We start from the raw sequence: 115,343 nt of genomic DNA on the forward strand, positions 1-115,343 counted from the left end.
AATGCCGTGATCCTGCGCGGCGGCTCGGATTCGCAACATTCATCGCGTGCTATCCATGCCTGCCTCGTGGAAGGTCTGAAGATCGCGGGTCTTCCCGAGCATGCCATTCAACTGGTACCGGTGACCGACCGCGCCGCCGTCGGCGCGCTTCTCAGCGGCCTGAATGGCACGGTTGACGTTATCGTGCCGCGCGGCGGCAAGAGCCTCGTGGCCCGGGTACAGTCGGAGGCCCGCGTGCCGGTTTTCGCGCATCTTGAGGGGATTTGCCACATCTACGTCGATAAATCCGCTGATCTCGACATGGCGAAACGCATCGTCGTCAACGCCAAAATGCGCCGTACCGGCATTTGCGGGGCGGCCGAAACGCTGCTGGTGGATGCTGCTGCCGTTTCCACGCATTTGCAGCCGCTCGTCAAGGCTCTGATGGAAGTCGGTTGTGAAGTGCGCGGTTCGCAGGCCGTACGCGAAGTGATGGCGGGTCTCGCGCCGGCAACGGAAGAGGACTGGCGCACCGAATATCTCGATGCAATCATTTCGGTCGCCGTGGTGGATGGCATCTCCGGTGCGATCGAACATATCGGCACCTACTCTTCCAACCATACCGAGGCCGTTATCGCCGAGGATGCCGAGGTGGTGGCGCGATTCTTCAACGAACTTGATTCGGCCATTCTGCTGCACAATGCCTCGACCCAATTTGCCGATGGCGGTGAATTCGGCATGGGCGCTGAAATCGGCATCGCCACCGGCAAGATGCATGCGCGAGGCCCCGTCGGCGTCGAGCAGCTTACCTCGTTCAAATACCGTGTGCATGGCACCGGCCAGACACGGACCTGATATTTGCCGGCCGATAAGCGCCTCGACAGACGTTATCTCACCATGCCGCATGTGGAGCGCGGCATGGTTGTCGGGCTGTTCGGCGGTTCTTTTAATCCGCCGCATGCCGGTCACGCGCTTGTTGCAGAGATTGCGCTGCGCAGGCTCGGTCTCGATCAGCTGTGGTGGATGGTGACGCCAGGCAATCCGTTGAAAAGCCGCTCAGAGCTGGCCTCTCTCGAAGATCGCATCGCTGCCTGCGAAAAGCTCGTTCACGATCCTCGCATCAAGGTCACGGCTTTCGAAAAATCGCTAGGCATAAGCTATACCGCTAATACGCTCGCCAAGGTGAAGGCGAAAAATCCGCACGTGCGCTTCATCTGGGTCATGGGCGCCGATAATCTCAAGAGTTTCCATCACTGGCAGAAATGGCGCACGATTGCTGAGACTTTCCCGATTGCGGTGATCGACAGGCCGGGTTCGACGCTTTCCTACCTCTCCTCCACCATGGCGCAGGCCTTCAGCCAGGCGCGGATCGATGAGGACGATGCCGGTGTTTTATGGAAAAAACCAGCGCCCGCCTGGGTTTTCATTCATGGACCGCGTTCCACGCTCAGCTCCACTGCGCTACGTAACGGCCGCAGATGACACGGCCGATCACAAATGATGTATGTGGCCGCCGTCTAAGGCTCCATATCTTGAAAAGTTAATGCTTTGATGCCACCTTCATTGTGTGACGCAGAGAATCGCGTCGCGCAGTGCCTGTTTTGTCATTCTTGGAAAGGAAAACCTCTGACAACAGTACACGCCAAGGGAAGAGCATTCGTTGCTATCCCGAAGGGCCAGGACAGTGGCGCCGATGCCGCCGGCCATGCCCTCGACACCGTCCTCGCGAGCCTCGAGGACTCCAAGGCTGAAGATATCGTCTCTCTCAACATTGCCGGAAAATCGGCGCTTGCGGACTACATGGTTGTGGTTTCCGGGCGGTCGAACAGGCATGTCTCGGCGATTTGCGAGCATCTTCTGAAAGACATGAAGGATGAAGGGTTCGGAAACGCCCGCGTCGAAGGTCTTGAGACCGGCGACTGGGTGCTCATCGATACCGGCGATATCATCGTTCATGTGTTCCGACCGGAAATCCGCGCTTTCTACAACATCGAAAAAATGTGGGCGACGCCGGACATGCCGGAAGAGACACTGCATTGATGCGGTGAGCCTTTAAGCGAAGGCATCGTTTTTGCCGAAGATCGCCTGTGACTTCGGAGCGATGCTTCTGGCCGGAAATCAGGTCGGCCGCATAGGAATCCGCGCGCTATGCTGTTAAGAGCGTGGCCCGTTGGGCTACGACACGTGCAGGTTTGCGATGCGGATTTCAATTTTTGCGGTGGGACGGCTGAAATCCGGCCCCGAAAAGGATCTTGCGACCCGTTATATCGAGCGCCTCGCCAAGACTGGCCCGGCGGTCGGGCTGGAATTTTCGCGGGTTATCGAAGTCGCGGAAAGTCGTGCATCAAACGCAGAAACCCGCAAGCGCGAAGAGGCGGCGATGCTGGAAAAGCATCTTTCCGATGGCGCAGTGCTCATCTTACTCGATGAGCGTGGCAAGGCGCTCGACAGCCCGGCCTTTGCGTCCTTTTTCGGTGATCTGCGCGACAGCGGCAAGCGCGAACTTGTTATCGCCATCGGCGGGGCCGATGGTCTTGATCCCGGCCTTTATGACAGGGCGACAGCCGTTCTCAATCTCGGCAAACTGACATGGCCGCATCAGATTGTCCGCATCCTGATTGCCGAGCAGCTTTACCGCGCCGTTACCATTCTATCCGGTCACCCCTATCACCGGGTATGACGCGTGGACGGATGCGGGTGCCGTCGCAATTTCAACATGAAGCTCGGCGACACGGCTGACATGGGCATGGTCGTCGGCCGCCCCTTACAGGCCTCTTGGAAGATCGCGGTAAAATCCCTAATATCGGCGCTCCCTGCTTCGGCATCAAAGAAAGTTCAGATGGACAAGAAGTCTCCAGGAAAACGGCACGCGGCCCTTGCGGGCGCGGTTCTCGCTGCTTTCGTTGTGGGGATCGGTCCGACCTATTCGCGCGATGATGCAGGCGCCGTTCCCACCGAGAATGGCGATTTATCTCCAGATGAGTTGCAGTCGCTGGAGAAGCGTCGTGACCAGAACCGTCAGGATCTGGAGGAGCTGGTCGACAGTATCGGACTTTCCGAGGACAAAACAAGGAAGCTCGAGGAGAGCATTGCATCCCTCAATCAGGACAGCGCCCGTATCCGGGAAGAGTTGATTGCGTCGGCTGCGAGACGCAAGGCGCTGGAAACCAAGATCAGCGATGGTGAGGATCGCCTGGCCAAGCTTTCGGTGCGCGAGGACGGCGTCAAGGCGTCTCTACGGGAGAGGCGCGGTGTACTGGCTGAGGTTCTGGCCGCGTTGCAGCGCATGGGCAGAAATCCGCCGCCCGCCCTACTCGTTTCGCCGGAGGATGCACTTGCTTCCGTTCGCAGCGCCATTCTTCTTGGCGCCGTTGTGCCCGGCATTCGCGGTGAAACGGACAAGCTGGTCGCCGCTCTCAAAGAATTGACCGATCTCAGACAGGCAATCGCTCGCGAAAAGGACGATCTTACGGGTATGATGACGGCAAGTCTTGAAGAGGAAAAACGCCTCGATCTGCTGATTGCCGAAAACGACCGCAAGAATTCCCAGACGGCAGCGGAGCTGGAGGCGGAGCGCAAGCGGTCCGAAGAACTTGCGAGCAAGGCGACGAGCCTCGAAGGGCTGGTCAGTTCGCTTGAAGGCGAAATTACCTCGGTACGGGAGGCGATGGAAAAGGCGCGTGCGGAAGAGCAGCGTCTGGCCCGTCTTTCGGAGGCGGAACGCGAAAAGCAGCGCGCCGCGGCCGAGGCTGGAATGCCCGATAAAAACCGTATTGCGCCCGCATATCCCTTCGCGAGTTTGAAGGGAAAGCTGGAGTTTCCGGTGGCGGGCGAAGTGCTGCGGCGCTTCGGCGATGCGGATGGTACGGGCCATTTTTCCAAGGGAGTTGTCGTCGCGAGCGGCCCGGAGGCCATCGTGACGGCGCCTGCGGACGGATTCGTGGTATTTGCCGGCGATTTTCGCAGCTACGGTCGCATGGTCATCCTCAATACCGGCGATGGGTATCACGTGGTCATGACGGGCATGGATAATGTAAGAACCCGGCAGGGCATGTTCGTGTTCTCCGGAGAGCCGATCGCCTCCATGGGGGCAAAAAGAGTAGCGAGTGCAGCAGCATTGGCGCTGGAAACCGACAGGCCAACGCTCTACATTGAGTTCAGGAAAGATGGTGTACCGGTTGATTCCCAACCGTGGTGGACCGCAAAAAATACCGGAAGGGCGCACAATGATTCGTAAGGTTTCGCTTCTCCTTATCGGTGGGCTTATGGGCGCCACGGCGATGAGCGTGATTTATTCGGCGAGCATGCCGGCACAGGCGGCCGGGCCTTCGACCTATAAGGAGCTGTCGATCTTTGGCGATGTGTTCGAACGCGTGCGTGCGCAATATGTGACGCCGCCGGATGACGAGAAGCTGGTGGAAAATGCCATTAACGGCATGCTCAGCTCGCTCGACCCGCATTCAAGCTTCATGAATGCGAAGGACGCCAACGACATGCGCACCCAGACCAAGGGTGAGTTCGGCGGCCTCGGCATTGAAGTGACGATGGAAAACGAACTGGTCAAGGTCATCTCTCCGATGGATGATACGCCAGCATCCCGCGCGGGCATTCTTGCGGGCGACTTCATCTCCGAAATCGATGGTACGCCGGTTCGCGGACTGAAGCTGGAGCAGGCGGTCGAAAAGATGCGCGGCGCAGTCAAGACGCCCATCAAGCTGACCGTCATCCGCCAGGGCGCCGACAAGCCGCTTGAAATTACCGTTGTGCGCGACGTGATTGCCGTCCGCGCGGTCAAGTCGCGTGTCGAGGGCGACAATGTCGGTTATCTGCGCGTCATCTCCTTTACCGAGAAGACCTACGACGATCTCGAAAAGGCGATCAAGAAGATCAAGGCGGATGTTCCTGCCGACAAGCTGAAGGGTTACGTGCTCGACCTGCGCCTCAACCCGGGCGGTCTGCTCGATCAGGCGATCAATGTCTCCGACGCCTTCCTTGAGCGTGGTGAGGTCGTTTCAACCCGTGGCCGTAACCCCGATGAAACCCGCCGCTTCAACGCGACGGCCGGCGATCTGACCGACGGCAAGCCGGTGATCGTGCTCGTCAACGGCGGTTCGGCTTCGGCGTCTGAGATCGTTGCCGGCGCTCTGCAGGATTTGCGTCGCGCGACCGTTGTCGGCACGCGCTCCTTCGGCAAGGGTTCGGTTCAGACGATCATTCCGCTCGGCGAGGCCGGTGCGCTGCGTCTGACCACCGCACTTTATTACACGCCGTCTGGCAAATCGATCCAGGGAACAGGTATCGAGCCCGATATCAAGGTAGAGCAGCCTTTGCCGCCGGAATTGCAGGGTCGCGTCACGGCAGAGGGCGAATCCAGTCTCTCCGGGCACATCAAGGGTCAGAGCGAAACGGACGAAGGTTCGGGTTCTTCGGCCTATGTTCCGCCGGAGGCCAAGGACGACATCCAGCTTAACTATGCGCTTGACCTGTTGCGTGGCGTCAAGACGGATCCGTCTTTCCCGCCCAACCCGGAAAAGGCTGTGGTCAACAAGCAATAAGAGCGTTGTGCCGGCTTCCGGCACTCCATCTCGATTGACAAACCCTCTGGACGGATCGTTCATTGCCTTCGGACCTGCGAAAACCGCTTCTGGGTCGTCAGAAAAAAAGCGCCGGTATCAACCGGCGCTTTTCCGTCATTATGGTTCTGGCGGCGCTTGCGGTTCTTTCCATCGGCGGACTGTCCGTCTACACGGCGCTCTCGCCCGGCAATCTGCAGAGGACGGCGACCGGGCCGGACCTTGAACTGCAGCCTGCGCAAAACAAAGCTGAACCATCCGTACCGGCCGAGGAGGCCGAAACGGCTGGTCTGCAACCGGAAAGTGGCCGATCTGGCGCGAACATCAATCGTGCGACCATGCCCGATGGTAACGTTGTCTCAGTCTATTCTCCTCGGCCCCGTGATAATGACGGGCCTGTGTTGATGAGCGGCCAGACCTATGGCCAGGACCCGCGGATGGCCACGCGGCCCAACGAGGAATTGCTTGAGGATACGGCCTTTGGCAGGTTGCCAGTGGTGGGCGCCGACGGATTGCGACCGATGGAGCAATATGCGCGGCCCTGGTCGGGAGCGCGAGGCACGCGGGTGGCGATCGTGGTCGGTGGTCTCGGCCTCAGCCAGACAGGCTCGCAAAAGGCGATACGGGAACTGCCGCCGGAGGTGACGCTTGGCTTTGCCGCCAGCGGCAACAGCCTGCAACGCTGGATGCAGGAAGCACGCCGTGAGGGGCACGAAATTCTTCTCCAGATACCGCTGGAGCCCTTTGGTTATCCCGGCACCAATCCCGGCCCGGATACATTGATTGCCGCCGATCCCGCCAAGGTAAACCTCGACCGGCTGCATCGATCCATGGCCAAAATCACCAATTATACCGGCATCATGAATTATCTCGGCGGGCGCTTTCTCGCCGAGCAGGCGGCGCTGGAGCCGGTGATGCGTGATATCGGCAAACGTGGTCTTCTATTTCTGGACGATGGTTCGTCAGCGCAGTCCCTGAGTGGCGGGATTGCAAAGGCCATCTCTGCCCCCCAGGGTTTTGCCGATATTCTGCTCGATGGCGAAGTGACCGAAGCTTCCATCTTGCGGAAGTTGGACGAATTGGAGCGGGTCGCGCGCCGCAATGGTCAGGCGATCGGGGTGGCTTCTGCTTTTGATGAAAGCATTGCGGCGATCTCGCGGTGGTCCCGGGAAGCGGCGGGCCGCGGTATCGAGATCGTCGGCGTTTCCGCCCTTGTTTCGGAGCCGGCGGGGCAGTAAACCTTGCCTGCGGCCATTTCCGCGCCCTTGTGGCGCTCAGACAATGCGGGAAACCCATGACAATCAAAGCAGAAGATTTGCCCTATCGTCCCTGTGCGGGGATGATGGTTCTGAACGCCGAAGGCCTGGTGTGGGCCGGCCGGCGCATCAAGGAAGGCAATTCCGAATATGATGGCTCGCCGCATTTGTGGCAGATGCCACAGGGGGGGATTGATGAGGGCGAGCGGCCTCTCGCCGCGGCCATTCGCGAGCTTCACGAAGAGACGGGAATGAAAACGGTGCGGCTGCTGGCGGAAGCGAGCGACTGGATCCACTACGATCTTCCGCCGGAACTGATCGGCATCGGATTGAGGGGGAAATATCGCGGCCAGGCACAGCGCTGGTTCGCATTCCGGTTCGAAGGCGATGAAAGCGAAATCCAGATCGATCCGCCACCGACGGGGCACGCAGCCGAATTCGATGCCTGGGACTGGAAGCCGATGGAGAGCCTGCCTGAACTCATCGTTCCGTTCAAGCGCGGCGTCTACGAGAAAGTGGTTGCCGAATTCCGGCACCTTTCCGACAAATAAAAAAGGCGGCCGGCGGCCGCCTTTTCCGTATTTTAGTGGTCTTCCGCTTCGTTGGCGGAATCCGCATTGAGCTGGCCGTATTTTTCTTCGCCGATCTTGCCGAGCAGTTCGAGCTGGGTCTCGAGGAAGTCGATATGACCCTCCTCGTCGATCAGCAGCGTTTCGAACAGCTTCATCGAAACGTAGTCGCCGGCCTCATGACAGATATCGCGGGATTTCTTATAAGACGCCCGTGCATCATATTCTCCAGCAAGGTCGGCTTCGAGCACTTCCTTGACATTCTGTCCGATACGCAGGGGAGCAACGGTCTGGAGGTTGGGATGACCCTCCAGGAAGATGATCCGGTCGATAAGCTTGTCTGCGTGCTGCATCTCTTCGATGGATTCCGCACGCTCCTTCTTGGCAAGCTTGGTGTAACCCCAGTCATTCAGAAGCCGGTAATGAAGCCAATACTGGTTTACTGCACCGAGTTCGAGAAAAAGGGCTTCGTTAAGCCGCTCGATGACTCTTTTGTCGCCTTTCAATGTCCGCTCTCCTGTTCTCTTCGTGGAATCGCTTCAGGCGGGACATAAAATCAAAAACATCGGCCTCAGTCGAGTGCCGACGGGCGTGATATTCTTCCGTGGTTTTGATAATCAGGTCGACAACGGTCGGAAAGCAGCCACAGCAGCGACCGCGCTTTTCCATGGCATGATACACTTTTGCGGGAACGATAAGCTGCCAACAGTCCTCATCGAGGAGCTCGTTGATAACGTCCTTGATCTCATGATCGGTGATGTAATTGCAGCTGCAAACCAGCATGATGGACTGCCTGTATGACGCAACACGTTGTTTTCGTTCTTAAACCAAAACAGGACAGCGAATGTCAAGAAAAACCTCTTTTCAAATTCATAACGATGTTCTAGACTCGTTCTAAACTATACGAAAAATGTCGTATTTTCATTGGTTTAGCTGTCTCTTTTTTACGTCCTGTCTCGCTCAAGTTTTCGTGCGCGCCAAAATGTGCCGTCACGATATCACGAGAAGTTTACTGATCTGAACCGGCCGGAGCAGCAGGCGTGTAAATGTCAGGCGAAATATTGACCGCCATTCGCCGTCATTGTGGAACCGGTGATAAAGCCAGCCTCGTCCGAGACGAGAAACAGGACGCAACGCGCGATCTCCTCCGGTTCCCCAAGCCGTCCGATGGGGATTTGTGGCACGATCCGCTCGGCCAGAACCTTCTCCGGGATCGCTCTCACCATTTCCGTGCCGATATAGCCGGGGCAGATGGCGTTGACGGTGATATTGCGGCTTGCGCCCTCCTGCGCGAGCGCCTTGGTGAAGCCGATATCACCGGCTTTCGACGCGGAGTAATTGACTTGGCCCGCCTGACCCTTCTGTCCATTGATGGAGGAAATATTGACGATGCGGCCGAAACCGCGCTCCCGCATGCCCGGCCAGACGGGGTGGGTCATGTTGAAGACGCCGGTGAGGTTCGTATCGATGACATCACGCCACTGCTGCGGTGTCATCTTGTGAAACATGGCGTCACGGGTGATGCCGGCATTGTTGACGAGGATTTCGACCGGCCCGAGGGTTACCTCCACCTTCGCGATACCGTTGACGCACGCGTCGTAGTCGCGCACGTCCCACTGGAACGCAGGAATGCCTGTCTCCGTCTGAAATGTCTCGGCCCGGTCCGTCGTGAAGGCATAGTTGACGGCCACCCGATAGCCGGCTGCCTGCAGGGCACGGGCGATGGCGGCACCTATACCGCTCGTCCCGCCGGAAATCAAAGCAACCCGGCTCATCTAGGCCTCCATGACCTGTCATTGAAGCGCCTGCAGTTGTGCAGGTGCTTGTTCGTCGTGCTCAACCGCCACAGAAATGCGGCCAATGGGAGGCCGCTTCTATCCTATTGTCCGCTGAACCGGAATTGCTTTTTGGCAAGTGCGGGCGGCCCGCGCGTCAGAGCGCCTCGATGCACATGGCTACACCCATGCCGCCGCCGATGCAGAGTGTCGCAAGACCCTTGGACACGTTACGGCGGCGCATCTCGTAAATCAGGGTGTTCAGGACGCGGGCGCCCGAAGCACCGATCGGATGACCGATGGCAATCGCTCCGCCGTTGACGTTGACGATATCAGGATCAAGGTCAAGCTCGCGCACGACGGCACAGGACTGGGCTGCAAACGCTTCGTTGGCTTCGACGAGGCCGATATCGCCTACCGACCAGCCGGCCTTGGCCAAGGCCTTGCGGGAGGCGGGAATGGGGCCGGTGCCCATGATCTGCGGATCGACGCCCGCCGTCGCCCAGGAGGCAATACGGGCCAGTGGCTTGATGCCGCGCTTTTCTGCTTCCTGTTCCGACATCAAAAGCGTGGCGGCTGCGCCGTCGTTCAGACCTGAAGCGTTCCCCGCCGTCACGGTGCCGTCCTTGTCGAAGGCAGGGCGCAACTTGGCCATCGTTTCCAGCGAGGCGCCGGCGCGGATATGTTCATCGGCGTCGATGACGATATCGGCCTTGCGGCCCTTCACGGTGAAAGCGACGATTTCGTCCACGAAACGTCCGGCAGCCTGTGCGGCTTCAGCCTTGTTTTGCGATGAGACCGCAAACTGGTCCTGCTCATCCCGGGAGAGTTGCCACTGGCGGGCCATGTTTTCAGCGGTGATGCCCATGTGATAGCCGTAAAAGGCGTCGGTCAGGCCGTCCTTCAGCATGGTGTCGATCATCTTGAAGTCGCCCATTTTCACGCCGCCACGCAAATGGGCGCAGTGAGGTGCCATGGACATGGATTCCTGACCGCCGGCGATGACAATGCCCGCATCACCCGTCAAGATTTGCTGCATGCCGAGGGCCACGGCGCGCAGTCCCGAGCCGCAGAGCTGGTTGAGACCGAAAGCGGTCGCTTCCTGCGGAATGCCTGCCTTCATTGCCGCTTGCCGCGCCGGGTTCTGCCCTTCGCCCGCGGTGAGCACCTGACCGAGAATGACTTCATCAATTTCGTTCGCCGCAACGCCGGCACGTTCAAGCACGGCACTGATAACGGTCGCGCCGAGTTCGTGGGCTGGCGTATTGGCAAAGTGGCCATTGAAAGAACCGACGGCGGTGCGCGCAGCGCTGGCAATCACGATTGAAGGCAGGGTCATTTGTTTTCTCCTCACTTGCGGGCGGAGACTGGCAAAGCTTTCAATCCAAGTCAAATGACGAAAGTTCCTTTAAAAGATATTGCTAAATCACGTTGGAATCTTGCTAAAAATTGCTGCGCAAAAAACAAACTGTTGCGATGCACAAAACATTTGTCAGACAGCGCATTTTGCGCATACACTTTGCGCCGGGAAGAGCAATAACACCAAAAAACAAAAAAATACCATCATCGCGAGGAGGCGGGCATGGCGAAACACGACGGCGAAACGATCATTAAAAAATACGCCAATCGGCGGCTCTACAATACCGGCACCAGCACCTATGTGACGCTTGATGATCTGGCGCAGATGGTCAAGCGTGGTGAAGACTTCAAGGTTCAGGACGCGAAGTCATCCGAAGACATCACGCACGCCGTGCTGACGCAGATCATCGTCGAACAGGAGGCCAAAACCGGCAATACGCTGTTGCCGACGGCGTTTCTGCGTCAATTGATCTCCTATTATGGCGACCAGATGCAGATGGTCGTGCCGACATTTCTCGAACATTCCATGAAGACCTTTTCCGACCAGCAGAGCCAGATGCAGGAGCATATGGCCAAGGCTTTCGGTGACGGCTCGCTCGCCCGCAATTTTCAGGCGCCATTGCAAATGATGGAAGAGCAGATCCGCCGTAATACGGAACTGTTCCGGCAGGCAATGCAGGGTTTCACGCCTTTTGCAATGCCACAGGCGCCCAAGGAAACCCGCAAGCCCAATCCGTCCGAAATCGATGAGCTGAAAGCGCAGTTGCGCGCATTGCAGCAAAAGCTCGACCAGCTCTGAGCCAGCGCCAACTGGCCGATGCTCGACTTTAACAAGGCGTCGGCCTCACTTGCGCCTTCAGCCTGCCGTTCGTTCGGGCACGCGCAGCAGCATCAGGAAACCGGCTCCGAGAAAGACGATTAGCGTTGCCATGCCGATGTGGGCGGAGCCGCTGAGAGTGGTAGCTATGGAAAATGACAGTGTCGCCATGAAGCTCGTGGCGCGACCGGAAAGCGCATAGATGCCGAAATAGCGGCCGGCTTCCGCTACGCTGATGTTGCGGGCAAGATAGGAACGCGATGAGGCTTGAACAGGGCCGAAAGCAAGCCCGATCAGCACCCCATAAAGCAGGTAAGCCTTTTCGGCTGCTGTCGCGAAGAAACTGTCATTGTCATCCGTGGAAAGTTGAAGCAATCCGAATAGGGTTGAACCTTTTTCTGTGGAAACGATGCCAATGGTCGCAAGCAAAAGCAGCACCAGACTTATGAGTACGGTGTTGCGCGACCCGAGGGTTTGATCAACACGCCCTGCGGCAAAGCATCCGACGATGGCGACGACATTCAGAAGGATGCCAAAGAGACCAGTTTCAATTGTCTCCCACCCGAACATTCCCGCCGCGAATGCGCCTCCCAAGATTACGACGCCATTCACGCCATCCTGATAAAGCATGCGCGCGATTAGAAACCGTAGCAGCATGGGGCGGTGACGAAGCTCGCGAAGTGTCGTCTTTAACTCCCGAAGTCCGGAGTGGATTGCGGCCCCGAAAGGCAGACCCTTGTTAGAGTCCGGAGTCAATAAGAACATTGGCAGAATGAATATCAGGTACCAGAGCGCGGCAATTGGTCCGGTTATTCTCGCGTCCTGCCCGGAGGCGGGGTCGAGGCCGAAAAGAGGCGTGATTCCCACGAGCGTCAGCCCGGTCTTGGGGTTTGCCGCCAGCAGGGTGACGACTGCAATCAGCACCACCATGCCGCCGAGATAACCGAGCCCCCAGGCGAGATTGGAAATGCGCCCGACATTTTGTGGATTGGTGAGCCGCGGCATCATGGAATCGTTGAAGACGATCGAGAATTCCGCCGCGATGGAGGCGAGGATCATGCAGATAACGGGCAGAATGACCGGCGATCCCGGTGCCGCGTACCAAAGGAGACACAGGCTGACGATCTTGATGACGGCAAAGAAGGCGATCCACGGCTTGCGTGCGCCGGACTGGTCGGCAATGGAGCCGAGGATAGGGGAGAAGAGGGCGATGATGATCGACGAGACCGTCGCCACATTGCTCCACGTCGCCTGGGCCGCAATGGGATCGTCGGTGAGGCGGGCGACGAAATAGGGCCCGAAAACGAAGGTCGTGACAACCGTGAAGAAGGGTTGCGCCGCCCAGTCGAACATCACCCAGCCCCAGATGCTGCGTTTGGTAACGACTGCTTGCGCATTTGGGGCAGGGCTAGTCATTCATCGTCCTATCGGAAATTGCGAAATACGGCGCGATGCCGGTGCATCGTCTTGTCTGGCGCCATCCGGGTGGTGACCCGGATGGCGTTTTTAAGGCGGCCAATCAGCGTGCCTGAACGATATCGCCAAGCAGGCCCGCCGCCACGGTGAGCCGCGCGAGGTTTGTATCGCCGCTCTCGCTGAGCGCGCCGAGTTCGGAGACGATACGATTGACCCGCACGCGATCCGCCGCATACCAGGCCTGAACCGGATCCTTCTCCCTGGCATATTCTGTCAGGGCGGAGATAACGATCCGGCGTCTCGATGAGGAAATCTGGTCCTGGCTGCGCAGGAGAGCCAGGCTCTCGTAGTGATCCGCCGGTGTGATGCGCTGGCTGGCATCCAGCAGGCGCGCGACACGGAAGGTCGAGGAGACGGTGGCGTAGCTTTCAGCGGCGCGCGCGAGCGTTGTGCCCGCACTCTCGGCGATGCGCATGATTTCAGGCACATAGACGAGCAGCGAGAGCGTATCGAGTTCCTCCAGAAGAGCGGAAGGAACCCCGTCGATTTCCGTGATGCCGAGTTCGCGGCGATATTTCGCCGCTGCCGGTGACAGCGTCTTGATCGCGGTTTTCAGACGCTCGATTTCCGTCGCCATGTCGCCCGGGGTCGCACCCGCGCTCCCGGTTTGCAGATAGAGCCTGCTCGCATCCATGAAGATACGCGTGATCGTGGCATAAAGCCCATTCTGAACTTCGCCCCCGATCTGGCCGTCAAGCGCATCGACCTCGCTCCACAGTCGTTTGAGACCGAAGCCATCTTCAACGATTACCGCTGCCTTGACGACATCGGCCGCAAGCAGACCACTTGCATCGGCAAGTTTCTGCACGAAGCCGGGGCCGCCGCGATTGACCACGGCATTGGCAAGTGCGGTCGCGACGATTTCGCGATGCAGGCGATGCGATTTGATATCATCGGCATAGTTCTTCTGCATCTTGGCCGGAAAATAATCGACCAGCAGATGCTGGAGATAGGGTTCGTCGGGAAGCGTGCTTGCCACCAGTGCATCAAACAAAGTGAGCTTGGCATAGGACAGGAGCACCCCGATCTCTGGCCGGGTCAGCGGTTTGCCGGTGGCGTATCTCTCGCTGAACTCGGCATTGTTGGGCAGGGTTTCGACCTTTCGGTTCAGTTGCCCGGTTGCCTCCAGTGCGCTCATCAGGCGGCCAAGTTCTTCCCGGTTTGAAAGGCCCAGCCGCTCGGTCAGCGAGATCGCCAGCGATTGCAGGTAGTTGTTGCGCAATACCAGCTGCGCCACCTCAGGCGTCATGGAGGCGAGAAGCTGGTTACGCTTCGGCATAGTCAGGCGACCGCTATTGACGGCGGAGGCGAGTGCGATCTTGATATTGACCTCGACGTCTGAGGAGTTCACGCCTGCCGAGTTGTCGATGGCGTCGGAATTGCAGCGCCCGCCCGAAAGCGCATAGGCGATGCGCCCCTTCTGGGTGATACCGAGATTGGCGCCTTCGCCGATGACCTTGGCGCGCACCTCCGTGGCGTTGACGCGGATGGGGTCGTTTGCCCTGTCGCCCACCTCGGCATTGGTTTCCACCGCCGCCTTGATGTAGGTGCCGATGCCGCCGAACCAGAGGAGATCGGCCGGGGCCTTCAGGATGGCGGTCATGATTTCGAACGGTGTGGCGACTGACTTGTCGATGCCGATGGCCGCCACAGCTTCCGGAGTCAGCGTCACCGATTTTTCAGAGCGCGAAATGATCATCGCACCGGCAGAGAGAGCCGAACGGTCATAATCCTGCCAGCTGGAACGCGGCAATTCGAACAGCCGCCTGCGCTCGGCGAAGGATTTGTCGGTATCGGGATCCGGATCAATGAAGATATCGCGGTGGTCGAAGGCGGCGATAAGCCTGATCTTCTCCGACAGCAGCATGCCGTTACCGAAGACGTCGCCGGACATATCGCCCACACCCGCCACCGTGAAGGGTGTGGTCTGGATGTCGGTGTTCATCTCCCGGAAATGGCGCTTCACCGTCTCCCATGCGCCACGCGCGGTAATGCCCATCTTCTTGTGGTCGTAACCGGCCGAACCGCCCGATGCAAAGGCATCGTCCAGCCAGAAGCCGGCTTCATGGGCAAGGCCGTTTGCCGTATCGGAGAAGGTGGCCGTTCCCTTGTCGGCGGCGACGACGAAATAGGGGTCGTCACCATCTAGCCGCAGTGTGTCAGCCGGCGGCACGATGGCGTCGTCGACAATATTATCGGTGATGGACAGCAGTGTGCGGATATAGGTCTTATAGGCCTCGCGGCCGGCATTAAAGACCTCGTCGCGGGAGCCGCCGGCGGGCAGGTTCTTCGGGAAGAAACCGCCCTTGGCGCCGACTGGCACGATGACCGCGTTCTTCACCTGCTGCGCCTTGACAAGACCGAGCACCTCCGTGCGGTAATCCTGGCCGCGATCCGACCAGCGCAGACCACCGCGTGCAACCTTGCCGAAGCGCAGATGCACGCCTTCGACCTCGGTTCCGTAAACGAAGATTTCGCGGAAGGGGCGCGGATCGGGCAGGCCGTCCAGATGTTTGGGATCGAATTTGAATGCCAGAATGTCACGCGGCGTGCCGTCGGCATTTTTCTGGAAGTAATTGGTGCGCAGGGTTGCATCGATGGCGTTGACGTAACGCCGGAGGGTGCGGTCCTCATCGAGATTGGGAACGCCGCTCAGGGCTGCTTCGATTGCCTTATGAATTTCCGCGAGTTTCTTCAGCCGCTTCTTCTCTTCGATGGATGGATCGAAGCCGGCCTTGAACAGCGCGAAAATATTCCTGGAGATGTCAGGATATTTATAGAGCGTTTCGGAGATATGTTCCTGCGAATAGACGATTCCGGTCTGGCGCAGGTACCGCGCGTAGGCGCGCAGCACGGAGACTTCGCGCACTGTGAGACCGCAGGCAAGGATCAGGCGGTTGAAGTTGTCATTGTCCACCTTTCCTGAAAAAGCAGCAAGGAAAGCTTCTTCGAGTTTCTGTCCGTAATGCGGCAGGTCGAGTGTCGTGCTGGCCGCGACCGACAGTTCCATGTCGTGCAGCACGATGTCGTGCTTTTCGCCATCCGCCACGACGCCGATATCGAAAGTGCGCTCGCTGATGACATTAAAACCAAGATTTTCGAGCAGCGGAACACGTCGTGAAAGCGGAAGATGGCCTTCGCGGTGGAAAATCTTCAGGGATAGCGTTCCCGCCGGCTGGCCTTCCTGCTGATAGAATTCAATGCGGACCGGATCGCCTTTCACAGCGGCCAGAATATCAGGCATGTCGCCGATCGCCTCTTCGGGCGTGAAAGCTTCCTGATAGGCCTGATCCACTTCCAGCACCGGTGCGCCCGGTTCGGACAAGGAGACGAAGTGATCTATCCAGCGTGCCGCAATATCGCTGACGGCATCTTCGAGCTTGTCTTGGGCGATGCGGGGCGTCTTGCCTTCCGTGCGGCCGACAATGAAATGGACGCGAGCAACGGCGCCTTCGGGGAAGGCAGGATAATAGGCCGATATATGCCCGTCATAGACCCTGCTCAGATAATCGCCGATCTTTTCGCGCACATAGGAATTATACTCCTCGCGCGGAACGAAGATGATGGCCGAAACGAAGCGGTCGAAACGGTCTATACGCGCGAGCACGCGCACACGCGGACGGTCGCTGAGCTCCATGATCTGCTCGATGAAGCGGATCAGAAGGTCGGTTTCGATCTGGAAAAGATCGTCACGCGGATAGGCTTCCAGCGTGTTCTGCAGGATGCGGCCCGAATGGCTGTTTGGATCGAAGCCGAAATGCCGCTCGACTTCCGAGACCTTGGCGCGCAGCAAGGGAATTTGCTTGACCGAACGCGTATAGGCGGTGGCGGTGAAAAGGCCGACGATGCGCAGCTCACCAACGACATTGCCGTCCTCGTCGAAGCGCTTGATACCGATATAGTCCATATAGGCGCGACGATGCACGATGGACTTCACATTAGCCTTGGTAACGATGAGGAAATCCGGGCCATCGAGGAAGGCAAGGATTTCCGGTGTCGTCGTCACGGCATTCTTGCCGAGTCGCAGCACGCGGACATCCGGGTCGCTGAGGCTGCCGAGGCCGACGCCGTCACCGCGCTCGATCTTCGCGTTCTTCCCCTTGCCGGAATAGGTGTAGTCACGCATGCCCAGGAAGGTGAAATTGTCGTTGCGAAGCCAGTTGAGGAATTCGACCGCCTCCGTCCGTTCGGCCTTGCGCCGCGACGAGCCGCGTTTCGACAGTTCATCCAACGCCTCGTCTAGCTTCGCCAGCATGGGCCGCCAGTCGCGATAGGCCGATTCCACCTGTTTCAGCACGAAGCGAAGCCGCTCTTCCAGAGCCGAGGCTCCCTGCTGCGAAAGCGGTGCGATGTGCAGCTGGATAAGACTTATATTGCCGGCCGGATCATCATCGGGCTCGGCAAGGCGGTAACCACCCTTCGCATCATCGTCTCGGACGAGGATCGGGTGCACGGCAAGATAAAGACCACGATAACTGCTGGTGACTTCGCCCATAACAGAATCGTAGAGGAAGGGCATGTTGCGGCCGATAATGGTCAGAACCGTTACCGGCACGTCCCGCGGGGAAACACCCTCGACTTGGGAAATGCTGATATGAGGGGTGTCCCCGGTCCATCGCGAAAGCGCCTGGAAACTGTGGGCGGCACTCGCCGCCAGCATCTCGGCGGAATAATATTCTATATCGTCGACACTTGCCCTTCCATAAAGAATACCAGGATCAAGAAATTCGACATTTTCGGCAATTGCCTGCTGGCGCGCTTTTTCGATCTGTTTTTCGCGTTTTGGATTGTTTCTGTAGCCCATTTGACGTGGATTCCTCCAAAAATCACACTTTAATATAAAAAAGCATCGCCAATTTGCGGATTTTGCCTTTTCAGTCGAATCGGATATTGGCGTGGAATTACGAAGAGTTTAAGAGGCTATCGTGTTTCTTCAGGCGGTAAGTGAAATTTTTTTGCTTCTTTTCTCGCGAGGCTCAGTTTAGAAGCATACGACAGTATTTTTGCGGCTAATTTTTAAGCGGTTCTTGAGCCGCAATGTGATGTTGCGGCCACGGTTGAAGCAAATTATTGATTTGCGCCTATTTTTGTGGTACACCAACAACACTGATCCACAGCGCGGCATTTGTGTGCCCAAAAACACCACGAAAGCAACACCTCTTTTGCACGCGGTTTCCGTGACATATCGAGCGTTTACGTTATCGAACCCCGCGAGGCGGGAAGGTGTATTTTTGCGTGCACGGCTGGACCAGTGCGGAATCACCTGACGGTTCCCCCGTCTCATCAGGGCCTGACCGACCCAACCCCGGCATCCCCGGGTATGTAACAGGGAGTTTTTAGAACGAATGACGACCCAGCAGAAGAAATCTCCAGCACATCACGGCTTTAAAACCGGTGAAGCGATTGTGTATCCCGCTCATGGTGTCGGTACCATTTCTGCCATCGAGGAACAAGAAGTCGCCGGCATGAAGCTTGAGCTTTTTGTCATTGATTTCGAAAAAGACAAGATGCGTCTTAAAGTTCCCGTCGCCAAAGCCGTCAGCATCGGCATGCGCAAGCTTTCCGAAGGCGATTTTGTCGAGCGGGCGCTGAAAGTGGTGCAGGGCAAGGCACGTGTGAAGCGTACCATGTGGTCGCGCCGTGCGCAGGAATATGATGCGAAGATCAACTCCGGCGATCTCATCGCGATCGCGGAAGTCGTTCGCGATCTCTACCGCGCGGAAAACCAGCCTGAGCAGTCCTATTCCGAGCGCCAGCTTTACGAAGCCGCTCTCGACCGCATGGCGCGGGAAATCGCCGCTGTCAACAAGATGTCCGAAACCGAGGCTGTTCGCCTGGTGGAAGTTAACCTTGCCAAGGGCCCCAAGCGCGGCAAGGCTGTCGAAGAAGACGATTCTCAGGACGAAGCCGCGTAATCGCCGGCCTCTTCCTTCTAAAAAAACCCGCCTTTATGGCGGGTTTTTTGTTGTCCAAGTGCCGGCTTAATTCACAAGATGCGGATTTTCGTGCCTTTGCGCAGATGCGGCAGGACGCGCCGCATGTCGCGGGGATGCAGTGCGACGCAACCTGCTGTCGGTTCATATCCCGGCCTAATCATATGCATGAAGATTGCCGAGCCGCGGTTGCGGCTTCTTGAGGTGACGTTCCAGTCCAGCACGAGACAGACATCGTAAAGGCCATCTGTGCGCATCATGTCCTCGTGGCTCGGCGCGAAAGGTGCCTTGACCAGCCTGTTATAATTGGGGTTGCCGGGCTCATCACACCACAGCATCGATTTCCGCGTACGTTGCATCGGCAGGGCAGTCGTGATGGCGGACATACGGTCGCCGCGATAAAAGCCATGCAGCAGGCGGGTCACGGAAATCGGCGACTTTCCGTCACCTTCCCGTTTTCGTGCAGTCCGGCCATTGCGCCCGATGGCAGCCGGAAATGTGAGATGGCCGAGCTGAACGATGGCCCGGTTGATTTTCAAAGGAGCTGGCCGAACCATGAGCGTTGATGCGCGTTTACGTTGTTCTACGGGACGTTTGCTCATGTTTTTCACGAGATTTTGCTTTGCAGGTTATTTAACGTGAAGTCATAGCACTTCATCATGTGATGGCAATGGGTTGACCTTTTACCGGCAAACCGCTGAATTGGCTGACGATTAAAGTAAGAAAGGCTGAGAATCCGAATGACGGCTCGCACTATCCTTCTCGTGGACGATGACGACGATCTTCGGGAGACGCTGACCGAGCAATTGTCTCCCTATGAGGAATTCTCGCTTCTGAGCGGCGCAAACGCCGCACAGGCGATGCAGACCGCCAAAACTTCGCAGGTCGATCTACTCATCATGGATGTCGGCCTTCCCGACATGGATGGCCGCGAAGCCGTGAAGCTTTTGCGCAAGGGCGGCTTCAAGGCGCCCATCATCATGCTCACGGGTCACGATACGGATTCGGACACGATCCTCGGCCTTGAGGCTGGCGCCAATGACTATGTGACAAAGCCTTTCCGCTTCGCCGTGCTTCTGGCGCGCATCCGGGCCCAGTTGCGTCAATATGAACAGAGCGAGGATGCGGTCTTCACCGTTGGTCCTTATCAGTTCAAGCCCAGCCAGAAGCTCCTGACGACCGAAGACGGCAAGAAAATCCGGCTGACGGAAAAAGAGGCCGCGATCATTCGTTATCTCTACCGGGCAGGCAGCACGGTCGTGACGCGCGACGTCCTGCTGGAAGAGGTCTGGGGTTACAATTCCGGGGTCACGACCCACACGCTCGAAACGCACGTTTATCGGTTGCGTCAGAAGATCGAGCGGGATCCTTCCAATGCCGAGATTCTCGTAACCGAGAACGGCGGCTACAAGATCGTCCCCTGACAGGCCCCCCGGGGAGTCCCCCTAGTTGTTGAGCATTGCTCTAGCACCTTGTGTTTTGAAGGCCGATATTGGAAAACCGCTATAGCAATGCAGGCGGTTTTCCGGAGTAACAATCGACATGGCCTTGACCGACGATATCATGCTGCTGGGGCAAGTGCCGTTGTTTGCGGGCTTCAGTGATGATCAGCTGCGGCTCATCGCCTTCGGCGCAGAACGCCGGCGTGTCGCGGCTGGGCAGACGTTGTTTCGCGAACACTCCCCCGCCGAATGCGCCTTTGCGGTGACGTCAGGTCATTTCGAGCTTTTTTCAGCCGGACGGGACGGCAAGCCCGTGCTGCAGGCTACGCCCGGAAAGGGCGCCCTGCTTTCGGAACTTGCGCTTTTTACCCTTTGTGAAAGAAAATTTACTGCCGTGGCTGCGGAGGATTCCGAAGTCATCCGGATAACGCGCATTCTCTTTCACCGCCTGGTGGAAGAGTTTCCTGAGGTCGCCGACATCGTTTCGGCGCGCATTCGCGACAATATCGCGTCTCTGGCCGCCGGTGCCGCCCGTTTGCAGAACCGCTTCATGTGACCGCGCGCCAGATCACCCCGTCCGGCATTGGTTCAAAACCGGAAATGGGCGGTGACTGGAACGTGATCCGATGGTCGGTTCCAGCCGCGGGCTTCCCGCAATATCTCGATCCTGTCAAGCGACGGGCCGAGATCCTGAGACGACCAGATGTGATCGAGGCGGCGGCCGTGATCAGCCGCTTCCCAGTCCTTGGCGCGGTAACTCCACCACGTGTAGATTTTTTCCGTCGCCGGCACATTCAGCCGCATCAGATCAAGCCAGTTGCCCTTCTTCATGATGTCCAGCATACCCTCGGTTTCCACCGGCGTGTGGCTGACGATCTTGAGAAGCTGCTTGTGCGACCAGACATCGTTCTCGAGCGGCGCTATATTGAGGTCGCCGACGAGGATGGAAGACGTGCCCGGCACGCCATCGGCACGCAATGCCTTCATTTCCTCAATGAAATCCAGCTTGTGGCCGAATTTCGGATTGATTGAGCGATCGGGTTCGTCGCCGCCTGCCGGAACATAAAAATTATGGAGCCGGATGCGGCGCGATCCCACCTGGACAATCGCGGAAATATGGCGCGCGTCGCCTATTCCGCAGTAATCCTGCCGATGATCTTCCGTCAGTGGGATTTTCGAGGCGATGGCGACGCCATGATAGCCCTTCTGGCCGTGAATGATCACGTGCTCGTAACCCAGCGCCTTCAACGGCTTCATCGGAAACTCGCCATTCGGGCATTTGGTTTCCTGCAGGCAGAGAATGTCGGGTTTGTAACGCACCAGAAACTGCTCGACGATCGGCATTCTGAGCCTGACGGAGTTGATGTTCCAGGTGGTTATCGAAAACGACATTAATGAGCTCCGCTTTTATCGCCTCGAAGCAAGGCCTCAAGGCTGTTTCCGGGGCGCAGGCTTATAACATCGTGACGAAAACAGGAATGTATTTTAGCGGCAAAATGAAAAAGGCGGCCTGAGAGCCGCCTTCACAGAGCATACATCGACAGGGAGCGTCAGCCGCGCTTGCGTACTTCTTCATAATTGATGTTGAAGACGCGTTCATCGAGGTTCACGCCGGTCTGAACGTTGAAGATCATGACGGTCGTGTCCTTGTTCTGGGCGTCCGTCGTGGTCCATTGACGCAGATCGAACGTCTTCGGGTCGAACATCAGCGTGATGGTGGAATCGCCGAACACGCTCTTGTCACCGAGGACGATGGTGGTCAGGTCAGATTCTTCCTTCACATCCCGGACCTTCTGGTTGCTGAGATCGATCTTGTCGGAGAGAAGCAGGCTGAGCGGAGTCTTCGACAGGGGATAGAGATCCCATGTCTTCAGCTTCATATTGCCGATGACGACATTCTTGCCGTCGGAGATGACGCGCATCGGCGAGGGGTCTTCATAATTGAAGCGGAGCTTGCCTGGCCGTTCGATGTAGAACTTGCCGCCGGTCTGTTCCCCGCGCGGGCCGAACTGCACGAATTCACCCATCATGGTTTTGACCGACGAGAAGTGGTTCGCGATCTTCTGTGCCGTTGCGGTATTGCCGGCTGCCTGGGCAAAGGCGTCGAGCGGCGAGATGCCAGCGATCACGGCAGCCATGGAAAATGCCGTCAGCACCCCACGCCGCGTCACGCCATTTTGCGCTGCGCTTGCATTGGCCGTTTCGCCGGTGGTCAGGTCGTTCATTCTGTTCTCCTTCATCGCAGCGATTGTCCGCGAAAAACGCGGCGGCTTCATGACGTGAAAGCGTGTAATAACGCTTCTCGACGCCGCTTGGTTGCGGATTATCGCTCGATGATATCTGCTTCCGTGGGAACGAGGATTTCGCGTTTTCCGGCGTGGTTGGCGGGGCCGATAATGCCTTCCTGCTCCATGCGTTCGATCAGCGATGCCGCGCGGTTGTAACCGATGCCGAGACGACGCTGCACATAGGAGGTGGAGGCTTTGCCATCGCGAAGTACGACGGCCACGGCCTGATCGTAGGGGTCCTCGGAATCCGAGAAGCTGCCGCCGCCGGCCGGGCTTGCGCCAGCGCCGTCCTCGTCTTCTTCTTCGGTAATCGCTTCGAGATACTCAGGCGACCCTTGTGTCTTCAGATAGGAAACGATCTCTTCCACTTCATTGTCGGAAACGAAGGGCCCGTGCACACGCTGGATGCGTCCGCCGCCCGCCATGTAAAGCATATCACCCATGCCGAGCAGCTGTTCGGCGCCCTGCTCTCCAAGGATCGTGCGGCTGTCGATCTTCGAGGTGACCTGGAATGAGATGCGGGTCGGGAAGTTGGCCTTGATCGTGCCGGTGATGACATCAACGGAGGGGCGCTGGGTGGCCATGATGACATGGATGCCGGCAGCACGCGCCATCTGCGCCAAACGCTGCACCGCGCCTTCGATATCCTTGCCGGCCACCATCATCAGGTCGGCCATCTCGTCGATGATGACGACGATATAGGGCAGGGGCTTCAGATCGAACTCTTCCGTTTCGTAGATTGCCTCGCCGGTCTGGCGGTCGAAACCGGTCTGCACCGTGCGGGTGAGGATTTCGCCCTTGTCGAGCGCCTGCTGCACGCGGCTGTTGAAGCCGTCGATATTGCGCACGCCGATCTTCGACATCTTCTTGTAGCGTTCCTCCATCTCGCGCACCGTCCATTTGAGCGCGACGACCGCCTTTTTCGGATCCGTGACGACGGGAGAAAGCAGGTGCGGGATGCCGTCATAGATCGACAGTTCCAGCATTTTCGGGTCGATCATGATCAGGCGGCACTGTTCCGGCGACATGCGGTAAAGCAGCGACAGGATCATGGTGTTGATGGCAACGGACTTGCCCGAACCGGTGGTGCCTGCAACGAGCAGGTGCGGCATCTTGGCGAGATCGGCGATGACGGGTTCGCCGCCGATGGTCTTGCCGAGCGCCATGGCAAGCTTGGCTTTGCTGTTTTCGAAATCGCGGCTGCCGATCAGTTCGCGCAGGAACACGGTTTCGCGGGTCTGGTTCGGCAGTTCGATGCCGATGGCATTGCGGCCGGGAACAACGGCCACGCGGGCGGCGATCGCGCTCATGGAGCGGGCGATATCATCCGCGAGGCCGATGACACGCGACGATTTGATGCCGGGGGCCGGTTCCAGTTCGTAAAGGGTGACGACCGGGCCGGGGCGGACATGAATGATTTCACCCTTGACGCCGAAGTCTTCAAGAACCCCCTCGAGAAGACGGGCGTTCTGCTCGAGCACCTCTTCGCTTAGCGTATTGTCGCGAACAATGTTCTTGGGCTCCGCCAGAAGATGAACGGTAGGAAGCTGGAAACCGTCTGCGGCGATGAAAGAGGCCTGTGCTTCGCGTGCCACACGCTCACTGGGCTTCGGGCGTGCCGAAGGAGCGGTTATTTTCGTCTGTCCGCGTCCCGGCGCCTGTCGGGCAGTGAATTTCTGGTCGACGTCGTCATCGGAAAGGATGCCACTTGGCAGGCGGGCCTCGTCAGTACCGAAGGACGGCTCGCCGTCCCCATCGTCTTCATGACCGGGCGCGATGGAGGGAGGAGACATCTGGCGACGCGATGCAGTTCGTTCTTCGAAAGAGGGTTCCGCGCGCTGGTCGAGACGGTTGATCGCCGTCTTGAGGCGCGACGGCTCGTTTAGCGTGCCGAATTCATACTCGTTGAAATCATAGGGATGTTCGAATTCGTCATGCAGCGATTTCGACTTCAGGCCGAACAGGCGACGAAAACGGGCCTGGGTGATGTACCAGTAGTGCGTCAGTGCGCCGAAGGCGAGAATGTTGGCGAAGAAACCCTCGCCATCATCCTCGTCGTCCTCTTCCGCCTCGCGGACGGCGCGGGCCTTGCTGACGGCCGGTGCGGGTTCCTCACGCTCCAGTTCATCGTCCAGACCGCCGACAATGCCCGCGGCAAACAGCATGAGCCAGGTAGCCGGCGCGGCGAATATTACCCCAAGTATCGTCGCAACGGTGCCCGTGGGATAAGCGCCGATGAATAGGGCGGGAAAACGAAGGATCATGTCGCCGATCACGCCGCCGATACCGTTCGGCAGCGGCCAGGTGACGGGAGCCGGAAAGCAGCCGAGGGAGGCGGCGCAGACGATCGCGCCCGCGATCCAGGCCACGAGGCGGGCGGGTATGCGCTGCAGCTTGCGGCCGGCGATCAGGGCGATCGCCCATGCAATGACCGGCAGCAGGGAAATGATTGCCGAAAGCCCGAGGAACTGCATAACGATATCCGCGAAGATCGCGCCGCCGTAGCCCAGGAGATTGGTTGGTTGGTTTCCTGTGGCATAGGACAGGCTCGGATCCGCCACATTCCACGTCGCGAGCGCGGCGATACCGAGTGCAATCGTAGCAAGCAGAGCGAAACCGGCCAGAGCCATAATCTGCCGCACGAAAAACGCCGTCAGCACAAAACGTGTGTGACGACCATCGAATGTCGGAGAATGCATTCTGCCCATGTCCCTGAACCCGTCATTTTTTGGTTTCGGCGAGATCCGGCACACGGCCTGATCCCGGATTGACAGGGAAAACTAACCGCCAGCTGGTTAATGTCGTGTTAACCATGCGGTTTTTTGAGGATGCCAGAGCGTTTTAAGGTGAGCGTTTGAGCGAATTTCTGCTTTGAAGCGGTTGCGTTACGGCAGATTGGCGGCAAAGAAAAAGGCCCGTCGAAACGGGCCTTTCTTTTGGGAATGGGGATGGAGAACCCCATTTTCCCGATATCAGGAGTGGTAAGCGGCTTCGCCGTGGGTGGCGAGGTCCAGACCTTCGCGCTCGGCTTCGACCGGGACGCGGAGCCCGACGATCACATCGACGATCTTGTAAAGGATCGCCGAGACGATGGCGCACCAGACGATGGTGATGGCGACGGCCACGAACTGCGTCCAGAGCTGCGAGGCGATGGAGAATTCGGGCTTGCCGGTGCCGCCGAGTAGCGGCGAGGTGAAGATGCCGGTGCCGAGTGCGCCGATGATGCCGCCGATGCCGTGAACGCCGAAGACGTCAGCGGTATCGTCGTAACCGAACTTGTTCTTCACCACGGAGACGAAGAAGTAGCAGATCGGCGAGACGATGAGGCCGAGAACGATGGCACCCATCGGGCCAACCGAGCCTGCAGCAGGTGTGACGGCAACGAGGCCGGCGATCATGCCCGACGCGGCGCCCAGCATGGATGCCTTGCCGCGGGTGAAGCTTTCAACCAGCGACCAGGAAACAATGGCGGCTGCGGTTGCGAGGAAGGTGTTCATGGTTGCGAGAACCGCACCACCCGATGCTTCGAGGTTGGAGCCGGCGTTGAAACCGAACCAGCCGAACCAAAGCATGGCTGCACCGACGAGTGTCAGCGTCATGGAGTGAGGAGCCATCATGTCCTTGCCGAAGCCGGTGCGCTTGCCGACCATGATCGCGCCGATCAGGCCTGCGATACCGGCATTGATGTGGACGACCGTGCCGCCGGCGAAGTCGAGAGCGCCCATGCCGAAGATCAGGCCGTTTGCGTCCCAGACCATATGGGCGACCGGGAAATACACGAAGGTGGCCCACAGGATGGTGAAGAGGATGACGGCGGAGAACTTCACGCGTTCCGCGAAGGCACCGATGATCAGCGCCGGGGTGATGGCCGCAAAGGTCATCTGGAAGGCGATGAAGGTGTATTCGTAGATCACGACGCCCTGCGAGAAGGTTGCCGAGGTGCTGTCAAGCGAAACGCCCGACAGGAAAAGCTTGCCGAAGCCGCCGAAATAAGGGCCGGTGCCGCCGCCGAAGGCGAAAGAGTAACCGTAGATGACCCAGATGAGCATCATGACAGCGGTGATGACCGTGCACTGCATGAGAACGGAGAGCATGTTCTTCGTGCGGACAAGACCGCCGTAAAACAGCGCCAGACCCGGAAGGATCATGAAGAGCACGAGGATTGTGGCGACATACATGAAGGCTGTGTCGGCCTTTTCCGGAACAGGCGCTGCGGCTGCGGCCGGCGCTGCATCCTGGGCAAAGGCGATGGCCGGGGCCATCAGGGCCGTCGCTGTTGCGCCCAGCTTGCCGAGCGTCAAAAACTTGTTGAGTTGCATAGCTAGAAAACTCCCCTGTCAGCCGTGCTTCAAAGCGCTTCTGTGTTGGTTTCGCCGGTACGGATGCGCACGGCCTGTTCAATTGAGTAAACGAAGATTTTGCCGTCGCCGATCTGCCCGGTCTTTGCCGCAGATGCGATCGCTTCGACGGCTTTGTCCACGACGTCGGATGGAACAGCGATCTCGATCTTTAGCTTGGGAAGGAAGCTCACCGCATATTCCGTGCCGCGATAAATCTCGGTATGTCCCTTCTGGCGCCCGTAACCCTTTACTTCGGTCACGGTCAGGCCCTGGATGCCGACGCCGGTGAGTGCTTCGCGCACTTCATCCAGCTTGAACGGCTTGATAATGGCCATCACAATTTTCATCTGGTTTCCCATCCTTTGTTTGTCCTCGGCACGGAGCCGACTCTCCTGCCGCTGGCAGATCAGTAACAGCGACTGCGGACATACATTCAAAGGGCGTGCCAGTTTTGAGTGTGTAACTAACTTATTGAAATGTAATGTTTATATGACGGACGTCTGAAAAAGGGGCATTTGTCGGCGAATTTTGCGTCTATAAAATGTGCGATTTTTAGAAAACGCACTTTATTTAATCATTTGCCCTTTTGCGGATCAAACCTTCCTGCGCCACGGAGGCGACCAGTTCACCCTGTCTGGTGAAAATATTGCCACGGGTCAAACCGCGCGCGCCCGAGGCGCTGGGGCTGTCCTGTGTATAGAGCAGCCAATCTTCCAGCCGGCAGGGACGATGAAACCACATGGCGTGGTCCAGGCTTGCCACCTGGATCGAAGGATCGAAGATCGTCGTGCCATGGGCATAGAGCGAGGTGTCCAGCAGCGTCATGTCGGAGAGATAGGCGAGAATGGCGGATTGCAGGCGCGGATCGTCAGGTACGCTTCCAACGGCACGGACCCAGATATCCTGCTGCGGCTCCAGCTTTTCTTTTGAGATGTAGTGGGTCAGCGAGACCGGCCTGATCTCGATCGGCCGCTTGTTGCTCCAGTAGTTGCGGATCGAAGCGGGCGCCTTTGCGAGGAAAGCCGCCTGCATCTGTTCCTCGCTCATCAGTTTTTCAGGCGGCGTCACATCAGGCATCCTGATCTGATGGGTAAAACCGTCCTCGAATATCTGGAACGACGCCGACATGGAAAAAATGGCTTTGCCGTGCTGGATGGCGACCACGCGACGGGTGCAGAAACTGGCGCCATCGCGAATACGCTCGACCTGGTAGACGATGGGCACCAGCGGGTCGCCGGGACGCATGAAATAGGCGTGCAACGAATGCACGAAGCGATCGTCATCCACGGTTCTTTGCGCGGCGATCAGGGCCTGTGCAATGACCTGACCACCAAAAACCCGTTGCCAGCCGATCTGCGGGCTTTCGCCCCGGTAAAGGTTCTCTTCCAGCTTCTCAAGATCGAGCGTGGCGATGAGATTTGCCATCGGGTCTGACGATTGCAAGGGATGCGACATTTTTTCGGCCTGCTCCGGCTGTAGGAAGACGTCACATGGTCTATAGTGCGCCGATGATGCATGCACAAGATTTGAGGAGAAGCGCGATGCTGGACGTTGTGGTGGCAGGCGGCGGATATGTCGGTCTTTCCGTTGCTGTGGCAATCAAGCAGGCGGCCCCGCATCTGAATGTGCAGGTAATTGAAGCCGCTCCTGAGGATGTCTGGGCAAAGGATGTTCGCGCGTCCGCCATTATCGCAGCGGCTACCCGCATGCTCGATGTTTTCGGCATCTGGAACGAGATCGAGCCGGAAGCCCAGCCGATCCACAAGATGATCGTTACCGATTCGAAAACCGCCGATCCGGTACGTCCCGTGTTCCTGACGTTTGACGGCGCGGTGGAAGAGGGCCGGCCCTTTGCCCATATGGTTCCCAACGTCGCTCTGGTAGGCGCGTTGCGGGGCCTTTGCGCACGCCTGGGCATAGAAATCCGCCACGGCCTCAGTGTTTCCGATTTTACAGCAGGACCGCAGTCGACGGCTATTCACCTTTCCGACGGATCGACGCTCGAAGCGCGATTGCTGATTGCCTGTGATGGTGTTCGCTCGGCTCTTCGGAATATGGCTGGCATCAAGACGGTGCACTGGGCTTACGATCAGTCAGGCATCGTGACGACCGTTGAGCATGAGCGACCGCACGAAGGCTGCGCCGAGGAGCATTTCCTGCCATCCGGACCCTTCGCCATTCTGCCGTTGAAGGGAAACCGGTCTTCGCTTGTCTGGACCGAACGCACCGCCGATGCCGACAGGCTTGTGGCCGCCGACGACCTGGTGTTCGAGGAGGAGCTTGAGCGCCGGTTCGGCCACAAGCTCGGCACGATCCGCCCTGTCGGTCCCCGGCGCGCCTTTCCGCTGGGTCTCACTTTGGCACGGTCCTTCGTCGCGTCGCGTTTCGCGCTCGCCGGTGATGCGGCCCACGGTATTCACCCGATCTCGGGTCAAGGCCTCAATCTGGGTTTCAAGGATGTGGCGGCTCTGGCCGAAACCGTGGTTGAAGCTGACCGTCTCGGCCTCGACATCGGCTCCCTCAATGTTCTGGAGCGGTATCAGTCCTGGCGCCGGTTCGACACCTCGCGGATGGGGGTGACCACGGATGTGCTGAACCGGCTGTTCTCCAATGATGTCGGTCCCATTCGCATCATGCGCGATTTCGGTCTCGGCGTGGTGGATCGTTTGCCGGGTCTCAAATCCTATTTCATTGGCCAGGCCGCCGGTACCACGGATGCAAATGCGCCGCGTTTGCTCACCGGTGAGGCACTCTGATCTCGGCTTGTGGTGCTGGCTTCGGAACGGCTTTTCCGGGATTGGCGCTTGACAGCCGATTCCCGGATTTTCCGACCGGCGGTTTTACCGTAATGCCGAATCCGGCCAAGGACTTATCCGGATTCATAATCTGGTAGAGGCCGTCACTTCGCCAACCAGATATTGCGGAGAACAAAAGCTGAATCACGAGGAGTCAGCGATTCGTATTTGATTCGTTCGCAGACTGTTCCGCAGCCGAATCGATCTCATTTTCGCCGGATTCTTTTTTCTTGTTCAACTATCTGAATCGAAATGGAAAATTTCGTTGACTGGTTGCCTTGCAGCACTTTGCGGGTGAGGCCTATTGCCTTTGTCGGCAGGCGTTGCCATGTGTGGTGCGTGCGGCCCATACCGTTGATGTGGGTGGCACGCCAAGCAGATGAAGTCGATTCGCGGATAGTACGTTGAATTTTCGCCCAATGATCCTGAGCGGCCGCGGTGTCACGGCCGTTCTCGGCCCCACCAACACCGGCAAGACCCATTACGCGATTGAGCGTATGGTGGCGCATGGCAGCGGTGTCATCGGCCTGCCGCTGCGCCTTTTGGCGCGCGAGGTCTATACCCGTCTGGTCGAAAAGGTGGGGGCGCCCAATGTGGCGCTGATAACCGGCGAAGAAAAAATCTCACCCCCAAAAGCCAAGTATTCCGTTTGCACAGTGGAAGCCATGCCGCGCGAAACGACGGCCGCCTTCGTTGCAATCGATGAGGTGCAGCTGGCAGGCGATCTCGAACGCGGGCATATCTTTACCGACCGGGTTCTGCATCTGCGCGGTCGGGAGGAAACGCTGCTGCTGGGGGCGGGCACGATGCGCCCGATCCTCGAAAAGCTGCTGCCGGGAATTACCGTGGTGGAGCGACCGCGTCTGTCGCAGCTTTTTTATGCCGGCCAGAAGAAGATAACCCGCCTGCCGCAGCGCACGGCGATTGTCGCTTTTTCCGCCGATGAGGTCTATGCCATTGCCGAACTGGTGCGCCGCCAGCGGGGCGGCGCGGCCGTTGTGCTAGGCGCGCTTTCGCCCCGCACGCGCAATGCGCAGGTGGGTCTCTATCAGTCCGGCGATGTCGAATATCTGGTCGCGACGGACGCTATCGGCATGGGCCTTAACCTTGATGTCGATCACGTCGCTTTCGCGCAGGACCGAAAATTCGACGGTTATCAATTCCGCAATCTCAATCCGGGCGAAATCGGCCAGATCGCCGGCCGCGCCGGCCGCCATCTTCGTGACGGCACCTTCGGGGTGACAGGCCGTGTCGACCCGTTCGATGACGAACTGGTGGAGCGGATCGAGACGCATCAGTTCGATGCGGTGAAGGTGTTGCAGTGGCGGACGAAAAACTTCGATTTTTCCTCTATCGCTAATCTGCGTGCGAGCCTTGACGCTGCGCCGGCGATCCAGGGGCTTTCGCGCGCCCTGCCGGCCATCGACCAGCAGGCGCTGGAGTATCTGTCCCGTTATCCCGAAATCATCGACGTGACGACGACCGATGCACGGGTGGAAAAGCTCTGGGAGGCCTGCGCGCTTCCGGACTATCGCCGTATCGCCCCGGCGCAGCATGCGGATCTGATCTCCACGCTCTATTTCGACCTCGTCAAGCGCGGGAGGGTGAACGAGGATTTCATGGCCGAACAGGTGCGTCGCGCCGACCGCACGGATGGAGAGATCGATACCTTGTCTGCGAGGATTGCGCAGATCAGAACATGGACTTATGTATCGAACCGCCCAGGATGGCTTGCCGATCCGACACACTGGCAAGAAAAGACTCGGGAAATCGAGGATCGATTGTCCGATGCGCTACATGAAAGGTTGACGAAACGCTTTGTTGATCGCAGGACATCTGTGCTCATGAGGCGCCTGAGAGAGAATGCGATGCTTGAAGCTGAAATCAGTGTAAATGGTGATGTCTTCGTAGAAGGTCATCACGTCGGCCAATTGGCCGGGTTCCGGTTCACGCCGGTGCCGGGAATGGAAGGGCCGGATCAGAAGGCCGTGCAGGCTGCGGCGCAGAAGGCGCTCGCGCTCGAATACGAGGCGCGTGCCGCGCGTCTGCACGCCAGTGGAAATGGCGATCTCGCTTTGAGCTCCGATGGTCTGGTTCGCTGGCTGGGCGAGCCGGTTGCCCGTCTTTCGGCCGGCGACAATATCATGAAGCCGCGGGTGATCCTGCTGGCCGACGAGCAGTTGAGCGGTAATGCCCGTGATCACGCGCTCGCGCGGATCGAGCGTTTCGTCAACCACCAGATCGCAACCGTGCTGAAGCCGCTGGATGATATATCCCGTGCGGAAGACCTTCAGGGTCTCGCAAAGGGTCTTGCTTTCCAGCTGGTTGAAAATCTCGGCGTGCTGTTCCGTCGTGACGTCGCGGAAGACGTGAAGTCGCTGGATCAGGACGCGCGTGCTTCCATGCGGCGTTACGGCGTGCGTTTCGGCGCCTATCATGTCTTTTTGCCTGCGCTCCTGAAGCCTGCTCCGGCAGAACTTGTGACGCTGCTCTGGGCCTTGAAGAATGATGGTCTTGGCAAACCGGGTTATGGCGACCTTATTCCCGTCCTGGCTGCAGGCCGCACCTCGGTCGTTACGGATGCCAGCTACGAGCGCATGTTCTACAAGCTTGCCGGTTTCCGTTTCCTCGGAAAGCGCGCGGTGCGTATCGACATTCTCGAACGCCTGGCCGATCTCATCCGTCCGCTGCTGCAGTGGAAGCCCGGCCAGCAGCCGCGCCCCGAAGGCGCTTATGATGGCCGTCGTTTCACGACGACGACCGCGATGCTTTCCATTCTCGGCGCAACGCTCGATGACATGGAAGAAATCCTCAAGGGCCTCGGTTACCGTGCCGATCAGGTGACGGCGGAAGAGGCGCAGGCCTTCCTCGCCAGCCAGGCAGGCGCCACCGCGCCGGCTGCCCCGGAAACGACGGCGGGCGAAGAGGATAGCGCTGAGACCGAGCAGGACGAGCCGGCTTCCGAAGAGCAGGCCTCCGAAGCGGTTGCTGTTGTGGAAGGCGACGTTACCGAGGCGCCGGTCGCGGAAGCCGCCGGTGAAGAGGCTGCTGCAAATGAAGCGGCTCCGGCGGAAAGCGGTGAGGCCGCCGAGCCAAAGCCCGTGCTTCTGTGGCGTCCGGGTGGCCGCAATGAAAACCAGCGTGGTGAAAACCGTCGTCCCGGCAATCGTGGCCAGGGTCGTGAGCAGACAGCGCGCGAGCAAGGCGAGCGACGCGGCGAAGGCCGTCGTGACAATCGCGACGGGGCAAATCGCGATGCAGCCAATCGTGGCGGCGAGGGTGAGCGCAAGCGTGACGGCGGCCGTCCCGATCGCGGCAACAACCGCAATAATGATCGTCATGATCGTGGCGAGCGCAAGGACAGGCCGGAGCGCAGCGACCGTGGCGGAAAGCCGCAGGGCCAGCAGCGTTTTGAGGCCAAGCCACCGCGCAAGGAAAAGCCGCTGGACCCGGATTCGCCTTTCGCAAAGCTCGCTGCCCTCAAGGAGCAGCTGAAGAAGTAAGCCTATGGGAAACAGCGAACAGCCACTGGAAAGCACGCGCCAGCGTCTGGACAAGTGGCTGTTCTTTGCCCGCATGGCTAAATCCCGTTCGCTCGCCCAGAGCTACGTTCAGTCGGGACAGGTGAAGATCAATGGCGTCGTCGTCCGCCAGCCCAGTCATGCGGTGAAGCCCGGCGACAGGCTGGAAATAAGCTTCGAGCGGATGGACAGGGTCGTGGTGGTGAAGTCGGGCGGGACGCGGCGCGGCCCCTATGAAGAAGCCAGACTTCTCTATGACGATCAGACGCCGCCGAAGGAGCCTTCCGACAGGCTGACACTCCTTGAGCAGGCAATGCGCCAGCCGGGCAGCGGACGCCCGACGAAAAAGGAGCGCAGAGCGCTCGACAGGTTTCTGTCCGACAGCGACGAATGTACAGATTAGAATAAACCTCCAAGTCAGCACCGTTTTTCAGAATTGTTTATCCTTGCTATCTGCAAGCAAAGGCATTACGTCACTTGCGAAATTGCCCTGTCTGAATTCCGGGCGACGGCTTGTGTTCCGAAGCCCAAAGACCCGGCCTGCATATTCTGGAGTTCATCATGACATATGTCGTGACCGACAATTGCATCCGCTGCAAGTATACCGATTGCGTTGAGGTCTGCCCTGTCGACTGCTTTTACGAGGGCGAAAATTTCCTCGCCATCAATCCCGACGAATGCATCGACTGTGGTGTGTGCGAACCGGAATGTCCTGCCGAGGCCATCAAACCCGATACGGAGCCGGGTCTCGACAAGTGGCTGAAGCTCAATGCGGAATATGCCGCGATCTGGCCGAACATCACCATCAAGCGCGACCCGATGCCGGAAGCCAAGGAAATGGATGGTGTCGAAGGCAAGCTGGAGCTTTATTTCTCTGCTGAGCCCGGCAAGGGCGACTGACCGCAGATTTGCGACGGTCTCGCACTAACATTTGAAAAGCCCTCGTCTGCACGAGGGCTTTTGTTTATCCGCCGCGGCCGGATTGCAGCGTGGTGGATAATAGTGTCAGTAGGGCCACGCTTTCCTCCAGACTTTGGCGCTGGCGGCTTTGCAGGATGGCCGCCTGCAGTCGGTTCATCTCGCGCGCGATCGCCGCTGGCTGCCATGTGCGTAGCGCTCTTTCGATGATCGGTTTCCGGCGAAAATGGATATGACGTCCAAGCGTCTGCATGACCTGACCGGCCTGCTGCTTTTTCTCGTCCATCTCGGCGCGCATCTGATCGAGCAGCTGGAATTGCTTGAGGCACCCCTGAAGCACGAGGAAGATCGGCGTCTTGGAAGAAATGATCTTCTGAGTGGCATGGAAAAACGCGTTTCTGTCACCCTTCAGGATGGCGTCAACGGCGTCATCGGCTGAAACCGTACTGGCATCACCGATGATGGCCAGAACATCGTCTTCCTCGATTACCTCTGCGCCGCGGCAATAAAGTGCCAGCTTGCGGATTTCGTTTCGTGAAGCGATACGGTCGCCCCCCAGCGATTCGATAAGCCGTTGCCGCGCGGCAGGCGCGATACGCAAATTGTCGCCCGAAAGTTCCTGGTCTATCAACGCGTTCAGTGCGCGCGCATCGTCCGCGTAACAGGGAATGGCTGCGATGGATCGAGCCGGTTCCGCGATCTTGCGCAGCCCCGTGCCCTTCTTGATGTCACCTGCTTCGATGATAAGGAAGCTCGCTTCCGGCGGCGTTTCCGCCAGAATCTGGAGGGCATCCACCAGCGCCTTTTCAGCTGACGAGCCCTTGACCCAGACAAGTTTCTCGCCGCCGAAAAGACCAATGGCGTTCACCTCATCCAGCAAACGCCCCGGGTCGCCCTGGAGATCGGACGCAGTCAATTTCAGCGACGCAAAAGCGTCGTCGGGATCTATCCCCGTCTTTTTGGCGATGAGGGTTGCGCGTTCTGATACGAGACCGCGATCCGGCCCGTAGAGTACGAAAACGCGAAAGCGCTCCGCCGGATTCTCGGCGAAGCGCTCAAATTCATGGGACTTTATCTCCGCCACGGCCGCCGCTCTCAGCGGCCGAGGGTGGCGGCGATGTCGGTGCGGATGATTTCGGCAAGTTCGCGCGCCGCACGGTTTTCGGCGTCGCGGGTCGCCCGGATCTTGGCGAATTCCTGCTGTGGCAGATCCACCTGCGCCGTCACGCTGCGGCGTGCGGAGCGCAGGATCTGACCGTCGGAAATGCGCGTCAGCACGTATTGGCCGCTCATGATGACACGGCCTGGATACGGCCCGTCGTAATTGTTGTTCGTCCGTGTGGTTAGGTCGTAATTCTGCACCTCTGTCGAGGAAGCGCTCGAGCTGACCGAAACCTTGACGTTATATTGCGCCGTCGTCGGCTGCCCAGCGCCGCCAGCCAGAAGGAAGATTAGCTGGTTGCGAACTTCCTGTCCAACTCTGCCGCCGATATCAGATACACTGACGGCCGCCAGCCTTTCCTTGGTCCCGGAAGCCTCGCCATAGAGCGGGCGCACCTGGCAGCCCGCCAGAAGACCAGCCATCATCACGACGGAAATTGCTGCCGCGACGCGGCTCCATCTCGAAAAAACGTCAGACAACAATGTTAACAATCCTCTGCGGAACCACGATGACTTTCTTGGGCTCGCCGCCGGCAAGAAGAGATTTGACGGCATCCAGAGCAAGGGCAGCCGCGCGGACCGCATCTTGATCCGCATCGCGCGCGATTGTCAATTCACCGCGCTTCTTGCCATTGACCTGCACGGGCATGACCACGTCGTTTTCTTCGACCAGCGACGGCACGAAGGTTGGCCATGGCGTCTCAGCTACCAGGCCTTCATTGCCCAGCGCCGCCCAGCATTCTTCCGCCAGGTGTGGCGTCATGGGGGCGATGATGCGGATCAGGATTTCGACGGCGTCACGCGCTGCAGCCTTGACGTCGTCGGATTTGCCGCCCGCAGCGACATCCGCAAGCGGACCGGCGAGCGCGTTGACCAGTTCATAGATGCGGGCAATGGCCTTGTTGAAGGCGAGCTTGTCCAGGTCTTCCTGAACAGCCTTCAGCGTCTTGTGGGCCGCCTTGGAGGCCGCCAGCCCTTCACCCTCGGCTGCAGGCTTCGGCCTGACGGATTTCAGCTCTTCGGCAGCTTCGCCGATGATGCGCCAGACGCGTTGAACGAAGCGGTTCGCGCCCTCGACGCCCGATTCGGACCAAATCACATCACGATCCGGCGGCGAGTCCGACAGGACAAAAAAGCGTGCGGTATCGGCGCCGTACGATGCGATGATATCATCGGGATCGACCACGTTCTTTTTCGACTTCGACATCTTCTCGATCGAGCCGATCTTCACCTCTTCGCCGGATGACAGCAGGAAGGCGCGGCGTGTGCCGTCGGTTTCCTCAATCCGCAGATCTGCAGGTGGCACCCATTCGCGTGCAGTGCCTTCACCGCGGCTGTAGGTCTCATGAACCACCATGCCCTGGGTGAACAGGCCCTTGAAGGGTTCCTTGACATCGACATGACCTGTTTCGCGCATCGCACGGGTGAAGAAGCGCGAATAGAGCAGGTGCAGGATCGCGTGCTCGATGCCGCCGATATACTGATCCACAGGCAGCCAATGATTGGCGACCTTCGGATCGGTCGGTGCATCTTCCCAAGGTGCCGTGAAGCGGGTGTAATACCAGCTGGAATCGACGAAGGTGTCCATCGTGTCGGTTTCACGACGCGCGTCATGGCCGCATTGCGGGCAGGAGACATGACGCCACGTGGGGTGGCGATCCAGCGGGTTGCCGGGCACGTCGAAGGTCACATCGTCGGGCAGCTTGACGGGCAGGTCCTTTTTCGGAACCGGCACGACGCCGCAGACTTCGCAATGGATGACCGGGATCGGGCATCCCCAGTAACGCTGGCGGGAAATGCCCCAGTCGCGCAGACGGAAATTGACCTTGCGCTCGGCCTGAGGCGCGTTGCCCAGCGTCTGCGCCGACAGCTTCTGCACGACTGCCTCGAAGGCATCCGTCGTTTTCATGCCATTCAGGAAGCCGGAATTGATCATCACGCCGTCGTCGGTGTAGGCGGTGTCATCGACCGTGAAGCTTTCCGCATCCGGGCCCTCAGGGGCGACGACCGCCACGACCGGCAGGCCGTATTTGCGGGCGAAATCCAGGTCGCGCTGGTCGCCGGAAGGGCAACCGAAGATCGCGCCGGTACCGTAATCCATCAACACGAAGTTGGCGACATAGACTGGCAGTTCCCAGGTCGGATCCAGCGGATGGACGACTTTGACGCCGGTATCGATGCCCTTCTTTTCAGCCGTTTCCAGCGCGGCCAGAGACGTGCCATGGCGGCGGCATTCATCGCAGAATTCGGCGATCGCAGGATTTTTTTCCGACAGTTCTTTCGCCAGCGGGTGGTCGGCTGCAATGGCCAGGAAGGAGGCACCGAACAGCGTGTCGGGGCGTGTGGTGTAAACCGTGATGTCAGAGAAGCCATCCGGTGCCGTGTCAGCAACAGTCTGCCAGCGCAGCGACAGGCCTTCGGAACGGCCGATCCAGTTCTTCTGCATCAGGCGCACTTTTTCCGGCCACTGATCCAGCGTGTCCAGCTCGTCCAGCAGGTCCTGGCTGAAATCGGTGATGCGGAAGAACCATTGCGTCAGCTCGCGCTGTTCGACCAGCGCACCGGAGCGCCAGCCGCGGCCGTCGATGACTTGCTCGTTGGCCAGAACGGTATGGTCGACCGGGTCCCAATTGACCTTCGACTGCTTGCGGTAGACCAGACCCTTTTCCATGAAGTCCACGAACAGCGCCTGCTGGCGATGATAATATTCCACATCGCAGGTGGCGAATTCGCGGGTCCAGTCCAGGGACAGGCCCATGGATTTCAGCTGACCGCGCATGGTGGCGATGTTCTGGTAGGTCCAGTCCTTGGGATGAACCTTGTTCTGCATGGCCGCATTTTCGGCCGGCATGCCGAAGGCGTCCCAACCCATCGGGTGCAGGACGTTGAAACCGCGGGCGCGCTTGTAGCGGGCGACGACGTCACCCATGGCATAGTTGCGGACATGGCCCATGTGGATGCGACCCGACGGATAGGGAAACATCTCTAGAACGTAATATTTCTCACGCGGATCGCTGTTGTCTGTCACGAAGACCTTGTCTTCGTTCCATTTTTGCTGCCAGCGCGGCTCGGCGTCGCGAGGATTGTAACGTTCGATGGCCATTGTCTAAAATTCCGGGTATCGAGGGGAAAAATGTGCGCTGACCTTCACCATGAAACGACCGGGGCGTCAAGTTTGGCGGGGCGTTCGGACGTTCAATCTTGGCCAGCGTGCCTCAAATGGTGCTAAAGCCGCTTGGCATCAAGGCGATCGGCGTCTAGTTAGCGGTTCGAACGGTTAAAAAAGGTCTTGTGATGGAAATCGAAGCACGACTTCAGGATGTCAGGCAGCGCATTGCGGATGTGGCGGAAAAATCCGGCCGCAAGCCGGCAGATGTTGCCCTCGTCGCGGTATCGAAGACCTTCGAAGCGGAAGCGATCCAGCCCGTCATCGATGCCGGCCAGCGCGTGTTCGGGGAGAACCGCGTGCAGGAAGCGCAGGGCAAGTGGCCGGCGCTGAAAGAGAAGACTGATGGCATAGAACTGCATCTGATCGGCCCGTTGCAGTCCAACAAGGCTGCGGACGCCGTGGCATTGTTTGATGTCGTCGAAAGCGTCGACCGCGAAAAGATCGCCCGCGCGCTTGCCGAGGAGTGCAGCAAACAGGGCCGCAGCCTTCGTTTTTATGTGCAGGTCAATACCGGGCTCGAGCCGCAAAAGGCGGGCATCGATCCGCGAGAGACCATCGCTTTCGTGGCCCTTTGCCGGGATGAGTTGAAATTGGCTGTCGAGGGGCTGATGTGCATTCCGCCGGCAGATGAAAATCCCGGTCCGCATTTTGCGCTGCTGGCGAAACTTGCCAAGCAATGCGGCTTGGAAAAACTCTCCATGGGCATGTCCGGTGATTTCGAAACGGCCGTTGAATTCGGCGCGACCAGTGTTCGTGTGGGCTCGGCGATCTTCGGCACGCGATAAGGCCATAAACAAAAAACCCGGCACTCAGGCCGGGTTTCGAGCATTCGAAAACGTCGATCAGTACTGATCGTCCTCGTCTTCATCCTTCTGCGTGGATTTCAGCGAGGAGAGCTTCTTGAAGACTGCATCGGCGTCGATCTGTTCGTCTTCTTCGCGCTGGAAGTTGTAATCCAGACCTTCCGTTGCCGTCGCCGGCTGCAGTGTATTGTCCAGCTCTTCGGCGGACGGCAGCGGACGGCCACGCGAGGCGCGTTCAACTTCGAGGTCAAGATCGATCTGGCTGCAGAGGCCGAGCGTGACCGGGTCCATCGGCGTCAGGTTTGCCGAGTTCCAGTGGGTGCGGTCGCGGATCTGCTCAATGGTCGACTTCGTGGTGCCGACGAGACGCGAAATCTGCGCATCCTTCAGTTCCGGGTGGTTGCGAACGAGCCAGAGAATGGCGTTCGGACGGTCCTGACGCTTGGAAACCGGCGTGTAACGCGGACCGCGACGCTTGGATTCGGGCACGCGTACCTTCGGCTCGGAAAGCTTCAGCTTATGGTTCGGATTGGCTTCAGCGCGGGCAATCTCGTCGCGGGAAAGCTGTCCGGTGGCGATCGGGTCTAGGCCCTTGATGCCCTGCGCGGCTTCACCGTCGGCAATTGCCTTGACTTCAAGCGGGTGCAGTTTGCAGAACGTGGCGATCTGATCGAACGACAGCGCGGTGTTGTCAACCAGCCATACAGCCGTTGCCTTTGGCATGAGCAATTGTTGAGCCATAGATACAGTCCTTCTGTCCGTCCGCGCCGGTGTCGCGGGCGTGGTATCAACCACTGATTTCCGGGATATTGCCGCTCTATAACCGGATTGCATCATAATTGCAATTCTTTGCGAAACAAATGACCTTTGTCTAATTGCCGTGCGCAATTGACCTGCTATGAATTCAACACATGCCTGAGGTGGGAGTCTCGGGCCGCGTCAGAAGCCATACCCGGTTCCAGGAGGAGTTCATGTCTGCCAAAATCTACCCGGTGCTCAAGTCGGCGAAAGCCCGCACGCTCATCGACAATGAGCGTTACCAGAAATGGTACCAGGAGAGCGTCGAGGATCCAGAAAAATTCTGGGACAAGCATGGCCGTCGGATCGACTGGTTCAAGCCTTACACCAAGGTCAAGAATACGTCCTTCAAGGGCAGGGTGCCGATCAAGTGGTTCGAGGACGGCCTCACCAACGTCTCCTACAACTGTATTGACCGGCATCTGAAGACGCATGGCGAGCGCACCGCGATCATCTGGGAAGGTGACAACCCCTATATCGACAAGAAGATCACCTATAACCAGCTTTATGATTACGTCTGCCGTCTGGCGAATGTGCTGAAGAAGCACGGCGTCAAGAAGGGCGACCGCGTCACCATCTATATGCCGATGATACCGGAGGCAGCCTATGCGATGCTCGCCTGTGCGCGCATCGGGGCGATCCATTCGGTCGTTTTCGGCGGTTTCTCGCCGGAAGCGCTGGCGGGCCGCATCGTTGACTGCCAGTCTACCTTCGTCATTACCTGCGATGAAGGGGTGCGCGGCGGCAAGCCGATACCGCTGAAAGAAAATACCGACAAGGCGATCGATATCGCCGCCAAGCAATACGTCATTGTCAACAAGGTTCTTGTCGTTCGCCGCACCGGCGGCAAGACCGGCTGGGCGCCGGGCCGCGACATCTGGTACCACCAGGAAATCGCCACGGTGAAACCGGATTGCCCGCCTGTGAAGATGCGTGCGGAAGATCCGCTGTTCATCCTCTATACGTCGGGCTCTACCGGCAAGCCAAAGGGCGTGCTGCACACCACGGGCGGCTACCTCGTCTATACGTCGATGACGCATGAATATGTCTTCGATTACAAGGATGGCGAGGTCTACTGGTGTACGGCCGATGTCGGCTGGGTCACGGGACACTCTTATATAGTCTATGGACCGCTGGCCAATTGCGCGACGACGCTAATGTTCGAAGGTGTTCCCAATTTTCCGGATCAGGGCCGTTTCTGGGAAGTCATCGACAAGCACAAGGTCAATATTTTCTATACGGCGCCGACAGCGCTCAGATCGCTGATGGGTGCGGGTGACCAGTTCGTCCAGCGCTCGTCGCGCTCCAGCATCCGTCTTCTCGGCACCGTGGGCGAGCCGATCAACCCGGAAGCATGGGAGTGGTATTACCATGTTGTCGGTGAGGACAAGAGCCCGATCGTCGATACATGGTGGCAGACGGAAACCGGCGGCATTCTCATCTCGCCGCTGCCGGGTGCGACCGATCTGAAACCCGGCTCGGCGACAAGGCCGTTCTTCGGTGTGCAGCCGCAGCTTGTCGATGCCGAAGGCAATGTGCTGGAGGGGCCGGCGGACGGCAATCTCTGCATCATCGACAGCTGGCCGGGCCAGTCGCGCTCCGTCTATGGCGATCATCAGCGCTTCATCGACACCTACTTCTCCACCTACAAGGGCAAGTATTTCACCGGTGATGGCTGCCGGCGCGATGAGGATGGTTATTACTGGATCACCGGCCGCGTCGATGACGTGCTGAACGTTTCCGGTCATCGTCTCGGCACGGCCGAGGTGGAATCGGCGCTGGTGTCGCATCATCAGGTTTCGGAAGCGGCCGTGGTGGGTTATCCGCATCCGATCAAGGGGCAGGGCATCTATTGTTATGTCACGCTGATGGCGGGGCAGAACGGCGACTATGCGCTGCGCGAAGAGCTGGTAAAACACGTGCGCAACGAGATCGGACCGGTTGCGACACCCGATAAGATCCAGTTCGCGCCCGGCCTGCCGAAGACCCGTTCCGGCAAGATCATGCGGCGCATCCTGCGCAAGATCGCCGAGGATGATTTTGGTGCGCTGGGAGATACGTCGACGCTCGCTGATCCTGCTGTCGTCGAGGACCTCATCGCCAACCGGCAAAACCGCACGGCGTGAACTGAGAGGCTGCTTCGGCAGCCTTTTTCTATTGACTGTCCTCACAAACAAAAACACCCGGAGGCGAACCTCCGGGTGTTTTTCATCGTAGGCTGTAAGGTTTACTGGCCGCGGATCTTCTTGAGGTCCGCCAGAACGGCGTCAACGACGTCGGCGCCGATTTCAGCCTTGTGCTTTTCGTAAACGACCATCGACTTTTCGCGGATACGCGCCTGCTCTTCGGCAGACAGCGAGTTCACCTCGAGGCCGGCCGCCTTGATCTTTTCCAGCGACTTCTGGTTCAGTTCGCGGATGACCTTGCGCTCTTCGTCACGACCCACGACTGCGCATTCGCGCAGGGCTGCCTGTTCTTCCGGCGTGTAGCTGTCGAAGATCGGCTTGGAGAAGAGGAAGAGGAACGGCGTGTAAGCGTGGTTCGTCTCCGTGATGTACTTCTGCACCTCGTAGAACTTCGAGGTGTCGATCGTCACATAGGGGTTCTCCTGGGCATCGATCGCGTTGGTCTCAAGCGCCGAGAAGACTTCGCCGAAAGCCATCGGCGTAGCGTTTGCACCGAGGTTCTGGAAGGTGTCGAGGAAGATGTTGTTCTGCATCACGCGGACCTTGAGGCCCGAGAAATCTTCCCACTTGTTGACGGCATGCTTGGAGTTCGACAGGTTGCGGAAGCCGTTTTCCCAGTAAGCGAGGTTTACGAGGCCCTGTTCTTCCAGCTTCTTGTTCATCATGTCGCCGAAGGCGCCGTCCATGACGGCATCGGCTTCCTTGGCATTGGCGAAGAGGAATGGCAGGTCGAAAACGCCAAGCGACGGGATGAGACCGACGAGCGGCGAGGACGACGTGACGACCGCCTCCTGAACGCCGGAGCGCAGGGCCTGTGTCGCCTGAAGGTCACCGCCGAGAGCGCCACCCCAGAATGCCGTCAGTTTCAGCTTGCCGCCGGACTTGTCGTCGAGGCAGGCCTGCATGGCCTTGATGCCGTTGCCGACGGGATGATCCTGGTTGATACCGTTCGAAACGCGGATGTTGCGGCTGTTGAATTCGGCCATTGCCGGCGCTGCCGCGCCAACTGCGAAGGCGATTGCCGTGGTGGTCAGAAGAAGCTTTCTCATAATATCCTCCCTTGGACTGTGGTCGAGAAAAAGTTTCACTTAACGTAGGTACTGCAGAGGCACGAGGACGATGTCCGGGAAAATCACCAGCAGCGCCAGCACGATGGTTTCGGCGACGAGGAAGGGCCAGACACCGATCGTGACCTTGCCGAGCGGGATGCGGCCGACGCCGCTGACGACGTTCAGCACCACGCCAACCGGCGGGGTAATCAGGCCGATGGCGTTATTGATGATGAAGAGAACACCGAAATAGACCGGGTCGATGCCCGCCTGCTTGATGATGGGCATCAGAACTGGCGTCAGGATCAGGATGGTCGGCGTCAGGTCAAGCGCGGTGCCGACGACGAAGACCAGCACCATGATGACAGCCATCAGCAGCATCGGACGGTCGATCAGCGGCTCGATGTAACCGGCAACTTCGTTCGGAATGTTCGCAGCTGTGATAAGCCATGCGGAGACGAGGGCCGCGCAGACCAGGAACATGATGATCGAGGTGCTCTTGGCGGCGCGCAGGAGCACGTGGAACAGGTCCGCCGGCTTCAGTTCGCGGTAGATCACCATGCCGACGAAAAGCGCATAGGCGGCAGCCACGACGGCGGCTTCCGTCGGCGTCATAATGCCGGCCTTGATACCGCCGAGGATGATGACGGGCATGCCGAGCGCCCAGCCGGCGCGGGCCGTGGCTGTAACGCGTTCCTTGGCCGTGGTTTTCGGCAGCGGCTTGACGTTATCCTTGCGCACCACGATCAGCCAGGCGACGATCAGTGAGATGCCCATCAGAATACCGGGTACGATACCGGCAAGGAAAAGCTGGGTGATCGAAACGTTAGCGGCGACACCGAAGACGATGAACGCCATGGACGGCGGAATGACCGGGGCGATGATACCGCCGGCTGCGATCAGGCCGCCGGAGCGCGGAATATTGTAACCGGCCTTCGCCATCATCGGGATGAGGATTGCGGCAAGGGCTGCGGTATCGGCTGCGGCCGAACCGGAGATGCTGGCCATGATGATGGCAGCGACGATGGCCACGATGCCGAGGCCGCCCCTGATGTGGCCGACCAGCGCGATCGCAAAGTCGATGATGCGGCGGGACAGGCCGCCGGAATTCATCAGTTCGCCAGCGAGGATGAAGAAGGGGATGGCAAGCAGGGTGAAGGTGTCTGCGCCCGAGATCATGTTCTGCGCGATGATCGCGGTGTTGAACATGCCCATGTACCACATGAGCACGACGCCACAGAACATCAGCGAGAAAGCGACGGGAACGCCAATCGCCATGGCTCCCAGAAGAGAGCCGACAAAAACGAAAAGTGTCATGGTATCAGCGCTCCGAAAGCTGTTCGATCGTCAGGTTCTCGCCCGCAAACTGGGCGATTTCGTCTTCCGTCACGCGGCCCGTCAGAAGGCGGTACAGGCGTTCCAGCGCGATCACGAACATCAGGCCACCCGTGAACATGCCGATGCCATAGACCCAGATCATGGAGAGCTTGGTGACCGGGGCGTGCATGCTGGCGTTGATGCCGGACTGTTTCCAGGTGCCCCAGAAGAAGATGGCGGAACAGGCCAGGATGATGATGTTCGAGATGATCATGCAGACGATGCGGGCGCGGCGCGACAGAAACATCACGAGCGTTTCAATGCCCATATGGCTGTTCTCGCGGAAGGTCAGCACCGCGCCGAGGAAGGTCAGCCACACGAAGAAATAGCGTGACAGCTCTTCCGAGACATTGATGCCGGAATTCATCGTGTAACGCATGACGACGTTGACGAAGACCATGATCGACATGCCGGCAAGCAGCGCGACGAGAATGATTTCGAGAATCCGGTAAAAGAGATTGATTGTCTTTTGCATTTTCCCCTCCCGAAGAAATATCTAGAGCAGCCCTCGTTTCGCCAGGTTGCGCATCAGTGCCGCGGTGCCGAACATCCATTCCGGGCATTCGTCAGTCGTCGTGACCCAGTTGATCAGCTTACCGAGCTTGGGCGTGGAGATTTCGACACGGTCACCCTTTGAATGGGTGAAGCCGAGACCTGGGCCATGGCGGTCCTTTACCGGCGCGAACATCGTGCCAAGGAAAAAGACTGCGCCGTCAGGATATTGGTGGTTACGGTTCAAGAGCTGCGAAGCGAGGTTTTCCGGCGTGCGGCTGATCGCCTCCATGGGGCTGACGCCCGTCATGGTGAAACCATCCTCTCCTTCGACCAGAAGCGAAATCTGCGCCTTCTTCACATCTTCAATGCTGAAGTTGCCATCGAACAGGCGGATGAACGGGCCGATTGCGCAGGAGGCATTGTTGTCCTTCGCCTTGCTGAGCAGCAGGGCGGAGCGGCCTTCGAAATCGCGCAGGTTGACGTCGTTGCCGAGCGTCGCGCCGACAATGCGACCGTCAGAGGTGATGGCCAACACCACTTCCGGCTCAGGGTTGTTCCACTGCGATTTGGGATGGACGCCGATCAGGGCACCGCAGCCCACTGAGGCCATGGCCTGCGCCTTGGAGAAGATTTCCGCATCCGGGCCGATGCCCACTTCCAGATATTGCGACCAGAGGCCCATTTCCTGGAGCAGTTTCTTCACTTCGGCAGCTTTTTCGGAGCCGGCCTCAAGTCCCTTGAGATTGTCGCCGAGAACAGGCGCCAGCCGTCCGCGAATTTCCTGCGCACGCAGCGGATCGCCTTTGGCCTGCTCTTCGATTACGCGTTCCAGCATGCTGTCGGCGAAGGTGACACCCGCAGCCTTGACGGCCTGAATATCGTTGGGAGCGAGAAGTTCGCCGGCTGAGCCGTCCAGAAATGCGTCCAGTGCGCCTAAGGCGACGAAAGCACCGGTGTCCTTGAGCTGCTCCACCAGGTCGGTCTTCTCCAGAAGCTCTGACATGGTCGGAGAAACAGATGTGAGGTCATAAAGCACGCCATCCTTGAGGAGGACGGGGCAGGGGCCGCCTTCGCTTTTCGACCAGACGCGGCCGACGAGCAAAGCGTTTTCATAATCCTCAGGCAAAATTGCGGTAGCGTCGATCGACCTTACGCCGGCCATGTATATCCTCCCCTTTCAGACTTCCGACAGGCCGCCTCCTGCGGTCTTATTGTCTGGATGTCTGACAACCTAATCTTATTCTTCTTAGTATGACTTTTCGAGCGAGTCTAGCGGTCTCGCGGACAAATTTATCATGTATCGCTCATGAAGCGCGGAAACCTGTCCTATAGCTTGACTGCCAGTGCCTTTTTTCCAGTCAAAATATATCCAGCTCCAGATTGACGCGGCTTGCCGCACCGATCAGATGCTTGCGCATCGCGTTCTTGGCCGCGGGCGCATCAGCTTTTTCCACGGCCTCGTAAATTGCCACATGTTCGGCAATCGTTACCTCGAGAATTTCCCCAAAAACCGCCCGGGAGAAAGCGATGTTGATGGCGGAACTGATGCGCTCCGCAATGAAGCCGAGGAACATCAGGAAATATTCGTTTTGTGTGGCCTCAGCCAGAATACGGTGGAAGTCCAGATCGGCGGCAACGCCTTCCGTCGACCAGTCGTCGGCGGTTTTCATCTTTTCCAGTGCCGCGGCCAGTCGCGCCAACTGCTGCGGGCTACGATGCAATGCCGCCAGCCCTGCTGCTTCTATTTCCAGCGGCATGCGAAGCTGGAAAAGATCGCGGAAGTTCTCCGGATCGTTCAGCCGGGAGCGCTCGATACGGATGGACAGTCTCTGCCGGGGATCGGTGACGAATGCGCCCACGCCCTGCCGGGTTTCAACGAAACCTTCATTGCGCAATTGTGCTATCGCCTCGCGGATGACAGAGCGGCTCACCCCGAAGGTTTTTGCCAGCACATGTTCAGTCGGCAGCCTGTCGCCCGGCCCGAGTTTCGAATCGTTGATCTCGCGTGCGATCTCTGCGGCGATGCGGCCGGGGAGATGATCGTTGCGATGTATCTGATTGAACTCCAGCGTCATGGTTGCTCCCGTTCCACAGAAACGATTGGTTCGTTTTTCCCGCTGCAGACGACTTCCTCCTTCGCCGTCAGCGGGGTTTTTTAAGGCGGCGTTTCAGCCGCCTCTGCCGTACCTTGATTAGCTATCCGGTTGCAGGGTTATCTGGCAACCGGGATTCATCCGCAAATCAGGGTCGAAGGTGTTTTTCAGGCCAGTGATCATCCGCCGCTGCACATCAGATAGCCGGCTTTCGAAATCCGAGCGTTTCAACCGGCCGATGCCGTGCTCGGCGCTGATGCTGCCGACGTAACGGTCGAGCACCTCATTGACGAGCGTTTTGGACTTGTAGATGAATGCTTCGCGCTCTTCCGGCGTCGAACCGTTTGGCGGCAGCACGTTGAGGTGGACGTTTCCGTCTCCCACATGGCCGTAGGAAACAGCGAGGCACTCCGGCAGTTTTTCCGCCAGTTCCGCTTCAGCTTCGGCCACGAAAGCCGCGAGTTTTGACAGCGGTACGGAAATATCGGTGCGCATATGGCTGCCGCGCAGCGCCTGGCCTTCGTTCATGCCTTCGCGGAATAGCCAAAGCGATTGCGCCTGCGCCCGTGACGATGCGATGACGCCATCCAGCACCAGCCCGTCTTCCATGACGCCTTCGAGGAAGCGGCCCATCAGGTCTGCGGTGTCGACCAGGCCGGAGCCTGAAATTTCCATCAGCACATAGGCCGGGTAGTCACCGGCGATCGGCATTTTAAGGTCGGGGATTGCCTCGATCGCCAGCGTGAAGGCGACCGGCGGCATAAATTCGAAGGCAGACATCAGGTCGCAGCATTCGCGACGGGCGCGACGGTAAAGCTTGATGGCATCGTCAAGCGAATTGAGGCCGAGCAGCGCCGTTTCGACGTGTTCCGGATTGGGGTAAAGCTTGACGGCAACGGCGGTGATAATGCCGAGCGTTCCTTCCGCACCGATGAAAAGCTGCTTCAGGTCGATGCCGCGATTATCCTTGCGCAGCGTCGACAGCCCATTCCAGATAGTGCCATCCGGTAGCACCACTTCGAGACCCAGGACCAGTTCGCGCGTCATCCCGTACCGCAGCACATTGATGCCGCCGGCATTTGTGGAGACATTACCGCCTATACGGCAGCTACCCTGGGCCCCAAGTGATAGCGGGAAGAACATACCCTTGTCCTGCACCGCGTCCTTGAATTCCGAGAGAATGCAGCCCGCTTCCACGACGGCGGAAAAATCATCGCTGTCTATGGTGCGGATGGCGTTCATGCGCTCGAGGCTCAGAACGACCTGGCGTTTAGGCGCATCGGGAATGCCGCCGAGTACAAGACCGGTATTGCCGCCCTGAGGGATGATGGCGAGTCCGAGTTCGGCGCAGGCGCGCACCGTATCAGATACTTCCTCCGTCGACCGGGGACGGATCACAGCTACAGCCGAACTGGTGACGTCGCCATGCCAGTCCCGGCAATAACGCAGCATGTCCTCCGGCGACGTGAGCACCAAAGCTTCGCCCAACCTGTTCTTCAGCGAGAATCGCAATTCCCCGATATCGTGTTCGCTGACGATCGTCATTCCACCCTCTCCGCTCAATCCGCCCTGAAATGTCCGGGCAAGGCTTCTTCGCCCTTGCTTTTGCCGGTTTGTGAAAAAATACTATTTTCAACTCGATCATATAAGGTTATCAGACAACCTTACAAGCTAATTTATCGGTCGGTTGGCTGATGATGTTTTTTCGGTCTCGGGAGAACGACCGGGACAAAGAGGAGGAAGACATGCATATCGCAATTATTGGCGCCGCTGGCATGGTGGGCCGCAAGCTGACGCAGCGTCTCGTCAAGGACGGGTCACTGGGTGGCAAGGCGGTGGAGAAATTCACGCTTATCGACGTGTTCCAGCCCGAAGCGCCTGCCGGTTTTTCCGGTGCCGTCGATGCGCGCGCGGCCGATCTTTCCGCAACTGGCGAAGCCGAAAAGCTGGTCGAAGCCCGTCCGGATGTCATCTTCCACCTTGCCGCTATCGTCTCCGGCGAAGCCGAACTCGATTTCGACAAGGGCTACCGCATCAATCTCGACGGCACGCGTTATCTCTTCGATGCCATCCGCCTTGCCAACGGCAAGGATGGCTACAAGCCGCGCGTGGTCTTCACCTCCTCGATCGCCGTCTTCGGTGCGCCGCTTCCCTATCCGATCCCGGACGAATTCCACACCACGCCGCTGACCAGCTACGGTACGCAGAAGGCTATCTGCGAATTGCTCCTGTCCGACTACAGCCGCCGCGGTTTCTTTGACGGCATCGGCATTCGCCTTCCCACTATCTGCATTCGTCCCGGCAAGCCGAATGCGGCTGCCTCCGGCTTCTTCTCCAATATCCTGCGCGAGCCGCTGGTTGGCCAGGAGGCGGTTCTGCCGGTGCCGGAAAGCATTCGCCATTGGCACGCCTCGCCGCGTTCCGCCGTCGGTTTCCTTATTCATGGCGCCACGATCGACGTAGAAAAGGTCGGCCCGCGCCGCAACCTGTCGATGCCGGGCCTCAGCGCCACCGTCGGCGAGCAGATTGAGGCACTGCGCAAGGTGGCGGGGGAAAAGGCCGTCGCCCTCATCCGTCGCGAGCCGAACGAGATGATCATGCGCATGTGCGAAGGCTGGGCGCCCGGTTTCGAAGCCAAGCGTGCCCGCGAACTGGGCTTTACGGCGGAAAGCTCCTTCGAAGAGATTATTCAGGTTCATATTGAGGACGAACTGGGAGGTTCACTGAAATGAGTGTCGGCGGGGAGGAGAAGAAGCGCTCGGTCGCCTTTATCGGCACCGGCCTGATGGGAGGGCCGATGGCCCGGCGCCTGCTGGGTGCGGGCTTTTCGGTCACGGTCTGGAACCGCAGTGTCGATAAGGCCGAGGCTCTTGTTGCCGATGGCGCGGTCGTCGCGGCATCGCCGGCAGATGCAGCCAAGGGCGCCGATATTGTCATCACCATGCTGAGTGACGGCAAGGCCGTGGGCGAGGTGCTGTTCGAGGCCGGCGTGGCCGAAGCGCTGAAAAAGGGGGCTGTCGTCATCGACAGCAGCTCGATTGCGCCGCCGATCGCGCGTGAACACTCCTCCCGGCTTCAGGCGCTTGGCATCCATCACGTCGATGCACCGGTTTCGGGCGGTGTGCCGGGCGCGACGGCCGGTACACTCGCCATCATGGCCGGTGGAGACGAGGCGCTGATCGCGGATCTTGCTGATGTCTTTGCACCGATGGGCCGGCTCACCTATGTGGGTCCCTCGGGTGCCGGCCAGCTCTGCAAGCTCGCCAACCAGCAGATCGTCGCCATTACGATCGGCGCGGTTGCCGAAGCGATGATGCTGGTGGAAGCGGGAGGAGCCTCTCGCGAAGGTTTCCGCAACGCCATACGTGGCGGCTTTGCCGAAAGCCGGATACTGGAATTGCATGGCGAACGCATGGTGAAGCGCAATTTCGTGCCGGGTGGTCCATCCAAATTCCAGCTCAAGGATCTGAATGGCGTGTTGGCAACGGCGAAGGACCTGTCGCTTACCCTGCCGCTTACGCAGCAGGTGACGCGGGAATTCGACGACTTCGTTGGTGACGGCGGTGCCGATATCGATCACAGCGGCATCCTGCTTTACCTCGAAAAACTCAACAACCGCGAACAGGGCTGAGGCAGGCTTATGAGCGACGAGAAGACACCCATGCGCCGGCTGCGATCGCAGGACTGGTTCGACAACCCTGATCATCTCGACATGACGGCGCTCTATCTGGAGCGCTTCATGAATTATGGCGTAACGCCGGAAGAACTGCGTTCCGGCAAGCCGGTGATCGGCATCGCACAGAGCGGCAGCGATCTTACGCCCTGCAACCGCGTCCATGTGGAGTTGGTGAAGCGTGTGCGCGACGGCATCCGTGATGCGGGCGGTATTCCTATCGAATTCCCGACCCATCCGATGTTCGAAAACTGCAAGCGCCCGACGGCAGCGCTCGACCGCAATCTTGCCTATCTCAGCCTTGTGGAAGTGCTTTACGGTTATCCGCTCGACGGTGTCGTGTTAACGACGGGCTGCGACAAGACCACGCCCTCGGCATTGATGGCGGCGAGCACGGTCGATATTCCGGCCATCGTGCTCTCCGGCGGGCCGATGCTCGACGGTTATCATGAGGGCGATCTGGTCGGTTCCGGCACTGTGATCTGGCGCATGCGCCGCAAATATGGCGCTGGCGAAATCACCCGGGAGGAGTTTCTGCAGGCGGCGCTGGAATCCGCGCCATCGGTCGGGCATTGCAACACCATGGGCACGGCGTCGACCATGAACGCCATTGCGGAAGCGCTCGGCATGTCGCTCACCGGCTGCGGTGCAATCCCCGCCGCTTACCGTGAACGCGGCCAGATGGCCTATCGCACCGGCCGCCGCGCCGTCGAACTGGTTGTTGAGAATATCAAGCCCTCGGACATCATGACGCGCGAAGCCTTCCTGAACGCGATCCGCGTCAACTCGGCAATCGGTGGCTCCACCAATGCCCAACCGCATCTCGCGGCGATGGCAAAACATGCGGGCGTTGAACTCCGTGAAGAGGACTGGCAGGTCCACGGTTACGATATTCCGCTGTTGGCCAACATACAGCCGGCCGGCAAATGGCTCGGCGAGAAATATCACCGAGCCGGCGGCACGCCCGCCATCATGTGGGAGCTTCTGCAGGCGGGCAAGCTCGATGGAAGCTGTCGGACCGTGACCGGTAGAACTGTGGCGGAAAATCTGGAAGGTCGGGAATCGACCGACCGAGATGTGATCCTTCCTTATGACAAGCCGCTGAAGGAACGGGCAGGTTTCCTGGTTCTCAAGGGCAATCTGTTCGATTTCGCCATCATGAAGACGAGCGTGATCTCGGCGGAGTTCCGGCAACGTTATCTCAACGAGCCGGGGCACGAGGGAATTTTCGAGGGCAGATGCGTGGTTTTTGACGGTTCGGAAGACTATCACGCCCGCATCAATGATCCGTCCCTCAATATTGATGAGCGTACCATTCTCGTCATTCGTGGTGCGGGGCCGCTTGGCTGGCCGGGTTCGGCCGAGGTCGTCAACATGCAGCCGCCGGATGCGCTTTTGAAAAAAGGAATCACCAGCCTGCCGACGATCGGTGACGGCCGGCAATCGGGAACGGCGGACAGCCCGTCCATTCTCAACGCCTCGCCCGAAAGTGCGGCCGGCGGTGGCCTGGCGTGGCTTCGCACGGGCGATGTGATCCGCATCGACTTCAACAAGGGCGAGTGTAACGTGCTGGTGCCGGATGAGGAGCTTGCAGCCCGCAAGGCAGACGGCATTCCGGCTGTTCCCGCGGATGCGACGCCCTGGCAGCGCATTTATCGTCAGTCGGTAACGCAGCTTTCGGACGGCGCGGTTCTCGAAGGCGCTGCGGATTTCCGCCGCATTGCCGAGAAGATGCCCCGGCACAATCATTGATCACACGACCAGAATCCCCGGCCACGTCCGGGGATTTTTCTTTTCGGGCAGTTTCGTAAATGCGTGTGACCTCATAAGGTGCCTGCACATCCGCATTATAGGGGCAGGACATGACTGATATTTCGATGATAGAAGCCGCGCGGGAGCGCATCGGCACTCAAGCGGTTCGCACGCCGCTTCTCTCATCACCTTTTCTGGACGAGATTGCCGGGCGAAAGCTCTTCGTAAAAGCTGAATGCCTGCAAAGAACGGGTTCCTTCAAGTTTCGTGGCGGCTGGTCGGCCGTCTCAGGCCTGCCTGCGGAGGTCCGCGCCAAAGGCATCATCGCCTTTTCCTCCGGTAACCATGCGCAGGGCGTGGCGCTTGCCGCCAGCCTCCACGGTGTTCCCGCCGTCATCATCATGCCGATGGATGCACCGAAGATCAAAATCGACAATACCCGTGCTTATGGCGCGGAGGTGGTGCTTTATGACCGCGCGAATGAGGATCGCGATGCCATTGGGGACCGCATTTCGCGCGAGCGCGGGTTGACGCTGATCAGGCCCTATGACGAACCGCTGGTCATTGCCGGGCAGGGGACGGTGGGGCTCGAGATTGCTGAACAGGGCGCGGAACTGGGTATCGATTCAGCCGAGATCCTGGTGCCGTGCGGCGGCGGTGGCCTTACATCCGGCATATCCCTTGCGCTTGCAGCGAAAGCACCGAACTATAAGGTCAGGACTTCGGAACCGGAGCGGTTCGATGATGTGGCACGCTCTCTTGCCTCGGGCAAGATCGAGCGGAACGCCACGACCTCGGGTTCGATCTGCGATGCGATCGTTACGCCGCAGCCCGGTAACATTACCTTCCCGATCATGGTTAGGCTTTGCGGGAAAGGCATCGCCGTGACTGAAGAGGAAGCGCTGCGGGCAATGGTTCTCGCCTTCAACCGGCTGAAGATCGTCGTTGAGCCCGGTGGGGCGGTGGCCCTGGCGGCGGCCCTCTTCCATGGCGATGAACTGGAGAGTGAAACGGTGATCGCAGTCGCTTCCGGCGGCAATGTCGATCCGGAGGTCATGACGGGTGCGCTGTCCCGTTTCGGCTGAGCGGGTTGGGATCAAGCCCCAAGCCGCGCCGCGACCTCGTTGGCGATGGCCAGCGAGGCAGTAAGGCCGGGGCTTTCGATGCCGAAGAGATTGACGAGACCGTTGACGCCATGCGTTTCCGGCCCGTCAATGCGGAAATCCATAGCGGGTTCGTCCGGACCTGAAATCTTCGGCCGGATTCCAGAATAGGCCGGGATCAGCGCATGGTCGGGAAGGCGCGGCCAATAACGCCGTATCGCATCATCAAAACCTTCCATGCGTTGGGGATCGACGGCGTAATCGATGGCGTCCACCCACTCCACATCCGGGCCGAAACGAGCCTGGCCAGCAAGATCGAGGGTGAGATGTACGCCAAGGCCATGAGTATGAGGTGCCGGATAGATGAGCCTTGAAAAGGGTGACTTGCCGGCCAGCGAAAAATAGCTGCCCTTGGCGAAACGCGCCTGCGGGATACCATCCTCCGGCAATCCCTCTATCTTTCTCGCCAACATCGGCGCAACAAGTCCGGCGGAATTGATGAGCAGCCGGCACGTCAGGCTGGTGGGCTCCGCGCCGCCGACGTGGATCCGAAAACCATCGCCCGCCACTTCCGCCCTTTCGAAGGGGGCGTTGACGGCCATGGCCGCGCCGTGATCCTGTGCGTCTCCGAACAGCGCCAGCATGTATCCGTGACTGTCGATGATACCGGTCGAAGGTGACGTAAGGGCTGCAACGCAGGTAAGCGCGGGTTCGAGTAAAACCGCCTGTCGTTCATCAATCAGCTCAAGATCGTTACATCCGTTGGCCTTGCCCTTCTCCTGGAGAGTGGCGAGCATGGCCGTCTCTTCATGGCTCGTGGCGACGATGAGTTTGCCGCAGCGGCGATGAGCAACGCCGTGGCTCTGGCAGAAAGCATAAAGACGCTCCTTGCCCTCCACGCAAAGTCGGGCCTTGAGGCTTCCAGGCGGGTAATAAAGGCCTGCGTGGATAACTTCGCTGTTGCGGGAGGAAGTGATCGAGCCAAATTCCTTTTCGCTTTCCAGGATGACGACGGAGTGGCCGCGCATAGCGAGTTCTCGCGCTGTCGCCAGGCCGATCACACCGGCTCCAATGATGATGGCGTCGATATCTGTCATGGTATTTTCCGTGTCCGCATTGCCTTCAGACGGAAAGCGCCCCGTCGCGCTGATGCCGCGCAATGGGTAGATTGATGCTTGCTGCCCGGCAAGTTGCAATCCGTATTTTTCCCGATGCACCTATCTTATGGAATATTATCTCTACTGAAACAGTGGGGAATAAAGCTATTCTACGAGTGACATAAGCAATGCCCGCTTTGAAGGGCCGAGCAGGAAGGGAGTGTACAATGTCTTATTCCAAGGCAGGAAAAGTAAAAGACTTTGTTTCGCAGCCCCAGTCGCCGCGCAACTGGAAAGATTCGGTTCATGCGGCTCTCGTCGGCGTCTGCATGGCCTTTGTCGCTGCCGTCATATTCGGTCTCGTTCCCTGATCCTCCCGATCTTCTCATCAGGTAATTTGAGAACAAAAGGCCGGTCGCTCCTCCGACCGGCCTTTTTCACTCCCATTCACGACTTCAGGTAATCTTCCGCAAGATCGACCCAGAAAGCGGTTCCGATCGGCAGGATTTCGTCGTTGAAATCGAATTTCGGATGGTGCAGCGGCGGGTCATTCTCCGTGCGTGCAGTGCCGAGGAAGAAATAACAGCCCGGCCGTTTCTCCAGCATGTAGGCGAAGTCTTCCGCGCCCATCGACGGGCGCTGCATTTCTGCGACCTTTTCAGGCCCGGCAAAACGGCGGGCGAGATCGGCGACATAATCCGTTTCCGCCCTGTGGTTGACGGTTGCATTATAACCGCGCTCGTAATCGATGGTGACGCTCATGCCGTAGCTGGCCGCCTGGCCTTCGGCTATCGCCCGAATGCGCTTTTCCAGCTCATCGCGCACGCCCGGATCGAAGGAACGGATAGTCAGTAGCATTTCCGCCGTTTCGGGAATGACGTTGCTGGCAGCACCGGCATGGAAGGCGCCAACGGTGACGACCGCCGACAGCTGCGGATGGATGTTGCGTGAAACCACCGTCTGCAGCGCCATGATGATGCTTGCCCCGGCAACGATAGGGTCAGCGGCATCCTGCGGTTCGGCACCGTGGCCGCCATAACCGTTGACGGTGATCTTGCACTCGTCGACCGCGGCAAGGATCGGTCCGTCGCGCAGCACGAAGTGCCCGAAGGGCAGCCCAGGGTCGTTGTGGAGTGCAAAAACCGCATCGCAGGGAAAGCGGTCGAACAGGCCGTCCTCGATCATGATGCGGGCGCCGCCGAAATTTTCCTCCGCCGGCTGGAAGATCAGATGCAGTGTTCCGTTAAAATTCCTGCGTTCGGCTATGATCTTCGCTGCGCCGAGAAGCATGGCAGTATGGCCATCATGGCCGCAGGCATGCATCACGCCCTGATTGGCGCTCGCATATTCCGCCCCCGTTTCTTCGTGGATCGGCAGGGCGTCGATATCGGCTCGAATGCCAAGCGTGCGCGTGCTGTCACCATTGCGCAGCGTGGCGACAACGCCAGTGCCGGCGAGCCCGCGCGTTACCTCGTACCCCATCGCCAGCAATTGTTCGGCAATGAAATCCGAGGTCTTGAACTCGGAGAGCCCTATTTCAGGGTGACGGTGCAGGTGGCGGCGGATTGCCACCACATCCGGCATATGATTGGCAAAAGACGTCATGGTGGCGGTCTGTCTGGTCATTTTCGAAGTCCCGGGTTTCGCCGTTTTTTACGGTGCTTTTTCAAAATGACATAGCAGCATATGCATGGGCATGTAAGGGGCGCTGCAGGCACTCAGACGGCCTGAAATTCAGCGCTTGCATCGGGTCGCGACAGGTGGCATGGAACTATTGATGTCCTGGGGCATTAGCGTCTTTCGGATGTAGCGCGAACCGTTCCGGTTTCGTGTTGCCCTTCAGGTTATCAACGGGGGACCATCGGGCGTTGCGCGCACAAATTTCGCCGTCGGGGAGGGTGCGAAATCCGGTCGGAACGGCGTTGCCGGGCCGCAGGATGAGATCTTTCTGTCACCGGAAGCTCCCTGCACGCGCTGATCTCAAGCCCCGCAAACAGATTGCAAACATTGTGCAGCAGTATGCGGCGCCTTCCTGCCGGACGGTCCTCTCATCCAAGCGTCCGGTCCGGTTCACCGAAGGTTCAGGATAAGTCATAAATATAGCGTGGCCGATTTTCGTGTGTGTTCCCGCCACGGACGAAATGCCGGTCAAGTCGAACAAGTCTCCATAAAGTTCAGAATACGAGCCCGATGTCATTTCATATCACCCCGACCGCCGCCGCCCGTGATTCCGAGACGAAGCAGATCGATCATAATGATTCGATCCGCGCGTCCTATATGACGGTCGAGGAACTGCATGATGCGGGCGCCGCGCTTTCCCGCGATGGCGCCGACAGCCTTCCCGGCTTCATGGAGTTCGATTTCTTCGAGCGTCATCGCGAGAATGAAAAGGAAATACTCAGGGTCTATCGCACAACGGCGGTCGACGCGGAAAATGGCGCGACGATAACGCCAGCGGCGGAATGGCTTCTCGACAACCATTACGTCATCGAAGAGGCGATCCAGGAAGTCCGCCGTGATTTTCCGCGCAAGTTCTATCGCCAGCTGCCGACAATGACGGTGGGCGGCGTGACGATCCCGCGGGTCATGGCGCTCGGCTGGCTTTATGTCGCCCACACCCACAGCACGGTATCGCGCGAAAACATGACGGCGCTGGTGGATGGCTACCAGACCTCGAAGACGCTGCAGATCGGTGAATTGTGGGCGCTGCCATCGATCATCCGTTTTGTCCTCATCGAAAATCTTCGCCGCATCTCCATCCGTGTGGAGCGTTCGCGCCGCATGCGCCAGAAGGCGAATGAGGTGGTCGACGAGATTATCCGCTTGAACGATGCGGAAGCGTCGGCAGCACTTCTCAAGCAAGTCGATTCGCTGGTCGATGACCCGACTTTCGCGACGCAGTTCCTTTATCGCCTCCGAAACGGCTCACAGACATCGGGTTTTGCCGTCGCATGGCTTGAAGAGCGTCTGCATGCCGCCGGTACCGACGCTGAAAACGTCATGATGTCGGAACATAACCGCCTTGCCTCCGGCAACGTGACGATGGGCAACATCGTCAAGAGCCTGCGCGAGATCGATGATACCGAATGGTCGGTGTGGTTCGAGGAAGTCAGCCATATCGACAAGGTTCTGCGCGAAGAAACCGATTACGAAACGCTCGATTTCGGCTCGCGGAACACCTACCGCAATACCATCGAACTTCTGGCGCGTCGTTCTCCCAAGACCGAAGTTGAGGTCGCCCGTGCCGCTGTCGAAATGGCGCGTACCGATATGCCCGCAGAGGCGGACGAGACGCATCCCGTCAATGTCGGCTCCGTGCTGGTGGGTCAGCGTCGTTTCGAGCTTGAAAAGGCGCTGGGATACCGGCCCCTGGCATCGCAGCGTATCGTCCGGGCTATGCGGAAGTTCAACTGGCTGGCAATTGCAGCGCCGGTGCTTCTCATCACCGCGGTCGCCATGCTGGCGGTCGGATGGTTCCTCGCCGAAGCGGGCATGCCCTGGTATGTTGTCACCGCTTTCCTGCTGATGTTCGCTCTGCCCGCCTCGGAGGGCGCGACCGGCCTCTTCAATACCCTTGTCACCTTCTTCGTGAAACCGTTCCGGCTGGTCGGATACGAGTTCAAGAATGGAATTCCCGAGGACGCGCGTACGTTGGTCGCCGTGCCCTGCATGCTGACCAGTCGCGACAGCGTTGACGAGATGATGCGCAATATCGAGGTGCATTATCTCGCCAATCCGCATGGTGAGATCTATTTCTCGCTGGTGAGCGACTGGCGCGACGCGCAATACGAGCAGTCCGAGGATGATCTTGAGATACTCGAATATGCCAAGCGCGAGCTGGCAACACTGAACAGCCGCTACGCCTTTGACGGCAAGACACGATTTTACCTTCTGCATCGTCGTCGCATCTACAATCCGGCCGAAGGCTGCTGGATGGGCTGGGAGCGCAAGCGCGGCAAGCTGCATGAGCTGAACATGCTGCTGCGCGGCGACAAGGACACGACGTTCCTCGGCGGCGCGAATATCATTCCGGAAGGTGTGAAATATGTCATGACGCTGGACGCCGATACGCGCCTGATGCGCGATGCGGTGACGAAGCTGGTCGGCAAGATGCACCATCCGATCAACCGCCCCAGGATCGATCCTGAATCCGGTCGGGTGGTCGAAGGTTACGGTCTGCTGCAGCCGCGCGTCACACCTTCCCTGACCACGGGCAAGGATGCTTCGGTTTTCCAGCGTGTCTTTTCCATCAACCGCGGTATCGATCCCTACGTCTTCACGGTTTCCGACGTTTACCAGGACCTGACCTCCGAAGGCACCTTCACCGGTAAGGGTCTTTACGACGTGGATGCTTTCGAGGCGGCGCTGAAGGGCCGTATCGAAGAAAACTCCGTCCTCAGCCACGACCTGCTTGAAGGTTCGTTTGCGCGTTGCGCGCTGGTGACCGATGTGGAACTCGTGGAGGACTTCCCGACGCGCTATGAGGTGGAAGTTTCGCGTCAGCATCGCTGGGCGCGTGGCGACTGGCAGCTGCTTCCCTATATTCTCGACCGCGCCCGCGGCGTCACCGCTATCGGACGGTGGAAGATGGTCGACAATCTGCGTCGCTCACTGACGCCGATCGCCTGGTTCTTCGCCTCGATCCTCGGCTGGTATTTCATGGATCCGCTCGGGGCGCTGATCTGGCAGATCCTGCTGATCTTCTCGCTCTTCGTTGCACCGACGCTTTCGCTGCTTTCCGGCCTTGTGCCGCGTTCGACAGACATCGTGCCGCAGGCGCATTTCCACACCATCTGGTCTGAAATCCGCGCCACCAATGCGCAAGTCGCGCTGAGAATCGTCTTCATCGCCGATGCCGCCTGCATGATGACAGATGCGATTGCGCGTTCGCTCTACCGCCTGCTCGTCAGCCACAAGCTGATGCTGGAATGGCGCACCGCCGCCAGTATCCAGTCCAGTGCGCAGGGCAGCATCATCGATTATTATCGTCAGATGTGGCACGCCCCCGTTGTGGCGATGCTCGGCCTTCTGTTCGCGGCGCTGCCGGGCGACAATGCCTTCCTGATCGGCATTCCCTTTACGCTGCTGTGGGTGCTGTCGCCCGCCGTTGCCTGGTATGTCAGCCAGTCAGCCGAGACCGAAGACCGGTTGTTCGTTTCCGAGCACGTCTCGTTCGAACTACGCAAGATCGCGCGCCGTACCTGGCGTTATTACGAGACCTTCGTGACACCGCAGGAAAACCACCTGCCGCCGGACAATTTCCAGGAGACGCCGGAGCCGATCGTTGCCTCGCGCACGTCTCCCACCAATATCGGCGTCTATCTGCTCTCCGTCATCTCCGCGCGTCAGTTCGGCTGGATCAGCTTTGCCGACACGCTGGAGCGCATCGAGAACACGATCCAGACCGTCGAGAAGATGGAAAAATATCGTGGCCATCTCTACAACTGGTATCACACCGATACCTTGCAGACGCTTGGACCGCGTTATGTTTCGGCGGTGGACAGCGGTAATCTCGCCGGCCATTTGATTGCGGTTTCTTCCGCTTGCCGCGATTGGGCGGAAGCGCCGTCGGCCCATCTTCAGGGCAACCTCGACGGTATCGGCGATGTCGCCGGCATTCTGCGCGAAACGCTGAAGGCCTTGCCGGACGACCGCAAGAACCTGCGGCCGCTGCATCGCCGTCTCGAAGAGCGTATCATCGGCTTCTCGAACGCGCTGGCATCCGTCAAGCGCGAGCACGAATTCGCCTCCATTCGCGTCATCAACCTGGCGGTGCTTGCGCGTGACATTCAGAAGCTCGCCACCAATGTCGACCACGAGGTGAAGTCCACACAGAGCACCGAAGTGACGCGTTGGGCGCAGTTGCTGGTCGAGTGCTGCGAAGCCCATATTTCCGACAGCGCCATCGACCTGACCAATGTCGAGCCCTTGCGCCAGCGTCTCGCTTCGCTGCGCGACCGCAGCCGCAATCTCGCTTTCTCGATGGATTTCACGTTCCTTTACCGCAAGGATCGCCGCCTTCTGTCCATTGGCTATCGCGTCGAAAGCAAGGAGCTGGATGAGGCCTGCTATGACCTTCTGGCGTCGGAATGCCGTCTGACCAGCCTCTTCGCCATCGCGAAGGGCGATCTGCCGACTGAGCACTGGTACCGCCTTGGCCGTCAGGTCGTGCCGATCGGTGCGCAGGGCGCGCTGGTGTCCTGGTCGGGCTCCATGTTCGAATATCTGATGCCGCCGCTTGTGATGCAGGAGCGTCAGGGGGGTATCCTCAACCAGACCAACAACCTGATCGTCAAGGAACAGATGAATCACGGCCGCCGTCTCGGCACGCCATGGGGCATTTCCGAAGCGGCGTTTAATGCCCGCGATCACAACATGAACTACCAGTACACCAACTTCGGTGTGCCGACGCTGGGCCTCAAGCGTGGCCTTGGCCAGAATGCGGTGATTGCGCCCTATGCATCGATCCTCGCCAGCCAATACGATCCGGATGGTGCACTTGAAAACCTCGACAAGCTGCGCAAGCTTGGCGCACTTGGCCAATACGGTTTCCACGATGCGGTGGATTTCACGCCAACGCGTGTGCCCGATGGCAAGGTCTGTGCGGTAGTCTACAACTATTATGCCCACCACCATGGCATGTCGATTGCGGCCGTCGCCAACGTTGCCTTTGACGGCGTGCTGCGCGAGCTCTTCCATTCCGATCCGGTGATCGAGGCAGCTGAATTGCTGCTGCAGGAAAAGGCGCCGCGCGAAGTGCCTGTCATGAGCGCCAAATACGAGCCGGAGACCCCCGGCAAGGAACAGGCCGACCTGCTGCGGGCGGAAGTGCGCTCCATTGCCGATCCGGCGGCGCGCGACCGTGAGGTGGTGTTCCTGTCGAATGGTCACTACTCGACCATGCTTACCTCGACGGGTGCAGGTTATTCGAAATGGAACGGGCAGGCGATTTCCCGCTGGAAGGCCGATCCAACCGAAGACCGCTGGGGCACCTTCATCTTCCTGCGCGACACCACCAACGGGCAATGGTGGAGTGCGACTGCGGAGCCGCGTGTCTTCGAGGGTGAAAAGACCAAGACGGTCTTCACCGACGACAAGGCCGAGTTCCACAAGATCACCGGCGACCTGCAGAGCGTTGTCGAATGCATCGTCGCCACCGAGCACGATGCAGAAGGCCGACGCGTCACCCTGCTCAATGTCGGTTCCGAGGATCGCTATATCGAAGTGACTTCCTATATGGAGCCGGTCATTGCGTCTGAGGATGACGACAACGCCCATCCGCTCTTCTCGCGCATGTTCGTGCAGACGGAGATCGGCCGGCGTGGCGATGTCATCCGCGCCTGGCGCAACCGTCGCAGCCCGAACGAGCCGGGCACCGTCATTGCGCATCTGGCCGCCGACAATGCCGGCCCGTCGCGCCCGACGGAATTTGAGACGGATCGCGCCAAATTCATCGGTCGTGGCCGTTCGCTGCGCGAAGCGGCGGCATTCGATGCCGGTGCGACGCTTTCCAGCACTGACGGCTTCACGCTCGACCCCATCCTGTCGCTGCGACGCACCGTGCGCGTGCCGGCAGGCAAGAAGGTGAGCGTGATCTTCTGGACGATTGCCGCGCCGAGCCGCGAGGAAGTCGACAAGGCGATCGACCGTTATCGTCATCCTGATGCTTTCGCGCATGAACTCGTTCATGCCTGGACGCGTACACAGGTGCAGATGCGCCATGTGGGCGTCACCTCACAGCAGGCGGCCGCCTTCCAGCATCTCGGCCGATATCTGACCTATCCCGACATGCATCTGCGTGCGGATTCGGAAACGCTGAAAACAGGACTCGCTTCGCAGCGCGCCTTGTGGCCGCTTGCGATTTCCGGCGATTTCCCGATTTTCAGCCTGCGCATCAACGACGATATGGACATGGACATCGCCCGTGAGGCGCTGAGTGCCCATGAATATCTGCGTTCGCGCGGCGTGATCTTCGATCTCGTTATCGTCAACGAACGGGCCGCATCCTACGCGCAGGACATGCAGCATGCGCTGGATCATATTTCCGAAGCACAACGCCGCATCAATCCCGCCGATGGCGGTCGCCCGCACGTCTTCTCCGTGCGCCGTGACCTGATGGATGAAGAGACGTGGAGCGCGCTTCTGGCCGCTTCACGCGTTGTACTCCATGTGCGCAACGGCAAGATCGTGGACCAGATCAACCGCGCGGTATCGCTGTTTGCGGCCCATCGTGGTCCCGATGGCACAAGCGACGCCGCACAGGCCCGTCTGCCGGTCCCGGCTTTCCCGGTTGCGGAGCCGGTCGAAGACGCGGGTGATCTCGATTTCTGGAACGGTTTCGGCGGCTTCGCCAGGAACGGACAGGAATATGTGGTGCGTCTCCATGGTGGGCAGTCCACCCCGCATCCGTGGATCAACGTCATCTCGAACGAGAATTTCGGCTTCCATATTTCGGCCGAAGGCGCAGGTTTCAGCTGGAGCCGCAATTCGCGCGATTATCAATTGACACCGTGGAGCAATGACCCTGTCATCAACCGGCCGGGCGAGGCCTTCTATGTCGCCGACGTGGACACAGGAAAGCTCTATACGCCGTGTGCCGCGTTGTCGCGTGATCCCGAAGCCATGTTCGAAACCCGTCACGGCCTGGGCTACTCCATCCTGACCGGCGTTGCCGACACACTTGAAGTCGAGGTGACACAGACCGTCGATCGTGAAAAGCCGGTCAAGTTCTCGCAGGTCATCGTTCGCAACAAAGGCTCCAAAAGCCGCCGGCTGAAGGTTTATGCCTGTGTCGAATGGGTGCTGGGCAACAACGGACAGAAATCAGCGCCGTTCATTCTGAGCAGACATGATGCGGGCAACAACGCGATCTTCGCGTCGAACCCCTACAGCATCGACTACAGCGCACGCACGGCGTTCCTGACGCTTGATACGGAGGCGAGCGGTTTCACCACCAGTCGTCGGGAATTCATTGGCCGCTTTGGTTCGGCACAGGCCCCGCAGGCGATCGTGTCGGGTAACGCACTCAGCGGCAGCACCGAGGTTGACGGCGATCCCTGTGCGGCGCTGATGCAGGAAATCCACCTTAAGCCCGGCGAAGAACGGCACATGACCTTCATTCTGGGCGACGCCGATAATGCGGAAGAAGCCGAGGCGCTGGTGAAGGATGTCCGCCGTGTGGATTTCCAGTCGGTGCTGGAGGAAAGCAAGGCGTTCTGGACCGGTTTTACCGGCCAGTTGCAGGTGTCCACGCCGGATGCCGGCTTCAACCACATGGTCAACAATTGGCTGCCCTACCAAGCGCTGGCGTGCCGCATTCTGGCGCGCACGGCCTTCTATCAGTCGAGCGGCGCCTTCGGCTTCCGTGACCAGCTTCAGGATACCCTGGCGTTCCTGCTCTACCAGCCGGATCTCGCTCGCAAGCAGATCCTGCGCGCAGCCGGCCGGCAGTTCCCGGAAGGCGACGTTCAGCACTGGTGGCTGCCGCTGACAGGCGCCGGTGTCCGCACCACTATCTCGGACGACGTGGTATGGCTTGCTTATGCGATCAACCAGTATGTTTCGGCGACCGGCGATATCACCATTCTGGATGAGAGCATTCCCTTCCTGAAGGGGCCGGCGCTGATGCCCGGCCAGCACGACGCTTTCTTCCAGCCGGAAACCAGCGACAAATCCGCGACGCTCTACGAACACGCGGCGCTGGCGCTCGATCTTGCCATTCATCGCACCGGGGAGAACGGCCTGCCGCTGATCCTCGGCGGTGACTGGAACGACGGCATGAACCGCGTCGGCGTTGGCGGCAAGGGTACCAGTGTCTGGCTCGGCTGGTTCCTTTCCGGCGCCTTGCGCGATTTCATTGAAATTGCGGAAAAGCGCGGTGATACGGATCGAGTCGGCAGATGGGCCTCGCACCGCGAAAAACTGCGCAATGTGCTCGAAACCGCGGGGTGGGATGGCAGCTATTATCGTCGCGGCTATTTCGACGACGGCACGCCGCTGGGTTCCGCCGGAAGCGAGGAATGCCGGATCGATTCGCTCGGCCAAAGCTGGAGCGTTCTCTCCGGCGAAGGCGAAGAGGCCCGGTCGCGGCAGGCAATGGATGCGGTCATGGAGCATCTGGTGGATGAAAAGACCGGCATCATCCGGCTATTCACGCCGCCATTCTCGCGTGCGCCGCACGATCCGGGCTACATCAAGGGATATCCGCCAGGTGTGCGCGAAAATGGCGGACAATATACCCACGCGGCGACCTGGGTGGTTCTCGCTCTTGCCAAGCAGGGCAGGGCGCAGGAGGCCTGGAACTGCTTCAAGCTGCTCAACCCGGTCAACCACGCGCTCGATGCGGCAGCGTCGGAAACCTATCGGGTCGAACCCTATGTGGTGACCGCGGATGTATACGGTGAAGGCGCTTATGCGGGCCGTGGCGGCTGGAGCTGGTACACCGGCTCGGCCGGCTGGCTCTACCGTGCCGCTGTCGAGGGTATTCTCGGCATCACCCGCACTGACGGCAGGCTGCATATTTCACCGTCGCTGCCGGAAGACTGGAGCGGTTTCTCGGTGAGGATCACGCTCGACGGCAAGGCTAGAGACATTGCCGTCAGCCGCAAGCCTGGCACGGCGGAGATTTCGGTGTCTGTCGATGGCAAGGACTTGGCGGCCGGCGAGAGGGTGATCCCCTTCGACTGAGACGGGCGGGCCTTCGGTTTGCTTTTTAAGTCGGGCTCCTGCGGTGACGCAGGGGCCCGAATTTTGTTGTGAGATTCCCCCGCCTTCGATGTTGTTTGGCGTTTGGGGCATGGCGCCTGTACGGCGATACAGGGCCGGCAAGAACGCTCAATGGGCGGTCAATGCGAAGCAAGGCACGATGGCAGCAAATCGAGACCGATAGACCATTTCACATATTCCGACGCATGAAGGGCAGATGCTGTACAGAGACTTCTTGGTCCCCCGTGGCTACAGCATCACCCGTGAGGCGATGGATGCATCGCGCGATGGGGAATAGAGTTTTCCAAGCCGCAAGCTCCGAACGAGATCGACCGAGGAATACGAGCTTCTCAGCACAACGGCTGCAAAAATTGGGTGGTGACTATGACGGTTGGGAGACTGAGGTAGAAGCTTCGTGATGTCCCGATATTTTCGAAGCAGACAACGAAAAAGGGCGGACACGACAGTGCCCGCCCTTTTTGCATTCCATTCGTTGAGCCTCAGGAGGCTATCGCCTTTGGCCGGGGCTGCTGGCCTTCGTCTTCCGTCAGCAGGCCGCTGGTGCGCAGCAGCGAGGTAAAGCGACCGCCGCGTTGGCTTAGCTCATCGAAGGTGCCCTTTTCGATGATCCGGCCCTGATCGAGGAACAGGACGAGATCGGCATCGCGGACAGTGGAAAGGCGATGGGCGATGATGAAGGTCGTGCGGTTCTTTCTCAGCGCATCCACTGCGGCCTTCACACGGGCTTCGGTTTCCACGTCGAGTGCACTGGTTGCCTCGTCGAGAACCAGAATGGGGGCGTTCTTCAGGATCGCACGGGCGATGGCGATACGCTGGCGCTCGCCGCCGGACAGGCGGTTGCCGCGTTCACCAACCTGGGTCAGATAGCCGTTGATGCGGCTGTCGATGAAATCCGTCGCCGCAGCGGCCGCCGCTGCTTCCACCACTTCGGCATCGGTGGCCGATTCACGACCAAGGCGTATATTTTCGCGGATCGAGCGGTTCAGCAGGCCGGCATCCTGAAACACCGTGGCGATGGAGTTGCGGAGCGAATTTTTCGTCACCGTCGAAATATCGGTTCCATCGATCAGGATCTGGCCGGAATCGGGATCATAGACCCGCTGCAGCAGGTTGATGAGCGTCGTCTTGCCGGCACCTGTCGGTCCGACGATCGCGATCGTCTCGCCGGCCCTGGCCGTAAACGAGACATCGTGAACGCCCTGCTTGGTGTTGGCAAAACCGAAATTGACATTGCGGAATTCCACGGTGCCGGAGACATTCGACAATTCACGGGCATCGCCCGGTTCTTCCCGTTCCTTGACGGAATCTTCGAGGACGAAGAAGTCCTCAAGCTTGGCGCGGGCTTCGAAAATCTGCGTCACGAACTGGCGCATCTGGTCCAGACGGCCTATCAGGAGATTGGCGAAACCGATGAAGGCGATGACATCGCCGACGCGCAGCTCGCCGTTCTTCACCAGCACGGTGCCGATCACGAGAATGATCATCATCGAAACGGTGGAGGCCGTGCGGTTCAGAGCGCTCGCAAAGGCCCACCAGTCGAGCACGGGATATTGCGCACTTAGCAGCTTTTCGGTGAAGGATTTCAGCGCTTTGGTTTCAGCCTCGATGCGGTTGTAGCTGTGCAGCACGGAAACGTTGCTGATGGAATCGCTGACATGGGCAAAAACGCTGTGATAATGCTCTTCGACCGAAGCCTGGCCATCCTTGGTGCGGCCCATCACCCATTTGCCGATGAACCAGTAGACGATGCCGAGGCCAATCAGCACGAAGCTGAGGCGCAGGTCCATGGACATGGCGGTGGGCACAAGCAGCACCAGCGCAACGAAGGTCGCGAGATGGGTGCGCATGAATTCCAGCCATAGGCCGAAGAGCGTTTCGCTGGCGCGCAGGAGGGTGTGCAGGGCATTGGACGTGCCGCGCTGATGGTGCCAGGAAAGCGGCATCGAGATGATGCGCCCGAAGGCTTCCGTCAGGAGCGAAGCGCGCCGGCCGTGCGCCAGCCGGTCGGCTTCGCGGGCGACGGCTACGTAAGCCACGGTGTTGAAGACGCCGAACCCCGCCCATAATATGAGAATGGACGTGACATTGGAGCCAGAAGAAATGGCGTCGATGATCCGGCCGAACAGCACGGGTTCGGCAATGGTGATCGCTGCAAGAATGACGTTGGCGATGACGACGACAGCCACACGCCATTTATGAACGGTCAGATAGCGCAGAGCGCGTGTATAAACCTGAAACAAGGTCAAATTTTCAATCCAGTCCGGGCGTCTTTTCGAGCGGTTGATTGTTCGGCCTCAATACGATGCTACTTTAGCAAGGTTGCATGAGACGGCGAATTTTGTGTAATTATCGCTCTTTCTGTCTGAATGGCGGCTTAACAGATTGGCCGTCCATGCGAACCGAAAAAACCTCCCGGTGTTTCCCGGGGCCTGCCGTCACAAGATTTCGCATCTTCGTTTCAGGGATTGCTAACGACGATATGTTCAATCTCACCCGACCGGCGCCCGAGTAACATGACGTCATCGCGGGACCATGTCCTTCGTGTCATCCCCTTCAAGCCAAGTCCGGACCATGTGTCTTTATGCATGATATTCTTCACTTCATCTCTGCGTGTTACCAGGCGGGAAACGCCGAACGTGTGCGTTCAGAATTTGCAACGCTCATTCGGGAATATGGTTTCGAATATTTCCTTGTCAGCAGACGCATGACCGGCGAGCTGGCCTCTACCGGCCAAATCCTTGCGCAACATTTGCCGGAAGGCTGGATAGAGGTCTACAGGGCCAAGAAATACAACCTCGTCGATCCCGTCCGCAAAGTGATCGGCATGGTGCACAAACCCTTTCATTGGAAAGAGGCGCTGGAGGGGCTTCCCCGCGCCATGCATCGGAAAAGGGCGAGCGTGTTTTTCCACGATGCCGGCCGTTACGGCTTGCAGGGCGGTTATGCTTTTCCCGTGCATGGACGGGCGGGATTCATAGGTGCGGTGTTCATAGGTGGACAGGACCGGCAATTGCCCTCCTTGCAGGTGGAACTGCTCGATGCTGCGACCCGGGCGGTCTTCTGGCGCCTGCTCGATCTTTCAGGTCAGGCCCATGATCTCAGCAATATTCCAGACGGTTCCGCTCTTGAGCTCACACGGCGTGAGACGGAAGTGCTGGCGCTGATGGCGGATGGCATGACATCGGCGGAGATCGGCCGCAAGCTATCCATCTCCAACCATACGGTCGACTGGTATATAAACGGGATTCAGCGTCGTTTCAGCGCCAAGAACCGGCAGCACACCGTCGCACTCGCGTTCCGCCATGGCTTGCTGAGCTAGCGCAAACAGAACAGTTCTCGCCGGAATTGCCCTTTCCAAGACGGGGTTTTGCTGCTTAATTCCGCAGTGCAGCAGAATTTTGTTTTGGCGTGTGGGGAGACCGTCTTGAAAATATCGAAAATACTTGTTGCCAACCGATCCGAAATTGCGATCCGCGTTTTCCGGGCAGCCAACGAGCTCGGGATTAAAACCGTTGCGATTTGGGCGGAGGAGGACAAGCTGTCTTTGCACCGCTTCAAGGCGGACGAGTCCTATCAGGTCGGCAGGGGGCCGCATCTCGCCAAGGATATGGGACCGATCGAGAGCTATCTTTCGATCGAGGAGGTTATCCGCGTTGCGAAGCTCTCCGGAGCGGACGCGATACATCCCGGTTACGGTCTTCTGTCTGAAAGCCCCGAATTCGTCGAGGCCTGCAACAAGGCGGGCATCACCTTCATCGGACCGACGGCTGATACGATGCGCCAGCTCGGCAACAAGGTTGCAGCGCGCAATCTCGCGATTTCGGTTGGCGTCCCCGTTGTTCCCGCCACCGACCCACTGCCGGACGACATGGCGGAAGTGGAGCGTATGGCCGAGGAGATCGGTTATCCCGTCATGCTCAAGGCCTCCTGGGGCGGTGGTGGCCGTGGCATGCGCGCCATCCGCAAAAAGGAAGACCTTGCTCGCGAGGTGACGGAAGCCAAGCGCGAGGCCAAGGCCGCCTTCGGCAAGGACGAAGTCTATCTCGAAAAGCTGGTCGAGCGTGCGCGCCACGTCGAAAGCCAGATTCTCGGCGACACGCACGGCAATGTCGTGCATCTGTTCGAACGTGATTGTTCGATTCAGCGGCGTAATCAAAAGGTCGTCGAGCGTGCGCCTGCGCCCTATCTGAGCGAAGCACAGCGTCAGGAACTGGCCGCCTATTCCCTGAAGATCGCCGCCGCGACCAGTTATATCGGTGCAGGCACGGTCGAATATCTGATGGATGCCGACACCGGCAAATTCTACTTCATCGAGGTCAATCCGCGCATTCAGGTGGAACATACCGTTACGGAAGTCGTCACCGGTATCGATATCGTCAAGGCACAGATTCACATTCTGGAAGGCGCCGCTATCGGCACGCCGGAATCCGGGGTGCCGAGGCAGGAGGATATCCGCCTGAATGGCCACGCCCTTCAGTGCCGCATTACGACGGAAGACCCGGAACACAATTTCATTCCGGATTATGGCCGTATCACCGCTTATCGCTCCGCTTCAGGCTTCGGTATCCGTCTGGACGGCGGCACGTCCTATACTGGCGCTGTCATCACCCGCTACTACGATCCTTTGCTTGTGAAGGTGACGGCCTGGGCGCCGCGGCCTGACGAGGCGATCAACCGTATGGATCGCGCTTTGCGCGAATTCCGTATCCGCGGCGTGGCGACCAACCTCACATTCCTAGAGGCCATCATCGGCCATGACAGTTTCCGCAACAATACCTATACAACGCGCTTCATCGATTCGACCCCCGAGCTTTTTGCCCAGGTCAAACGGCAGGACCGCGCTACCAAGCTTTTGACCTATCTCGCCGATGTGACCGTGAACGGTCACCCGGAAACCAAGGGACGCGCAAGGCCCTCGGACAAGGCAGCAAAGCCCATCGTGCCCTATATCGATGCGCCGACGCCCGACGGCACCAAGCAGTTGCTGGACAAGCTCGGCCCGAAGGGTTTCGCAGACTGGATGCGCAACGAAAAGCGGGTGCTCGTCACGGATACGACGATGCGCGACGGACATCAATCGCTGCTTGCGACCCGTGTCCGTACCCATGATATCGCCCGCGTCGCCAGCGCCTATGCCAAAGCGTTGCCACAGCTTCTGTCGCTGGAGTGCTGGGGCGGTGCGACATTCGACGTTTCCATGCGCTTCCTGACCGAAGACCCGTGGGAGCGTCTGGCGCTGATCCGCGAAGGTGCTCCCAACCTGCTGCTGCAGATGCTTCTGCGAGGGGCAAACGGCGTCGGGTACAAGAACTACCCGGACAACGTCGTGAAGTATTTTGTCCGTCAGGCCGCAAAGGGCGGCATTGATCTTTTCCGTGTCTTCGATTGCCTGAACTGGGTGGAGAATATGCGGGTCTCGATGGATGCCATCTCGGAGGAAAACAAGCTCTGTGAAGCGGCCATCTGCTACACCGGAGACATCCTCAATTCGGCGCGTCCGAAATACGACCTGAAATATTACACCAATCTCGCTCAGGAACTGGAACGCGCAGGCGCGCATATTATTGCCGTCAAGGATATGGCGGGCCTGCTGAAACCGGCTGCCGCCAAGGTTCTGTTCAAGGCGCTGCGGGAAGAAACGGGTCTGCCGATCCATTTCCACACCCATGATACGTCAGGAATTGCGGCAGCGACGGTTCTTGCCGCCGTGGATGCGGGTGTCGACGCTGTCGATGCCGCGATGGACGCCTTCTCCGGCAATACGTCGCAGCCGTGCCTTGGTTCGATCGTGGAAGCGCTTGCCGGGTCGGAACGCGATACGGGCCTCGATACCGAATGGATTCGCCGCATTTCCTTCTATTGGGAGGCCGTGCGCAACCAATATGCGGCTTTCGAAAGCGATCTCAAGGGGCCGGCGTCGGAAGTCTATCTGCACGAAATGCCGGGTGGTCAGTTCACCAACCTCAAGGAGCAGGCGCGTTCGCTGGGTCTCGAAAGCCGTTGGCACGAAGTGGCGCAGGCTTATGCCGATGCCAACAGGATGTTCGGCGATATCGTCAAGGTGACACCGTCTTCGAAAGTCGTCGGTGACATGGCGCTGATGATGGTCAGCCAGGATCTGACAGTGGCCGACGTACAGAATCCCGAGCGCGAGGTCTCTTTCCCGGAGTCCGTGGTTTCCATGCTGAAGGGCGATCTCGGACAATCGCCCGGCGGTTGGCCGGAAGCCCTGCAGAAAAAAGCGTTGAAGGGCGAAGCGCCCTATACCGTTCGTCCGGGTTCTCTATTGGCGGATGCCGATCTCGATGCCGAACGGAAGACCATCGAGACCAAGCTGGAGCGCAAGGTCGATGATTTCGAGTTCGCGTCCTATCTGATGTATCCGAAGGTATTCACGGATTTCGCGCTCACCGCCGAAACTTATGGTCCGGTCTCGGTGCTTCCCACCCATGCCTATTTCTACGGAATGGAGGATGGCGAGGAACTGTTTGCAGATATCGAGCGCGGCAAGACGCTGGTCATCGTCAATCAGGCTTCATCCGGCGTTGACGACAAGGGCATGGTGACGGTGTTTTTCGAAATCAATGGTCAGCCGCGCCGTATCAAGGTGCCGGATCGGACGCATGGTGCTTCCGGCTCTGCCGTGCGCCGCAAGGCCGAACCTGGCAACGCGTCGCATGTCGGGGCACCGATGCCGGGTGTCATCAGCCGCGTCTTCGTCAATCAAGGCCAGGAGGTCAAGGCTGGCGATGTGTTGCTCTCCATCGAGGCGATGAAGATGGAAACGGCGCTTCACGCCGAGCGGGATGGCAAGATCGCGGAAGTTCTGGTGCGCCCGGGCGACCAGATCGATGCGAAGGATCTACTGGTCGCTTACGCGGAATAAATACAGTCGTCGATCGAACAGTTAGACGCCCGCCTTCCCGGCGGGCGTTTTTTATTGCGTTTCCCCGAAAACTCGAATATGCATGTTCATGCACGTTTATTCCTGTTTATGCATGAGTCTATATGAGTGATCATTTCGTCAGCGAGCGGCAGGCGCTTATCCTCGAACAGTTGCGGCAGAACGGCCGTGTGCTGGCGCAGGACCTCGCTCAAAACTTTGGCGTTTCTGAAGACACGGTTCGCCGCGACCTGCGAGAGATGGCGGCCCGCGGCGAATGCATGCGCGTTTATGGCGGCGCCCTGCTCTCGGATAGCAAGACGGTGCCGCTGAAGACGCGGATCGCCGAGGATGCGGACCGCAAGGCTCTACTGGCCCGCGCCGTTGTCCCGCTTCTCAAGCCGGGCATGGTCGTTTTCATCGATGCCGGTTCGACGAACCTCGCCATTGCCAGGGCGATCCCGGCTGGTCTCAATGTAACGGTGGTGACGAATACGCCCGCCATTGCCGCCGAACTCACGGGGCGGGCGGATATCGATCTTGTGCTGATCGGTGGCAAGGTTGATCCCGCCGTTGGTGCGGCAATCGATGCAATGGCGCTGCGGCAGCTCGAATTGATGCGACCCGATCTCTGTGTTCTCGGGGTCTGTGGTGTCGCGGTCGAGACCGGCCTGTCGGCCGATGTCTTCGAGGATGCCGTTTTCAAGCGGCTCGCCTGCAGCGCCAGCCAGCGGATTGTTGCTGCAATCACCACCGAGAAGCTGGGGCATAAGGCAGCGTTCCACGTGCATGATTTTTCCCCGCCGCTTTCCCTTGTGCTGGAACGGGATGCCGACCGCGCATTGGTCGAGGGCGTGTCCAGCCGAGGCGTAGACGTTTATTGCGGCGACGATGCCGTCGCCTGATTTTCCCATGGTCAAGTCTGAAGGATATAGCCGATGAATGGCCCCACCACATTTTCGCAGACGGGTGCACGCTCGTCCTATCTGACGCGTCATCGTATCGGCGTTTCCCTGCTGTTCTTGATGAACGGGTTCATGATGGGATCATGGGCGCCCAAGATTCCCGAATTTGCGGCGCGTCTTTCCCTTAGTGAAAGCGCACTTGGTCTCATCATCCTGGTCTTCGGTATCGGCTCGCTGGTTTTCATGCCGATCGCCGGCTCGCAGATCGCCCGTTTTGGCTCCCGGACGGTCAGTCTCGTGACCGCGGCGATCTTTCTGCCTACACTGCTTTTGATCTCCTGGGCGGGAACCGTCTGGGCCGGGGTAATCGCGGTTTTCCTGTTTGGCGGCCTGACGGGAGCGATGGATGTCGCCATGAATGCCAATGCGGTAGCGGTTGAGCGCGATATGCGCCGCGCCATCATGTCATCCTGCCACGCATTCTGGAGCCTCGGCGGCCTCATCGGGGCCGGTCTCGGCGGTTATCTCATCACGGCCATCGGCGTGCAGGGGCATGCCATTGTGCTGACGGTCATCGCATTCGTACTGCTGATCGTGGCATGGCCGCGTGTGCTTGCAGATCGTCCGCACCCGGAGGAAGAGCGCCCGAAAGGCGGCCTGCCGCTGACGCCGCTGCCATGGATCATCGGCCTGATGGCCCTTTTCTCGATGATCCCGGAAGGCGCAATCCTCGACTGGGGCGCTCTTTATCTGCGCAACGAGCTCGGAGCTTCGGTGTCACAATCCGGCTTCGCCTTTGCGGCTTTCTCGATGACCATGGCGGCCATGCGTTTTGCCGGCGATCTGGTGCGCGACCGCTTCGGGGCTGTGACGACCCTGCGCTTCTGTTCGGCCATGTCGATTATCGGTCTTCTTATCGCCGGTATTGCGGGAAATTCCACCATCGCGATCGTTGGCTTCGCGATTGCGGGCATCGGCATCTCCAACATGGTGCCCATTGCCTTCTCGGCGGCGGGCAATATGCCGGGCCTGGCACCGGGAATCGGCCTTTCGGTCGTCACCACCATGGGTTATTCCGGCATTCTGGTGGCGCCATCGGCGATTGGCTTCATTGCGGAACATACCGGTCTCGCCAGCGTCTTCCTGTTTCTCCCGTTACTGCATGTGGTGGTTCTGCTACTTTCGCGGCTCGCCCGTCATGCCGACGGTGCGGGCAAGGAATAGGCGTATCGAATTTTGCCATGATTGCGGTAAAGTAGAAGCTCCAGCGCGTTGGGTGTTGACAAGAAGTCCCCCTTGTTTCACCTCAATTGCAAGACCTTGCCGCAAGCTCCAGAGACCGCCATGACGTCACATGCCGATTACGACCCGAAGCCCCGCCGCGCCTCCGTCGCCGTAGACGTCGGCGGCGTCATCGTTGGTGGCGGCGCACCCGTCGTCGTGCAGTCGATGACCAATACCGATACGGCTGATATCGACGCCACCGTCAGCCAAGTGGCGGCGCTGTTCCGGGCAGGTTCGGAAATCGTCCGTATCACCGTTGACCGGGATGAGAGTGCGGCCGCCGTGCCGAAAATTCGTGAACGGCTGCTGCGTCTTGGAATGGATGTGCCGCTGGTCGGTGATTTTCATTATATCGGCCACAAGCTTCTGGCCGACCATCCGGCCTGCGCCGAAGCGCTGGCGAAATACCGCATCAATCCGGGCAATGTCGGTTTCAAGGACAAGAAGGACAAGCAGTTCGGTGAGATAGTCGAAATGGCGATCCGTTACGACAAGCCCGTTCGCATCGGTGTCAACTGGGGATCTCTGGATCAGGAATTGCTGACTACGCTGATGGACAGGAACAAGGAAGAGGGCTTTCCGCTTTCCGCCCGTCAGGTCACGCGGGAGGCCATTGTTCAGTCGGCGCTGATTTCCGCCGAGCTTGCTGAAGAGATCGGCCTGCCGCGCAACCGTATCATCCTCTCGGCCAAGGTCAGCCAGGTGCAGGACCTGATTGCCGTCTATTCGATGTTGTCTGAACGCTCCGACCACGCCCTCCATCTCGGTCTCACGGAAGCCGGCATGGGTTCAAAGGGTATCGTCGCCTCGTCCGCCGCCATGGGTTATGTGTTGCAGCATGGTATTGGCGATACGATCCGCGTGTCACTGACGCCTGAGCCGAATGGCGACCGGACCCGCGAGGTGCAGGTGGCGCAGGAATTGCTGCAGGTCATGGGTTTCCGTCAGTTCATTCCGGTGGTTGCGGCATGTCCCGGCTGCGGGCGTACCACGTCGACGGTATTTCAGGAACTGGCCCAGAACATCCAGAACGATATCCGCAAGAATATGCCGGTCTGGCGTGAAAAATATCCCGGCGTCGAGGCATTAAATGTCGCCGTCATGGGTTGCATCGTAAATGGTCCCGGTGAAAGCAAGCACGCGGATATCGGCATTTCGCTGCCCGGAACGGGCGAAAGCCCGGCGGCGCCGGTCTTTATCGATGGAGAGAAAGCCCTCACCCTGCGTGGCCCCAACATAGCCGCTGATTTCGAAGCGCTTGTGACCGATTACATCGAAAAGCGTTTTGGCCGGAAAGACGCAGCGGAGTAACGAGTAGCGTGAAAAGGCCGCAATTCTACTGTCATACCTCCTGACCCTTTCGGAGCATCAAAACACATGATCAAAAAAATCGCGATCGTCGCCCTTTGCGGCACCTATCTTTCCGCCTGCACCACCACCGATCCTTATACGGGCGAGCAGAAAATGTCGAACACGGCCGGCGGCGCGGGTATCGGCGCTGTTGTCGGTGCGCTCGGCGGTCTGGCTGTGGGCGGTTCGCCGGTCGGACGCCGTAACGCCGCCCTGATCGGTGCCGGCATCGGCGCGCTCGCTGGCGGCGCCATCGGCAATTACATGGATGGCCAGGAAGCGGAACTCCGCGCGCAGCTTCAGGGGACCGGCGTTTCGGTGACCCGCCGTGGCGACAGCATTGTTCTCAACATGCCGTCGAATATCACCTTTGCCACGGATCAGGATCAGGTCATTCCGCCCTTCTATCAGACGCTCGATTCCGTTGCGATCGTGCTGAACAAGTTCAACCGCACGCTGATCGACATCAACGGCCATACCGACTCGACCGGTAGCCTCGCCCACAATCAGGGGCTTTCGGAACGCCGCGCCGCGTCGGTTGCCAACTATCTCGGCGCACGCGGTGTCGATCAACGACGCATTTCAACACTTGGCTTTGGGCCTTCGCAGCCCATCGCCTCGAACGCAACGTCTGATGGTCGCGCCCAAAACCGCCGTGTGGAAGTGTTGATTTCGCCGCTCAAGGGCTGATCGACTGGAGAGGCTGAGCGGGAAAACCCACTCAGCTTTTTCGTTCTGCGATAAATCTGGCGGCCGCGATGAGAATCGCGGCCTTTTCGCCATAGGGAGCCAGGAGTTCGCTGGCCTCTGCCACCTGTTCCTGAAGTTTGCGACGCGCCCAGTCTTGGCCGCGCAGCGCCACCAGCGTTCCCTTGCCGCGTGCGGCATCCTTGCCGGTCGCCTTGCCCATGGTGGCGGCGTCGGCCGTCAAATCCAGGAGATCGTCTGCCAGCTGGAAGGCGAGGCCGATTTTTTCTCCAAAGAGGCGTAGCCTCTGCCTTTCGCAATCATCGCTACCGGCGATGATTGCGCCCGCCTCGCAGGCGAAGCGCAGCAGTGCGCCGGTTTTCATAGCCTGCAATGTAATAATGCCGGTTTCGTCCGGTGCGTTCTTTTCCGCGGCGAGATCAAGCGCCTGCCCGCCGGCCATGCCGCCGATGCCCGCTGCGCGGGCAAGCGAAAGCACGAGCGCGGCCTTGCGCCCGGCCGCGAGCGGATTTTCTTCCGATGCAATGATATCAAAGGCCAGCGTCAGCAGGCTGTCGCCAGCGAGGATGGCGGTCGCCTCGTCGAATTTGCGATGCACCGTTGGCTGGCCACGACGCAGGTCGTCGTCATCCATAGCCGGCAGATCGTCGTGAACCAGCGAATAGCAATGGAGGCATTCCAGCGCGGCACCGGCAAAAAGCGCAACTTCTCCATCTCCGCCGAGGAGTGCGGCGCTTTCGATGACGAGGAAGGGCCGCAGGCGTTTACCGCCGTTCAGCACGCCGTGGCGCATGGCCTCGAGCAGGTTCTGCGGACGCGCGATCTCATCCGCGCGTGTCTCGCCGGAGAGCAGGCGGCCAAGCAGGGCTTCGGTCCTGGCGGCGTTCTCGCGCAGCCGTGTTTCGAAATTCGTCATCTGAGCGTCCATGCCGCGCTCTTTGGCACGCCGCGCGAATGCAGGCAAACCTTTTCGTGATTCCCCCAACTCAACTGTCGCGCCGGACTCGCCTTGAAGACGGCAATGGACTATGAAAGGCTTCAACTGGCGTGGGGTGCGGGGACGGATAGTGAGCAGTACGCCTGAAAGCGACGCAGATTACGCCGTGCTGGCGGAAGACCGGAGCAGTCCGAAGGTGGATTTTCGCACGTTGGCCAAGCGCATCATCATGACCTTGCTGGCATTGCTCATCCTGCCTTATCTGCTGATTCCGGTTTATGCGTTGCCCTTCATCCGGCCCGTGTCGACGCTGATGCTTGCCGATCTGGTCACGCTGCAAGGCTATGACAGGCGCTGGGTGCCACTAGAGGATATTTCGCCGCGCCTCGTGCAATCGGTGATGATGTCCGAGGATGGGCAATTCTGTTTTCACGGCGGGGTTGACTGGAACCAGATGCAGTCCGTGGTCAGCAATGCGCTCGACGGGGCCGCGACGCGCGGCGCCAGCACCATCCCGATGCAGACGGCCAAAAACCTGTTTTTATGGAACGGTCGTTCGTTTCTGCGCAAGGGACTGGAATTGCCGCTGGCGATTGCCGCCGATTTCGTCTGGTCAAAAAAGCGGATGATGGAGATTTATCTCAACGTCGCCGAATGGGGACCGGGTATTTACGGCATCGAGGCTGCCGCCCAGCACCACTTCAAGGTGCCGGCCGCCAAGCTCAGTTCCCGACAGGCCGCACTTCTGGCCGTTTCGCTTCCCAATCCCATTGATCGTGTGGCCAGCAAGCCGGGACGCGGCTTGCAGAGGCTCGCCGGCCTTATCGAGCGCCGCGCCCGCGCCTCGGGCAGCTATGTCGGCTGCGTACTGGATTGATACCAGCGCGCCGCTTCAGCCCTTCTTGAAAATATAGTCGGTTTCCTGGCGCAGCGTCTCGCCCGGCCGTAGTATGGCATGCGGAAAATCAGGGTGGTTGATGGCATCCGGCCAGATCTGTGTTTCCAGGCAGAAACCGGCAAAGGGACCGTAATGACGGCCATCGAGGCCCGGAACGGGAACGTCCAGTTTGAAAGCCGAATAAAACTGCACACCGGGTTCGGTGGTGTGTACCTCGAGAGCTATATCGGAGGCTGGCGAATAAGCGCGGGCGACCTTGCGCTTGGCGCGGCGCTCGGGCGAAAGGCAGAAATTATGGTCGTAGAGAACCTGCTCACCATTTTCGCTGCGCCGCATCGGCGTCGGGTGGCGAAGGTCGAAGACGGTGCCTTCGACGGAACGGATTTCGCCGGTCGGTATCTGCTTGTCGTTGGTGGGCAGGTAAAAGTCAGCCGCGATGCTGATCTCATGCCCAAGTGCGGTGTCGGCGCCATCGAGATTGAAATAGGAATGCTGGCACACATTGGCGATGGTCGGCTTGTCGGTCACCGTTTCATAGACCACCGACAGCACGCCGCCGTCACGGATCGTGTAGGTGGCTGTGACCGTGCAGTTGCCGGGATAACCGGCACGGCCATCGGGGTCGATGATCTGCAGAACCGCGTGGCTTTCGCCGTGTTCCATCAGCATCCAGTTGCGTTTGCCCATGCCGTCGCTGCCGCCGTGCAGGTGGGTTACGCCCTTTTCATTCAGCTCCAGCTGGTATTCGTGACCGTCGATCGAAAATCTGCCATTGCCGATGCGGTTGGCGTTACGGCCGGGTGTGGCGCCGAAATAGGAGGAATATTTATAATCCTCGAATTTGTCGAAGCCGAGAACGAGCGGCGGCTGGTGACCCTCAAGGCGCAAATCCTGGATGACGGCACCCCAGGTAATGACCTTCGCTGTAAGCCCACCTTTCGAAATGGTGACACGCTCGACCTTTTCGCCCGTTGCCGTGAAACCAAAATTCTCCCGTGCTGCCCCGTCGCTCATAACATCATTCTCCCGGTTGCCATGAATTGCCGGGCGGACGTTGCGTCATTTCCCGGCAATTCGCAATCCCGCAAATTCAGGCCGCCAGCTGGCCGATGGCCTCGAGTTCATACGGTGTGGTCTGGTATATCTCGTTGATCCAGTTTCCGAAAAACAGATGGGCATGACTGCGCCAGCGGTTAAGGGGCGCGAGTTCGGGGTCGTTATGCGGAAAATAATCATGCGGCAGCTTGATCGGCACGCCGGCGTGAACATCGCGGAAATACTCTTCCGAAAGCGATGTCGAGTCATATTCGACATGATTGAACATATAGAGACGGTTGCCTGCCTTCTCATGTACCAGACATACACCCATTTCCTCCGACTCCATGAGGATTTCGAGTTCCGGATGTTTTTCGATGTCGGCGCGGCGCACTTCCGTCCAGCGTGACACGGGAACCTGGAAATCGTCCGAAAAACCATTGAGGTAGATCGACGAGGGGCAAAGATTGCGGTGGCGGTAAACACCGAAAGCCTTTTCCTTCAGCTCGTATTTAGGCACGCCGTGGAAGTGATAGATGGCGGCCATCGCGCCCCAGCAGACGTTGAGGGTCGAATGGACATTGGTCCGCGTCCACTCGAAAATCTTTTGCATTTCATTCCAGTAGGTGACGTCCTCATAGTCCAGCAGCTCAATGGGGGCACCGGTGATGATGAAACCGTCGAACTTGCGGTGACGCACCTCTTCCCACGTCTCGTAGAAGGAGAGGAGATGTTCTTCCGGTGTGTTCTTGGCGCGATGACCGCCGATGCGCACGAGCGACAACTCAACCTGAAGCGGCGAGGCGCCAACGAGGCGCGCCATCTGGATTTCCGTCTTGATCTTGTTCGGCATGAGGTTGAGAAGCCCGATCTGGAGCGGGCGGATATCCTGTCGGATGGCCGCCGTTTCGGTCATGACCCGCACGCCCTCGTGAACGAGGGTCTCAAAGGCGGGAAGCGTATCGGGAATCTTGATCGGCATGTCGAACTCTCTTTTCCGGATCACGTAAAGAACGTTGCGAAAACAAAAAAACCGGCAGCGGAAATCGCGACCGGTCCTAGGAAATTGCCTTTTTCCTCGACCCTTTAGCGACTTCTTTAAAGTGGCTGCAAGCCGGTCGGCAAATCACCACTAAGGCGTTTCATAATCCCGAAGCCGACGAAAATCAATATGGACGGTTTTCGGAGGCTTTCGGCTTTCCATTTTCGGCCGAGGTGCGATAAGGCAGGGCATGGATAAAGCGCACTTCACCATTCTGCTCGGCGGCGACGTTACGGTTACTGATCGTCTCAGGGACGCGGTCGCGGGTAGCCGCGTGATCGCGGCTGATGGCGGCATGCGCCACGCCCGGCCGCTTGGCCTCACACCGGAGTTGTGGGTCGGGGATTTCGATTCCGCCACCAAAGAGTTGCTGGATGCCTGGCCCGGTGTGACACGGCAGCCTTACCCGGCCGCAAAGGCGGTGACCGATGGTGAGATAGCGGTCTCGGAGGCGCTCGCCCGCGGCGCCGGTACGCTGGTGCTTGTCGGCGCGCTCGGGGGTGCACGAAGCGACCATGCCCTCCAGCACCTCCTTTACGCCGTCGCGCTTGCCGAACGTGGTCTCGATGTTTCGCTCACCTCCGGCGAGGAAGAGGCCCGGCCGCTGCTCCCGGGCTCGCTTGATGTCTCTCTACCCGCAGGCTCGCTTTTCTCGGTGGCCGGCTTCACAGCCCTGGAGGGGCTGGATATCGGCAATGTGCGTTACCCGCTGGAGGATTTCGCGCTTGCTTTCGGTTCCTCCCGCACTATTTCCAATGTCGCGAATGGCGGCCCTGTGCATTTTTCGCTTAAAAGCGGAAAAGCCATCGTGCTCGCCCGCCCTTATGATCTGACCGGAGCCTGACGCCTTGGCACCCCCTATTTTGAAACTCGATGACATCAAGCTGACCTTCGGCGTCACCCCGCTGCTGGACGGCGCCAATCTCCAGGTGGAGCCGGGCGACCGCATCTGCCTTGTCGGACGCAACGGTTCCGGCAAGTCCACGCTGATGAAGATCGCAGCGGGCCTTGTCGAGGCCCAGTCGGGCGAGGTTTTCCGTCATCCCGCTGCAACCATCCGTTATCTGGAACAGGCTCCGGATTTTGCCGGTTACGATACCGTTCAGGCCTATGCCGAGGCGGGGCTCGGGCCTGGCGACGATGCCTATCGGGTTACTTATCTTCTCGAGCATCTCGGGCTTACGGGTCAGGAAAATCCGGCAAACCTCTCCGGTGGTGAAGCACGCCGCGCCGCGCTTGCGCGTGTCATGGCGCCGGAGCCCGATATTCTGATGCTGGACGAACCCACAAACCATCTGGATCTGCCGACAATCGAATGGCTTGAAAGCGAACTCCAGCAGACCCGCAGCGCGCTGGTGCTGATTTCGCACGACCGTCGTTTTCTCGAACGGGTTTCGACCTCGACCGTCTGGCTCGATCGCGGCCAGTCCCGCCGTCTCAATCGTGGTTTTGCCCATTTCGAGGAATGGCGTGACAAGGTCCTTGAAGAGGAAGAGCTTGAACAACACAAGCTCGGCAAGGCCATCGAGCGCGAAGAACACTGGATGCGGTATGGCGTGACTGCAAGGCGCAAGCGCAACATGCGCCGTGTCGGTGAGCTTCAGGCCATGCGGGCGGAATATCGTGGGCACAAGGGGCCGCAGGGGACGGTGCAGGCGACCGTCACGGAAGGCCGGGAGTCCGGCAAGCTGGTCATCGAGGCGGAGGCTATCACCAAGGCTTACGGTGAGCGCATGATTGTCGCGCCGTTCTCATTGCGGGTGCATCGCGGCGATTGCATCGGTCTCGTCGGACCGAATGGCGCGGGCAAGACAACGTTGCTGAAGATGCTCACCGGCCAGCTTGAACCAGACAGCGGCTGGGTGAAGCTCGGCACCAATCTCGAGATCGCAACGCTTGACCAGAAGCGCGAGGAGCTCAATCCCAACGATACGCTCGCACATTATTTGACCGACGGCCGGGGCGACAATCTTCTCGTCAATTGCGAGGTGAAGCATGTCACGGGTTATATGAAGGACTTTCTGTTCCAGCCGGAACAGGCCCGCACACCCATCCGCAACCTTTCCGGCGGCGAGCGTGCAAGGCTCATTCTGGCGCGTATTCTCGCCCGGCCGACCAATCTTCTGATTCTCGACGAACCGACCAACGATCTCGATATCGAAACGCTGGATCTGTTGCAGGAGATCGTTGCCGGGTTTTCCGGCACGGTCATCCTTGTCAGCCACGACCGTGATTTTCTTGACCGTACGGTCACTTCCACCATCGCGCCGGCCAATCCCGATCAACCGGACGGACGCTGGATCGAATATGCCGGTGGCTATTCGGATATGATGGCGCAGCGCAAGGGAGCTGCGGAAGAGAAACGAAAAGCTGAGAGACAGGAAAAGGCGAAAGCCGCACCTTCAGCCCCGTCTTCGCAGGAGCCTGGAAAGGCCAAGGCCAAGCTTTCGTTCAAGCAGAAATTCGCCCTCGAAAATCTCCCCAAGGAGATGGAGAAGGCGCAGGAAGAGATTGCAAAACGCGAGCAGCGCATGGCCGACCCGGAACTCTTCGCCAAGGATCAGGCGGCCTTCAACAAGCTGGCGCAGGAAATGGAAAAGCTGCGCGAAAAGCTTGAGGCCATGGAAGAGGAGTGGCTGGAGCTGGAGATGCTGCGCGAGGAACTGGAAGGCTGACCGATCTTTCCGACCACACCGCCATACGCCTTTGACAGGACGGCGGAAATGCCGTTTGCTGTCCCGGTTCGGAGGAGTTCAACACCATGCGCATGATCTTCGTCAACCTGCCCGTCAAGAATATCGAGACATCGAGAGCCTTCTTCACGACACTGGGTTTCACCTTCAATCCGGAATATTCCGATGACCGCACGCTCTGCATGATTGTCGAGGAAAACATCTTCGTCATGCTCCTTCAGGAAGAGCGTTTTCGTGATTTCATCAACGGCGACATCGCCGACGCCAAGCGGAGTACCGAGGTACTGACCTGTCTTTCCGCCGGAAGCCGGGAGGAAATCGACCGTATGATCGAGGCCGCGCTCGCGTCAGGCGGCAGCCGCTGGAAACCCGTTCAGGATCACGGATTCATGTATGCAGGTAGTTTTCAGGATCCCGACGGCCACGTCTGGGAGCTTGTGCACATGGCGCCGCAGGGTTGATGGCAGCCATCTTGCCAAGATGGGTCTGCGGGACTACACCATTATCTTGATCTAACGGGGTGTCTTTCGCGCTTGGGCGCAAAAGGCTGAGAGGCTTGCCAACCCGAAGAACCTGATCCGGTTCATACCGGCGGAGGGATTAGACGGCTTTCATGCAGGCGGCTATTTCCCTCCTCGTTTTGAGGAGATATTCGTGCGCCGTCGTATTTTTGTAAATTCCATCATTGCCGTTTCCATGCTTCTGCCCGGCTTCGCAGTTGCGCAGGAAAAACCAGAACTGACGGTCTACACCTATGAGAGCTTTGTTTCTGAATGGGGGCCCGGTCCCAAAATAAAGGAAGCTTTCGAGAAGGTGTGCGCTTGCACCGTCAATTTTGTTGGCGTGGCGGACGGCGTGGCGCTTCTCAACCGGCTGAAATTGGAAGGTGCGGGCTCCAAGGCGGATGTCGTCGTGGGACTTGATACAAATCTGGTCGCGGAGGCGAAACAGACCGGCCTTTTCGATGTCAGCGGCGTCGATGCATCAGCGGCCAAGGTACCCGGCGGCTATGAGGACGATGTGTTCGTTCCCTATGATTACGGCCATTTCGCTATCGTCTATGACACCCGGACGCTGAAAAGCCCACCAACGAGCCTCAAAGAACTCGTGGACGGCGACCCCGCCCAGAAGATAGCCATTCAGGACCCGCGCACCTCGACGCCGGGACTGGGGCTGCTTCTGTGGGTGAAATCGGTTTATGGCGACCAGGCGCCGGAAGCCTGGGCAAAGCTCAGGAAGCGGATCCTTACCGTTACGCCGGGCTGGTCGGAGTCCTACGGGCTCTTCACCAAGGGGGAGGTGCCGATGGTGCTGTCCTACACGACTTCGCCCGCCTATCATATGGTCGCCGAAAAGACGGATCGTTATCAGGCTGCAGCTTTCTCCGAAGGACATTACATCCAGATCGAAGTGTCAGGCCTTCTCAAAAACGCGCCGCACAAGGATCTTGCAAAGCAGTTTCTCGCATTCACCCTCACCTCCGGTTTTCAGGATACCATTCCCGAAAACAACTGGATGATGCCGGTTGCGGCAACCTCCGCCCCCCTGCCGGAGGCCTTTTCCAGGCTCGTCGTGCCGCAGAAGACTTTCCTGATGCAGCCGGAAGAGGTCGTGAAAAACCGCAAGGCATGGATAGACGAATGGCTGGCGGCCATGAGCATGAATTGAAGAAGAGGCGCGTCCACGCATGATGCTGCGTCGCGATTACCGGCGGTCAATCATTTTCGGGACGGCGGCTTTTGCCGCCGTTTTCCTGTTCATGGCGCTCGCCGTGTTTGCGCTTCTGTCCTTTGACGCGGGTGCATCCGCTTCCGGCATTTCGGACCCTTATACATTGCGTATTCTGCGCTTCACGGTTTATCAGGCGACGCTCTCCACCCTTCTTTCCATCATTCTTGGTCTTCCCGTGGCCTTGGCACTCTCCCGGCAGCGGGAGTTTCCGGGAAGGGTCTGGATCATCCGGTTGATGGCAGTGCCGATGGGGCTGCCGGTGATCGTCGGCGCCTTCGGTATCATTACCATCTGGGGGAGGCAGGGTGTCTTGAATACGCTCCTTGTTTTCGCCGGCGCGAAAGAACCTTTCAGCATTTACGGTCTTTCCGGCATCCTCATTGCCCATGTGTTTTTCAATCTGCCGCTTTCCGTCCGGTTGTTGCTGGCCGGGCTGGAGCGTATTCCGGGCGAATATTGGCGCATGGCGGCGAGCCTCGGCATGGGGCCGATCTCGGTTTTCCGTTTTGTCGAATGGCCGGCCGTGTCCCGGCTTGTTCCGGGTATCGCCGGCCTCATCTTCATGCTTTGCGCCACCAGTTTCACGCTCGTGCTCCTTTTGGGCGGTGGGCCGGCGGCGACCACCCTGGAGGTCGCTATATACCAGGCGCTGCGGTTCGATTTCGATCCGCAGCGGGCGATCGCGCTCTCGGTTCTGCAGATCGTCCTCACCGCGGCCCTGCTCGGCCTTCTGGCCTGCCTGCCGTCGCCGGAAGCGGAAATCGCTTCACTTGGCCGGCCTGTGCGCCGTTTCGATGCGGGCCGGGCGGCGGCCCGCCTGTGGGACGGTCTAATCATTGTTTCCGCGGTGCTGTTGATCGGACTGCCGCTGGTCGCCATTGTCTTCTCGGGCGTCCAGGCAGACCTGCCGCGCCTCATCACAGCACCGGTCTTCCTGCGCGCGGCGGCGACAAGTCTTGGGATTGCCGCGTTCTCGGCAATTTTCGTGATCATCGTCAGCATGGCGATCATCCGCGCACGTCAGGCGGTCAGCGCGAAACGGCGGGCCGCGCGGCCTCTTCACCTCTTGTCCAGCGTTCTCGGCGCGGGATCGTCTCTGGTTCTACTGGTTCCGCCCGTGGTGCTCGGAAGCGGATGGTTCCTTCTCTTGCGGCCTTTCGGTGACGTCGCTGTTTATGCCCCGGTTCTCGTGGCGCTCATCAACATGCTGATGGCCCTGCCGCTTGCCATGCGGGTGCTGGAGCCGGCCGTCACCAGTCATTTTCTCCGCACCGGCCGACTTTCCGCCAGCCTCGGGCTTCAGGGTCTGCCGCGGCTGCGGTTCGCCGATCTGCCCGTCTTGTGGCGGCCGCTGGCCATGGCATTTTCCTTCGCGATGGCCCTGTCGCTTGGCGATCTCGGCGCGGTTGCCCTGTTCGGTTCAGAGAATTTCGTCACCTTGCCGTGGCTCGTCTATAGCAATATGGGCAGCTACCGGACCAACGATGCCGCCGGTTACGCCTTTCTTCTCGGTGTGGTCTGCCTGTTGCTTGCTGCAACCGGCGTATCGCGACATTCACAACCGGAGCAGGCAAAAGCGGCAGAGGCGATGACATGAAGGGCGACGATTTCGCAGTGCAGCTTGACAGGGTCAGGCTGCGGCTTGGAACACAGGATTTCGACCTCGACTGTGCGTTTCCGCAGGGGCAGGTCACCGCTGTCGTCGGTGCATCCGGTTCGGGAAAATCGACACTGCTTAACCTCGTTGCCGGTTTCGAGTTGCCGGATTCCGGCCGCGTGATGATCGGCGGACGGGACGTGACGACGCTCGACCCTTCCGAAAGGCCTGTCTCTTCGATCTTTCAGGACAATAATCTTTTTACCCATCTCGACGTTTTTACCAATGTCGCGCTTGGCATAAGCCCCACGCTAAGATTACGCGCGGAAGACCGGCAAAGGATAAATATTGCGCTTGCGCGCGTTGGTCTTTCGGGTTTCGGCAAGCGTTTGCCGGGCACGCTCTCCGGAGGAGAAAGGCAGAGGGCGGCGCTTGCGCGCGCATTGGTCAGGAAGAAGCCCGTCATGCTGCTCGATGAACCTTTCGCCGCACTTGATCCAGGGCTACGGGCGGGCATGAGTTCTCTGTTGCTTGACTTGCATCAAGAAACAAATAATGCGGTGATTATTGTGAGCCATCACCCGGAAGACATAAAAAGATTAGCGCGGCGGGTGGTTTTTCTTGATCGTGGCCGTGTCGTTTTTGCCGGAGCGACAGCGGATTTCTTTGCCACACAAAATGTGAAGGCCGTGGACAGTTTCCTGAACGGGTGACCGCCTTATTTTCGACGCGCGCCGCTGGCAATCGCTTTAGATGACTTCAATGGCGCTAATTTGCACTTGCCAGTTTCAAGTTGTTGCCCGAGAAAAGATGAGAATTATTGCGTTCTTCAGGAATATTCCGGATTTGATGGATCGATTTTACCGTCTCGGCATTCATCGCCCGTTGGGGCGAATCTGTTATTCTGGTCTGCAATTAACGGATGATCAGGAACGTTAAGGGGCAGGCATAGAGAATGAAAAATAGCATGACTGCACAGCGGAGGCTCTTCTCCGGTTCAGGCCTTCGCCGTTCCGGCCGGCTCGCTGCGGCGTGGTCCGCGCTGACCGCTTCTGCCGTGTTGCTGTCATCGTGCCAATCTCTTTTCAGCCCGGCCTACCAGTCCACATTGCGTCCCTCGGACAATCCGCAGACGGTGGAAGAGGTTCAGAAGAACGATCCGCGCGCGCAGATGGGCGCACGCGAACATCCACGCATCGTGGCAAGCTATGGCGGCGAATATCGTGATGCCAAGACGGAGCGGCTTGTCGCACGGATTGCCGGAGCGCTGACGGCCGTCTCCGAAAATCCGCAGCAATCCTACCGCATCACCATTCTCAATTCGCCCGCCATCAACGCTTTCGCTTTGCCCGGCGGGTATCTTTACGTGACGCGCGGGCTTCTGGCGCTCGCCAATGACGCCTCGGAAGTGGCGGCCGTGCTGTCGCACGAAATGGGCCACGTCACCGCCAACCACGGGATCGAACGTCAGCGCCGCGAAGAAGCGGAAGTGATTGCGAGCCGCGTGGTTGCAGAGGTCCTGTCCAGCGATCTCGCCGGCAAGCAGGCGCTGGCCCGTGGCAAGCTGCGGCTTGCAGCTTTTTCGCGCCAGCAGGAGTTGCAGGCGGATGTGATCGGGGTACGCATGCTTGGCGAGGCGGGTTACGATCCTTACGCATCGCCGCGCTTTCTTGATTCCATGGCGGCCTATGCGCGGTTCTCTTCGGCCGATCCGGAAAACGACCAGAGCCTCGACTTCCTTTCGAGTCACCCCAATACACCACAGCGCATCGAGCTTGCGCGCCGGCATGCCCGTGCCTTCGGCCAGGAAGGCCAGGTCGGAGATCGTGGCCGAGACTGGTTTCTCGATGGTATAGACGGGCTGCTTTACGGCGATAGCCCGCAGGAAGGTTATGTCCGCGGCCAGACATTCCTGCATGGAACGCTCGGCATTCGTTTCGACGTGCCGGAAGGTTTCGTGATCGACAACAAGGTTGAGGCTGTGCTGGCGACAGGGCCGGGCGAGGTCGCAATCCGTTTCGACGGCGTCGCCGATCCGAAACAGACGAGCCTTGCCAATTACCTGACGAGCGGCTGGGTCGCCGGCCTGCTGCCTGAAACGGTAAAGGAAACGCAGATCAACGGACTGGAGGCCGCGACAGCCCGGGCAAGCGCGGATAAATGGGATTTCGACGTCACGGTCATCCGCGTCGGCCAGCAGATATTCCGGTTCCTGACCGCGGTGCCGAAGGGCAATACGCAACTCGATTCCATCGCCAATACCTTGCGCACCAGCTTCCGCAAGATGACGCCGCAGGAGATCGCCTCCCTGAAGCCGCTAAGAGTGCGGGTGGTGACGGTGAAGCCGGGTGAAACCGTGGCCACGATGGCGGCGCGGATGATGGGAACGGAGCGGAAGCTTGACATGTTCCGCATGATCAACGCGATGGGCGCCACGGCCACGATTCAGCCCGGGCAAAGGGTAAAGATCATCTCTGAATAACAAAAACCCCGGATCACCCCGGGGTTTTATGTTCAGACCTTCACCCGGCAATCACTGCCACTCACGAACGTCAACAAAATGACCCGCAATGGCTGCCGCCGCCGCCATGGCGGGGGAGACGAGGTGGGTACGGCTCTTATAGCCCTGACGGCCTTCGAAATTGCGGTTCGAGGTGGACGCGCAGCGTTCGCCGGGTTTCAGGCGGTCGTCATTCATGGCAAGGCACATGGAGCAGCCTGGCTCGCGCCATTCGAAACCGGCTTCGAGGAAAATCCTGTCCAGACCTTCCTTTTCCGCCTGTTCCTTCACGAGACCGGAGCCGGGCACGATCATGGCCGAAACGGTGGGAGCGACTTTACGGCCGTCAACGATCTTCGCCGCCGCGCGCAAATCCTCGATGCGGCCATTGGTGCAGGAGCCGATGAAGACACGGTCGATGGCGATATCGGTGATGCGCGTGCCGGGCTTCAGGCCCATGTAGTCAAGCGCACGCCACTTGGAGGCGCGCTTGTTTTCTTCCTCGATGTCGTCGGGATTGGGAACAATGCCTTGAACAGAGGTTACATCTTCCGGAGAAGAGCCCCAGGAGACGATAGGCGGAAGATTGGCCGCATCGAGGATGACGACCTTGTCGTAATGGGCGCCCTCGTCGGATTTCAGAGTCTTCCAGTAGGCGATCGCCTGTTCCAGCGTTTCGCCCTTCGGCGCACGCGGCTTGTCCTTGATGTATTCGAAGGTCGTTTCGTCAGGCGCAATCAGGCCGGCGCGGGCGCCGCCCTCGATGGTCATGTTGCAGACCGTCATGCGACCTTCCATGGAGAGCGAACGGATCGCCTCACCAGCAAATTCGATGACATGGCCGGTGCCACCGGCGGTGCCTATCTCGCCGATAATGGCGAGGATGATGTCCTTGGCGGTAACGCCCTCGGGGATTTTGCCATCGACACGCACCAGCATGTTCTTGGCTTTCTTCTGGATCAGCGTCTGTGTGGCCAGAACATGCTCAACTTCGGAGGTGCCGATGCCATGCGCCAGTGCGCCGAATGCGCCGTGGGTGGAGGTGTGGCTGTCGCCGCAGACGATCGTCATACCCGGCAGGGTGAAACCCTGTTCGGGACCGACGATGTGAACGATGCCCTGGCGCTTGTCGCGTTCGGAATAATATTCAACGCCGAAGTCCCTGGCATTCTGAGCCAGCGCTTCCACCTGAATGCGGCTTTCTTCGTTCTTGATGCCTTCCAGCCGGTCGGCGGTGGTCGGCACGTTATGATCGACCACAGCGAGCGTGCGGGCCGGCGAATGCACCGGACGGCCGGCGATGCGCAGACCTTCGAAGGCCTGGGGGCTCGTCACCTCATGAACGAGGTGACGGTCGATATAGAGAAGACAGGTTCCATCCGGGTCGCGATTGACGACGTGGTCGTCCCAGATCTTGTCATACAAAGTGCGGGGTGCGCTCATGGCTCTGTGCCTTGTCATGGAAAAGGATAATAGGGTTCAGTAAGGCGGTGGACAGCGGTGCTGTCAGGCGAGCCTAAGTCGGCTGGTGAGCGCCCCGGAAACGCGCGCAAAGAAGCGTGCCGGCAGACGCTTGTGGTCCTGCAGCACATACACATTCTGAGCGAGACATCCGAATTTAGATCCCATGGCAACTTTCATAGCAGATCGATGGTTTTACGGCAACATGAATGCGCAGGAGACAGGCTGAAGGACAGGATCGTGCCAGCACTATGCACTGCATCACGGCGAGACGGCCTGCCCAGCAACGCTTTGCAATTGTTATGATGCAACGCAACTTGCCTATTTTGCAGCGCACATATAGATGGGTTCCCTTATCATTTGCATTCGACGAGAAATCGAAGGGAGGAAAGCATATGGTATCCGAAAAGGCCCTTATCTCGAAGATCACCTGGCGGCTCATGCCGTTTCTTGGCCTTCTCTATCTCATCGCCTATATCGACCGACAGAATGTCAGCTATGCCAAGCTGCAGATGGTCGATGCGTTGAGCCTCAGCGAATACGCCTATGGTCTTGGCGCGTCGCTGTTCTTCATCGGCTACTTCATCTTCGAAGTGCCGAGCAACCTGTTCCTCAACCGCTTCGGCGCCAGCAAATGGTTTGCCCGCATTCTGGTTTCCTGGGGGGCCGTCACAATTGCGCTTGCTTATACGCAGAACGCCACGATGTTTTACATCCTGCGCTTCCTGCTCGGGCTTTGCGAGGCGGGCTTCTTCCCGGGTGTGCTGTTCCTGATGACGCTCTGGTTCCCGCGCGATTATCGCGGCCGCATGATCGGCCTGTTCATGATCTTCAGCGCGCTCGCCAATGCCATCGGCGCGCCGCTCGGCGGCATGTTGCTCGATCTCGACGGTTTCCTCGGTTATGCCGGGTGGGAATGGGTATTCCTTGCCACTGGTATTCCGGCTGTGATCGCTGGCATAGCCACCTTCTTCTATCTGGATGATACGCCCGAAAAGGCCAAGTTTCTGTCGCAGGACGAGAAGGACTGGCTGAAGAACCGGCTTGCCGAAGAGAACAAGGGCATGGAAGAGCATGCGGAAGATGGCTTCAAAGCCCTGATCAATCCGCGGGTTCTGTTCATGTCGCTCTGCTATGTTGGATTTCCGCTGGCCGCCTATGGTCTCAGCTACTGGCTTCCAACCATCGTGAAGAGCTTTGGCGTTTCCAACACCGCGAACGGTTTCATCAACATCATCCCCTGGGTGATCGTTGCCGTTGCCTTGTTCGTCGTGCCTCTGGCGGCCGATAAGGCAAAGAACAAGACGCCCTATATCGTTGGTCCTGCCTTTATCGGTGCGTTTTGCCTGCTGATGTCGGCATTGCTGAGCGACCCGGTGTTGCAGTTCGCTTTCCTCTGCATCGCCGCTGCAGGTATCTTTGCAGGCCAGCCGGTGTTCTGGAGCCTGCCCGGCCGCTTCCTCAAGGGAGCGGGCGCTGCTGCGGGTATCGCCGCCATCAATTCGGTCGGCAATCTCGGTGGCTTCGTGGCGCAAAACGTCGTGCCCTGGATCAAGGATCAGACCGGCAGCACCATTGCGCCGATGTTCTTCCTTGCCTTCTGCCTCGCGCTTGCCGGTGTGCTAGTCATCATCGCCACCCGCAAGATGGGCAATCAGGCTCAAACCGCCTGAACCAAAAGAGAGGGATGGCCGGATTGCTTCCGGCTGTCCCCTTTCCCTCATCCTTGTTTCGAGCGCATCGCCTTTTCAATCCGCCGCAATATCAGTGATAGGCCTATGGTCAAGATCAGGTAGATATAGGCGACGATCGAATAGGTCTCGAAAAACCGGAAAGAACCGGCGGCATAGACTTTTCCCATTTGGGTGATGTCGGTGACGCCGAGCACCGAAACAAGTGAGCTGTCCTTCACCATCGACACGAAATCGTTCGAAAGCGGCGGAAAGATCGTCCGGGTCGCCTGTGGCAGAGTGATCAGCCTGAAGCGCTGATAGCGGCTGAAACCGAGGGCCTTTGCTGCCTCGATCTGCCCCTCCGGAACGGCCTGTATGCCGGCGCGGAATATCTCTGCAATGAAAGCCGCATAACCGATGGTCAGTGCGATGATCGCCCGCCAGATCAATGATACGTCCCGCACAAGCAAAGGCTCCACCCATCCCTGTGAGACAAGCGGAGCAGTCAGCCCGTTATAGAGCGCCACCAGGCCTGGCGTTCCCACAAAAGCGATGTAGAAAAGCAGAACGATGATCGGTATGCCGCGAACCACTTCGATGTAAAACCGTGCCACTTGCCGTGCCACGATATTATCAGCCATTCCGACGAGGGCGATGCAAAGGCCAAGCAATGTTGCCAGCATAAAGGCCATGAGCGTGACGGAAACCGTGATGCCGACACCTTTTGCCACGGTGCTGAACACCTGCGTGTAAATGCCATTGACAGCGATCATCGCGGCAAGGGCAATGCCGATCACGAGGATCGCGAGCAGCCACCAGGGAAAATCCTCGCTCGTGCTGTTCTGCGTGTTCCGCTTTGTTGTGGCGTCGTGCAGCGTCATTCGCCAAGCTTGTAGTCGAGGAACCACTTCTTATCGAGTGCGGCGAAGGTGCCGTCCGCCTTCAGCGCCGCGATCGCGGCATTGACAGGGGCAACGAGATCGGAACCTTTTTTGAAGATGAAACCGAAGTCATCGCCGCCAAGCGGACCACCGATCAGTTTGAGCGTGCCGTTTGACGCATCGACATAACCCTTGCCGGCAACGCCATCGGTGAGCACGAGGTCGACATCGCCTGTTTTCAACGCCTGAACGCTGGCGCCGAAGGTTTCCATCAGGCGAAGGCGCGGATTTTGCTCGTTGCCATCCAGAACATCGTAAACGGCCGTGTAGAAGGGCGTGGTGCCGGCCTGTGCGCCAACGAGACCTTTATCGAAGGCGGCGAAACTCTTTGCGTCGGTAAAGCGGTTTTCGTCTGCCCGCACCAGCATGAACATTTCCGAACGCATATAAGGGACGGAGAAATCCACTTTTTCCCTGCGGTCGTCCTTGATGCTGATTCCGGTCATCCCGATGTCGTATTGCCCCGCAGAAACTGACTGTATCATCGCGTCCCAGGAAATATTTTGATATTCGACCTTGAAATTCAGCCGTCTGGCGATCTCTTCCATCGCATCATATTCCCATCCGATGGCTTTTCCGCTTTTCGGGTCGACGAATTGCAGCGGCGGATAGGCATTTTCCGTGACCACGACGACGGTGCGTCCCTCAAGATCCGGCAGATCGACGGCGCCGGCGAGTGCAGGCGTCATGGCCAATACGGCGAGGGCGGCGAGAAACGGGCGTCTGGCGATCATGAAAGGCTCCGGAGCGATTTTTCTCAAATTGCACGCTTGCCGGAGCGAGAGCAAGACATGTGAGCGCAACAAAAAAGGCGGTCCCAAGACCGCCTTTTTCGTAAATCCAGTAAACTGGAAATCTTATTCTGCTGCGGTTTCTGCAGCCTTTGCTGCTTCTTCTGCTGCCTTGGCTTCAGCAGCTTCGGCTGCTGCCTTTTCGGCGGCGAGAGCCTGTGCTGCTGCTACCTTTTCAGCTTCCAGACGTGCCTTTTCTTCGGCAGCTGCCTGGCGCTCGGACTCGTTCAACTTACGGGCGCGCGTACCGGTGTTTTCAACGATACGGGCAGCCTTGCCGCGACGGTCGCGCAGATAGTAGAGCTTCGCACGACGAACCTTACCGCGGCGAACGATTTCAACGCCTTCGACCAGCGGCGAGTAGATCGGGAATACGCGCTCGACGCCTTCGCCGTAGGAGATCTTGCGAACGGTGAAGCTTTCGGAAAGGCCGCCGCCGGAACGGGCGATGCAAACGCCTTCATAAGCCTGAACGCGGGTACGGTTACCTTCGGTAACGCGCACGTTCACGCGCAGCGTGTCGCCCGGAGAAAACTCAGGCAGGGTGCGCTTTGCTTCGATCTTGGCAGCTTGTTCGGCTTCCAGCTGCTGAATGATATTGGTCATGTTAACCTCTGATTTCTTCTGAAACAGCCAGAGCGCTCAACGGTTGCCTGTCGGTCGATGCCTTCAGGCCATGCCTTGCGGCAGGAGCGGGTTCGCCATTCTTTGCTTGCGGTTAAAGGGGTAAACCCCAATTCCACGCGGGCACATACACGAGGATGCACCGTTTGTCATCCCTTCATGACAATTTTTATCAATTCTTCGCCGCGCTCTGACAGTTGCGAAGCGGCTTTCGGCCGGATATGGCATGAAAACCTTGGGAGGGGCCATGTCCATATTCATCGTTCTCATGCTGTTTGCAACCGGCTTTCTGTCAGGTGTCGTCAATGCGATTGCCGGCGGCGGCACATTCCTGACCTTCGGTGCGATGACGCTGGCCGGCCTGCCGCCGATTGTCGCAAACGCCACGTCGGCGATCGTGCAGTTTCCGGGCTACGTCACGTCCGTCATCGCCTATGGGCCGGAGATACGCGCCCATTGGCGCGAGGCGATCCTTCTGTCGGCTGTTTCTGTCGTCGGTGGGCTGGGTGGATCGCTCCTGCTTCTGTCGCTCGACAACCCCTCCTTTCGTCAGCTGGTTCCATGGCTGCTTCTCGCCGCCACCGCCGTTTTTGCCGCCGGCCCTTGGCTCAGGCCGAAGGCAAGCACCGAGCGCTCTCCCGGCAATCTGCCGAGCCTCGTCTTCCAGGGGCTTGCCTCCATCTATGGCGGCTTTTTCGGCGCAGGAATGGGCATCATGATGCTTGCCATCCTCGGAATAACCTCGGGCGGGAGCTATCATCATCTCAACGCTTTGAAGAACCTGCTGTCGGTGGTGATTGCGGTCATCGCGATTACGATCTTCGTCAGCGGCGGTGTTGTCTCCTGGTGGGCGGCGCTCATCATGTTTCCCGCGGCAGCGCTTGGCGGCTATGCGGGCGTGCACACGGCGCGGCGGGTGCCGCAGTGGGTCATTCGCTGGCTGGTGATTGCGGTCGGGCTGGTGCTGACGGCTTATTATTTCGTCTCGACCTGAGGCTTCTCAAGAAGGTCGGGCCGCCTTTCCTTCGTCAGCTTCAGCGCCTGTTCATGACGCCATTTGTCGATGACGGCGTGATTGCCGGAGGTGAGAACGGCGGGGATATCACGGCCTTCCCAGAGTTGCGGGCGGGTGTAATGCGGATGCTCCAGCAGCCCGCCCTCGAAGCTCTCATGCACGCCGGAGAGATCGTTGCCCATGACACCAGGCAGGATGCGAACGACGGCATCAAGCAGCGTCAGCGCCGCCGGCTCGCCGCCGGAGAGAATGTAATCGCCGATCGACACCTCCTCCAGCCCGCGTGCTTCGATGACGCGCTGGTCGACACCTTCGAAACGGCCACAGACGATGATCGCGCCGTCTCCCGCCGCCAGTTCGCGCACACGGGTCTGCGACAGCGGTTTGCCGCGGGGGCTCATCAGCAGCCGTGGCCGGGTGTCGCCATTCGAAACGTGATCGATGGCCGCGGCCAATACGTCCGGCTTCAGCACCATGCCAGCGCCGCCGCCTGCCGGCGTGTCATCGACGCTTCTATGCCTGTCGGCGGCAAATTCGCGGATTTGTACGGCATCCAGCGACCATTGCCCCCGCTCCAGCGCCTTGCCGGCTAGCGAATATTGGAGATGTCCCGGAAACATTTCCGGGTAGAGCGTCAGAACCGTCGCCTTGAAGGTCATGGATTTATTTCTTACCGAACGGCGGTACGCCGTTTGGGTCCTTGTCGTCCGGGTTATCGATCAGGCCGGCGGCCATAGGGTCGATGAGGATGCGACCGGCTTCGAGGTCGATTTCGAGCACCGCAGCCTCGGAAAAGGGAATGAGGGCAGGGCGGCGGCCGGCGCCTTTCAGTTCCAGCAGATCGCCTGCACCGAAATCATAGACGGCGCTGACGGCGCCGTAACTTTTTCCCTCGGCGTCAACGGCTTCCAGACCTTCCAGATCGGCGTAGTAGAATTCGTCATCGTCGAGTTCATCGTCCGGGAGATTGTCGCGCTCGATGAAGAGTTCCAGCCCGTTCAGGCTTTCTGCCGCATTGCGGTCGTTGACGCCCCTGAAGCGCACCACAACGACGTTCTTGCCCTCGCGGATTTCCAGGATTTCAAAAACGCGGCCATCGGCACTGACCAAATTGCCGTAATCGCCCAATGCCATCGGGTCATCGGTGTAGGTGCTGACACGGACTTCGCCACGCAGACCCTGCGCGCCACCGATTTTTGCCATGAGTATCGGGTTTTCCAGCTTTGCCATCGGGCCGTCCGTCTTCTGGTATTGGTTGCGTCAGCTTTAAGGTCTGTTGACGCCAAAATAAACAAAAAACGGGCGGCGTGGAAATCCACGCCACCCGTTCCTCAAAAGTTTCCGTGCAGATTATTCTGCAGCAGAGGCTTCCGCAGCGGCAGCGGCTGCATCTTCAGCCTTCTGCTTCTTTTCAGCAACGCGTTCCAGAGCGCGCTTGCCCGGCTTTGCCTTTTCCGGGTTGCTGCGAGCGGCGCGCTCGGCAAGGCCGGCTTCTGCGAGGAAGCGCAGAACGCGGTCGGTCGGCTGTGCGCCCTTGGCGATCCATTCCTTGATGAGGTCAGCCTTCAGCTCAACGCGCTGCGGGTTGTCCTTGGCAAGCATCGGGTTCCAGGAACCGACCTTCTCGAGGAAGCGGCCGTCGCGGGGCGAACGGGCGTCAGCAACAACGATCTGGTAATACGGGCGCTTCTTGGAACCACCGCGTGCGAGACGAATTTTCAGTGCCATGTCATTTACTCCTTAGGATGGCTTGTCCGCCGTTCAGGCGGTCTTTTCTGTGCCGCCATGTTCGGCGGCGATTGCTTCATGATGCCGGATGACTTCCTTGATGATGAAGTTCAGGAACTTCTCGGCGAAATCCGGGTCCAGATTGGCGTCCTTTGCCAGGTGGCGAAGGCGTTCGATCTGGTATTCCTCGCGCGCCGGGTCGGCTGGCGGCAAATTGTATTTTGCCTTCAGCACGCCCACCGCCTTGGTACAGCGGAAACGTTCGGCAAGAATGTGAACCAGTGCGGCATCGATGTTGTCGATCGACTGGCGGTATTCGGAAAGCTGGGCTTTCACCTCTGTATTGTTCATTGGCGTCCCCCTCACTTCTTTTTCGGAAAGCCGGGAAGGCCCGGCATGCCGCCAAGACCCGGCAGCTTTGTGCCTCCGAGGCCCGGCAATCCGCCCGGCAGACCGCCAAGGCCGGGCATTCCACCCGGCTTGCCGAGGCCGGCGGCTTCCGCCTGCTTCTGGAGCGCTTCAAGCTGCTTCGGATCGATGTTGGACAAATCAGGCATGCCGCCGCCCATCATGCCACCGAGACCCATCTTGCCGGCAAGGCCGCCCATCATCTGCTTCATGATGCCGCCTTTGCCCTTGCCGCCCATGGCTTTCATCATGTCGGCCATGCCGCGATGCATCTTCAAGAGCTTGTTGATTTCGGCAGCATCGGTGCCGGAACCGGCGGCGATGCGCTTCTTGCGGCTGTGTTTCAGAATATCCGGATTGGCGCGCTCCGCCTTGGTCATGGAGGAGATGATGGCAATCTGGCGGTCGAACATCTTGTCGTTCATGCCGGCGGAAGCCATCTTGTCCTTCATGCCGGCCATGCCGGGCATCAGCCCCATGATGCCGCCCATGCCGCCCATCTTTTTCATCTGGGCAAGCTGGTCGGCCAGATCGTTGAGGTCGAACTTGCCCTTGGCCATCTTCTCGGCCATGGCGCGGGCTTTTTCCGCATCGATGTTTTCGGCGGCCTTTTCGACCAGCGACACGATGTCGCCCATGCCGAGAATACGATCGGCGATACGGCGCGGGTGGAACTCGTCGAGTTCGTTCATGCGCTCGCCGATACCGATCAGCTTGATCGGCTTGCCGGTGACGGCGCGCATGGATAGGGCCGCACCGCCGCGGCCGTCACCGTCCATGCGGGTGAGAACAAGGCCGGTGATACCGACACGCTCATCGAAATTTCGCGCCAGATTGACGGCGTCCTGACCGGTCAGCGAATCCGCCACCAGCAGGATTTCATGCGGGTTGGACTTCTTCTTGATGTCGGCCATTTCCAGCATCAAGGGTTCGTCGATGTGTGTGCGGCCGGCGGTATCGAGAATGACGACGTCATGCCCGCCGAGCTTTGCGGCCTGCACGGCACGTGCGGCAATATCCGTCGGCGACTGGCCGGCAATGATCGGCAGGGTGTCGACGCCGGTCTGGACGCCGAGCTGGCGAAGCTGCTCCTGTGCGGCCGGACGACGCGTGTCGAGAGATGCCATCAGCACCTTCTTCTTGTCGCGGTCGGTCAGGCGCTTGGCGATCTTGCCGGTGGTTGTGGTTTTACCCGAGCCCTGCAGACCTACCATCATGATGACGACGGGGGCGGCCGCATGAAGGTCGATCGAGACGCCTTCGGTGCCGAGCATTTCGACAAGCTCGTCATGAACGATCTTGACGACCATCTGGCCGGGCTTGATGGATTTCAGAACGGCCGCGCCGACGGCCTTTTCACGCACTCTGTCGGTGAAGGAACGCACGACTTCCAAGGCCACATCCGCTTCCAGCAGCGCACGGCGAACCTCGCGCAGGGCGGCGGCAACATCGGCTTCCGTCAGCGCGCCACGGCCGGTCAGTCCATTCAGAATGGAACCAAGGCGGTCCTGGAGGTTTTCAAACATCGTTTCTTCCTTCTTCGTTCCGGGTTTCCGAAACGTCGGTGCTTTCGCTGGCAAAAACAAGACGCAAAGCCAAAAAGCACCCGAGGGCGCATCGCGCTGTCGGGTGTTGACCTCCGGGATCTCTTTATACCTTTTCGGGTCCCGGTCGGCGGCTTGGAGTCGTGAAACTGCCAGCTGATGGGCGGGATAAACAGGAAAGTGCCGGAAAAGTCAAGGCAGCGTTGGTTTCCGCCCGACAAAGCCTGCATTTCATCTTTGCGTGATCAGTCGTCGGCCGTCAGAGGCGGCGCTTGAACGGCGCCATTCTGCTCCCTATACATTTGTCATGAACCGTCGAAAATTTTTCCGTTTTTCCGCTGTTGGCCTGCTCGCTCTCGCGGGCGGCGGCCTTTATGCCCGTCGTTCAAGCGCCAGCGCCTATTATAGCGGCCCCATCTCCGATCATTTCGACGGGATACGCTTTTTCAATCCCGGTGGTACGCCACCCAGCAACTTCATGGGTCTGCTGAAATGGCGCTTCAATGGTGAACGCGCCAAGTGGCCGGAAAGCTATGCGAGCCCGTTTCCGTTTGCGAAACCGGACAGCCGGGTCGAGGGTAAAGACATGCGTGTCACCTTCATCGGCCATGCTTCCTTTCTTATCCAGACAGCGGGCCTGAATATTCTCGTCGATCCCGTGTGGTCTGAGCGCACGAGCCCGTTCAGCTTCGCCGGGCCCAAGCGCGTCAACCCGCCCGGTATCCGTTTTGAGGATCTGCCGCCCATCGATCTGGTGCTGGTAACGCATAATCACTACGACCATCTGGATATGGAGACGCTGAAGCGCCTGCATGTGGCGCACAAGCCGCTTTTCATCACGCCGCTCGGCAATGATGCCATCATCCGTACCGGCGTTCAGGCGGCGCGCATCGAGGTGGGCGACTGGGGTGATGTGATTGATGCCGGTGCGGTGAAAATTCACTTCGAGCCGTGCCATCATTGGTCGGCGCGTGGTCTGAACGACCGGCGCATGGCACTCTGGGCGGCGTTCGTCATCGAAACGCCGGGTGGGAAAATCTACCATATTGGCGATACCGGCTTTCACGAGGGCCTCAACTATCACGCCGCGCGCAAGAAGCATGGCGAGTTTCGTCTCGCCAACCTGCCCTTCGGCGCCTATGAGCCACGCTGGTTCATGAAGGGCCAACACCAGAACCCGGCGGAAGCCGTGGAAGGCATGAAGCTTTGCGGTGCGGCGCATGTCTGCGGCCACCATTGGGGTACGGTACAGCTCACCGATGAGGCGGTGGATGCGCCGCTTGTGGCCCTCAAGGCAGCGCTGACCGAACACGGGGTGGAGGAGAGCCGTTTCCGGCCGATGCGCCCCGGCGAGGTTTTCGACGTGCCTTCCGCCTGACAGCCGCCCCGTTTGCGCCGCAACAGTCTGGTAATTTGTCGGCCTTTCCGCCATATAGGGCGAAAGCACGGGAAAATCCCGTATGAAAAGCGGTTTCAGGTTTAAAGCGATGGCGAACACGGTCGAATTTGCGAAGATGAACGGACTTGGCAACAAGATTCTCGTTATCGACATGCGCGGCCGAAAGGATATGGTCACGCCAGAGGCCGCAATTGCCCTCAATGCCGATCCTGCCACGCAATTCGACCAGATCATGGCCATCCACGATGCGCGTATCGCGGGAACGGATGCCTATATCGACATTCTCAACTGCGATGGCACCAAGGCGCAGGCCTGCGGCAACGGCACGCGTTGCGTGGTGCAGGCGCTGTCGTCCGAAACCGGCAAGACCAGCTTCACCTTCCAGACGGTCGCCGGTATCCTGAATGCCGTCGAGCATGAAGACGGCATGATATCGGTCGATATGGGGCTCCCGCGTTTCCGCTGGAGCGACATTCCGCTTTCGGAAGAGTTCCACGATACCAGCCGCATCGAGTTGCAGATCGGGCCGATCGACGCGCCGATCCTGCATTCGCCCGCTGTGATGTCGATGGGCAACCCGCACGCCGTATTCTGGGTTGATCGTGATCCAATGGAGTTCGATCTCGAACGCTTCGGCCCGTTGCTCGAAAACCATCCGGTGTTTCCGGAAAAGGCCAATATCACGCTGGCGCAGGTGATTTCAGACAGCGCGCTTCGCACCCGCACCTGGGAGCGCGGCGCCGGGCTAACGCTTGCCTGCGGTTCGGCCGCCTGTGCTTCAGCTGTTTCCGCTGCCCGCACCGGCCGCACCGGCCGCAAGGTCAGCATCGATGTCGCCTCAAGCCCGATCCGCGTGCCGCTGACCATCGACTGGCGTGATGATAATCACGTCATCATGACCGGCCCGGCCGAATGGGAATGGTCAGGTTCTGTCGATCCCATTACCGGCTTGTGGGCGCGGGATGCTGTCGAGCGGGGGGCTGTATGAGCGGGGTCGAGGTCATAACCTTCGGCTGTCGTCTCAACACCTATGAATCGGAAGTGATGCGGGCGGAGGCCGAAAAGGCCGGGCTTAACAATGCCGTGCTGGTCAATACCTGCGCGGTGACCGGGGAAGCGGTGCGACAGGCTCGTCAGGCGATCCGCCGCGCCCGGCGCGACAATCCACATGCGCGCATCATCGTGACGGGCTGTGCCGCCCAGACCGAGAAGCAGACCTTTGCCGACATGCCAGAGGTGGATGCGGTGCTGGGCAATGAGGAAAAGCTGAAAAGCGCCTCCTATCGCGCGCTGCCGGATTTCGGCGTTTCGGCGGAGGAAAAACTGCGCGTCAACGATATCATGAGCATCAAGGCGACCGCGCCGCAGATGGTGAAGCACATAGACGGGCATGTGCGCGCCTTCATTCAGGTGCAGAACGGCTGTGATCATCGCTGCACCTTCTGCATCATTCCCTACGGGCGCGGCAATTCGCGCTCCGTGCCGATGGGTGCGGTGGTGGATCAGGCCCGCAGGCTGACGGAGAGCGGTTATTGCGAGATCGTACTGACCGGCGTGGATGCGACCAGTTACGGCGCCGATCTGCCGGGTGAGCCTTCTCTTGGTTATCTTGCCAAGACATTGCTGAAGCAGGTGCCCGACATTCTGCGCCTGCGCCTTTCTTCCATCGACAGTATCGAGGCCGACCACCATCTGATGGATCTGATTGCCGGTGATCCGCGTTTCATGCCGCATCTGCACCTGTCACTCCAGCATGGCGACGACATGATTTTGAAACGCATGAAACGCCGCCATTCACGTGCCGATGCCATCCGCTTCTGTCACGAGGTGCGGGCCCTCAGGCCCGATGTGGCCTTCGGCGCGGATATGATCGCCGGTTTTCCGACCGAGACTGAAGAGATGTTCGAGAACGCGGCGAGGCTTGCGGAAGAATGCGGCATTTCCAACCTGCATGTCTTTCCCTACAGCCCGCGTGCCGGCACGCCCGCCGCACGCATGCCGCAGCTGGACCGAGCGCTTGTGAAGGAGCGGGCGGCGAGGCTTCGCGTGCGGGGGGAGTCGCTTAAGGTGGCGCATCTGCAAGGAATGGTTGGTTCGGTGCAGACCATTCTTGTTGAAAACAACGGTTTTGCCCATACGGACAATTTCACGCTGGTGGCGGCACCTGATCTTGCCCCGCGCACCCTTGCGCGGGTTGCGATTACCGGCCACAACGGCAAACATCTGAATATGAGGCTTCTGGCGGCAGATGCGGCCTGAGGCAGCGCAAGAAAAGAGACACGGGAACAACCATGGCCCTCGGCTTCATCAAAAAAGTCTTTTCGTTCGGCAAGGACAAGGCCGAAACGGAAGAGCGGCCACAAGAGAATGCTGCGCTTGAGCGCGGCAATGAAAACGCCTCTTTCGAAGCGGCGCTGAGCGACGCCGAAGCGCATGATGCTGTCGACAGGGATCCTGTTTCCGAACTGGAGATGGAGACGGCCGGCGGCCCGGCCCCCGACGAGGCGGAAGATCTAGCCTCCTCCGGCGAGAATGAAGACGAGGACGCGCCGCTTCTTCCCGGTGCCGAGCTTTCCGGCGATATGGGCCTGGTGCCATTGTCGTTGCTACAGGCGGAAGCGGCTGCCGAGGAGCAGGTCGAGCCGACTCCGGAGGCTGCCGACGTCGTGCTTGATGCCGATGCGATGGATGCGCTGCTTGACGAGGCGGAAGCCGCGACCGCGCCTGAACCAATTGCGGTTCCACCAGCCCTGCCAAAGGGTTTTTCGTCCGCCAGCGAACGGCAGGAGCCTGCGCCTGCCGCACATGAGGTGAAACTGACATGGTTTCAGCGCCTGCGGGCCGGGCTTGCCCGCACGTCTTCGCAGCTAACCACACAGATTTCGGCGCTTTTCACCAAACGTAAGCTGGATGAAGATACGCTCGACGAGCTGGAAGATCTTCTCATCCAGTCGGATCTTGGTGTCGAGACCGCCATGCGCATCACCGGCGCGTTGTCATCCGAACGCTACGGTAAGGATGTGAGCGGTGAAGATGTGGCGCGCATTATGGCTGGTGAAATCACCAAGGTGCTAAAGCCTGTTGCCAGACCTTTGGAACTCGATCTCTCGCACAAGCCGCATGTCATTCTCGTGGTCGGCGTCAACGGTACGGGCAAGACGACGACCATCGGCAAGCTCGCCGCCAAGCTTTCTGGCTCGGGCCTCAAGGTGATGCTGGCGGCCGGCGATACTTTCCGCGCGGCAGCGATCGAGCAGTTGAAGATATGGGCCGACCGCACCGGCTCGGACTTTATCGGCACCAAGCTTGGGGCAGATGCCTCGGGTCTCGCTTACGATGCCTATGAGCAGGCTCGGGCGCAAAAAAGCGATGTGCTCATCATCGACACCGCCGGCCGTTTGCAGAACAAGACGGAACTGATGGCGGAGCTGGAAAAGATCGTGCGCGTGCTCGGCAAGCTCGATCCGGATGCGCCGCACACCGTGTTACAGACTCTGGACGCAACGACGGGCCAGAACGCCATGAACCAGGTGGAAATATTCCGCAATGTTGCGGGCGTTTCGGGCCTGATTATGACAAAATTGGATGGCACGGCGCGGGGCGGTATCCTCGTCGCCATCGCTGCAAAACACAAGCTGCCGGTCTATTTCATCGGCGTGGGTGAAGGTGTTGACGATCTGGAGCCCTTCGAGGCGGAAGATTTCGCCAAGGCCATTGCGGGAGTTTGAGTATGGATATTGAAAGCAATTCCAAGGAAAGCGAAAAGATGGTGGCGGAAATCAGCCCGCTCCTGAAATTCGTGCTTGAGCTTGGCCCGCTCGTTGTCTTCTTTTTCGCCAATTCCCGCGGCGAATGGCTTGCCACCACTTTTCCGGTTCTGACAGAGTTCGGTGGCCCGATCTTCATCGCCACCGGCCTGTTCATGATCGCGACGGCGATTGCGCTCTCCGTTTCCTGGGTGCTGACGCGCAAGCTGCCGATCATGCCGCTGATTTCAGGCATCGTGGTCTTCGTGTTCGGCGCTCTGACGTTGTGGTTGCAGAACGACACTTTCATCAAGATGAAGCCGACCATCGTCAACACGCTGTTCGGCGTTATTCTGCTGGGCGGCCTGTTCTTCGGGCAGTCGCTGCTCGGTTACGTCTTCAATTCCGCCTTCAAGCTGACGGATGAGGGCTGGCGCAAGCTGACGCTGCGCTGGGGCATCTTTTTCCTCTTTCTGGCGGTGCTGAACGAGGTTGTCTGGCGCATGTTCTCCACAGACACCTGGGTAGCCTTCAAGGTCTGGGGCACCATGCCGATCACCATCATCTTCACCATGGCGCAGATGCCGCTTGTGATGCGCCATTCTGTCGAGCCGCTTGGCAAGGACGAAAAATGACAGTTGCGGAGATGCCGGCTTCCCGTTCGCGTTCGCTTAAATGGTTCGGCGTGGCCGCCGGGCTGCTTCTCCTGCAGATCATCATTCTCTACGCCATGGGCCGCATTCCGATTTGTGAATGCGGTTATGTGAAGCTGTTCGAACCGGGCGTGAATACACCGGGCAACTCCCAGCACATCGCTGACTGGTACACCCCGTCACATATCATCCACGGCTTCCTGTTCTACTGGTTTGCGTGGCTGCTGTTCCGCAACAAGCCGCTTTCCATGCGGCTTTCCCTTGCGGTGCTGGTAGAGACCGCGTGGGAAATTCTTGAAAACTCGCCCATCATCATCGATCGCTACCGAACAGCGACGATGGCGCTGGGGTATACGGGGGACAGTATCCTGAACTCGGCGATGGACACGGTTTTCATGGCGCTGGGTTTCTTCTTCGCCGCCCGTGCGCCGGTGTGGCTAACGGTGGTGGTCGCCATCTTCTTCGAGATATTCACCGGCTGGCTGATCCGCGACAACCTGACGCTCAACGTCGTCATGCTTGTCTGGCCTGTTGAAGCCATAAAGGAATGGCAGAACGCGCTCCCGCAAATGTGAACGGCGTTCGTTGACATTGCAGTCCGAACGGCCTTGGAATCGCGCGATATATGCAGGCTTTCTTAAGGGCATTGCGGTAACATCCGGGTTCAAAGGCTCGTCTCTCCCTCCGGCAGAACCCATTGCAAGACAATTTCGCCTATCTTCTTCCCTTTATCATGCTGACATTCGGCGTGGTGTTTCTGTTCCTGCAGAGGACCGGGCAGGCTTCCGCCCGCTACTGGGGTATCGGATATCTTTCGGCGGCCTTTGCTTTTGCAACACCGCTGGTGCTTGGCGGGCTGCCTTTTGAAGTTCAGGCGATCCTTTCGAATCTGTTGTTCTTTTCCGCCTTCTTCCTCTATGGCCACGCGTTGCTCACCCATTTCGGGCGGCCGCTCTATACCAAGGCGCGGCTGTCGATCGTCGTCGTTGCGGTGTTGCTGGTCTCTTTCCATGTTTTCATCACCCCCGATCTGAAACGCGAACTCGTCATCGGCGATCTCGTTTGCGCCCTTTTGCTCGCAATCCCGGTCTGGCTCGTGCGAAAGCGCCCGGCTGCGCTTGCCGACAGGCTGATGGTGGGAATCGCCTGTCTTGTGGTGGTGGAGACGCTGGTGCGCATCGGCTTGCTGCTGGTGATGACGCCGGGAGGCTCGATGATCGAACTCAGCGAGTTCTTCGAGTCGGATTATGCTTTCTACATGCAGCTTGCTGCGAGTATTTTTGGCTTCCTGCTCGCGCTTTCGGTGCTCGCGAGCCAGATTTCCGTCACCGTGGACCGGCATCAGCACGCGGCGGAGCATGACCCCCTGACGGACGTGCTGAACCGCCGTGGCTTCGACCGGCGTGTGCCCGACTTTCGTAATGATACGCCTGATGGCGCGGTGATTGCCTGCGACATAGACCATTTCAAGCGCATCAATGATGTCTACGGCCATGCGGCGGGAGATATCGTCCTCATCGGCCTTTCCGATCTTCTCACAAAAAATGCGCCCGAGGATGCGCTGGTAGCGCGTTTCGGCGGCGAGGAATTCGTGGTGTTCCTGCCCGGTCAGACGGCTGCTGCGGCCAGCCAGCTTGCCAATGGCATGCGGACAGGCCTGTCGTCACTGGATTGGCGGAACCGGGGTGTGACCAGTCAGATCACGGCGAGCTTCGGTGTTTCGGCGGTCGCGAGGGGCGATCATTCCATTCACGACGCCATCAAGCGTGCTGATGACAGTCTTTATGCCGCAAAACGCGGCGGTCGCGATCAGGTGGTGCTGGAAGGCATGCGTCTGCCGGCGGAAGGCCCGCCTCTGAGGGTCGTTAACAAGGCGTGATGCCTTACGAGCGGTTATTTTCCGGCTGCGGCCGCAATGGCCGGTCGCAGGTCGCGCTCGACGCTGCGGGCATCAAAGGGGCCGACCTTTTTGTAAAGGATCGTGCCGTCCGCGCCGACCAGGTAACTTTCGGGAATGCCATACACACCCCAGTCAATCGCCGCCTTGCCGCTGGGATCGACCCCTATCGCGGCAAAGGGGTTGCCGAGCTCGCCGAGGAAGCGCAGGGCATTGTCCGGCTTGTCCTTGTAATTGATGCCGACGACAGTGATGCGGTCGTCTTTCGCCAGTTCCTGCAACAGCGGATGTTCCTGCCGGCAGGGAATGCACCAGGAAGCGAAGACATTGACCAGCGTCAGCTTGCCCTTGATGGCCGCATCCGTCAGTGCCGGCAGGTTCGAACCTTCCAGCGGCGGCAGCGACAGGGTCGGCGCCCTGGTGCCGATCAGCGCTGACGGTATGGCGCTGACATCCAGTCCGTTGACATCCTGATCATATAGCATCTTGCCGGCAACGAGGGCAAAGCCGCCGAACAGCAGCAAGGGAAGAAGCGCCAGCGCGTAACGTGCGCGGCCAGACGACCTGGATTTTGATGTGTCATTCTGGTTAGTCTGCGTCATTTGCCGTCACCAGCGGAACCGGCTCTTGTCCTGCGGCGCATGCCGGATGCTTCGAGTTCCTTCAGTTCCCGCTTGCGTGCCTGGCCGTCGACGACGACCCAGGCGATGAGACAGAGAACGACAAGGCCGGTCGCCGCATAGGACATGCCGATATAAAAGGCGTGTGTCATCCCTCAACCCTCCCGGTTCGCCATGCGAGCGGCAAGCCGGCGTTGCGCGGCCACGCGTCGGCGCCAGATTTCATTGCGCATGGCGGCGATATGCAGGGTGAAGAACAGCAACGTGAAACCGATGGCCATGGTCAGAAGCGGCCAGAGAAACTCCGCGTCGATGGCGGAGCCGCCCATCCGGATGACGCTTGCCGGCTGGTGCAGCGTATTCCACCACTCGACCGAAAACTTGATGATCGGAATATTCACGAACCCGACGAGGATCAGCACCGCGCTGACGCGGGCGGCTCTGGATGGATCGTCCATGGCGCGGTTGAGTGCGATGAGCCCGAGATACATCAGGAAAAGCACGAAAACGGAGGTCAGCCGCGCATCCCACACCCACCAGGTTCCCCACATAGGCTTGCCCCAGAGCGAGCCGGTGATAAGTGCGATGAGCGTGAAGGCCGCGCCAATGGGGGCTGCGGCCTTATGGCTGACATCGGCTAGCGGATGGCGCCAGACGAGGGTGCCGATGGCGGATATTGCCATGACCGAATAACACATCATGGCCAGCCAGGCGGACGGAACGTGCACATACATGATGCGCACCGTGTAACCCTGCTGGTAATCTCCTTCCGAGGTGAAGGACATGTAGAGGCCGGCCGCCAGCACCAGCGCGGTCAAACCGGCGAGCCATGGCAGGATGCGTGTCGCCAGCGCCAGAAACCGCGTGGGATTGGCGAGATCGCTGAACTTGGTGATGGAGAAAGTCTGCTCGTTCATGCCGTTTGTGTAACCCGAGAATGGCCGCCCCGCAATTGATCCCTGTCAACAGGGTATCGTGCGTTGCGGTTTCCTCAATCCATAACATTGCGCAACGCCAAAGCGGCAAAGAAAGGGCCGGTCACGGCTGAAAATAACGTGATCGCGCACAAAATGAGAAAGGGTGGGAGGAAAGGCGCCGGGTCCTGCACTGCGGCGTAGGAAGCGCTGACACCGAAGATCAGCACCGGAATGGCGAGCGGCAGGACGAGGATGGAGACCAGAAGGCCGCCGCGTGGCAGGGCAACGGCAACCGCCGCCCCCACCGCGCCGATGAAGGTGATGGCGGGTGAGCCGACGAGGAGGGTGAGCATCACCGCGCCGATTGCTACCTCGTCCATGTTCATGAACAGGCCGAGAAGGGGTGATGCCAGCACCAGGGGCAGGCCCGTTGATACCCAGTGCGCCAGGCATTTGACGAAGACGGTCAGCACCAGTGGCGTTTCCTGCATCAGGATGAGATCGAGGGAGCCGTCGTCGCGTTCGGCCTGGAACAACCGGTCGAGGCCGAGAAGGGCGGACAGAAGTGCGCCGATCCAGACAATGGCCGGGCCGATACGAGCAAGCAGGTTGAGATCGGGTCCAACGCCGAAAGGGATGACGGCAACCACTGTCATGAAGAACAGGACGCCGATCAGCGCGCCGCCGCCGGCGCGGATGGAGAGTTTGAGATCGCGGAGGAAGAGAGCGGTCATTGGGGCGACCTCGGTGGGTGTAGTTTACCCCCCTCTGTCCTGCCGGACAACTCGCGGTTAGGTCTCGTCCAACTCAATGCTCGAGAATCGAGTGGCTGTAGCGCCTCTTGCCGATCTCCCCCCTTGAGGGGGAGATGCCCGGCAGGGCAGAGGGGGGTAAGCCGCGTGCACATCGCCATCACGCCCAAGCCTCCACGCCCGCGAACCCGGTCATTTGCAACTCCTGCGCCTTCTCCAGCCCCAAAGGCTGATGGGTTGCCGCCAGCACGATACCGCCTTTTGCAAGATGGCCTTTCACAAGGTCGGTAAACATGTCGTCTGCCGCCCTGTCGAGCGCCGCAGTCGGTTCATCGAGAATCCATACCGGCCGCCATGCGACAAGGAGCTTTGCCATCGCGAAGCGGCGCTGTTGACCGGCGGACAGGTAACCGAAAGGCAGGTGGGTAATGCGGGCAAGGCCGACACTCTCGGCCGCTTCGTCAATCGCTACGCCCGCCGCGCCATGAAAGTCTCCAAGGAAATCCTTCCAGAAGCGCAGGTTCTCGGAAACTGTCAGTTCCGTCTTCATCGCATTGCGATGGCCGAGATAATGGCACGCTTCCGAAGGTCGCATCTCGGCTTCTATTACTTCGCCGGCTATCTTCACTTGCCCCCGCTCGGGTCGCAACAGACCGGCCACCGTGCGCAGCAGCGTCGATTTTCCCGAGCCGTTACGCCCGGTCAGCACCAGCGCCTCACCGTCGCTTAACTTGAAGGAAATGTTCATGAATATGAAATCTTCGCCGCGTCGCACGCCAAGATTTTCCGCCGTCAGATGCATGCTGCGGTTCCGATTAAAATTTGCCGTTCGATCATAAAAAAATCGATTAGCGTCGTGGAATGGTCTGGCACGTTTGTCTGAAATTATCTATATGGGTGTCAACACGCCAGCGGCCGGCGTGAACATCATCTTGCGCCGGACTTGACGATTGCGAGGAGCAATTTTCACGTGCGGACAGCGGAAATGGTCGTACCCGCATCCTGATGTGCATGAGTGCATAGGTGTCCGCACGAACGTGTTGGCTATCAGTGTAAGCGGGGTTTTTATCCATGCCCAAATCACTCGACAGTTTCAAATGTCGTTCCGTTCTTACCGTCGATGGTAAGGACTATGTCTATTTCAGCCTACCCAAGGCTGAAGCCAATGGCCTGAAGGGCGTTTCCAAGCTGCCCTATTCCATGAAGGTCCTGCTCGAAAACCTCCTGCGTTTCGAGGACGGCCAGTCCGTTACCAAGGAACACATTCTGGCGGTTTCCGAATGGCTCAACAACAAGGGCCTCACCGAAAACGAAATCGCCTACCGCCCCGCCCGCGTTCTCATGCAGGACTTTACCGGCGTTCCTGCCGTGGTCGATCTTGCCGCGATGCGTGATGGTATCAAAGCGCTGGGTGGAGATCCCGAAAAGATCAATCCGCTGGTTCCTGTCGATCTCGTCATCGACCACTCCGTTATCGTTGACGAATTCGGTACGCCGAACGCTTTTGCCCGCAACGTCGAACTTGAATATGAGCGCAATGGCGAGCGTTACCGCTTCCTCAAGTGGGGCCAGCAGGCATTCAAGAACTTCCGCGTTGTTCCCCCCGGCACGGGCATCTGTCACCAGGTCAACCTGGAATATCTCGGCCAGACCGTCTGGACCAAGGAAGAGGACGGCGAGACCATCGCTTATCCGGATACCTGCGTCGGCACGGATAGCCACACGACCATGATCAACGGCCTCGGCGTTCTCGGCTGGGGCGTCGGCGGTATCGAGGCTGAAGCGGCCATGCTTGGCCAGCCGGTTTCCATGCTTCTGCCTGAGGTCATCGGCTTCAAGCTGACTGGCAAGGTCAAGGAGGGCGTCACCGCGACCGACCTCGTTCTGACCGTCGTGCAGATGCTGCGTAAGAAGGGCGTCGTTTCCAAGTTCGTCGAATTCTTCGGCCCCGGCCTTGATTCGATGTCTTTGGCCGACCGTGCGACCATCGGCAATATGGGCCCGGAATATGGCGCGACCTGCGGCTTCTTCCCGGTTGACAGCGAAACCATCAATTACCTGACGATGTCCGGCCGTGCAAAGGATCGTATTGCCCTCGTGGAAGCCTACTCCAAGGCCCAGGACATGTGGCGCACCGGCGACGGTTCCGATCTTGTCTTTACCGACACGCTCGAACTCGACCTCGGCGACGTCGTACCGTCCATGGCCGGCCCGAAGCGTCCGGAAGGCCGCCTGCCGCTCGAAACCATCGCGCCCAATTTCGCGACTGCTCTCGAAAACGACTACAAGAAGCCCGGCCAGCTTTCGAGCCGCTACGCGGTTGAAGGCGAGGACTTCGATCTTGGTCACGGCGATGTGGCAATTGCCGCCATCACCTCCTGCACCAACACGTCCAACCCCTCCGTCCTCATCGCTGCCGGCCTTCTCGCCCGTAACGCTGTCGCCAAGGGGCTGACCTCCAAGCCATGGGTGAAGACGTCGCTTGCACCTGGATCACAGGTGGTTGCCGAATATCTCGACAAGTCGGGCCTTCAAAAGGATCTCGATGCGATCGGTTTCAACCTCGTTGGCTTCGGCTGCACGACCTGCATCGGCAACTCCGGCCCGCTGCCGGCGCCGATCTCCAAGACGATCAACGACAAGGGCCTGATTGCGGCCGGCGTTCTCTCCGGTAACCGCAACTTCGAAGGCCGTATCTCGCCTGACGTGCAGGCGAACTATCTGGCCTCTCCGCCCCTCGTCGTCGCTTACGCTCTTGCCGGTACGGTCCAGAAGGACCTGACCAAGGAGCCGATCGGCAATGATAAGGACGGCAACCCGGTCTATCTCAAGGATATCTGGCCGACCTCGAAGGAAATTCAGGAGTTCATCCTGAAATACGTTACGCGCGAGCTTTACGAGACGAAGTACGCCGACGTCTTCAAGGGTGATGCCAACTGGCAGGCCGTTCAGGTGCCGCCGGGTCAGACCTATGCCTGGGACGACAACTCGACCTATGTCCAGAACCCACCCTACTTCGTGGGCATGGGCAAGACGGGCTCGGGTCTCAAGAACATCAAGGGCGCGCGCGTTCTCGGTCTCTTCGGCGACAAGATCACCACCGACCATATTTCTCCGGCCGGTTCGATCAAGGCGGCATCGCCTGCCGGTGCTTATCTCACCGAGCATGGTGTCGGCGTTGCCGACTTCAACCAGTACGGCACACGTCGTGGCAACCACGAAGTGATGATGCGCGGCACCTTCGCCAATATCCGCATCCGCAACCACATGCTCGGCCCGAACGGCAAGGAAGGTGGCTACACCATTCACTATCCGTCCAAGGAAGAGATGTCGATCTATGACGCGGCCATGAAGTACAAGGCTGAGGGCGTTCCGCTCGTCATCTTTGCAGGTGTCGAATATGGCAACGGCTCATCCCGTGACTGGGCGGCCAAGGGTACCAACCTGCTCGGCGTCAAGGCGGTTATCGCGCAGTCCTTTGAGCGTATTCACCGTTCGAACCTGGTCGGCATGGGCGTCGTCCCCTTCGTCTTTGAAGAGGGAACGTCCTGGGCGAGCCTCGACCTCAAAGGCGATGAAATCGTTGAGATCGACGGTCTCGAAGGCGAGATCAAGCCGCGTGAAAAGAAGATCGCCAAGATCACTTACAGCGACGGCACGGTGAAGGAAGTTCCGCTTCTTTGCCGTATCGATACGCTTGATGAAGTGATCTACATGAACAATGGCGGTATTCTGCAGACCGTTCTGCGCGATCTGGCTGCGTAAAGCTTCGACAATCGAAGGCGCCGGGAGGAATCCCGGCGTCTTTCCGTTTCAAGTCGCTTGTTTTGTGATTGTCGCTCACCCCTTCGTGACTTTCTATTGAAGGGCGTTAGACGTTATTTTCCGGTTTGCATCCCGGCGGGATTGATCGCATCAATTCGTCTGGATCTCTTCCGGACAAAGGTTTTTGTAATGCCGCTGAAATTCCCCCTGTCGATATGTCTTCTCGGCACGTTGCTCGTCACCTCCGCGCAGGCGCAGGAGGCGGTGAAGGGCGTCGTCGAATTGTTCACATCGCAGGGATGTGCATCCTGCCCCCCGGCGGATGAGGCCCTGCGCAAGATGATCCAGAAGGGCGACGTCGTCGGTCTCTCCTATCATGTCGATTATTGGAACTATCTCGGCTGGACGGATTCGCTCGCATCCAAGGAAAATACCGAACGGCAATACGGTTACATGCGTGCACTCGGCCGCAACGGGGTCTACACGCCGCAGGCCATTCTGAACGGCCGTGACCACGTAAAGGGCGCGGATGTGCGCGGGATCTATGACAGGCTCGACTCGTTCAAGCGTGAGGGCAAGGGATTGAACGTGCCCGTCTCGTCAAAATTTGCGGGTGATGAGGTGGAGATCGATATCGGTGCCGGCAGCGGCAAGGCCGATGTCGTCGTCGCATATTTCACCCGGGAGCAGACTGTAGATGTGCAGAAGGGTGAAAACCAGGGGAAAAAAATGTCCTACTGGCATAGTGTTTATGACGTGCAGACGGTCGGCATGTGGGACGGTTCGCCGATGACGGTAAAGCTGCCGGCGAGCGTGGTGGCCAAGGTAAAAAAGGGCGGCTGCGCCGTGCTGTTGCAGACGGCGAATGCAAGCGGTGATCCCGCGGCAATTGTCGGTGCAAGTATTTTATTGGGGAACGAAACGCCATAATCGCCGATCTGGCGATTGAAGATCCGGTCCGGGCACTGGGGGCTGGGGGTAAAGGGTCAATGCACCGGACCGGGTCATCTTGGTGCCTAGGCATCAATTGACAATGCGACTATTCCACCCAATTCAGGCCATGGTTTGACCGAAATACGGCAGGCGCCCGTAAAATGGGTGCCTAAATGGTTACCGTTTTTACCCTGCGTTTGCGCGGGGCGGTTTGTCGGTGATGTTGGGGCAGATGCTCGTTGTCGCATTATTTTTCTGCCTGCAGAGCTTTCGAAGCCGAGAAACCCCATCTGGTTCCTGTGAGCGCCGTAAGTCGACAACACTTGCAATTTCAAGCCGCCAAGCTCACATTGATCTGATGATTTGGGTGGAATCGGAGGTACTGGATGACCGATCAACCGGATGTGCAGCAGGCTCAAACCGCTTCACGCGACAGCTCCACCGTTATCGATCTCCGTGAATACAAGAAGAACAAGGATCCATTGCCGGTGACCTTTCACCGCCGCGAGCTGGATGCGATTTTGCGCATTTATGGCCGCATGGTGGGAGAAGGGGAGTGGCGGGATTACGCCATCGATCATCTGAAGGAAAAAGCGGTGTTCTCCGTCTTTAAACGGTCGGGAGAAATGCCGCTCTATAGGATCGAAAAGAACCCCAGGCTGGCGGCGAAGCAGGGAGCTTACAGCGTCGTGAATGTGGATGGCCGCATTCTGAAGCGCGGCCACGAGCTGCCGCAAGTCCTCAAGGTTTTCGACAAGGTTTTGAAACTTATCGAATGAGCTCCAGTAACGTCAGTCTCCTGCCTTGACGGACGATCAGGCGCATTGAGCGAAATGAGGTAATAAAAAAGGCGACCTTGAGGTCGCCTTTCTTTTTTCCGTAGGACCCAATCCCTTAGTCGTCGCGGTTCCCGAGGAACTGCAGGAGGAAGGTGAAGAGGTTGATGAAGTCGAGATAGAGCGTCAGCGCACCCATGATGGCCTTGCGGCCAGCGACGGCAACATCGTCAGCATCGAAATACATTTCCTTGATCTTCTGGGTGTCGTAGGCGGTCAGGCCTGCGAAGATCAGCACGCCAATCGCGGAAATCGCGAACTGCAGCGCGGAGGATGCAAGGAAGATGTTGACGATCGAAGCGATGATCAGACCGAACAGGCCCATGATCAAGAACGAACCCATGCCAGACAGGTCTTTCTTGGTCGTGTAACCGTAAAGCGAGAGCGCACCGAACGAGGCCGCGGTCACGAAGAAGGTCTGCACGATGCTCTGGCCGGTGTAGACCAGGAAGATCGAGGAGAGCGAAACACCCATCAGCGCGGCGTAAACCCAGAAGGTCGTCTGCGCAGCGGAAACGCTCATGTTCTGGATGCGGAAGCTAAGGAAGAAGACCA

Annotated in this window: 94 protein-coding genes and 2 riboswitches (2 of these 96 running past the window's edge); of the genes, 50 read left to right on the forward strand and 44 right to left on the reverse strand. The window is 59.1% G+C overall.

Annotation, left to right across the window (positions count from 1 at the left end):
- The 8 genes from K7A42_RS10240 to K7A42_RS10275 form a co-directional block, all read left to right on the forward strand.
- A protein-coding gene (locus K7A42_RS10240) for a glutamate-5-semialdehyde dehydrogenase (RefSeq protein ID WP_282455113.1) crosses the window boundary here: on the forward strand, nt 1-834 show its 3' portion. The gene continues 453 nt to the left of window position 1, outside the view; the window shows 834 of its 1,287 coding nt (coding positions 454-1,287); its start codon lies off the left edge, out of view; it ends in the stop codon at nt 832-834.
- Between the two features lie 42 nt (nt 835-876).
- The gene (locus K7A42_RS10245; protein WP_416220906.1) at nt 877-1,461 is read left to right on the forward strand and encodes a nicotinate-nucleotide adenylyltransferase; all 585 of its coding nucleotides are present in this window, start codon (nt 877-879) and stop codon (nt 1,459-1,461) included.
- A gap of 69 nt (nt 1,462-1,530) precedes the next feature.
- Nucleotides 1,531-2,019 (forward strand): ribosome silencing factor, encoded by a 489-nt coding sequence (rsfS, locus tag K7A42_RS10250; protein WP_006698315.1) that lies wholly within the window; start codon nt 1,531-1,533, stop codon nt 2,017-2,019.
- Nucleotides 2,020-2,176: 157 nt separating this feature from the next.
- Complete coding sequence (rlmH, locus tag K7A42_RS10255) at nt 2,177-2,659, forward strand: 23S rRNA (pseudouridine(1915)-N(3))-methyltransferase RlmH (RefSeq protein ID WP_004444109.1); 483 nt, start codon at nt 2,177-2,179, stop codon at nt 2,657-2,659.
- 159 nt (nt 2,660-2,818) lie between these two features.
- Nucleotides 2,819-4,216, forward strand: a complete 1,398-nt coding sequence (locus K7A42_RS10260; RefSeq protein WP_034500115.1) for a murein hydrolase activator EnvC family protein — start codon at nt 2,819-2,821, stop codon at nt 4,214-4,216.
- Complete coding sequence (locus K7A42_RS10265) at nt 4,206-5,534, forward strand: S41 family peptidase (protein ID WP_004444102.1); 1,329 nt, start codon at nt 4,206-4,208, stop codon at nt 5,532-5,534. The genes K7A42_RS10260 and K7A42_RS10265 overlap by 11 nt, the downstream gene beginning before the upstream one ends.
- A 62-nt stretch (nt 5,535-5,596) precedes the next feature.
- Nucleotides 5,597-6,790: a divergent polysaccharide deacetylase family protein gene (locus tag K7A42_RS10270; RefSeq protein ID WP_113381999.1), complete on the forward strand. Its 1,194-nt coding sequence runs from the start codon at nt 5,597-5,599 to the stop codon at nt 6,788-6,790.
- Nucleotides 6,791-6,846: 56 nt separating this feature from the next.
- Entirely contained in the window at nt 6,847-7,359 is a 513-nt protein-coding gene (locus K7A42_RS10275; protein ID WP_022557006.1) for an RNA pyrophosphohydrolase, read from the forward strand.
- A 32-nt stretch (nt 7,360-7,391) separates the two neighbouring features.
- Here the strand turns inward: K7A42_RS10275 and bfr are convergent, their stop codons facing one another.
- The 4 genes from bfr to K7A42_RS10295 form a co-directional block, all read right to left on the reverse strand.
- Nucleotides 7,392-7,883, reverse strand: a complete 492-nt coding sequence (gene bfr / locus K7A42_RS10280) for a bacterioferritin (RefSeq protein WP_004444094.1) — start codon at nt 7,881-7,883, stop codon at nt 7,392-7,394.
- Complete coding sequence (locus K7A42_RS10285; RefSeq protein WP_004444092.1) at nt 7,849-8,160, reverse strand: (2Fe-2S)-binding protein; 312 nt, start codon at nt 8,158-8,160, stop codon at nt 7,849-7,851. The genes bfr and K7A42_RS10285 overlap by 35 nt, the downstream gene beginning before the upstream one ends.
- A 266-nt stretch (nt 8,161-8,426) precedes the next feature.
- On the reverse strand, nt 8,427-9,152 hold the full coding sequence (gene phbB / locus K7A42_RS10290) for an acetoacetyl-CoA reductase (RefSeq protein ID WP_282455115.1): 726 nt from the start codon (nt 9,150-9,152) through the stop codon (nt 8,427-8,429).
- Between the two features lie 157 nt (nt 9,153-9,309).
- Entirely contained in the window at nt 9,310-10,491 is a 1,182-nt protein-coding gene (locus tag K7A42_RS10295; protein ID WP_282455116.1) for an acetyl-CoA C-acetyltransferase, read from the reverse strand.
- A 243-nt stretch (nt 10,492-10,734) separates the two neighbouring features.
- Here K7A42_RS10295 and phaR point away from each other — a divergent pair, with 243 nt between their 5' ends.
- Nucleotides 10,735-11,310, forward strand: a complete 576-nt coding sequence (phaR, locus tag K7A42_RS10300; protein ID WP_072495187.1) for a polyhydroxyalkanoate synthesis repressor PhaR — start codon at nt 10,735-10,737, stop codon at nt 11,308-11,310.
- Between the two features lie 57 nt (nt 11,311-11,367).
- Here the strand turns inward: phaR and K7A42_RS10305 are convergent, their stop codons facing one another.
- The gene (locus tag K7A42_RS10305) at nt 11,368-12,744 is read right to left on the reverse strand and encodes an MFS transporter (RefSeq protein WP_282455117.1); all 1,377 of its coding nucleotides are present in this window, start codon (nt 12,742-12,744) and stop codon (nt 11,368-11,370) included.
- A 103-nt stretch (nt 12,745-12,847) separates the two neighbouring features.
- On the reverse strand, nt 12,848-17,608 hold the full coding sequence (locus K7A42_RS10310; protein ID WP_282455118.1) for an NAD-glutamate dehydrogenase: 4,761 nt from the start codon (nt 17,606-17,608) through the stop codon (nt 12,848-12,850).
- A 541-nt stretch (nt 17,609-18,149) separates the two neighbouring features.
- On the opposite strand from K7A42_RS10310, the gene K7A42_RS10315 reads away from it, so the two are divergent.
- Complete coding sequence (locus K7A42_RS10315; protein WP_004444078.1) at nt 18,150-18,719, forward strand: CarD family transcriptional regulator; 570 nt, start codon at nt 18,150-18,152, stop codon at nt 18,717-18,719.
- A gap of 71 nt (nt 18,720-18,790) precedes the next feature.
- Here K7A42_RS10315 and K7A42_RS10320 read toward each other — a convergent pair whose 3' ends face one another.
- Complete coding sequence (locus tag K7A42_RS10320; RefSeq protein ID WP_174151130.1) at nt 18,791-19,294, reverse strand: L,D-transpeptidase family protein; 504 nt, start codon at nt 19,292-19,294, stop codon at nt 18,791-18,793.
- 183 nt (nt 19,295-19,477) lie between these two features.
- On the opposite strand from K7A42_RS10320, the gene K7A42_RS10325 reads away from it, so the two are divergent.
- Both K7A42_RS10325 and K7A42_RS10330 read left to right on the forward strand, forming a co-directional pair.
- A complete protein-coding gene (locus tag K7A42_RS10325) occupies nt 19,478-20,161 on the forward strand; it encodes a response regulator transcription factor (RefSeq protein WP_004444073.1) in 684 nt (227 codons plus the stop codon).
- A gap of 118 nt (nt 20,162-20,279) precedes the next feature.
- Nucleotides 20,280-20,735, forward strand: a complete 456-nt coding sequence (locus K7A42_RS10330; protein ID WP_004444071.1) for a cyclic nucleotide-binding domain-containing protein — start codon at nt 20,280-20,282, stop codon at nt 20,733-20,735.
- 32 nt (nt 20,736-20,767) lie between these two features.
- Here the strand turns inward: K7A42_RS10330 and K7A42_RS10335 are convergent, their stop codons facing one another.
- The 6 genes from K7A42_RS10335 to tesB form a co-directional block, all read right to left on the reverse strand.
- Nucleotides 20,768-21,571 carry an exodeoxyribonuclease III gene (locus tag K7A42_RS10335; protein ID WP_282455119.1) on the reverse strand — a complete coding sequence of 268 codons (804 nt, stop codon included), beginning with the start codon at nt 21,569-21,571 and terminating at the stop codon, nt 20,768-20,770.
- A gap of 158 nt (nt 21,572-21,729) precedes the next feature.
- Entirely contained in the window at nt 21,730-22,455 is a 726-nt protein-coding gene (locus K7A42_RS10340) for a LolA family protein (protein ID WP_006698306.1), read from the reverse strand.
- A gap of 47 nt (nt 22,456-22,502) precedes the next feature.
- The gene (locus K7A42_RS10345; RefSeq protein WP_282455120.1) at nt 22,503-25,166 is read right to left on the reverse strand and encodes a DNA translocase FtsK; all 2,664 of its coding nucleotides are present in this window, start codon (nt 25,164-25,166) and stop codon (nt 22,503-22,505) included.
- A 273-nt stretch (nt 25,167-25,439) separates the two neighbouring features.
- Entirely contained in the window at nt 25,440-26,786 is a 1,347-nt protein-coding gene (locus tag K7A42_RS10350) for an ammonium transporter (RefSeq protein WP_004444059.1), read from the reverse strand.
- Between the two features lie 29 nt (nt 26,787-26,815).
- Nucleotides 26,816-27,166 (reverse strand): P-II family nitrogen regulator, encoded by a 351-nt coding sequence (locus K7A42_RS10355; protein ID WP_004444057.1) that lies wholly within the window; start codon nt 27,164-27,166, stop codon nt 26,816-26,818.
- A 211-nt stretch (nt 27,167-27,377) separates the two neighbouring features.
- The gene (tesB, locus tag K7A42_RS10360; protein WP_282455121.1) at nt 27,378-28,262 is read right to left on the reverse strand and encodes an acyl-CoA thioesterase II; all 885 of its coding nucleotides are present in this window, start codon (nt 28,260-28,262) and stop codon (nt 27,378-27,380) included.
- Here tesB and K7A42_RS10365 point away from each other — a divergent pair.
- The 4 genes from K7A42_RS10365 to fdxA all read left to right on the forward strand — a co-directional run bounded on the left by K7A42_RS10365 (nt 28,226) and on the right by fdxA (nt 34,023).
- Nucleotides 28,226-29,563, forward strand: coding sequence for a ubiquinone biosynthesis hydroxylase (locus K7A42_RS10365; protein ID WP_416220903.1), 1,338 nt, complete (start codon nt 28,226-28,228; stop codon nt 29,561-29,563). The genes tesB and K7A42_RS10365 overlap by 37 nt on opposite strands.
- Before the next feature lie 458 nt (nt 29,564-30,021).
- Entirely contained in the window at nt 30,022-33,105 is a 3,084-nt protein-coding gene (locus tag K7A42_RS10370; protein WP_282455177.1) for a helicase-related protein, read from the forward strand.
- Between the two features lie 4 nt (nt 33,106-33,109).
- The gene (locus tag K7A42_RS10375) at nt 33,110-33,526 is read left to right on the forward strand and encodes an RNA-binding S4 domain-containing protein (protein ID WP_112635803.1); all 417 of its coding nucleotides are present in this window, start codon (nt 33,110-33,112) and stop codon (nt 33,524-33,526) included.
- Between the two features lie 158 nt (nt 33,527-33,684).
- Nucleotides 33,685-34,023, forward strand: coding sequence for a ferredoxin FdxA (fdxA, locus tag K7A42_RS10380; protein WP_004444038.1), 339 nt, complete (start codon nt 33,685-33,687; stop codon nt 34,021-34,023).
- A gap of 64 nt (nt 34,024-34,087) precedes the next feature.
- On the opposite strand, the gene holA is transcribed toward fdxA, so the two are convergent.
- From holA to leuS, 3 genes are read right to left on the reverse strand one after another with little or no spacing between them, the layout of a single operon-like run.
- On the reverse strand, nt 34,088-35,125 hold the full coding sequence (gene holA / locus K7A42_RS10385; protein WP_282455122.1) for a DNA polymerase III subunit delta: 1,038 nt from the start codon (nt 35,123-35,125) through the stop codon (nt 34,088-34,090).
- A gap of 11 nt (nt 35,126-35,136) precedes the next feature.
- The gene (gene lptE / locus K7A42_RS10390; protein WP_006698300.1) at nt 35,137-35,682 is read right to left on the reverse strand and encodes an LPS assembly lipoprotein LptE; all 546 of its coding nucleotides are present in this window, start codon (nt 35,680-35,682) and stop codon (nt 35,137-35,139) included.
- On the reverse strand, nt 35,675-38,305 hold the full coding sequence (gene leuS / locus K7A42_RS10395) for a leucine--tRNA ligase (protein WP_282455123.1): 2,631 nt from the start codon (nt 38,303-38,305) through the stop codon (nt 35,675-35,677). The genes lptE and leuS overlap by 8 nt, the downstream gene beginning before the upstream one ends.
- A gap of 191 nt (nt 38,306-38,496) precedes the next feature.
- Between leuS and K7A42_RS10400 the strand changes: the two genes are divergently transcribed.
- Nucleotides 38,497-39,156, forward strand: a complete 660-nt coding sequence (locus K7A42_RS10400) for a YggS family pyridoxal phosphate-dependent enzyme (protein WP_282455124.1) — start codon at nt 38,497-38,499, stop codon at nt 39,154-39,156.
- 57 nt (nt 39,157-39,213) lie between these two features.
- Here the strand turns inward: K7A42_RS10400 and K7A42_RS10405 are convergent, their stop codons facing one another.
- On the reverse strand, nt 39,214-39,915 hold the full coding sequence (locus tag K7A42_RS10405) for a DUF1013 domain-containing protein (protein WP_045533429.1): 702 nt from the start codon (nt 39,913-39,915) through the stop codon (nt 39,214-39,216).
- A 230-nt stretch (nt 39,916-40,145) separates the two neighbouring features.
- Between K7A42_RS10405 and acs the strand changes: the two genes are divergently transcribed.
- The gene (gene acs / locus K7A42_RS10410) at nt 40,146-42,098 is read left to right on the forward strand and encodes an acetate--CoA ligase (RefSeq protein WP_004444026.1); all 1,953 of its coding nucleotides are present in this window, start codon (nt 40,146-40,148) and stop codon (nt 42,096-42,098) included.
- 101 nt (nt 42,099-42,199) lie between these two features.
- Here acs and K7A42_RS10415 read toward each other — a convergent pair whose 3' ends face one another.
- The 6 genes from K7A42_RS10415 to K7A42_RS10440 form a co-directional block, all read right to left on the reverse strand.
- Entirely contained in the window at nt 42,200-43,207 is a 1,008-nt protein-coding gene (locus K7A42_RS10415; protein ID WP_004444024.1) for a TRAP transporter substrate-binding protein, read from the reverse strand.
- A 39-nt stretch (nt 43,208-43,246) separates the two neighbouring features.
- Complete coding sequence (locus tag K7A42_RS10420; protein ID WP_045533426.1) at nt 43,247-44,524, reverse strand: TRAP transporter large permease; 1,278 nt, start codon at nt 44,522-44,524, stop codon at nt 43,247-43,249.
- A gap of 4 nt (nt 44,525-44,528) precedes the next feature.
- Complete coding sequence (locus K7A42_RS10425; RefSeq protein WP_004444021.1) at nt 44,529-45,059, reverse strand: TRAP transporter small permease; 531 nt, start codon at nt 45,057-45,059, stop codon at nt 44,529-44,531.
- A gap of 21 nt (nt 45,060-45,080) precedes the next feature.
- Nucleotides 45,081-46,241 carry a fumarylacetoacetate hydrolase family protein gene (locus K7A42_RS10430; protein WP_282455125.1) on the reverse strand — a complete coding sequence of 387 codons (1,161 nt, stop codon included), beginning with the start codon at nt 46,239-46,241 and terminating at the stop codon, nt 45,081-45,083.
- Between the two features lie 196 nt (nt 46,242-46,437).
- Nucleotides 46,438-47,154: a FadR/GntR family transcriptional regulator gene (locus K7A42_RS10435; RefSeq protein ID WP_035207984.1), complete on the reverse strand. Its 717-nt coding sequence runs from the start codon at nt 47,152-47,154 to the stop codon at nt 46,438-46,440.
- Between the two features lie 117 nt (nt 47,155-47,271).
- On the reverse strand, nt 47,272-48,717 hold the full coding sequence (locus K7A42_RS10440; RefSeq protein ID WP_035207983.1) for an FAD-binding oxidoreductase: 1,446 nt from the start codon (nt 48,715-48,717) through the stop codon (nt 47,272-47,274).
- Nucleotides 48,718-48,917: 200 nt separating this feature from the next.
- Between K7A42_RS10440 and denD the strand changes: the two genes are divergently transcribed.
- The 4 genes from denD (at nt 48,918) to K7A42_RS10460 (ending at nt 53,682) form a co-directional block, all read left to right on the forward strand.
- Nucleotides 48,918-49,904: a D-erythronate dehydrogenase gene (denD, locus tag K7A42_RS10445; protein ID WP_045533418.1), complete on the forward strand. Its 987-nt coding sequence runs from the start codon at nt 48,918-48,920 to the stop codon at nt 49,902-49,904.
- A complete protein-coding gene (locus tag K7A42_RS10450) occupies nt 49,901-50,803 on the forward strand; it encodes an NAD(P)-dependent oxidoreductase (RefSeq protein WP_006698294.1) in 903 nt (300 codons plus the stop codon). The genes denD and K7A42_RS10450 overlap by 4 nt, the downstream gene beginning before the upstream one ends.
- 9 nt (nt 50,804-50,812) lie before the next feature.
- Nucleotides 50,813-52,597 carry an IlvD/Edd family dehydratase gene (locus K7A42_RS10455; protein WP_004444006.1) on the forward strand — a complete coding sequence of 595 codons (1,785 nt, stop codon included), beginning with the start codon at nt 50,813-50,815 and terminating at the stop codon, nt 52,595-52,597.
- Nucleotides 52,598-52,707: 110 nt separating this feature from the next.
- On the forward strand, nt 52,708-53,682 hold the full coding sequence (locus tag K7A42_RS10460) for a threonine ammonia-lyase (RefSeq protein ID WP_282455126.1): 975 nt from the start codon (nt 52,708-52,710) through the stop codon (nt 53,680-53,682).
- A gap of 11 nt (nt 53,683-53,693) precedes the next feature.
- Here the strand turns inward: K7A42_RS10460 and K7A42_RS10465 are convergent, their stop codons facing one another.
- Entirely contained in the window at nt 53,694-54,797 is a 1,104-nt protein-coding gene (locus tag K7A42_RS10465) for an NAD(P)/FAD-dependent oxidoreductase (RefSeq protein WP_282455127.1), read from the reverse strand.
- A gap of 227 nt (nt 54,798-55,024) precedes the next feature.
- Here K7A42_RS10465 and K7A42_RS10470 point away from each other — a divergent pair, with 227 nt between their 5' ends.
- On the forward strand, nt 55,025-55,168 hold the full coding sequence (locus tag K7A42_RS10470) for a hypothetical protein (protein WP_004443999.1): 144 nt from the start codon (nt 55,025-55,027) through the stop codon (nt 55,166-55,168).
- 76 nt (nt 55,169-55,244) lie between these two features.
- Here K7A42_RS10470 and K7A42_RS10475 read toward each other — a convergent pair whose 3' ends face one another.
- Complete coding sequence (locus tag K7A42_RS10475; protein WP_282455128.1) at nt 55,245-56,423, reverse strand: M20 aminoacylase family protein; 1,179 nt, start codon at nt 56,421-56,423, stop codon at nt 55,245-55,247.
- A 564-nt stretch (nt 56,424-56,987) separates the two neighbouring features.
- Here K7A42_RS10475 and K7A42_RS10480 point away from each other — a divergent pair.
- Nucleotides 56,988-65,483 (forward strand): GH36-type glycosyl hydrolase domain-containing protein, encoded by an 8,496-nt coding sequence (locus tag K7A42_RS10480; RefSeq protein ID WP_282455129.1) that lies wholly within the window; start codon nt 56,988-56,990, stop codon nt 65,481-65,483.
- A 518-nt stretch (nt 65,484-66,001) separates the two neighbouring features.
- Here K7A42_RS10480 and K7A42_RS10485 read toward each other — a convergent pair.
- Entirely contained in the window at nt 66,002-67,768 is a 1,767-nt protein-coding gene (locus K7A42_RS10485) for a glucan ABC transporter ATP-binding protein/ permease (RefSeq protein WP_004443992.1), read from the reverse strand.
- A gap of 335 nt (nt 67,769-68,103) precedes the next feature.
- Between K7A42_RS10485 and K7A42_RS10490 the strand changes: the two genes are divergently transcribed.
- From K7A42_RS10490 to K7A42_RS10515, 6 genes are all read left to right on the forward strand, one after another.
- Complete coding sequence (locus tag K7A42_RS10490) at nt 68,104-68,841, forward strand: helix-turn-helix transcriptional regulator (protein ID WP_004443990.1); 738 nt, start codon at nt 68,104-68,106, stop codon at nt 68,839-68,841.
- A 105-nt stretch (nt 68,842-68,946) separates the two neighbouring features.
- Entirely contained in the window at nt 68,947-72,408 is a 3,462-nt protein-coding gene (gene pyc, locus K7A42_RS10495; protein WP_004443988.1) for a pyruvate carboxylase, read from the forward strand.
- Between the two features lie 122 nt (nt 72,409-72,530).
- Nucleotides 72,531-73,310 (forward strand): DeoR/GlpR family DNA-binding transcription regulator, encoded by a 780-nt coding sequence (locus K7A42_RS10500; protein ID WP_282455130.1) that lies wholly within the window; start codon nt 72,531-72,533, stop codon nt 73,308-73,310.
- Between the two features lie 33 nt (nt 73,311-73,343).
- Nucleotides 73,344-74,534, forward strand: coding sequence for an MFS transporter (locus tag K7A42_RS10505; RefSeq protein ID WP_136882857.1), 1,191 nt, complete (start codon nt 73,344-73,346; stop codon nt 74,532-74,534).
- A 120-nt stretch (nt 74,535-74,654) separates the two neighbouring features.
- A complete protein-coding gene (ispG, locus tag K7A42_RS10510; protein ID WP_006698284.1) occupies nt 74,655-75,905 on the forward strand; it encodes a flavodoxin-dependent (E)-4-hydroxy-3-methylbut-2-enyl-diphosphate synthase in 1,251 nt (416 codons plus the stop codon).
- Nucleotides 75,906-75,971: 66 nt separating this feature from the next.
- A complete protein-coding gene (locus K7A42_RS10515) occupies nt 75,972-76,634 on the forward strand; it encodes an OmpA family protein (protein ID WP_004443979.1) in 663 nt (220 codons plus the stop codon).
- Between the two features lie 31 nt (nt 76,635-76,665).
- Here the strand turns inward: K7A42_RS10515 and K7A42_RS10520 are convergent, their stop codons facing one another.
- Nucleotides 76,666-77,580, reverse strand: coding sequence for a polyprenyl synthetase family protein (locus K7A42_RS10520; RefSeq protein WP_282455131.1), 915 nt, complete (start codon nt 77,578-77,580; stop codon nt 76,666-76,668).
- A gap of 238 nt (nt 77,581-77,818) precedes the next feature.
- On the opposite strand from K7A42_RS10520, the gene mtgA reads away from it, so the two are divergent.
- Nucleotides 77,819-78,466 carry a monofunctional biosynthetic peptidoglycan transglycosylase gene (mtgA, locus tag K7A42_RS10525; RefSeq protein ID WP_220360067.1) on the forward strand — a complete coding sequence of 216 codons (648 nt, stop codon included), beginning with the start codon at nt 77,819-77,821 and terminating at the stop codon, nt 78,464-78,466.
- Nucleotides 78,467-78,481: 15 nt separating this feature from the next.
- On the opposite strand, the gene K7A42_RS10530 is transcribed toward mtgA, so the two are convergent.
- Nucleotides 78,482-79,501 carry an aldose epimerase family protein gene (locus K7A42_RS10530; RefSeq protein ID WP_006698282.1) on the reverse strand — a complete coding sequence of 340 codons (1,020 nt, stop codon included), beginning with the start codon at nt 79,499-79,501 and terminating at the stop codon, nt 78,482-78,484.
- A 76-nt stretch (nt 79,502-79,577) separates the two neighbouring features.
- A complete protein-coding gene (metA, locus tag K7A42_RS10535; RefSeq protein WP_022556978.1) occupies nt 79,578-80,504 on the reverse strand; it encodes a homoserine O-acetyltransferase MetA in 927 nt (308 codons plus the stop codon).
- 84 nt (nt 80,505-80,588) lie between these two features.
- A riboswitch (SAM riboswitch) is annotated at nt 80,589-80,665 on the reverse strand.
- Between the two features lie 89 nt (nt 80,666-80,754).
- On the opposite strand from metA, the gene K7A42_RS10540 reads away from it, so the two are divergent.
- From K7A42_RS10540 to K7A42_RS10570, 7 genes are all read left to right on the forward strand, one after another.
- Nucleotides 80,755-81,408: a thiamine diphosphokinase gene (locus K7A42_RS10540; protein ID WP_282455132.1), complete on the forward strand. Its 654-nt coding sequence runs from the start codon at nt 80,755-80,757 to the stop codon at nt 81,406-81,408.
- A 4-nt stretch (nt 81,409-81,412) separates the two neighbouring features.
- A complete protein-coding gene (locus K7A42_RS10545) occupies nt 81,413-83,239 on the forward strand; it encodes an ABC-F family ATP-binding cassette domain-containing protein (RefSeq protein ID WP_282455133.1) in 1,827 nt (608 codons plus the stop codon).
- A gap of 86 nt (nt 83,240-83,325) precedes the next feature.
- A complete protein-coding gene (locus K7A42_RS10550; RefSeq protein WP_004443965.1) occupies nt 83,326-83,718 on the forward strand; it encodes a VOC family protein in 393 nt (130 codons plus the stop codon).
- A 45-nt stretch (nt 83,719-83,763) separates the two neighbouring features.
- Nucleotides 83,764-83,874, forward strand: a riboswitch (TPP riboswitch).
- A 37-nt stretch (nt 83,875-83,911) separates the two neighbouring features.
- Nucleotides 83,912-84,925 carry a thiamine ABC transporter substrate binding subunit gene (gene thiB, locus K7A42_RS10555; protein ID WP_282455134.1) on the forward strand — a complete coding sequence of 338 codons (1,014 nt, stop codon included), beginning with the start codon at nt 83,912-83,914 and terminating at the stop codon, nt 84,923-84,925.
- 19 nt (nt 84,926-84,944) lie between these two features.
- Nucleotides 84,945-86,585: a thiamine/thiamine pyrophosphate ABC transporter permease ThiP gene (gene thiP / locus K7A42_RS10560; protein WP_282455135.1), complete on the forward strand. Its 1,641-nt coding sequence runs from the start codon at nt 84,945-84,947 to the stop codon at nt 86,583-86,585.
- Entirely contained in the window at nt 86,582-87,298 is a 717-nt protein-coding gene (locus K7A42_RS10565) for an ATP-binding cassette domain-containing protein (protein WP_045533399.1), read from the forward strand. Before thiP ends, K7A42_RS10565 begins: the two co-directional genes overlap by 4 nt.
- A 254-nt stretch (nt 87,299-87,552) precedes the next feature.
- Entirely contained in the window at nt 87,553-89,067 is a 1,515-nt protein-coding gene (locus K7A42_RS10570) for a M48 family metalloprotease (protein ID WP_034500057.1), read from the forward strand.
- Between the two features lie 51 nt (nt 89,068-89,118).
- Here K7A42_RS10570 and leuC read toward each other — a convergent pair whose 3' ends face one another.
- Complete coding sequence (gene leuC, locus K7A42_RS10575) at nt 89,119-90,528, reverse strand: 3-isopropylmalate dehydratase large subunit (RefSeq protein WP_045533396.1); 1,410 nt, start codon at nt 90,526-90,528, stop codon at nt 89,119-89,121.
- A gap of 413 nt (nt 90,529-90,941) precedes the next feature.
- Here leuC and K7A42_RS10580 point away from each other — a divergent pair, with 413 nt between their 5' ends.
- On the forward strand, nt 90,942-92,219 hold the full coding sequence (locus tag K7A42_RS10580) for an MFS transporter (RefSeq protein WP_022556971.1): 1,278 nt from the start codon (nt 90,942-90,944) through the stop codon (nt 92,217-92,219).
- Between the two features lie 47 nt (nt 92,220-92,266).
- On the opposite strand, the gene K7A42_RS10585 is transcribed toward K7A42_RS10580, so the two are convergent.
- The 3 genes from K7A42_RS10585 to rplS all read right to left on the reverse strand — a co-directional run bounded on the left by K7A42_RS10585 (nt 92,267) and on the right by rplS (nt 94,557).
- Nucleotides 92,267-93,100 (reverse strand): amino acid ABC transporter permease, encoded by an 834-nt coding sequence (locus K7A42_RS10585; protein ID WP_112765643.1) that lies wholly within the window; start codon nt 93,098-93,100, stop codon nt 92,267-92,269.
- Nucleotides 93,097-93,894 carry a transporter substrate-binding domain-containing protein gene (locus tag K7A42_RS10590; RefSeq protein ID WP_004443949.1) on the reverse strand — a complete coding sequence of 266 codons (798 nt, stop codon included), beginning with the start codon at nt 93,892-93,894 and terminating at the stop codon, nt 93,097-93,099. Before K7A42_RS10590 ends, K7A42_RS10585 begins: the two co-directional genes overlap by 4 nt.
- A gap of 123 nt (nt 93,895-94,017) precedes the next feature.
- Complete coding sequence (gene rplS, locus K7A42_RS10595; protein ID WP_003505101.1) at nt 94,018-94,557, reverse strand: 50S ribosomal protein L19; 540 nt, start codon at nt 94,555-94,557, stop codon at nt 94,018-94,020.
- 265 nt (nt 94,558-94,822) lie between these two features.
- Between rplS and K7A42_RS10600 the strand changes: the two genes are divergently transcribed.
- The gene (locus K7A42_RS10600) at nt 94,823-95,569 is read left to right on the forward strand and encodes a sulfite exporter TauE/SafE family protein (RefSeq protein WP_006698271.1); all 747 of its coding nucleotides are present in this window, start codon (nt 94,823-94,825) and stop codon (nt 95,567-95,569) included.
- Here the strand turns inward: K7A42_RS10600 and trmD are convergent.
- The 5 genes from trmD to ffh form a co-directional block, all read right to left on the reverse strand.
- The gene (trmD, locus tag K7A42_RS10605) at nt 95,551-96,249 is read right to left on the reverse strand and encodes a tRNA (guanosine(37)-N1)-methyltransferase TrmD (RefSeq protein WP_282455136.1); all 699 of its coding nucleotides are present in this window, start codon (nt 96,247-96,249) and stop codon (nt 95,551-95,553) included. The two genes, K7A42_RS10600 and trmD, sit on opposite strands and share 19 nt — an antisense overlap.
- Nucleotides 96,250-96,253: 4 nt before the next feature.
- On the reverse strand, nt 96,254-96,820 hold the full coding sequence (gene rimM, locus K7A42_RS10610; RefSeq protein ID WP_037090166.1) for a ribosome maturation factor RimM: 567 nt from the start codon (nt 96,818-96,820) through the stop codon (nt 96,254-96,256).
- 120 nt (nt 96,821-96,940) lie between these two features.
- On the reverse strand, nt 96,941-97,318 hold the full coding sequence (gene rpsP, locus K7A42_RS10615; RefSeq protein WP_004443943.1) for a 30S ribosomal protein S16: 378 nt from the start codon (nt 97,316-97,318) through the stop codon (nt 96,941-96,943).
- Between the two features lie 33 nt (nt 97,319-97,351).
- Nucleotides 97,352-97,669 (reverse strand): chorismate mutase, encoded by a 318-nt coding sequence (locus K7A42_RS10620; protein WP_003505091.1) that lies wholly within the window; start codon nt 97,667-97,669, stop codon nt 97,352-97,354.
- An 11-nt stretch (nt 97,670-97,680) separates the two neighbouring features.
- Nucleotides 97,681-99,252 carry a signal recognition particle protein gene (gene ffh, locus K7A42_RS10625; protein ID WP_004443941.1) on the reverse strand — a complete coding sequence of 524 codons (1,572 nt, stop codon included), beginning with the start codon at nt 99,250-99,252 and terminating at the stop codon, nt 97,681-97,683.
- A 325-nt stretch (nt 99,253-99,577) separates the two neighbouring features.
- Here ffh and K7A42_RS10630 point away from each other — a divergent pair, with 325 nt between their 5' ends.
- From K7A42_RS10630 to K7A42_RS10660, 7 genes are all read left to right on the forward strand, one after another.
- Nucleotides 99,578-100,648 (forward strand): MBL fold metallo-hydrolase, encoded by a 1,071-nt coding sequence (locus K7A42_RS10630; RefSeq protein ID WP_045533555.1) that lies wholly within the window; start codon nt 99,578-99,580, stop codon nt 100,646-100,648.
- A gap of 109 nt (nt 100,649-100,757) precedes the next feature.
- On the forward strand, nt 100,758-101,657 hold the full coding sequence (gene dapF, locus K7A42_RS10635) for a diaminopimelate epimerase (protein WP_282455137.1): 900 nt from the start codon (nt 100,758-100,760) through the stop codon (nt 101,655-101,657).
- Nucleotides 101,654-102,928: a tRNA (N(6)-L-threonylcarbamoyladenosine(37)-C(2))-methylthiotransferase MtaB gene (gene mtaB / locus K7A42_RS10640; protein ID WP_282455138.1), complete on the forward strand. Its 1,275-nt coding sequence runs from the start codon at nt 101,654-101,656 to the stop codon at nt 102,926-102,928. Before dapF ends, mtaB begins: the two co-directional genes overlap by 4 nt.
- A gap of 32 nt (nt 102,929-102,960) precedes the next feature.
- The gene (gene ftsY, locus K7A42_RS10645) at nt 102,961-104,397 is read left to right on the forward strand and encodes a signal recognition particle-docking protein FtsY (RefSeq protein ID WP_282455139.1); all 1,437 of its coding nucleotides are present in this window, start codon (nt 102,961-102,963) and stop codon (nt 104,395-104,397) included.
- A gap of 2 nt (nt 104,398-104,399) precedes the next feature.
- Nucleotides 104,400-105,050: a septation protein A gene (locus K7A42_RS10650; protein WP_004443928.1), complete on the forward strand. Its 651-nt coding sequence runs from the start codon at nt 104,400-104,402 to the stop codon at nt 105,048-105,050.
- Nucleotides 105,047-105,643, forward strand: coding sequence for a DUF2585 domain-containing protein (locus K7A42_RS10655; protein WP_174149951.1), 597 nt, complete (start codon nt 105,047-105,049; stop codon nt 105,641-105,643). The genes K7A42_RS10650 and K7A42_RS10655 overlap by 4 nt, the downstream gene beginning before the upstream one ends.
- A gap of 122 nt (nt 105,644-105,765) precedes the next feature.
- A complete protein-coding gene (locus tag K7A42_RS10660) occupies nt 105,766-106,947 on the forward strand; it encodes a sensor domain-containing diguanylate cyclase (RefSeq protein ID WP_034500065.1) in 1,182 nt (393 codons plus the stop codon).
- 14 nt (nt 106,948-106,961) lie between these two features.
- On the opposite strand, the gene K7A42_RS10665 is transcribed toward K7A42_RS10660, so the two are convergent.
- The 5 genes from K7A42_RS10665 to ccmA all read right to left on the reverse strand — a co-directional run bounded on the left by K7A42_RS10665 (nt 106,962) and on the right by ccmA (nt 110,056).
- Nucleotides 106,962-107,567 (reverse strand): DsbE family thiol:disulfide interchange protein, encoded by a 606-nt coding sequence (locus tag K7A42_RS10665; RefSeq protein WP_107340296.1) that lies wholly within the window; start codon nt 107,565-107,567, stop codon nt 106,962-106,964.
- Nucleotides 107,564-107,737: a heme exporter protein CcmD gene (gene ccmD, locus K7A42_RS10670; RefSeq protein ID WP_113382022.1), complete on the reverse strand. Its 174-nt coding sequence runs from the start codon at nt 107,735-107,737 to the stop codon at nt 107,564-107,566. The genes K7A42_RS10665 and ccmD overlap by 4 nt, the downstream gene beginning before the upstream one ends.
- 3 nt (nt 107,738-107,740) lie before the next feature.
- Complete coding sequence (locus K7A42_RS10675; protein WP_282455140.1) at nt 107,741-108,502, reverse strand: heme ABC transporter permease; 762 nt, start codon at nt 108,500-108,502, stop codon at nt 107,741-107,743.
- A gap of 74 nt (nt 108,503-108,576) precedes the next feature.
- Nucleotides 108,577-109,236, reverse strand: coding sequence for a heme exporter protein CcmB (ccmB, locus tag K7A42_RS10680; protein WP_004443913.1), 660 nt, complete (start codon nt 109,234-109,236; stop codon nt 108,577-108,579).
- A 178-nt stretch (nt 109,237-109,414) separates the two neighbouring features.
- Nucleotides 109,415-110,056: a heme ABC exporter ATP-binding protein CcmA gene (gene ccmA / locus K7A42_RS10685; RefSeq protein WP_045533378.1), complete on the reverse strand. Its 642-nt coding sequence runs from the start codon at nt 110,054-110,056 to the stop codon at nt 109,415-109,417.
- Between the two features lie 269 nt (nt 110,057-110,325).
- On the opposite strand from ccmA, the gene acnA reads away from it, so the two are divergent.
- From acnA to K7A42_RS10700, 3 genes are all read left to right on the forward strand, one after another.
- Entirely contained in the window at nt 110,326-113,019 is a 2,694-nt protein-coding gene (gene acnA / locus K7A42_RS10690) for an aconitate hydratase AcnA (RefSeq protein ID WP_022556961.1), read from the forward strand.
- A gap of 189 nt (nt 113,020-113,208) precedes the next feature.
- Nucleotides 113,209-113,949 carry a DUF1223 domain-containing protein gene (locus tag K7A42_RS10695; RefSeq protein ID WP_072495153.1) on the forward strand — a complete coding sequence of 247 codons (741 nt, stop codon included), beginning with the start codon at nt 113,209-113,211 and terminating at the stop codon, nt 113,947-113,949.
- 389 nt (nt 113,950-114,338) lie between these two features.
- Nucleotides 114,339-114,731, forward strand: a complete 393-nt coding sequence (locus K7A42_RS10700; protein WP_004443903.1) for a DUF2794 domain-containing protein — start codon at nt 114,339-114,341, stop codon at nt 114,729-114,731.
- 115 nt (nt 114,732-114,846) lie between these two features.
- On the opposite strand, the gene K7A42_RS10705 is transcribed toward K7A42_RS10700, so the two are convergent.
- On the reverse strand, nt 114,847-115,343 hold the 3' portion of the coding sequence (locus tag K7A42_RS10705; protein WP_006698258.1) for a Bax inhibitor-1 family protein. 241 nt of this gene lie beyond the right edge of the window; only the last 497 of its 738 coding nucleotides appear in the window; its start codon lies beyond the right edge, outside the window; the stop codon is at nt 114,847-114,849.

Origin of the sequence: Agrobacterium sp. InxBP2 (assembly GCF_026191755.1) — a bacterium.
In the GTDB taxonomy this organism is placed as follows: domain Bacteria; phylum Pseudomonadota; class Alphaproteobacteria; order Rhizobiales; family Rhizobiaceae; genus Agrobacterium; species Agrobacterium pusense.

What these genes read in the sequence shown, in the direction of transcription:
- K7A42_RS10245 (WP_416220906.1), top strand. Translation starts at nt 877, where the DNA reads ATGCCGCATGTGGAGCGCGGCATGGTTGTCGGGCTGTTCGGCGGTTCT.
- rsfS (WP_006698315.1), top strand. Translation starts at nt 1,531, where the DNA reads ATGCCACCTTCATTGTGTGACGCAGAGAATCGCGTCGCGCAGTGCCTG.
- rlmH (WP_004444109.1), top strand. Translation starts at nt 2,177, where the DNA reads ATGCGGATTTCAATTTTTGCGGTGGGACGGCTGAAATCCGGCCCCGAA.
- K7A42_RS10260 (WP_034500115.1), top strand. Translation starts at nt 2,819, where the DNA reads ATGGACAAGAAGTCTCCAGGAAAACGGCACGCGGCCCTTGCGGGCGCG.
- K7A42_RS10265 (WP_004444102.1), top strand. Translation starts at nt 4,206, where the DNA reads ATGATTCGTAAGGTTTCGCTTCTCCTTATCGGTGGGCTTATGGGCGCC.
- K7A42_RS10275 (WP_022557006.1), top strand. Translation starts at nt 6,847, where the DNA reads ATGACAATCAAAGCAGAAGATTTGCCCTATCGTCCCTGTGCGGGGATG.
- K7A42_RS10285 (WP_004444092.1), bottom strand. Translation starts at nt 8,160, where the DNA reads ATGCTGGTTTGCAGCTGCAATTACATCACCGATCATGAGATCAAGGAC.
- phbB (WP_282455115.1), bottom strand. Translation starts at nt 9,152, where the DNA reads ATGAGCCGGGTTGCTTTGATTTCCGGCGGGACGAGCGGTATAGGTGCC.
- K7A42_RS10295 (WP_282455116.1), bottom strand. Translation starts at nt 10,491, where the DNA reads ATGACCCTGCCTTCAATCGTGATTGCCAGCGCTGCGCGCACCGCCGTC.
- phaR (WP_072495187.1), top strand. Translation starts at nt 10,735, where the DNA reads ATGGCGAAACACGACGGCGAAACGATCATTAAAAAATACGCCAATCGG.
- K7A42_RS10305 (WP_282455117.1), bottom strand. Translation starts at nt 12,744, where the DNA reads ATGACTAGCCCTGCCCCAAATGCGCAAGCAGTCGTTACCAAACGCAGC.
- K7A42_RS10310 (WP_282455118.1), bottom strand. Translation starts at nt 17,608, where the DNA reads ATGGGCTACAGAAACAATCCAAAACGCGAAAAACAGATCGAAAAAGCG.
- K7A42_RS10315 (WP_004444078.1), top strand. Translation starts at nt 18,150, where the DNA reads ATGACGACCCAGCAGAAGAAATCTCCAGCACATCACGGCTTTAAAACC.
- K7A42_RS10320 (WP_174151130.1), bottom strand. Translation starts at nt 19,294, where the DNA reads ATGGTTCGGCCAGCTCCTTTGAAAATCAACCGGGCCATCGTTCAGCTC.
- K7A42_RS10325 (WP_004444073.1), top strand. Translation starts at nt 19,478, where the DNA reads ATGACGGCTCGCACTATCCTTCTCGTGGACGATGACGACGATCTTCGG.
- K7A42_RS10330 (WP_004444071.1), top strand. Translation starts at nt 20,280, where the DNA reads ATGGCCTTGACCGACGATATCATGCTGCTGGGGCAAGTGCCGTTGTTT.
- K7A42_RS10335 (WP_282455119.1), bottom strand. Translation starts at nt 21,571, where the DNA reads ATGTCGTTTTCGATAACCACCTGGAACATCAACTCCGTCAGGCTCAGA.
- K7A42_RS10340 (WP_006698306.1), bottom strand. Translation starts at nt 22,455, where the DNA reads ATGAAGCCGCCGCGTTTTTCGCGGACAATCGCTGCGATGAAGGAGAAC.
- K7A42_RS10345 (WP_282455120.1), bottom strand. Translation starts at nt 25,166, where the DNA reads ATGCATTCTCCGACATTCGATGGTCGTCACACACGTTTTGTGCTGACG.
- K7A42_RS10350 (WP_004444059.1), bottom strand. Translation starts at nt 26,786, where the DNA reads ATGCAACTCAACAAGTTTTTGACGCTCGGCAAGCTGGGCGCAACAGCG.
- K7A42_RS10355 (WP_004444057.1), bottom strand. Translation starts at nt 27,166, where the DNA reads ATGGGAAACCAGATGAAAATTGTGATGGCCATTATCAAGCCGTTCAAG.
- tesB (WP_282455121.1), bottom strand. Translation starts at nt 28,262, where the DNA reads ATGTCGCATCCCTTGCAATCGTCAGACCCGATGGCAAATCTCATCGCC.
- K7A42_RS10370 (WP_282455177.1), top strand. Translation starts at nt 30,022, where the DNA reads ATGATCCTGAGCGGCCGCGGTGTCACGGCCGTTCTCGGCCCCACCAAC.
- K7A42_RS10375 (WP_112635803.1), top strand. Translation starts at nt 33,110, where the DNA reads ATGGGAAACAGCGAACAGCCACTGGAAAGCACGCGCCAGCGTCTGGAC.
- fdxA (WP_004444038.1), top strand. Translation starts at nt 33,685, where the DNA reads ATGACATATGTCGTGACCGACAATTGCATCCGCTGCAAGTATACCGAT.
- leuS (WP_282455123.1), bottom strand. Translation starts at nt 38,305, where the DNA reads ATGGCCATCGAACGTTACAATCCTCGCGACGCCGAGCCGCGCTGGCAG.
- K7A42_RS10400 (WP_282455124.1), top strand. Translation starts at nt 38,497, where the DNA reads ATGGAAATCGAAGCACGACTTCAGGATGTCAGGCAGCGCATTGCGGAT.
- K7A42_RS10405 (WP_045533429.1), bottom strand. Translation starts at nt 39,915, where the DNA reads ATGGCTCAACAATTGCTCATGCCAAAGGCAACGGCTGTATGGCTGGTT.
- acs (WP_004444026.1), top strand. Translation starts at nt 40,146, where the DNA reads ATGTCTGCCAAAATCTACCCGGTGCTCAAGTCGGCGAAAGCCCGCACG.
- K7A42_RS10415 (WP_004444024.1), bottom strand. Translation starts at nt 43,207, where the DNA reads ATGAGAAAGCTTCTTCTGACCACCACGGCAATCGCCTTCGCAGTTGGC.
- K7A42_RS10420 (WP_045533426.1), bottom strand. Translation starts at nt 44,524, where the DNA reads ATGACACTTTTCGTTTTTGTCGGCTCTCTTCTGGGAGCCATGGCGATT.
- K7A42_RS10425 (WP_004444021.1), bottom strand. Translation starts at nt 45,059, where the DNA reads ATGCAAAAGACAATCAATCTCTTTTACCGGATTCTCGAAATCATTCTC.
- K7A42_RS10430 (WP_282455125.1), bottom strand. Translation starts at nt 46,241, where the DNA reads ATGGCCGGCGTAAGGTCGATCGACGCTACCGCAATTTTGCCTGAGGAT.
- K7A42_RS10435 (WP_035207984.1), bottom strand. Translation starts at nt 47,154, where the DNA reads ATGACGCTGGAGTTCAATCAGATACATCGCAACGATCATCTCCCCGGC.
- K7A42_RS10440 (WP_035207983.1), bottom strand. Translation starts at nt 48,717, where the DNA reads ATGACGATCGTCAGCGAACACGATATCGGGGAATTGCGATTCTCGCTG.
- denD (WP_045533418.1), top strand. Translation starts at nt 48,918, where the DNA reads ATGCATATCGCAATTATTGGCGCCGCTGGCATGGTGGGCCGCAAGCTG.
- K7A42_RS10450 (WP_006698294.1), top strand. Translation starts at nt 49,901, where the DNA reads ATGAGTGTCGGCGGGGAGGAGAAGAAGCGCTCGGTCGCCTTTATCGGC.
- K7A42_RS10455 (WP_004444006.1), top strand. Translation starts at nt 50,813, where the DNA reads ATGAGCGACGAGAAGACACCCATGCGCCGGCTGCGATCGCAGGACTGG.
- K7A42_RS10460 (WP_282455126.1), top strand. Translation starts at nt 52,708, where the DNA reads ATGACTGATATTTCGATGATAGAAGCCGCGCGGGAGCGCATCGGCACT.
- K7A42_RS10465 (WP_282455127.1), bottom strand. Translation starts at nt 54,797, where the DNA reads ATGACAGATATCGACGCCATCATCATTGGAGCCGGTGTGATCGGCCTG.
- K7A42_RS10470 (WP_004443999.1), top strand. Translation starts at nt 55,025, where the DNA reads ATGTCTTATTCCAAGGCAGGAAAAGTAAAAGACTTTGTTTCGCAGCCC.
- K7A42_RS10475 (WP_282455128.1), bottom strand. Translation starts at nt 56,423, where the DNA reads ATGACCAGACAGACCGCCACCATGACGTCTTTTGCCAATCATATGCCG.
- K7A42_RS10480 (WP_282455129.1), top strand. Translation starts at nt 56,988, where the DNA reads ATGTCATTTCATATCACCCCGACCGCCGCCGCCCGTGATTCCGAGACG.
- K7A42_RS10490 (WP_004443990.1), top strand. Translation starts at nt 68,104, where the DNA reads ATGCATGATATTCTTCACTTCATCTCTGCGTGTTACCAGGCGGGAAAC.
- K7A42_RS10500 (WP_282455130.1), top strand. Translation starts at nt 72,531, where the DNA reads ATGAGTGATCATTTCGTCAGCGAGCGGCAGGCGCTTATCCTCGAACAG.
- K7A42_RS10505 (WP_136882857.1), top strand. Translation starts at nt 73,344, where the DNA reads ATGAATGGCCCCACCACATTTTCGCAGACGGGTGCACGCTCGTCCTAT.
- ispG (WP_006698284.1), top strand. Translation starts at nt 74,655, where the DNA reads ATGACGTCACATGCCGATTACGACCCGAAGCCCCGCCGCGCCTCCGTC.
- K7A42_RS10515 (WP_004443979.1), top strand. Translation starts at nt 75,972, where the DNA reads ATGATCAAAAAAATCGCGATCGTCGCCCTTTGCGGCACCTATCTTTCC.
- K7A42_RS10520 (WP_282455131.1), bottom strand. Translation starts at nt 77,580, where the DNA reads ATGGACGCTCAGATGACGAATTTCGAAACACGGCTGCGCGAGAACGCC.
- mtgA (WP_220360067.1), top strand. Translation starts at nt 77,819, where the DNA reads ATGACCTTGCTGGCATTGCTCATCCTGCCTTATCTGCTGATTCCGGTT.
- K7A42_RS10530 (WP_006698282.1), bottom strand. Translation starts at nt 79,501, where the DNA reads ATGAGCGACGGGGCAGCACGGGAGAATTTTGGTTTCACGGCAACGGGC.
- metA (WP_022556978.1), bottom strand. Translation starts at nt 80,504, where the DNA reads ATGCCGATCAAGATTCCCGATACGCTTCCCGCCTTTGAGACCCTCGTT.
- K7A42_RS10540 (WP_282455132.1), top strand. Translation starts at nt 80,755, where the DNA reads ATGGATAAAGCGCACTTCACCATTCTGCTCGGCGGCGACGTTACGGTT.
- K7A42_RS10550 (WP_004443965.1), top strand. Translation starts at nt 83,326, where the DNA reads ATGCGCATGATCTTCGTCAACCTGCCCGTCAAGAATATCGAGACATCG.
- thiP (WP_282455135.1), top strand. Translation starts at nt 84,945, where the DNA reads ATGATGCTGCGTCGCGATTACCGGCGGTCAATCATTTTCGGGACGGCG.
- K7A42_RS10565 (WP_045533399.1), top strand. Translation starts at nt 86,582, where the DNA reads ATGAAGGGCGACGATTTCGCAGTGCAGCTTGACAGGGTCAGGCTGCGG.
- K7A42_RS10570 (WP_034500057.1), top strand. Translation starts at nt 87,553, where the DNA reads ATGACTGCACAGCGGAGGCTCTTCTCCGGTTCAGGCCTTCGCCGTTCC.
- leuC (WP_045533396.1), bottom strand. Translation starts at nt 90,528, where the DNA reads ATGAGCGCACCCCGCACTTTGTATGACAAGATCTGGGACGACCACGTC.
- K7A42_RS10580 (WP_022556971.1), top strand. Translation starts at nt 90,942, where the DNA reads ATGGTATCCGAAAAGGCCCTTATCTCGAAGATCACCTGGCGGCTCATG.
- K7A42_RS10585 (WP_112765643.1), bottom strand. Translation starts at nt 93,100, where the DNA reads ATGACGCTGCACGACGCCACAACAAAGCGGAACACGCAGAACAGCACG.
- K7A42_RS10590 (WP_004443949.1), bottom strand. Translation starts at nt 93,894, where the DNA reads ATGATCGCCAGACGCCCGTTTCTCGCCGCCCTCGCCGTATTGGCCATG.
- rplS (WP_003505101.1), bottom strand. Translation starts at nt 94,557, where the DNA reads ATGACCAATATCATTCAGCAGCTGGAAGCCGAACAAGCTGCCAAGATC.
- K7A42_RS10600 (WP_006698271.1), top strand. Translation starts at nt 94,823, where the DNA reads ATGTCCATATTCATCGTTCTCATGCTGTTTGCAACCGGCTTTCTGTCA.
- trmD (WP_282455136.1), bottom strand. Translation starts at nt 96,249, where the DNA reads ATGACCTTCAAGGCGACGGTTCTGACGCTCTACCCGGAAATGTTTCCG.
- rimM (WP_037090166.1), bottom strand. Translation starts at nt 96,820, where the DNA reads ATGGCAAAGCTGGAAAACCCGATACTCATGGCAAAAATCGGTGGCGCG.
- rpsP (WP_004443943.1), bottom strand. Translation starts at nt 97,318, where the DNA reads ATGGCACTGAAAATTCGTCTCGCACGCGGTGGTTCCAAGAAGCGCCCG.
- K7A42_RS10620 (WP_003505091.1), bottom strand. Translation starts at nt 97,669, where the DNA reads ATGAACAATACAGAGGTGAAAGCCCAGCTTTCCGAATACCGCCAGTCG.
- ffh (WP_004443941.1), bottom strand. Translation starts at nt 99,252, where the DNA reads ATGTTTGAAAACCTCCAGGACCGCCTTGGTTCCATTCTGAATGGACTG.
- K7A42_RS10630 (WP_045533555.1), top strand. Translation starts at nt 99,578, where the DNA reads ATGAACCGTCGAAAATTTTTCCGTTTTTCCGCTGTTGGCCTGCTCGCT.
- dapF (WP_282455137.1), top strand. Translation starts at nt 100,758, where the DNA reads ATGGCGAACACGGTCGAATTTGCGAAGATGAACGGACTTGGCAACAAG.
- mtaB (WP_282455138.1), top strand. Translation starts at nt 101,654, where the DNA reads ATGAGCGGGGTCGAGGTCATAACCTTCGGCTGTCGTCTCAACACCTAT.
- ftsY (WP_282455139.1), top strand. Translation starts at nt 102,961, where the DNA reads ATGGCCCTCGGCTTCATCAAAAAAGTCTTTTCGTTCGGCAAGGACAAG.
- K7A42_RS10650 (WP_004443928.1), top strand. Translation starts at nt 104,400, where the DNA reads ATGGATATTGAAAGCAATTCCAAGGAAAGCGAAAAGATGGTGGCGGAA.
- K7A42_RS10655 (WP_174149951.1), top strand. Translation starts at nt 105,047, where the DNA reads ATGACAGTTGCGGAGATGCCGGCTTCCCGTTCGCGTTCGCTTAAATGG.
- K7A42_RS10665 (WP_107340296.1), bottom strand. Translation starts at nt 107,567, where the DNA reads ATGACGCAGACTAACCAGAATGACACATCAAAATCCAGGTCGTCTGGC.
- ccmD (WP_113382022.1), bottom strand. Translation starts at nt 107,737, where the DNA reads ATGACACACGCCTTTTATATCGGCATGTCCTATGCGGCGACCGGCCTT.
- K7A42_RS10675 (WP_282455140.1), bottom strand. Translation starts at nt 108,502, where the DNA reads ATGAACGAGCAGACTTTCTCCATCACCAAGTTCAGCGATCTCGCCAAT.
- ccmB (WP_004443913.1), bottom strand. Translation starts at nt 109,236, where the DNA reads ATGACCGCTCTCTTCCTCCGCGATCTCAAACTCTCCATCCGCGCCGGC.
- ccmA (WP_045533378.1), bottom strand. Translation starts at nt 110,056, where the DNA reads ATGCATCTGACGGCGGAAAATCTTGGCGTGCGACGCGGCGAAGATTTC.
- acnA (WP_022556961.1), top strand. Translation starts at nt 110,326, where the DNA reads ATGCCCAAATCACTCGACAGTTTCAAATGTCGTTCCGTTCTTACCGTC.
- K7A42_RS10695 (WP_072495153.1), top strand. Translation starts at nt 113,209, where the DNA reads ATGCCGCTGAAATTCCCCCTGTCGATATGTCTTCTCGGCACGTTGCTC.
- K7A42_RS10700 (WP_004443903.1), top strand. Translation starts at nt 114,339, where the DNA reads ATGACCGATCAACCGGATGTGCAGCAGGCTCAAACCGCTTCACGCGAC.